Genomic DNA, 112,322 nt, shown 5'->3' with positions numbered 1-112,322 from the left:
TTCTACTGGCTGATGAAATACGTGGTCATCGGGCCGATCGTGAAGGCGATCTGGCGCCCGTGGATCGTCGGCCGCCGCAACGTCCCCGCCGAAGGCGCCGCGATCCTCGCGAGCAACCACCTGTCATTCGTCGACTCGATCTTCCTGCCCCTCATGCTCGACCGCCCGGTGGCGTTCCTCGCGAAGAGCGACTACTTCACCGGCAAGGGCCTCAAGGGCTGGGCCACCCGGATGTTCTTCAAGGGCACCGGTCAGCTTCCCATCGACCGGTCCGGCGGCAAGGCGTCCGAGGCATCCCTCAACACGGGCCTGCAGGTGCTGGGGCGCGGCGATCTGCTGGGCATCTACCCCGAGGGGACGCGCAGCCCCGACGGCAAGCTGTACCGCGGCCGCACGGGGATCGCCCGCATGGCGCTGGAGGCGCACGTGCCCGTCGTGCCGGTGGTCATGGTCGACACCGACACGATGATGCCGATCGGAACCACGATCCCGCGGATCGTGCGGGTCGGCATCGTGGTGGGCGAGCCCCTCGACTTCTCGCGCTTCGAGGGCATGGAGGGCGACCGCTACATCCTCCGCTCGATCACCGACGAGATCATGGTCGCGCTGCAGCGACTGGGGGAGCAGGAGTACGAGGACGTCTACGCGTCCACGGTCAAGGACCGGCTCAAGGCGAAGCCCCGCTGAACGCCGGGTGGGCGGTCGTCACGCGGCGCCGGCGCCCCGCGTGCCACGGCTAGAATCGTGGGATGCTCCAGCACCTCGACGCACTCGACCACTGGCGGACCCTGCCCATCAAGCAGCAGCCGCAGTGGTATGACGAGGACGCGGTGGCGGCAGCATCCGCTGAGCTGGCGACTCTGCCCCCGCTCGTCTTCGCCGGCGAGGTCGACAACCTCCGCGACCGCCTCGCGCGGGCCGCCTCCGGCAACGCGTTCCTCCTCCAGGGCGGCGACTGCGCCGAGACGTTCGCCGGCGCCACCGCCGAGCAGATCCGCAACCGCATCAAGACGGTGCTGCAGATGGCCGTCGTGCTCACCTACGGCGCCTCGATGCCCGTCGTGAAGATGGGCCGCATGGCGGGCCAGTTCGCCAAGCCCCGCTCCAGCGACACCGAGACGCGAGGCGACGTCACGCTGCCGGCCTACCGCGGCGACATCGTCAACGGCTACGACTTCACCGAGGCGTCGCGCAAGGCGGACCCGAACCGGCTGCTCAAGGGCTACCACACGGCCGCGTCGACCATCAACCTCATCCGCGCGTTCACGCAGGGCGGCTTCGCCGACCTCCGCGAGGTGCACTCCTGGAACAAGGGCTTCGCGCAGAACCCCGCGAACCAGCAGTACGAGCGCCTCGCGACCGAGATCGACCGCGCCATCAAGTTCATGGAGGCCGCCGGCGCCGACTTCGACGAGCTGAAGCGCGTCGAGTTCTACACCGGCCACGAGGGCCTGCTCATGGACTACGAGCGGCCCATGACGCGCATCGACTCGCGCACGAACACGCCGTACAACACGTCGGCGCACTTCCTGTGGATCGGCGAGCGCACGCGCGAGCTCGACGGCGCGCATGTCGACTACTTCTCGAAGATCCGCAACCCCATCGGCGTGAAGCTCGGCCCGACCACGTCGCCCGACACGGCGCTCGCGCTGATCGACAAGCTTGACCCGAACCGCGAGCCCGGCCGCCTCACCTTCATCACACGCATGGGTGCCGGCAAGATCCGCGACGCGCTGCCGCCGCTGCTCGAAGCCGTGAAGGACTCGGGTGCGACCCCGCTGTGGGTCACCGACCCGATGCACGGCAACGGCATCACCACGCCAACCGGCTACAAGACGCGTCGCTTCGACGACGTCGTCGACGAGGTGCGCGGCTTCTTCGAGGCGCACCGCTCGGTCGGCACGTTCCCCGGAGGCATCCACGTCGAGCTCACCGGCGACGACGTCACCGAGTGCCTGGGCGGGTCCGAGCAGATCGACGAGGCCACCCTCGCCACGCGCTACGAGTCGCTGTGCGACCCGCGCCTGAACCACATGCAGTCGCTCGAGCTCGCCTTCCTCGTCGCCGAGGAGCTCGAGAAGCGCTGACCTTGCGCGCCTGACACGCAGAAGATCCCGGATGCCGCGGCCCGCAGCATCCGGGATCTTCTTGTTCTGCTAGAGAGTGGCGCCGATCGTCAGCTCGATCGGCGTTCCCTTCCGGCGCATCTCGCCGGACTCGGGACTCTGCTCCTCGACCTGGGTGAACAGATCGGGGAAGGCATCCCAGCGCGGGTTGTAGGTGATCGTGAAGCCGGCGTTCGCCGCGGCATCCCGAGCCTGGGCGAGGGTCATGCCCTCGAGGTCGGGCACCTCGAACAGCTCGGGACCCGTCGAGACGACGAGCGTCACGGTGTCGCCGGGGGCGAGCCAGCTGCCGTCCTCCTTGCCGATGAGGCGGATCACGCGGCCCTCATCCACCGAATCGCTCGGCTCGTACGAGCTCGGGTCGGCGACGACGAGGTTCAGGCCCTCGAGCGTGCTCCGGGCCTTGCCCTCGCTCTCGCCGGAGACGTCGGGGATCGGGCCGAGTGACACCTGAAGTCGCGCGGTGTCGCCCTGGTGCACGGAGCAGCCGTCGATGCAGGCGACGTCCTGCGAGCCGTCCTCCGCGGCGCCGACGGGACGCACGAACACGCCGATCACGGTGCCGGCCGCGGCATCGGTGAAGAATGTGGCGCTCTCGTCGGGGACGTTGACGAACTGGGCGCCGAGCGCGGAGCGCGCGTCGGCCTCCGGCATCCCGCTGAACGAGGGGAAGTCGGCTGCCGCCGGACCGAGCGAGACGAACACGTTCACCTCGGCGCCCTGGTCGACGCGCGTGCCGCCGTCGGGATCACTGCGGATGACAAGACCGGCTGCGACCTCGAGGCTGTTCTCGCCCTGCTGCACGGCGACGAGCGAATCCTGCTGCAGGCGTGCCGACGCCTCCTCGAACGTCATGCCCGTGACGTCGGCGACGGGGACCATCGACCCGGGACCCGAGCCGAACCACCAGCCGAGTCCGCCTGCGAGCGCCGCGAGCACGAGAACGAGCACGACGAGCCACGCACCGCGGGAGCGCCGCCGCTGCGTGGCGCGGCGGAGCCGGCCGGCGTTGTCGACCTCGGCCATCGTCGCGACGGGTCCGGTCGCCGTGCTGGGCAGCACAGCGGTGAGCTCGCCGGTCGCCGTGACCTCGTCGCGGACGATGCCGATGGGGCCGGTGCGGGCGACGACGGGGGAGATGCCGAGTTCGCGCTCGATGTCGCGCAGTCGCTGCAGCATCTCGCGTGCGTCGACCGGCCGCTCGTCGGGCGACTTCTCGGTCGCCCACAGCACCAGCTCGTCCAGCGGCTCGGGAACACCCGGATTCTTCACGCTCGGCCGAGGCACCGAGTCGGTCGCATGCTGGAACGCGATCTGCATCGGCTGCTCGCCCTTGTAGGGCTGCTCACCGGTGAGCATCTCGTACAGCATGATGCCGATGGCGTAGATGTCGCTGCGCGCATCGGCGGTGCCGCGCGTGACGAGCTCGGGCGCAAGGTACGCGATCGTGCCGAGCAGCTGGGCGCCCGACGCGGTGTTCGCGGTCGTGGCCCGCGCGAGGCCGAAGTCGCCGATCTTGATGCGGCCGTCTTCGGCCAGCAGCACGTTCTCGGGCTTGACGTCGCGGTGCACGATGCCGGCCCGGTGCGCCGCGGCGAGGCCCGACAGCACGGCGTCGAGGATCGACACCGCCTGCGGCACCGTGAGCCGGCGCTGCTCCCGCAGGAGTTCACGCAGCGTGATGCCCGGCAGGTACTCCATGACCAGGTACGCCATGTCGCCGTCCTGGCCCTGATCGAACACGTTGACCACGTTCGGATCGGCGAGGCGGGCGGCCGCACGGGCCTCCTGGATGAACCTGCTCTGGAAGACGGTGTCGTCGCTCAGGTGCGAGTGCATGACCTTGAGTGCGACCCGCCGCTCGAGGCGCAGATCGGTCGCGACGTACACGGTGGCCATGCCGCCGCGGGCGATGCGAGCACGCACCCGGTATCGGCCGTCGACGAGACGGCCGATCAGCGGGTCCGTCTGCTGACTCGTGCTCACCCTGAGAGTCTACGGATCCGCGCCTGCGAGCCGGCGGAGCGGCTCACCCCGCGAGACCGCATTGTGACGTCAGCCGAGCGCCGCGAGCCACGAGTGGGCGGATGCCTCCCACTTCGCGTACGCGTCGGGGTAGGCGGAGATCTGCACGGCCTGCGCCGCCTGGGCGAAGGTCAGGCTCTCCCAGCCGCGGATGTCGAGCAGTCCGCGCGTCCGCGAGCCGTTAGGGTCGCCGGCGCCGCCGAAGAACGCGCGGGTCGCGCGCGCGGCGTCCTGCACCTCCGCGGGAGTGCCCCATCCGTAGCTCGGGCGCTGCTGGAAGAGACCGAGCGAGTCTCGATCGCCCCACGTGACGTTCCGCAGCGACGACTCCTGCATCGCCGTGCCGAGCGCGATGGCGATGCCGCGATCCGGCACCCCGAGCTCGCGCCCGATGCGCACGATGAGCTGGGCGTTGCCGACCTGTTCGGCGGTCAGCCCCGGGACCGACGGCGCGGACCCCGGGATCTTTATGGTCTGCCCGGGGTAGATGATCGACGACCACCCGAGGCCGTTGGCCGAGAGCACGGCGTTCGTCGTGACGCCGTATCGCTTCGCGATCGCGCTGATCGTGTCGCCTGCGGCGATCGTGTGCGTGCCAGCTGCCGACGCGTTGGGCGCGGGCGCCGGAGCCGGTGCGGGTGCGGGAGCGGGTGCGGGAACGGATGCCGCGGGGCCGGCCGCGCCCGCGATCTTGAGGGTCTGGCCGGGGTAGATGATCGACGACCAGCCCAGACCGTTGGCCGAGAGCACCGCGTTCGTCGTCGTGCCGTGGCGCCTGGCGATCGCGCTCACCGTGTCGCCGCGCTGGACCGTGTAGGTGCCGGAAGAAGTCGTCGGAGCCGGCGCGGCGGGAGCCGGGGTCGCCGCTGCGCTGAGCTTGAGGACCTGCCCCGGGTAGATGGTCGAGGACCAGCGGAGCCCGTTGAGCGCCAGCACGTCGTTGGTGCGCAGCCCGTACCGCGCCGCGATGCGGCTCACGGTGTCGCCGCGCTGCACGGTGTAGCTCGCGGGGGCCTGCTGGGCGGTGACACGCGCCGCGGCGACGACGCGGGCGTGCGGCACGTCGGCGGCAGGCACCACGGGCGCCGCGGCGCGGATGCGCGGCTCGGCCGGCCGGGCGGCAGCATCCGTCGTCGCATGCGCGGGGACCGCCGACAGCGACAGGGCGATCGACCCTGCCACCGCCACCGGCACACCCGTGATGAGTGCCCGTGACGAAGCGGCGCCGCGATCCGCGCGATGGGTGGTGCTCTTTACCTGTCGCACGAGTTTCCCCCCTCAGTCGACTCCGAGAACCGTGTCACGGATGTTTATTGGTGTCAACAGGTGTTATCAGGTGATGCTCTTGTGACTGGTGTGGCCAGAGTGCGGTGGACGCGAGCCGGATCCGATCTGAGATAGTTGCTTTCGTGACCTCTGACGCCGCTCCGCGCTTCGAGACCGACTGGCTCACCCTGCCCGACCTCGTGGAGGTGCTCGGCGAACCGCTCGGTCGTGTTCGTCGCCTCCTGGACGAGTACTACCTCGTCGGGTCCAAGCGCGACGGCGTGCTCAAGGTGCCGTCCGTCTTCGTGGTCGACGGGCATCCGCTGTCGTCCCTGCGGGGCACCGTGTTCGTGCTGCACGACGCCGGCTTCTCGGACGACGAGGCGATCGACTGGCTGCTGACCCCCGAAGACACGATCGGGGTCGCGCCCATCGAGGCGCTCCTGGCCGGCCGCAAGAGCGAGGTGCGCCGGGTCGCCCGCACCCTGGCCTGATCGCCGGTGCCGTTCGACCCTGCGCTGCGCGACGCGGCGACGGTCAGGTCGAGCGGACGGTCGCGGCCCGCGCGAGATCGCGCAGCTGGCCGACGGCGGCGTTTCCCAGACGCGCGCCCGACAGAGCGCGGTCTGCTTCGCGCGCGTAGTCGGCGATGAGCCTCTCGACGCGGTCGAGTGCGCCCGTATCCACGATCGTCCGCTGGAGTGACGCCACTTGGTCGGCGTCGAGATCGGGATCCCCGACGAGTTCGTCGACGAGGCGACGCGCGGGGGGCGCGAGCGCCTCGCGCGCGTACGCGATGAGAACGGTGCGCTTGCCCTCGCGCAGATCATCGCCGGACGGCTTGCCCGTGGCGGCTTCGTCGCCGAAGACGCCCAGCACGTCGTCACGCAGCTGGAACGCCATGCCGAGCGGGTGGCCGAACGCGGCCAGCGCCGCCGCCTGTGCGGCATCGGCTCCTGCGAGCGCCGCGCCGATCGCGAGCGGCTGCTGCACGCTGTAGCGCGCGGATTTGAAGGACGCCACGCGCAGCGCCCGCTCCGCATGCCGGTCGTCGGGCTCGCTCGCGAACGCCGACTCCTCGGCGACGTCGAGGAACTGGCCGAGCGTGACCTCGCGCCGCATCAGGGCGAACCGGCTGCGGGCCGCGGCGGCGCGGTCGGGCGACGTCTCGGCGAGACCCTCTTCGAGGAGGTCGTCACTCCACGCCACCAGGAGGTCGCCCAGGAGGATCGCCGCCGAGCGGCCGAACGCGTCGGCGTCGCCCAGCCATCCGGCACCGCGGTGGCCGGCTTCGAGTGCGCGATGGGCCGAAGGGCGGCCCCGGCGCGTGTCGGAGTTGTCGATGAGGTCGTCGTGCACGAGGGCGGCGGCGTGGAACACCTCGAGGGCGGCGGCGGCGGCGATCACGGGACCGGGGGCGTCGCCTGCGGGCGCCACGGCCTCCTCCACTGCCCTCCACCCCGAGATGCAGAACCGCCCGCGCAGGCGCTTTCCGCCCGTCACGGCGTCGGCCGCAGCCGACACGAATCGGGCTGCTTCGGCGCCGGCCTCGGCCACGCTCTCGCGTTGACCCGAGATGAACATGTCCACTCGCTGGGAAATGGCTTCGATCGGCTCAACGGGGGCGGACACGGGCCTAGCCTAGTGAGGAACGGCACGCGTACAATCGAGCCACCGAAGTACAGAGGGGGAAGCATGCCACTCTCCGAACAGGAGCAGCGCCTGCTGGACGAGATGGAACGCCATCTCATGCGCAACGACGCGGATGTCGTGAGCGCGCCCCGCGACGGACGCACTCTGAGCTATCGCAACATCGTCTACGGCACGATCCTCGTGCTGCTCGGGCTCGGCGGTCTCATCGTCGGGGTCTCACAGCAGCTGATCGTCGTCGGCGTCATCGGCTTCGTCGTGATGCTGGGTGGGGTCCTCCTCGCCGTCACGCCGGGCCGAGGTCCCGGCAGGATGCGCGTCGAACCCGACCGGCCCGCCAAACCGCAGAGCAGCTCTTCGTTCATGGATCGCATGAACGATCGCTGGGACAAGCGGCAGGGGGAGCGCTGAGCGTCCTCACCGCCTGAACCAGCACGAGAAGCACCGACCTCCGGGTCGGTGCTTTTTTGTTGCCCGCGCGCCCCCATACCGCCTCTGACGAGGGGCGCCGGGGAGCGTCGGATCACGAATCGGTAGCGAAGTGGAGGAGAGTGGAGTAAAGTGGCGCACAACCCGGGGGGCCGGACGAAGGGGGTGTGATGTACCGATGCTTTTGGGCACGCACACACCCAAGCTCGATGACAAAGGGCGCGTCATCCTCCCGGCGAAGTTCCGCGACGACCTTGGTGGGGGTGTCGTCGTGACGCGCGGACAGGACCGCTGCCTGTACGTGTTCAGCGAGAAGGAGTTCGAGCGGGTGCACGACCGCATCCGCGAGGCGCCGCTCGCGAACAAGCAGGCGCGCGACTTCCTGCGCATGTTCCTCTCGGGCGCGAGCGCCGAGAAGCCCGACAGCCAGAACCGCATCACGATCCCCCCTCCGCTGCGCGCATACGCCGGCCTGGAGCGCGACCTCGTCGTCACCGGCGTGGGCGCTCATGCCGAGATCTGGGACGCCACGGCGTGGAACACCTACGCCGAGGCCAACGAAGAGAGCTACGCCGAGCTGGAGCAGGAGGTGATTCCGGGCCTGTTCTGAGCCCTCGGCCGTGACTCCCAGCTGCTCGTGCCCTGACGCCACTTCCCCGGTGCCAGGTCGGAGCGGATGGGGATCAGGGCTTGGGGACCAGGACCGGAGACGATCATGAACCTGCGCGACATCCACACTCCCGTCATGCTCGAGCGCTGCATCGAGCTGCTCGCGCCGGCCCTCGAGCGGGACGGCGCCGTCTTCGTCGACGCCACCCTCGGCATGGGCGGGCACTCCGAGGCGTTCCTCCAGCGCTTTCCCACGCTGAACCTCGTCGGTCTCGACCGCGACACCGACGCCCTGCGCATCGCGGGGGAGCGCCTCGCGCCGTTCGGCGATCGTGTGCACCTCGTGCACACCGTCTACGACGGGATCGCGGAGGCGGTCACCTCGAGCGGATTCGCCGCGGCGGACGGCATCCTGTTCGATCTCGGGGTCTCGTCGCTGCAGCTCGACGTCGCGGACCGCGGCTTCGCGTACGCGCAGGACGCACCGCTCGACATGCGGATGGACCAGTCGGCGGGCACCACGGCCGCCGACATCCTCGCGACGTACGGCGAGGGCGACCTGCGGCGCATCTTCGAGCGCTACGGCGAGGAGAAGCTCGCGGGACGCTACGCCCGTGCGATCATCGCCGCCCGCGCCGAGGCGCCGATCGAGCGCTCCGGCCGGCTCGTCGAGATCCTGCAGACGGCGACGCCCGCGGCGGCCCAGCGCACCGGCCACCCCGCGAAGCGCGTATTCCAGGCGCTGCGGATCGAGGTCAACCGCGAACTGTCGGTTCTCGATCGGGCGGTGCCGTCGGCGCTCGGCATCCTTCCGGTCGGCGGCCGCATCGTCGTGCTCTCGTACCAGTCGCTCGAAGACCGGCTGGTGAAGCGCGCCCTCGCGGACGCCTCGGCATCGACCGCGCCGAAGGGGCTGCCGGTCGAGCTGCCCGAGCACGCCCCCAAGTTCCGACTGCTCGTCAAAGGAGCCGAGCTCGCCACCGATGAGGAGCGCGCGGTCAACCCGCGCGCGACGCCGGTGCGCCTCCGAGCGGCCGAGCGAGTGAGGGCAGACGAATGAGCACCATCGCGAACGCCGCGACCCGGCTGACGGGCGCCGCGGCTCCGGACAGATCGGATGCTGCGCGCCGCCGTCTGCGCGTCGTCGACGCGCCCGCGCGCCGGCGCCGGCCGAAGCTCTTCTACGGCGTCGTGGCGGTCATGGGGGCGTTCCTCATCGCCGCGGCGCAGATGTCGCTGTCGATCATGACGACGCAGGGCACGTACGAGATCGCCGCCCTGACGAAGCAGCAGCGCGACCTCACCTACGAGAAGCAGATCCTGTACGACGACGTCGCGGGACTCAGCTCGCCGCAGTACCTCGCCGCGAACGCGGCCGCGCTCGGCATGGTCATCAACGAGGCGCCCAGCTACCTGCGCCTGAGCGACGGTGCGATCCTCGGTCCGTCCGAGGTGGCGATGGGCACGTCGTCGGTCGACGCGATCGGCCGCGGGTCGGTGCCCAATGCGCTCATCACCGACACACCGCTGGTCACCGTGCCCGACGCGACCATCGATGGACGGCCCGTCGAGGTCGCGGAGACGCACGACGGAGTCGGCAACACTCCGCCGCCGCTCACCGACGGACTGCCCACCCCCAGCACACACTGAATCGACGACACCGAGCCGAGAACCGATCGAGACGCCCCACTGCCCGAGGCGCAGAGCACGAGACGCAGATGACGACACGAAGCACGAGAAGTCCCCGCCGCCGAACCGTCGTGGCCCTCGCGGTCGTCCTCGCGGTGCTGGCGGGGTTCATCGTCCGCCTCGTCGACATCCAGGTCGTGAACGCCGATGACCACATCAAGGACTCGCTCGACGTCGCCTTCGCCGGCGGGCAGACGCTCTACGGCACCCGCGGCGCGATCGTCGACGCCAACGGGGAGACGCTGGCGGGCAGCATCCTCCGCTACGACTGCCAGCTGTCGCCGAAGCTGATCACCGAGATCGACGCCGAGGTGCTCGAGGGCAAGTCCGAAAGACCCCTGTGGGCGGATGTGTCGAACGACGTCGCCGAGATCACCGGACAGACGCCGGAGGAGGTGCGGGCGATCGTCGGCACGGCTCTCGCGGATGACCCGGACTCGCAGTACGCCGTGCTCAAGAAGGGCGTGTCCACCGAGCAGTTCCGAGCACTCGCAGACCTCAAGACGCCGTACATCGCCTGCGTCTCCCACCCCGCGCGGACCTACCCGGACGGAGCCGTGGCCGGCAACCTCATCGGCTTCGTCGGTTCGGACGGAACCCCGCTCGAAAGCCTCGAGGCGTCGCAGAACGACTGCCTCGCCGCGTCGAACGGCGAGCGGACGTACGAGCAGGGCAAGGACGGCGTCGTCATCCCGGGTACCGAGAAGGAGACGCCCGCGACGGACGGCGGCACCCTGCAGCTGACCGTCGACCGCGATCTGCAGTGGTACATGCAGCAGCTCATCGCCGAGCAGACCCAGACCATGGCCGCGCAGCGCGGGGCGATCCTCGTGTACGAGGTCAAGACCGGCAAGGTGCGCGCGGCAGCCGAATTCCCGACGGTCGACCCCAACGACTACGCCGCCGCCGAGGTCGAGGATCGCACCAGCAGCATCTTCACCGACTGGTTCGAGCCCGGCTCGACGTTCAAGGGCCTCACCGCCGCCACGGTGATCGATGCCGGCGGGCAGACGCCGGACTCCACGGTCGTCGCGTCGGGACTCGAGAACTTCGACGGCGGCGCGCGCGTGCGCGACTCGTTCCAGCACCCGGCCTTCACCTACACGCTCACGGGTGTGCTCATCGACTCGTCGAACGCCGGCATCTCGAAGTTCAGCCAGAAGGTCGACAAGCAGACACGGTACGACTACTTCCAGCGGTTCGGTATCGGCCAGGGCACGAACTCGGGCTATCCGGCGGAGCAGACGGGCCTGGTCTACCCGGCCGACCAGTGGGGCGCCCAGACGACCCTCAACACCTCGTTCGGCCAGGGCGTCACCACGACCATGCCCGAGCTCGCCCGCGCCTACGGCGCCATCGTCAACGGCGGCGTGAAGATGCCGCTGCAGATCATCGAGTCGTGCACCGAGGCCGACGGCACGGTCGTGACCCCGGAGCTCGACGAGCCGGAGCGGGTGATCAGCGAGACCACGTCGGCGCAGATGCGCGAGATGCTCGAGAACGTGTTCCTGCAGGCGCCCTACGCCAAGACGGTCGCGATCCCGGGCTACCGCCTCGGCGGCAAGACGGGCACGGGTGAGAAGGTCGACACCGTCAACGGCGGCTACAAGGCCGGTGTCTACTACACGACGATGGTCGGCTTCGCCCCCGCAGACGACCCCGAGTACGTGGTCGTCGTCACCCTCGACGAGCCGACGAAGGTAACATCGTCTGCGGCCAACGCGACCGCGTTCCAGAAGGCCATGACCCAGGTTCTGAAGACCTACCGCGTCATGCCCTCGACGACGTCGCCGGAGCTGCTGCCCAAGTTCGGGTAGTGTCCCGAGCTTCCGGAGTTCCCCACATGATCGCGCTCAACATCGCCCAGATCGCCCATGCCGTTTCGGGCGACGTGCACCTCGAAGACGGCGACACCCTCGACACCGTCGTGTCGGGGGCCGTCGACACCGACTCCCGCCTCATCGAGCCCGGCGGCGTGTTCGTCGCCAAGCCCGGCGAGGAGACCGACGGCCACCTGTTCGTCGACGCCGCCGTCGAGAGGGGCGCAGCCCTCGCCCTCGTCGAGCGGCGGGTGGCAGCATCCGTGTCCCAGATCGTCGTGCCCGACGTCGTCGAGGCGATCGCCGCCCTCGCACGCGAGGTCGTCACGCGGGTGAAGGATGCCGGTGACCTGCGCGTCGTCGGCATCACCGGGTCCAACGGCAAGACGACGACCAAGAACCTGCTCGCCCGGATCCTCGAGGGCGAGGGCGAGACCGTCTCGCCGAAGGCGTCGTTCAACAACGAGGTCGGAGCGCCGCTGACGATGCTGCGCGTCACCGACTCGACCACCTACCTGGTAAGCGAGTTCGGCGCGAGCGCGCCCGGCGAGATCGCCCGCCTCGCAGGCCTCGTCGACCCTGACGTCGGGGTTGTGCTCATGGTCGGAATGGCGCACGCCGGCGGCTTCGGCGGCATCGAGGCGACCTTCCACGCCAAGTCCGAGCTCGTCCGCGCGCTGGGCGCAGGGGGCGTGGCCGTCCTGAACGCCGACGACGCCCGCGTCGCCGCCATGGCGCCGATCGCCGCCGAGCAGGGCGCGAGCGTGCGCTGGTTCGGCCGCGGCCCCGCCGCCACCGATGTGCGTGCCGACGACGTCGTGGTCACGGCATCCGGAACCTCGTTCACCGTGACCGCCGACGGTGTCTCGCTGCCGCTGCGACTCCGCGTGCTGGGCGAGCACCACGTCATGAACGCGCTGGCCGCGATCGCCGCTGCGACGACCCTCGGGGTCTCGCTCGCGGACGCGGTCTCGCGCCTCGAGACCGTCGAGATCGCCGAGCGCTGGCGCATGCAGCCGCTCGGGTCGGAGCGCGTGCGCATCATCAACGACGCCTACAACGCCAGCCCCGACTCGATGGCGGCGGCCCTGCGCACCCTCGCGCAGATCACCGGGCCCGACGAGCGCACCGTCGCGGTGCTCGGCGCGATGAGCGAGCTCGGCGAGTACGCCGAGGAGGAGCACGACCGTGTCGGGCTGCTCGCGGTGAGACTCGGCATCCAGCGGATCGTGATCGTGGGCGACGCGGCGCGCCGCATGTACCTCGAGGCCGTCGCGCAGGGCTCGTGGGACAACGAGGCCGTCTTCTTCTCGACCGCCGACGAGGCGTTCGACTACCTCCAGGGCGAACTGCGCGACGGCGACCGCGTGCTGGTGAAGTCGTCCAACTCCGCAGGGCTCCGGTTCCTCGGCGATCGTCTGGGAGAATCGTTCTCGTGAGATCACTCCTTACTGCGGCGGCGATCTCGCTGGCTTTCACCCTTTTCCTCACCCCCGTGTTCCTGCGGCTCTTCCGCAAGTGGGGCTGGGGCCAGGTGATCCGCACGCCGGAAGACATCCGCAACCCCAACCACCAGACGAAGCGCGGCACGCCCACGATGGGCGGCACGATCTTCATCGTCGGCACGATCGTGGGCTACCTCGTCGGCTGCTACGTCGGCAACAACCCGCCCACCGTGTCGGGCCTGCTCGTGATCTGGATGATGGTGGGCCTCGGCGCCGTCGGCTTCATCGACGACTACATGAAGGTGCGCCAGCAGAAGTTCATGGGCCTGAGCGGGTGGCGCAAGGTCGCGGGGCAGGTCGCGGTCACCGTGCCGTTCGGCATCGTCGCGCTGAACTTCCCGAACCAGTTCGACCAGACGCCGGCCTCGCCGTACATCTCCGTCTTCAGGGATGTGCCCGCCTTGGGCTTCATGACCCTCGGCCTCGTCGTCGGCTGGATCCTCTACCTCGCGTGGGTGACGTTCATCGGCGTCGCGTTCTCCAACAGCACGAATGTGACCGACGGTCTCGACGGCATGGCCGCCGGCGCGGCGATCTTCGTCGTCGGCGCCTACAGCCTCATCGCGTTCTGGCAGTTCAATCAGGCGTGCTGGGGCGGCGACGCCCTCTCGGCGGCGGCGAAGGCCGCGTGCTATCCGACGCGCGACCCGTTCGACCTCGCGATCATCTCGGCGTCCTTCGTCGGTGCACTCGTCGGGTTCCTGTGGTGGAACGCCCCCAAGGCCAAGGTCTTCATGGGCGACGTGGGATCGATGGCCATCGGCGGCGTCATCGCGGCGATGGCGATCCTCACCCGCACCGAGCTGCTCGCCGTCCTCGTCGCCGGCGTCTTCATCATCGGCCCCGGCTCCGTGATCCTGCAGCGCCTCTACTTCAAGATCACGCGCGGCAAGCGCCTGTTCCTCATGAGCCCGTTCCACCACCATCTCGAGCTGCGGGGCTGGTCGGAGGTCACGATCGTCGTGCGCATGTGGATCATCGCCGGTCTCCTCGCGGTGTCGGGCGTCGGATTCTTCTACGTCGAATGGCTCTCCCGCACATGACCTCGCAGCGCCTCTCCGCCCTCACCAGCTGGAACGCCGACTGGAAGGGCCTGCGGGTCGCCGTGCTCGGCCTGTCGGTCACCGGCTTCTCCGTCGCCGACACGCTCGCCGAGCTCGGCGCCGATGTGCTCGTCGTGACCGAGAACGCCGACGAGGAGTACGAGCGCCTGCTGCCCGTCATCGGCGCGCGCCTCTGGACCGGACCGCTGTCGTCGGTTCCATCCGAGCTCGCCGACTTCGCGCCCGAGGTCGTCGTGGCGTCGCCGGGCTTCGCGCCGCAGCATCCGCTCATCTCGTGGGCGCGGCAGAACGACATCGCACTGTGGGGCGACGTCGAGCTCGCATGGCGCGTGCGCGACAAGGTGGTGCGGGCGGACGGCACCCCCGCCGACTGGATCCTCATCACCGGCACCAACGGCAAGACCACGACCACGCGGCTGGCGGCCACGATGCTCGTCGCGGGCGGGCTGCGCGCGGCGCCGGTCGGCAACATCGGCACCCCCGTGCTGGACGCCGTGCGCGACCCCTCCGGGTTCGACGCGCTCGTGGTCGAGCTGTCGAGCCACCAGCTCTGGTACCTCGGGCTGCAGGACACGTCCGACCCCGTGTCGCCGCACGCGGCCGTCTGCCTCAACCTCGCCGACGACCACCTCGAGTGGCACGGCTCGTTCGAGGAGTACCGCGCCGCCAAGGCGCACGTGTACGACAACACGCGCGTCGCGTGCGTGTACAACAAGGCGGATGCCGCCACCCAGGCGATGGTCGAAGACGCCGAGGTCGTCGAAGGCGCCCGCGCCATCGGCTTCGACCTCGGCGTGCCGGGACCGAGCGACCTCGGCGTGGTCGAGGGCATCGTCGTCGACCGCGCCTTCCTCGAGGACCGGCACAAGAGCGCGCTGGAGCTGACCACGGTCGAGGAGCTCGCCTCGCTCGGGCTCGCGGCGCCCCAGATCGTCGCGAACATCCTGGCCGCGGCGGCGCTCGCGCGATCGATGGATGTCGCACCCGCCGCGATCCGCGACGCGCTGCGCGGCTTCCGCCTCGACCCGCATCGCATCGAGGTCGTCGCGCGACACGAGGGCGTCACCTGGGTCGACGACTCCAAGGCGACCAACCCTCACGCCGCGGCGTCGTCGCTCGCGGCCTACCCGGGGGCCGTCTGGGTCGTCGGGGGACTGCTCAAGGGCGTCGACATCGCCGGCCTCGTCGCCGGCCGCGGTGCCGGTGCGAAGGCAGCGATCGTCATCGGCCTCGACCGCACGGCGGTCGTGGCCGCGTTCGAGCGACACGCGCCCGCAGTGCCCGTGTTCGAGGTCGACGCCGATGAGACTGAAGAGGTCATGGCGCAGGTCGTCGAACTGGCGGCAGGGGTGGCGCGTGACGGGGACGTGGTTCTCCTCGCTCCCGCTGCCGCATCCTTCGACCAGTTCGCGTCGTATGCGGACCGCGGTCGCAGATTCGCCGCCGCGGTGAGGGAACGGATCGGAACGGGGGACCCGGGTGACCACGACGCAGCCGCCGCGGACCCGGCCGACGCGCACCGCCCCGACGCAGCGGACCCCGAAGACATCGCCTGACAAGAGCGCCCGCCGCGGCCTCGCCGCGAGGGTGTCGCTGGGTCGCATCTTCGCGCCGGTGCCGAGCGAGTTCCTCCTCATCGCCTCGACGGCCCTGCTCCTGACCGTCTTCGGGCTCGTCATGGTCCTCTCGGCGACGTCCGCGATCGCGACCGCTCGCGGCGTGGCGCCGTGGGAGGACGTCATCAAGCAGGTCGCGTTCGCCGCGATCGGCATCCCGCTGATGTTCATCGCCAGCCGACTGCCGCTGACCTTCTGGAAGCGGGTCGCCTGGCCGGCGCTGGTCGCGGCCATCGCCTTCCAGCTGCTCGTGTTCACGCCACTCGGCATCGACATGGACGGAAACCGCAACTGGATCAACATCGCCGGCGTGCAGGCGCAGCCGTCGGAGTTCCTCAAGCTCGCGCTGGCGATCTGGGTCGCATTCGTCCTCTTCCGCAAGCGCACGCTCCTCGCCGACTGGCGCCACGTGTACATCCCGCTCGTGCCGGTGGCCGGGCTCGCCATCGCGACGGTGATCGCGGGCAGGGACCTCGGAACGGCGATGATCCTCGTGCTCGTCGTCCTCGGGGCGCTCTTCTTCTCCGGGGTGAAGCTCCGTGTCTTCATCCTGCCCCTCGTGGCGGCCGTCGGCTTCGTCTCGTTCTACTTCGTGACCAGCCCCGACCGCATGCGGCGGTTCATGAGCTTCCTCAACCCGAACTGCCTCGACGACTACTTCAACGACTGCTACCAGCCCCTGCACGGCATCTGGGGACTCGCGAGCGGCGGGATCTTCGGACTGGGCCTCGGCAACTCGCGCGAGAAGTACGACTGGCTGCCCGCCGCCGCGAACGACTACATCTTCGCGATCGTCGGGGAGGAGCTGGGTCTCATCGGCTGCGCGGTCGTGCTCACCCTGTTCGCCCTCTTCGCGGTCGGCGCGTTCCACGTGATCCGCAAGACCGACGACCCGTTCGTGCGGATCGCCGCGGGTGGCATCACGGTGTGGATCGTCGGCCAGGCGCTCATCAACATCGGCGTCGTGCTGCGGGTGTTCCCGGTGCTCGGCGTTCCGCTGCCGTTCATGTCGCAGGGCGGCACGTCGCTGCTTTCGGTGCTCGTGGCCTCTGGCGTGCTGCTCGCGTTCGCCCGCTCGCTGCCGGCGTCCGTCGCCCGACGCGAGGCGCGCATCGCCGAGGCGCGCGCCGCGCGCGAGCGCGCGAAGCTGCACGCCGTCCGCTGAGACCGGCACGCGCGGGGGCCCGGGTAGGCTCGGGGAGTGACGACGTACCTCCTCGCCGGCGGCGGCACCGCCGGCCACGTCAACCCGCTCCTGGCTGTCGCCGACGCGTTGCGCGCGCGCGACCCCGAGGCCGAGGTGCTCGTCCTCGGCACCCGTGAAGGGCTCGAGGCGCGGCTCGTGCCCGAGCGCGGCTACGAGCTGCTGTTCGTCGACAAGGTGCCGTTCCCGCGCCGCCCGAACAAGGCGGCAGCCGCGTTCCCGGCGCGCTTCCCGCGCGCGATCTCGCAGGTGCGCGCGCACATCGCGCAGCGCGGCGTTGACGTCGTTGTCGGCTTCGGCGGGTACGCGTCGGCCCCGGCCTACGTCGCGGCGCGCCGTGAGCGCGTGCCGTTCGTCGTGCACGAGGCGAACGCCCGCCCGGGACTCGCGAACGTGCTCGGGGCCCGCCGGGCCGCCGGCGTCGGAGTCGCGTTCGAGGGGACGCCGCTCAAGCGCTCGAGAGTCGTGGGGATGCCGCTTCGCCGCGAGATCGTGACGCTCGACCGCGACGCGCTCCGCGACGAGGCCGCCGGGTACTTCGGGCTCGACCCCGCGAAGCCGGTTCTGCTCGTGTTCGGCGGATCCCTCGGCGCTGCGCGACTCAACGCCGCCTTCGGCGAGGGACACGGCGAGGGCTGGCGCGACGTGCTCGACGCGGGGTGGCAGCTGCTGCACGTGACCGGCGAGCGCTCCGAGCTTGCCGACCCCGCTGCGCCCGGTTATGCCGTCCGTCGCTACGTCGACCGCATGGACCTCGCGTTCGCGCTGGCCGACTTCATCGTGTCGCGCTCCGGCGCCGCGACCGTGAGCGAGATCAGCGCGCTGGGCATCCCGACGGCCTACGTCCCGTACGCCGTCGGCAACGGCGAGCAGGCGCTCAACGCCGCCTCCGCCGTCCGCGCCGGAGCGGCGATCCTGATTCCGGATGACGAGTTCACAGGAGACCGCGTGCGCTCGCAGGTCGTGCCGCTCCTGGCCGATGAGACCCGTCGCACGGCGATGGCGGCGGCGGCAGCATCCGTCGGCACCCGCACCGGAACCGAGAACGTCGTGGCGATGATCGACGAGGCGCTCGGCGCCTGAGACGATCGGACGCACGCCGACACTCCGGGATGACGGCGATGGGCGAGCGGAGGCCGATGGTGCGTGCGACGATGCGGGCTGTTGCGGTCCTCCTGACCGGCGCGGGCGTGGTCGCGCTGGCCGGCTGCGTCGTGGGTCCGGGTGCGCCGAAAGGCGGACCGACGCCGGCGTCCTTCCTCGAGCGCGAGCAGCTGCCGTCGTGCGGCACGGTCGAGCTCACGCAGGGCGAGGAGATCCCGACAGCCGACATCGCGTGCCTCGAGGAGGCGACATCGGCCGGGGCGGAGCTGGCCGTGACCCGGCCGACCGTCGAGGGCGATCCGGTGACGGAGTACTACCGTGTTCTGCCCGGCGGCGGCTGGGAGATCTACACCGACATGACCCGAGATGCGTACGGCGAGGGATGGTGGCTCAACGACTGCCCCGATGCGCTGTCGATGACGCAGCTCGGCGAGTGCACCAGCACCCGCCTGTGATCAGGCGCCCGCAGGGACGCCGGGGCTGCGCAGCGCCGCGGTGACGACGGCGAGCGCTTCTTCGGCGTCGAGGTGGAGGTCGCGCACCTGCGCGGCGAACGCCGCGGCCGCGCGCTGCAGCTGCTGACGCGCGGGGTCGGCGTCGAAGGAGACGAACGTGCCGTTGCGGCCGCGCGTCTCGATGATGCCGGATGCCTCGAGCTCGCGGTACGCGCGGGCGACCGTGCCGGGCGCGATGCCCAGGTCTTCGGCGAGGCGGCGCACCGTGGGCAGCCGTGCCCCCGCGGCCAGCTCGCCCGAGCCGACGGCGTCGACCAGGCCCGTGCGCAGCTGCTCGAACGGCGGGACAGGGGAGGAGGGGTCGATGACGGCGGACGACATCTCGAACTCTCCGGACATGATCCGATTGTGTCGCCGCCTGTATCAATGTGTCAACACAAATCCGGTCGCCGCGCCCGACGCGGCCAGCGCGCCGGGGGCGCAGCATCCGTGACCCAACTTAGACTTGACCGGTCATGATCAGACCCGATCTCACTCTTCCCATTCCCGACGACATCACCGCCGCCCACTTCATCGGAATCGGCGGATCCGGCATGTCGGGGCTCGCCCGCATGTATCTGGAGCGCGGCGTCCGCGTCTCGGGCTCCGACCGCGTCGACAGCAAAGCGCTGCGCGAGCTCGCCGAGCTCGGCGCGACGGTACACGTCGGACACGACGCCGCGAACCTCGATGACGACGTCGACACCGTCGTGCACACCGGTGCGATCTGGCCCGAGAACCCCGAGTTCGTGCTCGCCAAGGAGCGCGGCCTGCACGTCATCCACCGCTCGCAGGCGCTGTACTGGCTGATCGGCGGGCGTCGGCTCGTCTCGGTCGCCGGGGCGCACGGCAAGACCACGTCGACCGGAATGATCGTCACGGCGCTGCGCGACCTCGGCGTCGAGCCGACCTTCGTGAACGGCGGCGTCATCGCCCAGCTGGGCGTGTCGAGCGGGAGCGGATCGGACGAGCTGTTCGTCATCGAAGCCGACGAGTCGGACGGCACGTTCCTCCTCTACGACACGTCCATCGCGCTCATCACGAACGTCGACCCCGACCACCTGGACCACTGGGGCACGCGTGATGCGTTCTACGCGGCGTTCGCCCGGTTCGCGAACGAGGCCCGCGAGGCGGTCGTCATCTCATCCGACGACGCGGGCGCACAGCTCGTCGCGGCCCGGCTGACCCACCCCCACGTCGTGACCTTCGGCGAGGCCGAGGACGCCACGGTGCGCGTGAGCGACATCGTGACCGACGGCCCGGTGTCGTTCCGCATCACCTACGACGGCGTCACCGTCGAGGCGGCGCTGCCGGTGCCCGGCGCCCACAACGCGATCAACGCCGCCGGCGCGATCGCCGTGCTGCTCACACTCGGCCACGCCCTCGAGCCCGCCGTTCGCGCGGTCGAGGGCTTCGCGGGCACGGTCCGTCGATTCGAGCTGCACGGAGTCGAGCGCGGCGTCAGCGTCTTCGACGACTACGCCCACCACCCGACGGAGGTGGCAGCGGCGCTCGCGGCCGCGCGCACCGTCGTCGGCGACGGACGCCTCATCGCGATCCAGCAGCCGCACACGTACTCGCGCACGCAGGAGATGTACCGCGAGTTCGCGGAGGTCCTCGAGTCCTACGCCGACCACACCGTCATGCTCGACGTCTACGGCGCCCGGGAGGACCCCGTGCCCGGCGTGACCGGCGAGCTGGTCAGCGGCGCGTTCGCCGATCCGTCGCACGTGCACTATGTGCCCGACTGGCAGGAGGCCGCCGACTACACGGCGTCGGTCGCGCGCGACGGCGACTACGTCATCACGCTCGGGTGCGGCAACGTGTACCTCATCATCCCGCAGGTGCTCGAGGCGCTCGGACGCGAAGGCGCGGAGGCGTAGGGGCCGCATGCGCCGCCCGTCGCCGTTGCCGCAGTCGCCGGTCGCCTCGCGCGGCACGGCGCAGCCGGCCGCGCCGGAGCCCGAGCCGGCGCCGGAGCGCCGGGTTGCAGAGCCGGAGCCCGACGAGAACCCCACCGCCCCGGTCATCCCGCTGGCGTCGCCGTCCCCGCTGCCCGACGCGAAGCCGCCTGCCGACGCCGATACGGCGGACGAGGGAACGGATGCTGCGCAGGTGGGCTTCCGCGAGGTCTGGAAGGCCGCCCGTGCCCGGCGCAAGGCGCTGCGCGCCGAGATCCGCCGCTTCACCGTGCGCCAGCGACGCCGGCGCGCGGTGTGGCTCGGGGCGGCAGCATCCGTGCTCATTCTCGCCCTCGGCACCCTCGGCGCCGCGTACAGTCCGCTGTTCGGGGTGGAGAAGATCACCGTCGTGGGCGCGCAGCAGCTCGCCGAGGCCGACGTCGCAGGCGCCCTGTCGGGGCAGCTCGGCACCCCGCTGCCGCTCGTCGACGAGAGCGCGATCAAGGCCGAGCTCGTCGCCTTCCCCCTGATCGAGACCTATGCGCTCGAGGCGCGCCCGCCGCACGAGCTCGTGGTGCGCATCGTCGAGCGCACGCCGATCGGGCTGATCGAGGGCCGCGCCGGCTACACGCTCGTCGACGCTGCGGGGGTCGCGCTGTCCACGACGGCGACCCCGAGCCCCGGCACCCCGGTGCTCACGATCACCGGCGGCGTCGACTCGGACGCGTTCGTCGCGGCCGGCCAGGTCATGCGATCGCTTCCGGACGAGATCCGCGCGCAGGTGACGGGGGTCACGGCGTCGACTCCGGACGACGTGACGCTCGAGCTCGGCGGCACGAACACGCAGGTGGTGTGGGGGAGTGCGGAGGAATCGGCCGACAAGGCCTTCGCGCTCCAGAAGATCATGGCCGCACGGCCTCCCGCCGACGTGTTCTCGTACGACGTCTCGTCACCGGACGCCGTCGTCGTCCGCTGACGAATCGGCGTCGCTCCGGCGACTTCGGGTACCGGATGCCGCGACACGCCGTCTCGGTCCGAGCGCGCGCGCGGCATCCGCCTACTTTCGTGACAAAGGAATTGCATACCGGGCAATTCTTTATACCTCTACTAGAGGTTGAAGGTTTAGACAGGTCCAGGGCTACGGAGGCCGGCATGAGCCAGAACCAGAACTACCTCGCCGTCATCAAGGTGGTCGGCGTCGGCGGCGGCGGAGTGAACGCGGTCAACCGCATGATCGAGCTCGGCCTGCGGGGCGTCGAGTTCATCGCCATCAACACCGACGCCCAGGCGCTGCTCATGAGCGACGCCGACGTCAAGCTCGACGTGGGGCGTGAGCTGACCCGAGGGCTCGGCGCGGGTGCCGACCCCGAGGTGGGCCGCCGCGCCGCCGAGGACCACGCGGAGGAGATCGAAGAGGCGCTGCGCGGCGCCGACATGGTCTTCGTCACCGCGGGCGAAGGCGGCGGCACCGGCACCGGCGGCGCTCCGGTCGTCGCGAAGATCGCGAAGTCGATAGGAGCACTCACGATCGGTGTCGTGACGAAGCCCTTCTCGTTCGAGGGTCGCCGGCGCCAGCAGCAGGCCGAGTCGGGCGTCGCACGCCTGAAGGAAGAGGTCGACACCCTCATCGTGGTGCCGAACGACCGCCTCCTCGAGATCAGCGACCGCGGCATCTCGATGATCGAGGCCTTCGCCACGGCGGACCAGGTCCTCCTCGCCGGTGTGCAGGGCATCACCGACCTGATCACGACCCCCGGTCTCATCAACCTCGACTTCGCCGACGTCAAGTCGGTCATGCAGGGAGCGGGATCGGCCCTCATGGGCATCGGCTCGGCACGGGGGGCGGATCGCGCCATCAAGGCCGCCGAGCTCGCCGTCGAATCGCCCCTGCTCGAGGCCTCGATCGAGGGCGCGCACGGCGTGCTGCTGTCCATCCAGGGCGGTTCGAACCTCGGCATCTTCGAGATCAACGACGCGGCGCAGCTCGTCAAGGAGGCCGCGCACCCCGAGGCGAACATCATCTTCGGAACCGTCATCGACGACACGCTGGGCGACGAGGTGCGCGTCACCGTCATCGCGGCGGGCTTCGACGGCGGCGAGCCCCAGGCGCGCATCGAGCCCATCACGGCCGCCCGCATCGTGTCGACGCCCGCGCTGCCGGTGACCTCCGCCGACGAGGCTGCGAAGGACCGCGACATCGTCGAGACCCCCGCCGTGCCGGTGGCGGTCGGCGCGGTGACCGAGTCGTCGTACGACACCGCCTTCAGCGACGACGACCTCGACATCCCCGACTTCCTCAAGTAAGTGGGCCTCGCCGACCGTCTCGCGGCGATCGATGAGCGGATCGCGGATGCTGCGCGCGCGGCCGGCCGCGATCCCTCAGGGCTCACCCGCATCGTCGTGACGAAGTTCCACCCCGCCTCGCTCGTCGAGGAGCTGTACGGGCTGGGCGTGCGCGACGTGGGGGAGAACCGTCAGCAGGAATTCAGCCGCAAGGCCGGCGAGGTCGGAGACCTCGCCGGCCTGCGCTGGCACTTCATCGGGCAGGCGCAGACCAACAAGGCGCGGGCGATCCGGGCGGCAGCATCCGTCGTCCACTCGCTCGACCGCACGCGCCTCGCCGACGCGCTGCACGCCGCCGCCGAGGCCGGCGAGCCGGTGCTCGACGTGCTGCTGCAGGTGAACCTCACCGACGACCCGGGTCGCGGCGGCGTCGAGCCCGACGAGCTCGAGGCCCTCGCCGCCCACACCGCGGCGCTGCCCTCGCTCCGCGTGCGCGGAGTGATGGCGGTGGCACCGCTGGACGCGCCGCCGGCCCCGGCGTTCGAGCGCCTGCAGGGGCTCTCGGCGGTGGTGCGCTCGGTCGTCACCGATGCCGGCTGGATCTCGGCGGGCATGACGGCGGACTTCGCGGAGGCGATCGCCGCCGGCGCGACACACCTACGCATCGGTTCGGCAATCACCGGACCCAGACCCGAACGCGGTTAGCCTCGGAACAGATGAGCACTACGGAGGATCAGATGTCGAACCCGCTCAAGAAGACCATGGTGTACCTCGGACTCGCCGACGAGGAAGAGGTCTACGAAGAGCCGGCCCCTCAGCCGCGTGCTCGCAAGACGGAGCAGCTCGTCGAGAAGCCGGCCGCTCCCGTGACGCCGATCCACCGTCCCGCCGTCGTCCGTCAGCCGGCGCCCGCGGCGATCAACGAGATCCTCACGGTGCACCCCAAGCAATACCGCGATGCCCAGGTCATCGCCGAGAACTTCCGTGACGGCATCCCCGTCATCATCAACCTCTCGCAGATGAGCGACGCCGACGCGCGACGCCTGATCGACTTCGCGAGCGGCCTGTCGCTCGGCCTGTACGGACGCATCGAGCGGGTCACCAGCAAGGTGTTCCTGCTCTCGCCCGAGAACGTGGCCGTGTCGGGCGACGGAGCGGTCGCACAGGCGGATCCGGAGTCGGTTCCGTTCGCGCAGCCGTAGTCTGGCTACGTGGCCGTCGTCCAACTCATCGCAGCGATCCTCAACCTCGCGCTGCTCCTCTATGTCTTCGTGTTGCTCGCGCGGCTGGTCCTCGACTGGATCCCGTTCTTCAACCGCGAGTGGCGCCCGCGGGGCGCCGGCCTCGTCGCCGCCGAGATCATCTACACCGTCACCGACCCGCCGATCCGGCTGTTCCGGCGCTTCATCCCGCCGCTGCGGGTGGGTGCGATCGCGATCGACTTCGGGTTCGCGCTGACGATGCTGCTGTGCTTCATCCTGCTCAGCATCACCCGCACCATCGCGGGCTGAATCCGACTCATTCCGACCCGCTCGTCGGCTTCGACACTCTCAGAACCGATGACTATGCTTTGCTGATACGAACGGCCGCCAGCCGGCGGTCGCCCCGACATCGGCCAGCGACCAGACGCTCGAAAGAGGAATCACCATGGCATTGTCCCCCGATGACGTCGTCACCAAGCAGTTCCAGCACGTCCGCTTCAAGGAGGGCTTCGACCCGGATGAGGTGGACGACTTCCTCGACGAGATCGTCGTGGAGTGGCGCAAGGCTCTCACCGAGAACGAGGAGCTGAAGGCCAAGCTGGCGGCGTACGAGTCGGGTGCTGCAGCGCCTGCCCCGGCTCCCGCCCCGGCGCCTGTCGCCGAGGCCGCCCCGGTCGGCGGTGCCGGTCCCGCCGCGAGCGCCGGCATCATCGAGCTGGCTCAGCGTCTGCACGACGAGCACGTCGCCGAGGGCATCGCGCAGCGCGACCAGCTCATCTCCGACGCCAAGTCGCAGGCCGCGTCGATCGTGTCCGAGGCCGAGACCCGCGGTCGCGAGGAGCTCTCGAAGCTCGAGCGCGAGCGCACCACCCTCGAGGGCCGCATCTCCGAGCTCCGCAACTTCGAGCGCGACTGCCGCGCACAGCTGCGCAGCTACATCGAGGGCAAGCTGCGCGACCTCGAGACCACGGCGACGGCGTCCGGCGCACAGCCGGTCTCCGCGCTGGGCCTCTAGGCCTTGTCGCGCCGACCTCCCCTTCGTCAGGCGGCGGCCGGCACCATCATCGCGGTTCTCGCGGTGCTGGTGCTGGCCGCCGACCAGTTGGCGAAGTACCTCGCCCTCGAGAACCTGCCCTACCAGGAGCCGGTCGAGGTCCTCGGCGACTTCCTGAGCTTCTACCTGACGCGCAACCCCGGCGCCGCCTTCTCGCTCGGCGAGGAGGTCACGTGGATCTTCACGATCGCGCTGGCCGCCGTCGCCATCGTGATCGGGTGGCTCGCCGCGACGCGGGTGCGCTCGCGGCTGTGGGCGGTCGCCCTCGGACTCCTCCTCGGCGGGGTTCTGGGCAACCTCACCGACCGACTGTTCCGTGACCCGGGCTTCGGCGTCGGGCACGTCGTCGACTTCATCAACACGCCGTGGATGTGGTTCTTCCCCGGCATGTCACCGGCGATCTACAACGTCGCCGACATCTTCATCGTGTGCGACATGATCGCGATCGCACTCTTGGTACTCGTGGGGGTTCACATGGACGGTACGCGCGACCACGGCCGCAAGGACGAGAACGAGAGCGAGAGCGACGAGACGCTCCTGGGCGCCGAGGGCGACCAGTTCGCCTCGGGCGGAACCGTGGAGGGCTTCGGTGACGAGTTCCCCGTCGCGGACCCGGATGCCGGCATCCCGGCCGCCGAGCGCGGGCTGCCGCCGCTCAGCGACGCCGAGCAGCGGGCGGTGGAGGAAGAGGCCGAGCGGGAGGCCGAGGAGTACGAGGCCGAGCACGAGGCGGGCGACGATCCGAAGCGGCCCGAATCCGGCGCCCAGCTCTGACGTGGACTCCCGCAGTCTTCCCGTTCCCGACGGCCTCGACGGCAGTCGCGTCGACGCGGCCCTCGCCAAGATGCTCGGGTTCTCCCGCACCTTCGCTGCCGAGGTCGCCGAGGCCGGCGGCGTGACGATGGACGGGCGAACTCTGTCGAAGTCGGACAAGCTGCGCGGCGGCGCCTGGCTCGACGTGTCTTGGGCGCCGAAGGAGGAGCCGCGGGTCGTGCCGGTGGAGGTGCCCGACCTCGGCATCGTGTACGACGACGACGACATCGTGGTGGTCGACAAGCCCTCGGGCGTCGCGGCGCACCCGTCGCTCGGCTGGGACGGGCCGACGGTCCTCGGCGCCCTCGCCGCCGGCGGCTACCGCATCGCGACGACGGGCGCGGCGGAGCGCCAGGGCGTCGTGCACCGCCTCGACGTCGGCACGAGCGGGCTGATGGTCGTCGCGAAGACCGAGCGGGCGTATGTCGCGCTCAAACGCGCCTTCAAGGAGCGCGAGGTCGACAAGATCTACCACGCCGTCGTGCAGGGCCACCCCGACCCGCTCGCCGGCACCATCGACGCGCCGATCGGACGGCATCCGTCCCACTCGTGGAAGTTCGCCGTGACCCCTGACGGCAAGGACTCCGTCACGCACTACGAGACGCTGGAGGCGTTCCCCGGCGCGTCGCTGCTCGAGATCCACCTCGAGACCGGACGCACGCATCAGATCCGCGTGCACATGGCCGCCCACCGCCACCCGTGCGTCGGCGATCCGCTCTACGGCGCAGACCCGACGATGTCGGCGCGGCTGGGCCTCACGCGCCAGTGGCTGCACGCGCACGAGCTCTCGTTCGCACACCCGGCGACGGGGGACTGGGTCACCTTCACGTCGGACTATCCGGCCGACCTCGCCCACGCGCTGGACGTGCTGCGCGGCGACTGATCCCTGAGGCTGTCGAGCACGGAATCGGAGATCTCCTGCGACACGCCGGGAACGGATGCTGCCGCCCTGCGTGTCGGCGAGACCTTCCGGTGCTGTGTCAGCGGCCGCCCTCGAACCGTGCAGCTCCGTCGCCGATCAGCGCGGACTCGATGCGGCGACGCATGTCGGCGCCGATCTCGGCGGGGAGTGCCGCGAGGTCGAACCAGCCGACCTCTGTCATCTCGCCGTCGGCGGGGTAGGGCTCGCCCGACACCCACGCGCAGCGGAACGTGAGATCGAGGTAGTCGTTCTGGTCGCCGTTCGCGTAGGTGACCCGGGGGATCTGGTGCACCCACGCGAGGCGGTCGGCCCGGCAGACGACGCCCGCTTCTTCGAGCGTTTCGCGCACCGCGGCGTCCGCGGGCTCTTCGCCCGGGTCGACGATCCCCGTGATCGGCGTGAGCATGCCGTTGTCGCTGCGGCGGCCGAGGAGCACCTCGCCGTCGCGGATCACCACTGCGGTCACACCCGCGAGCGACAGCGGGTGGGTGCCGATCTTCTCGCGCAGCTCGAGGATGAAATCCGGGGTGGGCATGCTCACACCCTATGGGCGGGCCGGGTCGCGATCGCAACCGCCTGGACGATGTCGGATGCCGCAGGCAGAGTGTGGGCATGGCGATCGAAGTGCGACCCGCGACGGTCTACGAAGACGTGGCGACGATGGTGGGTCCGAAGAATCCCGCGTCCAACGTGTGCTTCTGCCTGAGCTACCGCATCCCGAGCAAGGAGAACCTCGCGCTCAAGGGCCCCGAGCGCGGGGAGCGCGTGCGTCGGCTCATCGACGAGGAAGGCCCGATCGGAGTGCTCGCGTACGACGGTGATGACGTCGTCGGGTGGGCGGCCGTCGCGCCGCGCACACGCACGCACTTCGCGACCTTCCGCAAGATCCCGCACGTCGACGAGCAGGACGTGTGGTCGCTGTGGTGCTTCCGCGTGCGGCCAGGGCACCGCAAGAAGGGCGTCATGCACGCCCTCATCGACGGCGCCGTCGAGTTCGCGCGGGATCAGGGCGCGCCGGCGATCGAGGGGTACCCGGTCGACAACCGCGGAGAGAAGGTCGACCTCACGATGGCGTACGTCGGCACGCGGCGCCTGTTCGAGTCGGCGGGCTTCACGAAGGCCGCCGACACGGAGTCCGTGCTGTCGGGGTTTCCGCGCGTGCTGATGCGGCGCGGCCTCTAGCGTGGACGCGTGAACGAACTCCTGCGCCGCCGCTTCTCCCGCGCGAACACGCTCTACCTCGACTTCGTCGACGGCGTCTCGGCGGAACAGCTCGGGTCGCATCTCGCCGACCTTCCGTCCGACACCGTCGGCCACCAGCTGTGGTGCGTCCTCGGCGCGCGTGAGAGCTATCCGCGTGCGGCGCGGGCGGGGGAGTGGCAGGGCTTCACGAGTCCCGTCACCCGGGAGCAGACGACGGATGCCGCGGCCCTGCGCGCGGCGTTCGCACAGACGACGGCGGATCTCGACGAGTGGATCGCGGGCCTCGACGCGGAGGACGAGGCATCCTTCACGTACGCGCTCGCGCTGCTGGAGCACGAGACCCAGCACCACGGCCAGCTCATCCGCTACCTGTACGGGCTCGGCATCGACCGCCCGGAGTCCTGGCAGCGCCAGTACGCCCTCGACGAGGAGTTCTGAGGAGCGGACCTTCACCCTCGAGTCGAGGGTGAACGGAGCTCGCTGCGGGAGTCCGCGACTCACGACGGATCCCACGGCCTCTGTCGGCGGCCGAACCTAGACTCGATGCGTGGCATCCGATTCCTTCGTCCATCTGCACGTGCACAGCGAGTATTCGATGCTCGACGGAGCGGCCAAGATCGGGGCGATGACGCAGGCGGCGGCCGACTACGGCATGCCGGCGATCGCGGTCACCGACCACGGCAACACGTTCGCCGCGTTCGAGTTCTACCGGGCGGCGCAGGCCGCCGGCATCAACCCGATCATCGGCCTCGAGGCCTACGTCACGCCCGGCACCCACCGCAGCGACAAGTCGCGCGTGGCCTGGGGCACACCCGAGCAGAAGAGCGACGACGTCTCCGGCTCCGGCGCGTACACGCACACCACGCTGTGGAGCGAGACCACCGAGGGCATGCACAACCTGTTCCGGCTGAGCTCGCTGTCGAGCATGGAGGGCTACTACTTCAAGCCGCGCATGGACCGCGAGCTGCTGCAGACCTACGGCAAGGGTCTCATCGCCACGACGGGCTGCCCGTCGGGCGAGGTGCAGACGCGCCTGCGACTGGGCCAGTACGACGCCGCCCGCGCGGCGGCTGCGGAGTTCCAGGACATCTTCGGCAAGGAGAACTACTTCGCCGAGATCATGGACCACGGCCTCTCGATCGAGCGGCGGATCATGACGGATCTGCTCCGGCTCGCGAAGGACCTCGGCATCCCGCTGGTGGCCACCAACGACTCCCACTACACCCACCAGCACGAGGCGGACGCGCACGCCGCGCTGCTGTGCGTGCAGTCGGGATCGACCCTCGACGACCCCAACCGGTTCAAGTTCGACGGCGACGGGTACTACATCAAGACCGCGCAGGAGATGCGGCAGCTGTTCCGCGACCACCCCGAGGCGTGCGACAACACACTGCTGATCGCGGAGCGTTGCAAGGTCGAGTTCAACACCTCCGCCAACTACATGCCGCGCTTCCCGGTGCCCGACGGCGAGACCGAAGACAGCTGGCTCATCAAGGAGGTCGAGCGCGGCCTCCACTACCGCTACCCGGGCGGCATCCCCGACAAGGTGCGCAAGCAGGCCGAGTACGAGACCGGCATCATCCTGCAGATGGGATTCCCCGGCTACTTCCTCGTGGTCGCCGACTTCATCAACTGGGCGAAGGACCACGGCATCCGCGTCGGGCCCGGCCGCGGCTCCGGCGCGGGGTCGATGGTCGCCTACGCGATGAAGATCACCGACCTCGACCCCCTCGAGCACGGCCTCATCTTCGAGCGGTTCCTCAACCCCGACCGCGTCTCGATGCCCGACTTCGACGTCGACTTCGACGACCGCCGCCGCGGCGAGGTGATCGACTACGTCACCGAGAAGTACGGCTCCGAGCGCGTCGCGCAGATCGTCACATACGGCACCATCAAGTCGAAGCAGGCCCTGAAGGACGCCGGCCGCGTCCTCGGCTTCCCGTTCAGCATGGGGGAGCGCCTGACCAAGGCGATGCCGCCGCCCGTCATGGGAAAGGACATGCCGCTCGACGGAATGTTCGACCCGCAGCATCCGCGTTACAAGGAGGCTGTGGAGTTCCGCACCCTCATCGAGACCGACCCCGAGGCGAAGACGGTGTTCGACCGGGCGCTCGGGCTCGAAGGGCTCAAGCGCCAGTGGGGCGTGCACGCCGCGGGCGTGATCATGTCGAGCGAGCCGCTGCTCGACATCATCCCGATCATGCGCCGCGAGCAGGACGGCCAGATCGTCACGCAGTTCGACTACCCGTCGTGCGAGACCCTGGGCCTGATCAAGATGGACTTCCTGGGGCTGCGCAACCTCACGATCATCTCGGACGCGCTCGACAACATCCGGCTCAACCGCGGGGAGGAGCTCGACCTCGAGCACCTGACGCTCGACGACCGCCCCGCCTACGATCTGCTCACCCGCGGCGACACTCTGGGCGTCTTCCAGCTCGACGGCGGGCCGATGCGCTCGCTCCTGCGGTTGATGAAGCCCGACAACTTCGAAGACATCTCGGCCGTCATCGCGCTGTATCGCCCAGGACCGATGGGTGCGAACTCGCACACGAACTACGCGCTGCGCAAGAACGGCCTGCAGGACATCACGCCGATCCATCCCGAGCTCGAAGAGCCGCTGAAGGACATCCTCGACACGACCTACGGCCTGATCATCTACCAGGAGCAGGTCATGGCCATCGCGCAGAAGGTGGCCGGCTTCTCCCTCGGACAAGCCGACATCCTGCGCCGTGCGATGGGAAAGAAGAAGAAGTCCGAGCTCGACAAGCAGTACGAGGGCTTCTCGGGCGGCATGAAGGAGCGCGGATTCGGCGAGGCCGCGGTCCAGGCGCTGTGGGACATCCTGCTGCCCTTCTCGGACTACGCCTTCAACAAGGCGCACTCCGCCGCGTACGGACTCGTGTCGTACTGGACGGCGTACCTGAAGGCCCACTATCCCGCCGAGTACATGGCGGCGCTGCTCACGAGCGTCGGCGACTCCAAGGACAAGATGGCGGTGTACCTCAATGAGTGCCGCCGCATGGGAATCAAGGTGCTGCCGCCCGACGTCGGGCAGTCGATCCGGTACTTCGCGGCCGTTGGCGAAGACATCCGGTTCGGCCTCGGTGCCGTCCGCAACGTCGGCGGCAACGTCGTCGACGGAATCGTCGCGGCCCGCGCCGAGGCGGTCTACTCGAGCTTCCACGACTTCCTGTCCAAGGTCCCGGCGCACGTCGCCAACAAGCGGACGGTGGAGTCCCTCATCAAGGCCGGCGCGTTCGACTCGATGGGCTCGACGCGGCGCGCGCTCATGGAGATCCACGAGGACGCGACCGAGGCGGCGGTGCTCGACAAGCGCCGCGAGGCCAACGGCGAGGTCGGCTTCGACTTCGACGCGCTGTGGGGAGACGACGAGCCGCAGCAGGCGGCCAAGGTGCCCGAGCGACCGGAATGGACCAAGAAGGACAAGCTCGCCTTCGAGCGCGAGATGCTGGGCCTCTATGTCTCGGACCACCCGCTGGCGGGCCTCGAGATCTCGCTCGCGAAGCACGCCTCGACGAGCATCCACGACCTGCTCGCCTCGGAGGACGTCGGCGACGGCGACCAGGTGACGATCGCGGGGCTCGTCACGAGCGTGCAGCACCGCGTCGCCAAGCAGAGCGGCAATCCCTACGGCATGATCACGGTCGAGGACTTCGACGGCGAGATCACGGTCATGTTCATGGGCAAGACCTACACCGAGTTCCAGCACATGCTGCAGGCCGACTCGATCCTCGTGGTGCGGGGGCGCGTGTCGCGGCGCGACGACGGCATGAACCTGCACGCCCAGTCGGCGTTCACGCCCGACCTCGGCCCGATGGACGAGTCCAGCGCACTGGTGCTGATCATGCCCGAGCGCCGCGCGAGCGAGGCGCTCGTCGGTGAGCTCCTGCAGACCCTGAACCGCCACGCCGGCGACACCGAGGTGTCGCTCAAGCTCCACAGCGGCACCGTGGCGAAGGTGTTCGAGGTGCCGCACACCGTGCGGATCACCCCGGATCTCTACGGCGAGCTCAAGGGTCTTCTGGGGCCGCAATGCCTCGGGTGAAGCCGGGGTGCGCGTGCGACGGAGCATTTCGCCGCACGTCGCGCCGTCTCATCGGCGTCTCATGCGCCGTGGGTAATATCGGGTCGACGCGGGCCTCGGGAGCTCGCCGGAAAGGACGATCGTGACGGACCAGCAGCAGGACGCAGGCATCGACGAGGCGGTCGTGACCGAAGAGCCGCCCCAGTACGGTGTCGGACCGTTCTCCATCCGCGAGGTCGCCCTCGCGGGCACCTGGATCGTCGCGTTCGTCGTGTCGTTCTTCCCGATCTACGGGGCGTTCGAGTCGGGTCCGTCGGTATGGACCAACGGCATCGACTGGGTCCTCACCATCGGAGTCCCCACGATCGCCGTGTTCCTCATCGTGCTGCGCCGTCTCTCGCCGCAGGGCATCCGTCGCGTCGGATCGCTCGGCATCGACCAGTTCGCGTCCGTCGCCTTCTCGGTGGCCACCGTGCTGTGGCTGACGATCCTGTGGAACTCGTTCGTCAGCCTCTCGATCGGGCGGGGCTTCCTCGCCTCGTGGGTGGTGTGGGTGGAGTTCTTCCTCATGCTCGCCGGAGTCGTGCTGACCGTCTTCGCGCCGCTCATCCCGCCGTTCGCGCAGGACTTCCTCGGGCGCCCCGAGGTTCCGGCCCACCTCAACGCGCGACCGGTGCGCCCCGTAGCGCCGCGCCCGCCCTACGTGCGCCCCGAGCCTGAGCAGGCGAAGGACGAGTACACGCCGTACGCCGCTGCCGACGCCGACGCCGAGGCCGAGGCGGAGGCGGAGGCCGTCCCGACCGGACCCGACGCCCCGGCGCGCGCCGGCGACGCCACGGCGACGCCCGCCGCCGACGACTTCACCACCACGGTGATCCCCCTCGACGAGCAGGTCCCCGCGGCCGAGGAGCCCGCCGAGCCCGCTCCGAACGAGCCGGCGCAGGCGCGCGAGTCCTTCGAGCACGTCGAGAACCCGTCCTCGACGGTCGAGCCCGCCGCGGCCACCGCGCCGCAGCATCAGGCCTTCTGGGCGCTCGTGCCCGAGGAGCGCGACATCGTCGACGAGATCGGCATCCCGGTGTTCCGCATCGGACCGAGCGCGTGGGCCCTCGTGATCGAGGACCGCGGCGAGGTGTTCGTCGTGCGCCACGAGGACGGCCGCATCGGCTACCTGCACGACGTCTCGGGCGTCACGCGCGGCTGAGTCGCCGCGCTCGCGCGGTACCGTAGACGGATGCTCCGGACGATCGACCTGCGCGGGCGCGCGCTCTCGCCCGCTGAACTCCTCGCCACCGTGCCCCGTGCCGAGGCGGCACGGGAGGAGGCTCTCGCGACGGCCGCGCACATCGTGGAAGACGTCGCCGCTCGTGGTGAAGCCGCCCTCCGAGAGCAGGCGGAGAGGTTCGACGGCGTGACAGGACACGACATCCGCGTCCCCGCCGCCCACCTCGACGAGGCGCTCGACGCACTCGACCCCGCCGTGCGCGCGGCGCTCGAGCAGGCGATCGAACGGGTGCGCGAGGCTTCCGCCGCCCAGGTGCCCGCGCCGACGGTGACCGAGCTCGGGCCCGGCGCCCGGGTGACGCAGCGGTGGCAGCCGGTGCGCCGCGTCGGCCTGTACGTGCCCGGCGGCAAGGCCGTGTATCCGTCGAGCGTCGTGATGAACGTCGTGCCGGCACAGGTCGCGGGGGTGTCCGAGATCGCCGTGGCCTCACCGCCGCAGCGGGAGTTCGGCGGCCGCGTGCACCCGGTGATTCTCGGCGCCGCGAAGCTGCTCGGCGTGACGGAGGTGTACGCGATGGGCGGCGCCGGCGCGATCGGCGCCCTCGCCCACGGCGTCGCATCGCTCGACCTCGAGCCCGTGGACGTCGTCACCGGCCCGGGGAACAACTTCGTCGCGGCGGCCAAGCGCGCCGTGGCGGGCCTCGTGGGCACGGATGCCGAGGCCGGTGCGACCGAGATCCTCGTGGTCGCCGACGACAGCGCCGACGCCCGACTCGTCGCCGTCGACCTCATCAGCCAGGCCGAGCACGACGAGCAGGCCTCCGCCGTCCTCGTGACGACGTCGCAGCAGCTCGCGGCCGACGTCCTCGACGCCATCGCACCGCGCGCCGCGGCGACGCGGCACGCCGAGCGCGTCTCCGCCGCACTCGCGGGCCCGCAGTCCGCCATCGTGCTGGTCGACGACCTCGCCGCGGCGACCGCGTTCAGCAACGCCTACGCTCCCGAGCACCTCGAGCTGCACCTCGCCGACCCTCGCCCCGAGGACTTCGTGCACGCGGGTGCCGTGTTCGTCGGTGCCGACTCCCCGGTGAGCCTCGGCGACTACCTTGCGGGGAGCAACCACGTGCTGCCGACCGGGGGACAGGCCCGCTATTCGTCCGGCCTCTCGGCGGCGACGTTCCTGCGCCCGCAGCAGGTCATCGAGTACGACCGCGACGCCCTCGCCGCGGTCCACGATGCGATCGTGACGCTCGCCGAGGCCGAGGCGCTCCCCGCCCACGGCGAGGCCATCACGGCCCGTTTCGAGGACTGAGCCCGCATCCCGGCGTAGGCTGTCTCTGCCATGCACTGCCCGTTCTGCCGCCACGCCGATTCGCGCGTCATCGATTCGCGCACCAGCGACGACGGCCTCAGCATCCGTCGCCGTCGTCAGTGTCCGCAGTGCGGAGGCCGTTTCACGACGATCGAGACGGCGAGCCTCAACGTCATCAAGCGGTCCGGTGTGATGGAGCCGTTCAGCCGCGAGAAGGTCATGTCGGGCGTGCGCAAGGCCTGCCAGGGGCGGCCCGTCACCGACGCCGACCTCGCCGTGCTCGCGCAGACGGTCGAGGAGAGCATTCGTCAGACGGGTGCGTCGCAGCTCGACGCGAACGAGATCGGCCTCGCGATCCTCGGGCCGCTGCGCGATCTCGACGAGGTCGCCTATCTGCGTTTCGCGAGCGTCTACCAGGCCTTCGACTCGCTCGAGGACTTCGAGGCGGCGATCGAGCAGTTGCGCGTCGACCACGGCCGCGGAGTGCCCGCGCGTGATCAGAGCGCGCCGGCCGCGACGGAGTGAGCGGTTAGCCTAGAGGGGATGTATCCCCTCCTCTTCCGCACCGTCCTGTCGCGCATGGACCCCGAGTCCGCTCACCATTCCGCGATGGTCGTGATACGGATGTTGGGGGTCCCGCCGTTCTCGTGGGCCACGCGTGCGATCACCCGCCCTGTACCGGCGCTCACGACCACCGCGCTGGGCCTGTCCTTCGACTCGCCGTTCGGCGTCGCGGCCGGATTCGACAAGGACGTGAAGGGGGCATCGGGGCTCCACGCCCTCGGCTTCGGTCACGTCGAGGTCGGCACCGTGACCGCGATCCCGCAGGACGGCAACCCGCGGCCGCGGCTGTTCCGGCTCATCCCGGACCGCGCCGTCGTGAACCGCATGGGCTTCAACAACCACGGCGCTGAGGCGGCGGCCACACGACTGCGCAAGCTCCGCAAGCGCTCGCGCCGTGCCGTGCTCGGCGTCAACATCGGCAAGAGCCGGGTCGTCGATGTCGCCGACGCGACCGCCGACTACGTCCGCAGCGCGACACTGCTCGCGCCGCTCGCCGACTATCTCGTGGTGAACGTGTCGTCGCCGAACACGCCGGGGCTCCGCGGCCTGCAGGCGGTCGAGACGCTGCGCCCGCTGCTCGACGCCGTGCGCGACGGCGCGGGTGCGACGCCGCTGCTCGTGAAGATCGCGCCGGATCTGCCCGACGACGAGGTCGTCGCGATCGCTCAGCTCGCCGTCGACGCCGGCTTGTCCGGGATCATCGCGACGAACACGACGATCTCGCGGGAGGGGCTCGTCACCGATCCGGCCACGGTCGCCGCGGCAGGCGACGGTGGACTGTCCGGTGCGCCGCTGAAGACGCGGGCGCTCGAGGTCCTGCGGCTGCTGCGCGAGACGGTGCCCGCCGGGTTCGCGGTGATCTCGGTCGGCGGCGTGGAGACGGCCTCCGACGTGAAGGAGCGGTTGGATGCCGGAGCCACCCTCGTGCAGGGCTACACGGCGTTCCTCTACCGCGGCCCGCTGTGGGCGCGCCAGATCAACCGGGGCTTGGCGAAGCTCGGCTGACGCTCGGCTCAGGCCGGCTTCTGGCCGCGCTTGACCTGCGGCTTCGGAAGGCGCAGGAAGCGCATCTGGACGGTGCGCATCGCGGCGTACCAGCCGAGACCCTTCTCGACCTTGCCCTCGCCGAACTTCTTCTTGACGGCGCGCTTGACGGTGATCGACGTGAGGATCATGTCGCCGATGACGAAGAAGATGAAGATCCAGAGTCCCACGAACGCGTAATACTGCAGCGCCGCGATCGGCAGGAACGTCGCGAGGATGACGAGCACCATCGCGGGCATGACCGCCTCGCCGAGGTGCCAGCCGGCGTCTACCCAGTCGCGCACGAACTTGCGCTGCGGACCCTGGTCGCGCGCGGGGAGGTAGCGCTGGTCGCCGTTGGCCATGCCGACGCGGGCCTTCTCGCGCTGGGCGGCGAGATCGGCCTTGGCGCGCGCCTTGGCCTCCTTGGTGTCGGGCACGAGGGGGCGCTTGCGCGCAGCCTCCTGCTCGGCGCGCGAGGGGGTGGCACGGCCCTTGCCGACGGGCGTGCCGTTCAGGACGGTGCCCTCGGAGGCGGCGTCGTTCGGCACGGATTCGGAGTTCTTGGCCACGGGTGTTCCTCGAAGTGCGGAGAAGGGGTGCACTTAAGATTACCCGCATGATCTCTGACCTCTCCCGACAGGATGCTGTGCGCGACGCCGCGGCCTCCGGCATCCCCTCCGCCCTCGCCGATCTCGGCAGTCTCGTGCGCATCCCGTCCGTCGCGTTCCCGGGCTTCGACCCCTCACAGGTGCAGCGCAGCGCCGAGGCGGTCGCCGAGCTCGTCCGCGGGACCGGCCTGTTCGAGACGGTGGAGATCCGCACCGCGGTGATCCCGGAGACGGGGGAGCAGGGCAGCCCCGCGGTCCTCGCGACGCGCCCGGCCCGGAACGGCCGGCCGACCATCCTCCTCTACGCGCACCACGATGTGCAGCCGGTGGGCGACGAGTCGCTGTGGGAGTCGTCGCCGTTCGAGCCCACCGTCCGCGGCGGCCGTCTGTACGGCCGCGGCGCCGCCGACGACAAGGCCGGCATCATGGCGCACCTGGCCGCGCTCCGGGCGCTCAAGGAGGGCGTGGGCGACGACTTCGACCTCGGCGTCGCGCTGTTCTTCGAGGGCGAGGAGGAGGCGGGCTCGCGATCGTTCGCGCCGTTCCTCTCCGACAACGCCGACGCGCTGCGCGCCGACGTGATCGTCGTCGCCGACTCCGGCAACTGGGATGCCAAGACGCCGGCGCTCACCGTCTCGCTGCGCGGCAACACCCGCTTCACCCTGAGCGTGCGCACACTGGAGCACGCCTCCCACTCCGGAATGTTCGGGGGAGCGGTGCCCGACGCCACGATGGCCACGGTCAAGCTGCTGGCGACGCTGTGGGACGACGACGGTGCGGTGGCGGTCGCGGGGCTGACGGAGAGGGATGCCGCGACCCCGGAGTACAGCGAGGAGACGCTGCGCGACGAGGCCGGGCTTCCCGCGGGCGTGTCGCCGGTGGGTCGGGGCACCATCCTCAGCCGCATCTGGAACAAGCCGTCGATCACGGTGACGGGCATCGATGCGCCGAGCGTCGTGAACGCGTCGAACACGCTGAGCCCCGAGATCTCGGTGGTGATCAGCGCTCGCATCGCACCCGGCCAGCCGGCCCGCGAGGCGTACGCGGCCATCGAGTCGCACCTGCGTGCGCACGCGCCGTTCGGCGCGCAGCTGGAGTTCTCCGGCCACGACTTCGGCGACGCGTTCCTCGTCGACACGTCGGGCTGGGCCGTCGAGGCCGCCAGGGAGGCGCTGCACGAGGGGTACGGTGTCGCGTCCGTCGACATCGGCGTGGGTGGGTCCATCCCGTTCATCGCCGATCTCGTCCGCGAGTTCCCCGGCGCCCAGATCCTCGTGACCGGCGTCGAGGACCCGCACGCGAAGGCGCACAGCCCGAACGAGTCGCTGCACCTGGAGACGTTCCGCAACGCCGTCGTCTCAGAGGCGCTGCTGCTCGAGAAGCTCGACGCCCGCACCTCGCGGGCATGACGCGCGACTCCGGGATCGGCCCGAATGCGCCGGTCCCGGAGCCTTCTGCCAGCGGGCGCGCGTAGAATCGTCGCATCCCGCCGCCTGAGTGGAAGATCGATCCAGGGCGGCCCTTCCGGAGGAGTGCCATGACCGACACCGCACTGACGACCGAGCAGACCGCCCGCGACCACGGTGTGCTGCTGACCGACGCCGCCGCCGGCAAGGTCAAGAACCTGCTGGAGCAGGAGGGCCGCGACGACCTGCGTCTGCGCGTGGCCGTGCAGCCCGGCGGGTGCAGCGGCCTGATCTACCAGCTCTACTTCGACGAGCGCTACCTCGACGGCGACAAGACGGTCGACTTCGACGGCGTCGAGGTGATCGTCGACGACATGAGCGTGCCGTACCTCGACGGCGCCACGATCGACTTCAAGGACACCATCTCGGAGCAGGGCTTCACGATCGACAACCCGAACGCGGCCGGCTCGTGCGCGTGCGGCGACAGCTTCCACTGATCGGCTCAGGATCCGACACTTTTCCGGCGGGTCCGGTGCGCTTCGAATAGCGCGCCGGACCCGCCTTTTTCCGTCCGCGCGACACGATTCAACCTGAGCGGATGGCCTGAATCGCCTGGGCGGTTGCCCTAGACTGGCGAGAGTCCTGTTCGTGATCGGAAAGGTGCACCGTGCCTTCGAAACGCCGTATCCGCTGGGCCGTTCTCCCACTCGGGATCGCAGCGGCTGCAGTCCTCGCCGGATGCACCCCGACCGAGCTGCACGGCTTCCTCCCCGGATTCACCGAAGACGGCCAGCCGGCCACCAACCACACCGACATGGTCGCCGGTCTCTGGGTGAACTCGTGGATCGTGCTGCTCGTCGTCGGCGTCATCACGTGGGGCCTGATGGGATGGGCGGCGATCGCCTACCGGCGTCGCAAGGGCCAGATGGGTCTTCCCGTCCAGCTGCGCTACAACATGCCGATCGAGATCTTCTACACGATCGTCCCGCTCATCCTGGTGGTCGGCTTCTTCGCCTTCACCGCGCGCGACCAGGCGATCCTCGAGACGCAGTACGACGACCCCGACGTGGCGATCACCGCGATCGGCAAGCAGTGGTCGTGGGACTTCCAGTACGACGGCGCGAGCGACGACGAGACCGTGTGGTCGATGGGCGTCCAGGCGCAGACCGACGAGCGCGGCGACATCATCAGCGAGCTGCCCACGCTGGTGCTGCCGGTGAACCAGTCGGTGAAGATCAAGCTGCAGTCGCGTGACGTCATCCACTCGTTCTGGATCATCGACTTCCTTTACAAGAAGGACATGTACATCGGCAAGGACAACTACTGGTCCTTCACGCCGACGCGCGAGGGCGAGTACGCCGGCAAGTGCGCCGAGCTCTGCGGCGAGTACCACTCGATGATGCTGTTCAACGTCCAGGTCGTCAGCGAGGCAGAGTACGAGGAGTACCTCGACACGCTGCGCGAGGCGGGACAGACCGGCGACATCAACGACGCCTACGACCGTCTGCAGAACGCTCCCGGAACCGGCGGGACCCCTGAAGACGAAGAGGGAGACAACTGATCATGGCGACGACGCTTCCCCTCCAGGAGACGACGCAGGGTCGCCCGACCACCCTGCCGCCGCGCCAGGCCGCTCTGCTCAGCGCATCGCGCGTCGAGCAGAAGGGCAACATCATCGTCAAGTGGATCACCTCCACCGACCACAAGACGATCGGCTACCTGTACCTCATCTCCTCCGTCATCTTCTTCCTCCTCGGTGGAGTGATGGCGCTGATCATCCGCGCGGAGCTCTTCGAGCCCGGGATGCAGATCATCCCGACGAAGGAGCAGTACAACCAGCTCTTCACGATGCACGGCACGATCATGCTGCTGATGTTCGCGACGCCGCTGTTCGCGGGCTTCGCGAACGCGATCCTGCCGCTGCAGATCGGTGCCCCCGACGTCGCCTTCCCGCGTCTGAACGCGTTCGCCTTCTGGCTCTTCCTGTTCGGCTCGACCATCGCCGTCGCCGGCTTCCTGACCCCGCAGGGCGCGGCCTCGTTCGGCTGGTTCGCGTATCAGCCGCTCGCCAACGCCAGCTTCTCGCCCGGCGCGGGCGGAAACCTCTGGATGCTCGGCCTCGGCATGAGCGGTTTCGGCACGATCCTCGGCGCGGTGAACTTCATCACGACGATCATCACCATGCGCGCCCCGGGCATGACCATGTGGCGCATGCCGATCTTCTCGTGGAACACACTGATCACCAGCATCCTGGTGCTGATGGCGTTCCCGGTCCTCGCCGCCGCCATCCTCGCGGCCGCGGCCGACCGCGTGCTCGGCGCGCACATCTACGACCCGGCCAACGGCGGCGTGCTCCTGTGGCAGCACCTCTTCTGGTTCTTCGGTCACCCCGAGGTGTACATCATCGCGCTGCCGTTCTTCGGCATCGTGTCGGAGATCTTCCCGGTGTTCAGCCGCAAGCCGATCTTCGGCTACAAGACGCTGGTCTACGCGACCATCGCGATCGCCGCGCTGTCCGTCGCGGTGTGGGCACACCACATGTACGTCACCGGCGCGGTGCTGCTGCCCTTCTTCGCCCTCATGACGATGCTCATCGCCGTGCCGACCGGCGTGAAGATCTTCAACTGGATCGGAACGCTCTGGCGAGGCTCGGTGACCTTCGAGACCCCGATGGTCTTCGCCCTCGGCTTCCTCGTCTCGTTCGTGTTCGGCGGTCTCACCGGCGTGATCCTCGCATCGCCGCCGCTGGACTTCGCCCTCTCGGACTCGTACTTCGTCGTGGCGCACTTCCACTACGTCGTGTTCGGCACGGTCGTGTTCGCGATGTTCGCAGGCTTCTACTTCTGGTGGCCGAAGTGGACGGGCCGCATGCTCAACGAGCGCCTCGGCTACGTGCACTTCTGGATGCTGTTCATCGGCTTCCACATGACGTTCCTCATCCAGCACTGGCTCGGCGTGGACGGCATGGTCCGCCGCTATGCGGACTATTCCGAGGCCGACGGCTGGACGTGGCAGAACCAGGTGTCGACGGTCGGCGCCATCATCCTCGGCGCCTCGATGATCCCGTTCCTGTTCAACGTGTGGATCACCTCGCGCAAGGCGCCGAAGGTCACCGTGAACGACCCGTGGGGTTACGGCGCGTCGCTCGAGTGGGCGACCTCGTGCCCGCCGCCGCGTCACAACTTCACGTCGATCCCGCGCATCCGCAGCGAGCGGCCCGCGTTCGACCTGAACCACCCCGAGGCGGGCGTCCCGGTCGGCGTCGGTCCGGCGAAGGACGCCCCCGAAGCCCCGGTTGCCGACGTCGCCGATGGAGAGGTGAAGTAAGGTGCGTACCAACACCGGACTCTGGTGGCTGCTGGCCGTCTTCTTCCTGATCGTCGCGATCGTCTACACCGGGTGGAACATCATCGCCCACCCCGACCTGGTCTGGTATCAGGCTGTCGAGTGGGTCGGCAGCGTCGCGCTGCTGTTCACGGCGCTGATGGGCGCGCTGATCGCGTTCTACATCGGCAAGGTGCACAAGGCACAGGGCGGCGAGCTGCCCGAAGACGTCCTCACTTCCGACATCGACGACGGCGACCCTGAGCTGGGCGAGTTCAGCCCCTGGTCGTGGTGGCCCATCGTCCTCGCCTTCTCGGCGGCGCTCGGCATGATCGGCCTGGCGGTGGGCGCCTGGCTCATGCCCATCGGCATCGGCGTCTTCGTCGTCGCGATCGTCGGCTGGGTGTACGAGTACTACCGCGGCTACTTCGCCCGCTGATCCGGCAGACCGCCGGGTCGCATGCCGAACCGCGTGACGCGCACGAGGATCCGTCTGTGACGGGGCCTCGTGCGCATCTGCGTGCGGCCGCGTGCTCCGACATCGGACCGCACCGCACGACCAATCAGGACGCCGCGTTCACCGCCTCGTGGGGCGCGGCGGTGGCGGACGGCGTCGGTGGCGGACCCGCCGGCGACTTCGCCTCGGCAGCCTTCATCCATCGACTGGCCGCAGGCAGGCTCGACGGGCTCGAGCCGGTGCAGCTGGCCGATGCCGTGCGCTCGGCCAACTGGGACCTCCGCGCCCACGTCGAGCGTGATCCGTCGCTGAGCGGCATGGCGACGACGTTCACCGGGCTCTTCGCGGCGCGAGAGGGCGGACTGCTGCTGGCGCACACCGGAGACTCGCGGGCGTACCGGCTGCGCGAAGGCGCGCTCACGCAGGTGAGCCGTGACGATTCGCTCGTGCAGGCGCTCGTCGACCGAGGGCTCGTGTCGAGAACGGATGCTGCGTCCCACCCGCGCCGCAACATCATCACCGCCTCGCTGAGCGGCGCCGAGCGCGATGCGGCGACGGTGACCGCGTACGACGCTCGCCCGGGCGACCGGTGGGTGATCTGCAGCGACGGGCTCACCGACTACGTGCCGGACGCCGAGATCCGCGCTGAGCTGATGCGTCAGTCCTCCGTCGGCGCCGCTGCGGAGGCGTGCGTCGCCGTGGCGCTCGAAGCCGGAACGCGCGACAACGTCACGGTGGTGGTGTGCGACGTGGTCGACGACGACAGCGGCGGCGCGCCCGCGCAGACGTCGTTCTACGGGGCGGCCGCCGCCAGGTTCATGGAAGGACTGGAATCGGCCTGAGGAGGGCGCTCAGCCGGCGACAGGGGCCCGGACGACCATCACCTGGGCATCGAACACGCGGGGGAGCGCGCCCTCGTCGTTCTCGGCCGGCTGACCCTCGCGCACCCAGTACTCGTAGCCGCCGATCATCTCCTTGACGGAGTAGCCGAGCTTCGCGAACTCGATCGCGCCCTTCGCGCCGGCGTTGCAGCCGGGGCTCCAGCAGTACACGACGACCGGCGTCGAGGCGTCGATCTCGCGCGGCGCCCGCTCTGCGATCTCCCGGTACGGCATGTGGACGGCCCCGCGGATGCGACCCTGGGCCCACGCCTCCTCGCCGCGGACGTCGACGAGCACGAACTGCTCTCCGGCCTTCTGTGCGGCGTACACGTCGGAGGAGTCGGTCTCGAGGGCGAGCTTGGCGGAGAAGTAGGAGAGGGCGTCTGTCATGCCTCCACGCTAATCCGGCCTGCCGGCGCCGCTGCGCCGATGCGCGGTCACACCCCGTGCGATTCCTGCCGATCCGTCGGAGCAGCGTGCATCGTGCATGCGGACGGCGACGCGAAACGACGGATGCCCCGGCACGATCGTGAAGATCGCGCCGGGGCATCCGTCTGCGAAGTGCGGCGACCTACTGGTCGGACTCCTTCTCGCGGTTGCGCGGAGCCTTGGTGCCGGGCTCGGGCTCGGGGACGATGACGTTGGAGGGGCGCACCGGCACCTCGCCATGCTTCCCGTCATCGATCGGCTTGTGCGGAGCGTCCGGCACGCCGGCGCGCTCGTGGGCAGCCTGGATCTCGAGATCCTCCTCGGCCGCGATGTGGTCGAGGTCGTGGTGCTGGTGCGCCAGCGCCGCGTCGAGCTCCGCTTGCGTGACCGGGGTGAGTCGATCCTCGAAGAACCAGCGCGAAACGGACGCGCGGAGGTTCTCGTGCCACGGGATCTGGCCCTTGGCGTTCGGACGCACCACGAGCGGCTCGTAGGTGTCGAAGTCGGCGAGCTTGAAGCGCTCGTAGTCGTCGACAGGCTGGTGCACCTCGATGTACTCGCCACCGGGGAGGCGGACGATGCGGCCCGACTCGTAGCCGTGCAGCGCGATCTCGCGGTCCTTCTTCTGCAGCGCGATGCAGATGCGCTTGGTGACGAAGTACGCGATCACCGGACCCAGGATCAGCAGCGCCTGGAGCGTGTGGATCACGCCCTCCATCGTCAGCCAGAAGTGGGTGGCGATGATGTCGGAGGCCGCCGCCGCCCAAAGGACCGCGTAGAACGTGACACCGGCGGCGCCGATGGCGGTGCGGGTGGCGGAGTTGCGCGGACGCTGGGCGATGTGGTGCTCACGCTTGTCGCCGGTGACCCACGCCTCGATGAACGGGTAGATCAGGACGAGGACGATGAACAGGCCGAGGACGACGAGCGGCACGATGATGTTGAACGACCACGTGCGGTCGAGGAACACGATCTCCCAGCCCGGCGGCACCAGACGCAGGGCGCCGTCCGCGAAGCCGATGTACCAGTCCGGCTGGGTGCCTGCGGACACGGGGGACGGGTCGTACGGGCCGTAGTTCCAGATCGGGTTGATCGTGAACAGGGACGCGATGAGGACGATCACGCCGAACGTGATGAACAGGAAGCCGCCCATCTTCGACATGTACACCGGCATCATCGGGTAGCCCACGACGACGCTGTTCGTGCGGCCGGCGCCGGCGAACTGGGTGTGCTTGTTGATCACCATCAGCATGAGGTGGACGACGAGCAGGCCGACGAGGATCGCGGGCAGCAGCAGGATGTGCAGCGTGTACAGACGGCCGACGATGGCGTCACCCGGGAACTGTCCGCCGAACAGGAGGAACGAGGTCCAGGTGCCGATGATCGGGATGCCCTTGACCATGCCGTCGATGATGCGGAGGCCGTTGCCCGACAGGACGTCGTCGGGGAGCGAGTAGCCCGTGAAGCCCTCGCCCATCGCGAGGATGAACAGGATGAAGCCGATCACCCAGTTGAGCTCGCGGGGCTTGCGGAACGCACCGGTGAAGAAGACGCGGAGCATGTGCACGCCGATGCCGGCGACGAACACGAGGGCGGCCCAGTGGTGCATCTGGCGGACGAGGAGACCGCCGCGCAGGTCGAACGAGATCTCGAGGGTCGACGCCATGGCGGCCGACATCTCGATGCCGCGCATCGGCAGGTAGGCCCCGTTGTAGTGCGTCTCGGTCATGGACGCCTGGAAGAAGAACGTCAGGAACGTGCCCGAGAGGAGCACGACGACGAACGCCCACAGGGCGATCTCGCCGAGCATGAACGACCAGTGGTCGGGGAAGATCTTGCGGCCGAGCTCCTTGACGAAGCCGGAGAGGCTCGTGCGCTCGTCGATGTAGTTCGCGGTCGCGCCGATGAAGCGACCGCCGAGCGGACGGTCGCCGTTCCGTGAGACGGGAGCCACAGGAGCCGCAGGCTGCTCAGTGACGGTTGAGGTGCTCAATGACGCTCCCAGAAGCTCGGGCCGACGGGTTCGAGGAAGTCGCTGCGGGCGATGAGATAGCCCTCGTCGTCGACGGTGATGGGCAGCTGCGGCAGCGGGCGCGCAGCCGGGCCGAAGATGACCTTCGCGTGGTCGGTGACGTCGAACTGCGACTGGTGGCACGGGCACAGCAGGTGGTGGGTCTGCTGCTCGTACAGCGCGACGGGGCAGCCGACGTGGGTGCACACCTTGGAGTACGCGACGATGCCGTTGTACGACCACTCCTTGCGCTCCTCCGATTCCGTCAGCTGCTCGGGCAGCATGCGGATGAGGAGGACGATCGCCTTGGCCTTCTCGTCGAGGTAGCCCTCGCTGTGCGAGACCTCGGCCAGTGCCTCGGGGATGACGTGGACGGCGGAGCCGAGGGTGAGGTCGGCGGCGCGGATGGGCTCGCCCGACGGGTCGTGCGCCAGGCGCATGCCCTCTTTCCACATCGTGTGCTCGAGCAGGTACACGGGGTCGCCCGCGTGCGGCTTCTCGGGCGAGTTGAACGGCGCGAGACCACGGAAGAGCACGACGCCCGGCACGACGGAGGCGACGAGTGCGGCGATGAGGGAGTTGCGCACCATCGCGCGGCGACCGAAGCCCGACTCGGCGTCGGCGTCGGCGAAGGCCTTGATGGCGGCTTCACGCGTCGTGTCGCGGCCACGCGTGGCATGGCGCGGCTCGACGAACTCCTTGTCGGACATGACGGCCTTGGACCAGTGGATCGCGCCCACGCCGATGGCCAGCAGCGCGAAGGCGATGCCGAGTCCGATGAACAGGTTGTTGTTGCGGATGTCGACGATCCGCCCGCTCTCGATCGGGAACAGCATGTATGCGGCGATGGCCCAGATGCTGCCGGCGATCGACAGGTAGAAGAGCGTGTAGATGCCCCGGACCGCGCGCTTCATCGAAGCGGGGTCCTTGTCGGTCATCCGCTCGCGGTGCGGGGGGAGGCCAGGGTTGTGCACCGGGTCGGTGACCGCGACAGCGAGCCCGGGGGAGGGCTTCCAGGAAGCCCTCTCGTGCTCTAGCGGGTCGTCCTCGTGGGCCATGCTGCTCCTCGTCAAGTCTTACGTGTGTCGTACGTCGATCAGTTGGACTTCGCCGTGATCCACACGGTGATGGCGATCAGCGAGCCGATGCCGAAGATCCAGATGAACAGGCCCTCGGAGACGGGGCCGAGCGAGCCGAGGGAGAATCCGCCCGCAGACTCGTTGTCCTGCAAATAGAGCAGGTAGGTGATGATGTCGCGCTTCTCTTCGGTGGTCAGCGTCATGTCGTTGAACACCGGCATGTTCTGCGGGCCCGTGACCATCGCCGCGTACATGTTGAGGGGGGTGGTGGTGTGCAGTGCGGGGGCGTACTTGCCCTCGGTGAGCGCACCGCCGGCGCCGGCGACGTTGTGGCACATGGCGCAGTTGATGCGGAAGAGCTCGCCGCCCTCGGAGGCGCTGCCGCCGCCGTCGAGCACCTCTTCGTCGGGGTAGGTCGGGCCGGGCGCGATCGACTGGACGTACTCGCCGATCGCGGCGATCTGCTCGTCCGTGAACTGCGCGGGCTTCTGCGGAGCCTGCGGGCCCTGCATCTGCAGCGGCATGCGGCCGGTGCTCATCTGGAAGTGCACCGCGAGCTCGCCGACGCCGTACAGCGACGGGCCGTCCTCGGTGCCCTGCACGTCGAGGCCGTGGCAGGTGGCGCAGTTGGCCTGGAACAGCTTCTTGCCGTCTTCGACGGTGAGCGCGGAGTTCTGGACGGTCTCGGGCGTCGTGGCCGCCATCGCGGCGGATGCGCCGGCGTAGACGCCGCCCGTGATGAGCAGGCCGATGCCGATCAGTGCGGCTGCCGCCCAGGGGCTGCGGCGTCCTTTGGAGCGGCGCGTGGTCTCTCGTGCCATTTCGGGGTTCAGCTCCGCTCTCACTTGAGGAAGTAGATGACGAGGAACAGGGCGATCCAGACGACGTCGACGAAGTGCCAGTAGTACGACACGACGATCGAGGAGGTCATCTCTTTGCGCCCGAAGTTCTTGACGGCGTACGCACGCCCGATGACGAGGAGGAAGGCGATGAGGCCGCCCGTCACGTGGAGGGCGTGGAACCCGGTGGTGAGGTAGAAGGCCGACGCGTACGAGTTCGCGCTGATCGGCATGCCCTCGGCGACGAGCTGGGCGTACTCCCACACCTGGCCCGAGACGAAGATCGCGCCGAGCGCGAACGTCAGCCAGAACCACTCGACCATGCCCCAGCCGAGCCAGCCGCGCTTCTTCGTCGAGTAGGGCTGGAAGCGCTCCGCGGCGAACACGCCCATCTGGCACGTGACCGACGACAGCACGAGGATGATCGTGTTGACGGTCGCGTACGGGATGTTCAGCAGCTGCGTCTCCTGCGCCCACAGATCGGGGGAGGTGCTTCGCAGGGTGAAGTAGATCGCGAACAGGCCCGCGAAGAACATCACCTCGCTGCCGAGCCACACGATGGTTCCGACAGCGACCGGATCCGGCCGCTTGACGGACCGCATGGCCTGGGAGTAGGTCGCTGTGGAGGTCGTCACGCTCCCCATTATGGCCGATCCGACGCCGCGGTTTTCGCATCGCCGGGCATGTTTTGGCGCGCTGCCGAACTTAGGGGAACCTAAGAGCAGCCTGCGACTCCGCCGTGAACACGTGGTGAAGACGCAGAATCGCCCGCCCGGGGACCCCGTGTCACGAAACGGTTCCGATTCCCGCGCCCGGCTAGGCTTCTCCGTTATGGCGGAGCTCTACACCTGGCCGGCAATCCTCACCACGCTGCTCGAGCGGCGCGACCTCAGCGTCTCGGAGTCGACGTGGGCGATGCGGCAGATCATGTCGGGCCGCGCCACCCCCTCGCAGCTGGCGGGATTCCTCGTCGCGCTGCGCGCCAAAGGGGAGACCGTCGACGAGATCGTCGGCTTCCGCGACGCGATCCTCGAGGCGGCCCTGCCGCTGCCCGTGGACGCGGCGGTCCTCGACATCGTGGGCACCGGCGGCGACCGCTTCGGCACCGTGAACGTCTCGACGATGTCGGCACTCGTGGCGGCAGCATCCGGGATCCCGGTCGTGAAGCACGGCAACAAGGCCGCGAGCTCCTCGTCGGGCTCGTCCGACGTGCTCGGCGCGCTCGGCGTCGACCTCACTCTGTCGCCGGACGCCGTGGCCGAGACGCTGTCGCGCACGGGCATCACGTTCGCGTTCGCGGCCGCCTTCCACCCCGGCTTCAAGCACGCCGGAGCGACGCGCAGCGAGCTGGGCGTGCCCACCGTCTTCAACTTCCTCGGGCCGCTGTGCAACCCGGCCCGCGCCGAGGCCAACGCGGTGGGCGTCGCCCACCTCGACCGGGTGCCGCTCATCACCGGCGTGTTCCGCACGCGCGGTGCGACGGCTCTGGTCTTCCGCGGCGACGACGGACTCGACGAGCTCACCACGACCGGCCACAGCCGGCTGTGGGAGGTCAGCCGCGGCGACATCCACGAGCACGACCTCGACCCGCGGGATCTCGGCATCCCGCTCGCCGACATCGACGACCTCCTGGGCGGCGACCCCGCCCACAACGCGGACGTGGTGCGCCGGGTGCTCGGCGGCGAGGAGGGCGCGGTGCGCGACATCGTTCTGCTCAACGCGGCCGCGGGCATCGTCGCGTACCGGCTGTTCCGCGACGCGAGCCAGGTGCAGCGGCCGATCCTCGAGCGCCTCGCGGAGGCGCGTGACGACGCCGCTGCCGCGATCGACAGCGGTGCCGCCTCGGCCACGCTGGACCGCTGGGTCGAGACCACGCGCGCACTCGCCTCTTGAACCGCGCCCCACGCCGGGTTTTGCACGGCGTGCGCTCTTCCGCCGCGCCGTCGCGCGCCGCTAGCGTGTGGCCCAACGACCCCGCATCCGAGGAGGACGCATGAGCGAGGAAGAGCCCCGCAGCACCACCGACGTGATCGAGCCCCCCGAGAAGAAGGTCGGCCTGGTGAAGGCGGTCGGCATCCTCGGGATCATCGGCGGCGTCCTGCTGATCGTCGTCGGCGTCATCGCATGGATCGGCGTGACCAACCAGCTCACGGCCGAGAACATCACCATCCCCGACGACGCCGCGGCGTTCCAGGGCCAGCAGGTCACCGGGCCCTTCACCGCCTACGTGCAGGCCGACATCATCAACCACCACGCGCTCGAGGCGTCGGGCGGCAAGACCTACGCGGAGCTGGATCAGGACGACCCGGTGCGGGCGACCGTCATGCAGGCGTCGTTCCTGCGCGCCTCGCTCTTCACCTCGATCGTCGCCTACGGCGTGGCGCTCTTCGCGGCAGGCATGGGCGTGCTGGCGATCCTGTTCGGCTGGGCGATCCACCGCCTGGCGAGCGTGCCGGTGGTGATCAGACGGTCCAACGTCTACTGATCCGCCGACTGTTCCCCACGTGAACCCTCACGACGCGCTCACCGAGATCGCCACGCTCCTGGAGCGTGAGCGCTCGTCCCGGTACAAGTCGAAGGCGTTCCGGGCAGCGGCCGACGCGATCGAGGGCCTGAGCAACGCAGAGCTGCGGGACACCGCGGCTCTGCGTCGCCGCAAGGGGATCGGCGACTCCACCCTCGCCGTGATCCAGCAGACGCTGGCGGGCGACGTGCCCGGCTACCTCGTCGACCTGCGCGAGCGGGCCGGAGTGCAGCGCACGTCGACGCTGCGGCCGCTGCTGCGCGGCGACCTCCATTCGCACAGCGACTGGTCGGACGGGCTCACCTCGATCGACCTCATGGTCGACGCGGCGCGGGCTCTCGGACACGAGTACCTCGCGCTCACCGACCATTCGCCGCGACTGCGGGTGGCGAACGGCCTCTCGCCGGAACGCCTCCGCTCCCAGCTCGAGGTCGTCGCCGGGATGAGCGGCGACGGGTTCACGCTGCTGTCGGGCATCGAGGTCGACATCCTCGAGGACGGCGCTCTGGATCAGGAGCCCGACCTCCTCGCCGAGCTCGACGTCGTGGTGGCGTCCGCGCACTCGAAGCTGCGCATGGAGCGGGGCCCGATGACCCGGCGACTGGTCGCCGCGGTGTCGAGCCCGCACATCGACGTGCTCGGGCATGTCACCGGCCGTCTCGTGGAGGGATCCCGCGGCACCCGGCCGCCGTCGACCTTCGACGCGCGCGCGGTGTTCGAGGCCTGCGAGGCCCACGGCGTCGCGGTCGAGATCAACTCCCGGCCCGAACGGCAGGACCCGCCCGACGAGCTGATGACGCTGGCGCTCGAGATCGGATGCCTCTTCTCGATCGATTCGGACGCTCATGCGCCGGGCCAGCTCTCGCTGCTCGACTACGGCGCCGAACGCGCCGAGCGCATCGGCGTGCCCGCCGAGCGCATCGTCACCACGTGGCCGCTGGAGAAGCTGCGCGCGTGGACCGGGCGCGACCGCGGCGCCTGAGTCCGCGTCGACGGGCCGGCGCCGCTGCCGCGTCGCCGGGCTACCGGGCGGCGTCGGCGCGCAGCACCTCCGGTGCCGCGCAGTGCGAGCAGCAGTGCCTGGCCACCGGATGCCTCCGCGACGACGTCGATGCCGGGTTCCGAGTCGAGCAGGGCACGGAAGCCGGCCCGCACCGGCACGCGCTGCCACAACGACAGGGCGATCGTGCCGGGCACCTGCACCAGGAGCGAGACGAACACCGGTACGAGCAGCACGACGGCGGCCGGTGGACGGAGGCGCGGGCCGAAATCGTCGGTGCCGGTGCCGGTGCCGGTGCCGGTGGCGCGCGGCCGGTGCGCGCCCGGATCGTCATGCACGGGCCCGGGCATGCGCACGATGGTACGCCGCGGCCCGCGGTGAGAATCTGACTGCGGGAGTGGTGGCGCCTACTCCCGGGGGAGCAGGCGGCGCATCGCCGAAGCGACGCCGCGCGAGGGATCAGACCGTGTCGAGCGCGTCGACGATGCGGTTCATCGACGCACCCAGCGCCCACTGCTCGGCGAGGGCCGCAGCATCCGTCTTCCGCTGCTCGGTGAGCGGCTGCAGGCGCGGGTCGGGCACCTCGAGGGGGAGGTCGCGGACCACGGCGACGACCTGCGGGGCGACCGCGAGATAGGGGAGGCCGGCGAGCACCTTGGAGCGGACGCCCGCCGACATGCCTTCGCCGGCCTCGGCGGCGGCGATGATCCCGGCGAGATCGCCGTGGGTCGCCAGCAGGCCGGCCGCCGTCTTCTCGCCGATGCCGGCGACGCCGGGGAGCCCGTCGGACGAGTCGCCGCGGAGGGTCGCGAAGTCCGCGTACTGCGACGGCAGCACGCCGTACTTCGCGACGACGGCGGCGTCGGTGAGCACCTCGAGGTTGCTCATGCCGCGCGCCGTGTAGACGACCCTGACGTCGCGCGCGTCGTCGACGAGCTGGAACAGGTCGCGGTCGCCGGTGACGATGTCGACCGGCATGGTCGCCGTCGTCGCGAGGGTGCCGATGACGTCGTCGGCCTCGTGGGCCGCGGCACCGACGATGCGGATGCCGAGGGCGTCGAGCACCTCGCGGATGACGGGAACCTGCACCTCGAGCGGATCGGGCACCACTTCGACGTCGGGTCCGCCGGCGACGACCTCGGCCACGCGATGTGTCTTGTACGTGGGGATGAGGTCGACGCGCCACTGCGGTCGCCAGTCGTCGTCCCAGCACGCGACGAGATGCGTGGGGCGGTACGTCGTCACGAGCCGCGTGATGATGTCGAGGAACCCGCGGACCGCGTTGACCGGCGTGCCGTCCGGCGCGCGGACCGTGTCGGGCACCCCGTAGAACGCGCGGAAGTAGAGGGACGCGGAGTCGAGGAGCATGAGGCGGTCGGTCACGGGGCCATCCTGGCATGCGCCGCCGACGCGCGATCCCGCCACCCGCCGTTCACCTTCCGGACCAGCCCCCGTCGCCCGGGCGGACCCATCGCGTTCACATCGGGCGCCCACCGTGGGGAGACAGCCGGATGCCCGATCGTCCGGGCACGCGAGAGGAGGCGCCGCATGAGTCGCGACGATGTGCTGGCGTGGGTCGAGTCGCCGCTGCAGCTCGTGGGCGCGGCGGAGTGGGCGGCCGCCCACCGCTCGACCGTGCCCGTCGCCGGCCGGCTGACGCCGCAGATCTCGGCCACCGCCGACGTGCTGCTGGCACGCGGCGCTCGCTTCGGCGCCCTCGAGCCGTACCTCGGCATCCCCTGGAATCTTCTCGCGCGCCACGGGCACTGGCTGGTCGGCGACGGCTTCTCGGGCCAGTTCCGGATGGCGGCCGCGGTGCTGCGCCCGCACCGCATCACCTTCCTCGACGACGGCGCCCACGCGATCGCTTACGCCGACACGCTGCTGGGCCGCCGCCCGTACGCCCGCCCGAACATCGACGAGCGCGGACTGACCACCGTCGTCGCCCCGTTCGCCGCTGAGCTCGTGCACCGTCGGGCGACGGCACGGCGGGCCGGGATGTTCACGGCGTTCGACCTGGGCGCCGACCGCGTCGACGCCCTCGCAGACCACGGTTTCGGCATCCGTCGTCACGACTTCTCGTGGACGCGCGCGACGGCGCCCGCGGCGCCCGAGCTCGGCCGCCGCGTCGTGCTCGGCAGCGCACTGCCCGTCGACGGACGCATGCTGCTGATCGACTACGTGCGATGGGTGCGGGATGCCGCGGCCGGGGGCGCGGTGTACCTCCCTCACCGCCGCGAGACGGGCGAGCAGCTCCACGCCGTCGCGACAGTTCCCGGTCTCCACATCCACCGGACCGGACTTCCGGTAGAGCTCGTGCTCGCCGGTGCACAGGCCGCGCTCGAGGTTCACACGCTGCCGTCGAGCACCACCACGACGCTCCCGCTCGTGCTCGCGGGCACGGGGGCGACCATGCACACCGGCCGCGTGCGGCGCTCGGCCCGGACGGCGGCGGCATGAGCGAGGTCGTGGCGATCATCCCGGCGCGCGGCGGCTCGAAGGGCGTCGCGCGCAAGAACCTGCAGCGCGTCGGGGGCGTGCCGCTCGTCGCGCGTGCCGTCGACGCGGCGCGACGCTGCCCGGCGATCGACCGCGTCGTCGTGACGACCGACGACGCCGACATCGCCGCCGTCGCGGCCGAGTGGGGCGCGGAGGTCGTGGAGCGCCCCGCCGACCTCTCGGGCGACGAGGCGACCAGCGAGAGCGCGCTGGTGCACGCCCTCGAGACCCTCGAGGCGCGCAAGGTCGACGTCGGTGTCCTCGCCTTCCTGCAGGCGACGTCGCCGTTCATCGACGTCGACGCCCTCACGGCGGCGGTGCAGCTCGTGCGCTCCCGGCGCCGCGACAGCGTCTTCTCGGCGGTGGAGACCTACGGGTTCCTGTGGGAGAAGGGCATCGGCAACGCGGCCGAGCCGGTCAATCACGAGATCGATGTGCGCCCGCGCCGCCAGGACCGCGAGCCGCACTATCTCGAGACCGGCGGTTTCTACGTCATGCGCGCAGCGGGCTTCCGGGCGGCGCACCACCGCTTCTTCGGCAGCGTCGGAATCGCCGAGGTCGCCCCGCGCACCGCGATCGAGATCGACACCGTCGAGGAGCTGGAGCTCGCGCGCACGCTCGCACCCCTCGTCGACCGCGACGCGTTCGGCGGCCGGACGAGGGCGATCCCGGTCGACGCGGTGGTGACCGACTTCGACGGCGTGCACACCGACGACACCGTGCGCGTCGACCAGAACGGCGTCGAATCCGTCACCGTGAGCCGGTCGGACGGCATGGGAGTGGGGATGCTGCGAGCCGCCGGCATCCCGTTCCTCATCCTCTCCACCGAGGCCAATCCGGTCGTCGCAGCCCGCGCCCGCAAGCTCCGCGTCGACGTGCGCCAGGCTGCCGCCGACAAGGCGGCGGTGCTGCGCGAGTGGGCCGAGGATCGGGGCATCGCGCTCTCGCGCATCGCGTACGTCGGCAACGACGTGAACGACCTCGGATGCCTCGAGCTCGTCGGCTGGCCCGTCGCCGTGCCCGACGCTCATCCCCTCGTCCTCTCCGCCGCGCGCGTCGTGCTCGATCGCCCCGGTGGCGGCGGCGCCGTGCGCGACCTCGCCGAGCGCGTGCTCAGCGGCCGGGCTGCCCCGGCCGTCGCGGCGGAGACATCCGCACACCCCACCGCACCACAGGAGGCCTCATGACCGTCACCATCGGATCCCGCGTCGTCGGGGGCGGACGCCCCGCGTACGTCATCGCCGAGATCGGACTGAACCACAACGGCGACGTCGACATCGCCAAGCGGCTGATCGACGTGGCCGCCGACGCGGGCGCGGACGCGGTCAAGTTCCAGAAGCGCACGCCCGAGATCGCCACGCCGGAGCACATGCGCGACATGCCGCGCGACACGCCGTGGGGACGCATGACGTACCTCGACTACCGTCGCCGTGTCGAGTTCGACCGCGAGCAGTACATCGAGATCTCCGACCACGCGCTGCTGCGCGGCCTCGAGTGGTTCGCGTCGCCGTGGGACGTGCCGAGCGTGGCCTTCCTCGAGGACCTGGGCGTCGTCGCGCACAAGGTGGCGTCGGCGTCGCTCACCGACGTCGAGCTGCTCCAGGCCCTGCGCGACACGGGCAAGCCGATCATCCTCTCCACCGGCATGTCGACGATCGAGCAGATCGACGCCGCGATCGACATCCTCGGCACCGACCGTCTCGTGCTGCTGCACGCGACGTCGACGTACCCGATGGAGCCCGACGAGGCCAACCTCCGCATGATCCCGGCGTTGCGCGACCGGTTCCCGGGCGTGCCGGTCGGATACTCGGGGCACGAGCGCGGCCTGCAGATCTCGCTCGCGGCCGTCGCGCTCGGCGCGGTCGCGGTGGAGCGCCACATCACTCTCGACCGCACGATGTGGGGTTCCGACCACGCCGCGTCGCTCGAGCCGGCGGGCCTGCAGCACCTGGTGCGCGACATCCGCGTCATCGAGGCCGCCCTCGGCGACGGAGTGAAGCGCGTGTACCCCGGCGAGCTCGCCCCCATGGCGAAGCTGCGTCGCGTTCCCGCGTGAGTCCCCGCACGACGCAGGCCGCGCGGCCACGGGTCGTCGCGATCGCCGACACCGACTCCTACGTGAAGTGGGCGGCCGCGCTCCTCGGCGGCGTGGGCGAGCGATGGGATGCCTCGCTCCTGGTGCTCGAGACGCCGCTCGTCGTCAGCGACGCCCAGCTCGCCTCCGCGCTGAGCGGAAGCGGGCTGGCGCGCGACCGCGTGGAGCGGATCGCGTACAGCCGGCTGGACGCCCGGCTCGCCGAGCTGCGCGCCGACGCGGTCGTGATCGGCGCCCGCGGACCGCTCGTGCGCGTGCTCGCGCGCGACCTGGCCGCCGCCCGTCCGCGGCCGGTCGTCGTCACCGGCCTCCCCGGCATCTCCATCCCGGCGACGCGCAAGGCCGTCGTGTACCGGCTCCAGTCCGACCTGTTCGTGGTGCACTCGCGCCGCGAGGTGCGCGAGTTCGGCGCGCTGTCGGTCCGCACCGGCTACGCGCACCGCTACGCCCTCGCGACGCTGCCGTTCGCCCGCGGCGCGGTCACCGCCGGCGGGGGCACCCGCCCCGAGGTCGACGGCACCGACCTCGTGTTCGCAGCACAGGCGAAGGTCCCGGCCGAGCGCGAGGACCGGCTGCGGATCGCGCGCATGCTCGTGCGCGCCGCCGAGGCGGATCCGTCGCGGCGCGTCGTGGTGAAGCTCCGTGCCGCGTCGGGCGAGCACCAGACGCACGTCGAGCTCGACGGGTACCCGGAGCTGCTCGCGTCGCTCGGCCCGCTGCCGGCGAATCTCGTCACCTCGACCCAGTCGATGGGCACCGCGTTGGACACCGCCGAGGGGCTCGTCACGGTGAGCTCCACGGCGGCCATCGAGGCGATCGCCCGCGGCATCCCCGTCATCGCACTCGACACGTTCGGCGTCTCGCCGCGTCTGATCAACGAGACGCTGGCCGACGCCGATCTGCTCGCGGGCGAGGACGACGTCGTGGCGCGCCGGTTCCGGCACCCCGATCCGGAATGGCTCGACGACAACTACTTCCACGCACCCGGCGCCGACGACTGGACCGCGCACGTCGACGCACTGATCGCCCAGCGGTCGGCGGGGCGGCTGCCGCCTCGTGCCGCGGTGGGGCGTCGCGGCGGCGCGGTGCGCGACGCGTGGCAGCGGAAGGTCGCCCTGGGGAGCAGCGACACGTCGGCCTCGGGTGCCGCGGCGTACGTCATCGGCGTGCCGCTGCGCTCCATGGTGCGGCTCGCGCAACGGGCACGCCGCTCGCTGGCCGGTGCGACTCAGCAGCCGGGGCCGGTCGGGTCCTCGGCGCAGGTGCGCTCGACGAGCGCCGTGCGCACCTCGACGACGCGCACGCCGTAGCCGGAGGCCTCGGCACGCACCACGCCGGGCACGGGACGCCAGATGCCGCTGCCGAAATTCACGGATGCTGCGTACTCGACCGTCAGCGACACGTCGTAGGTTCCGCGCTCCCGGTAGGTGTGGCTCGTCGCGGTCGGCGTGAACTGACCCTGGCCGAGGCTCGCCCACGACGCCCCGCCTGTGGCGGCGCGCGTCGTGGTGCCGTCGCCGTTGTCGAACACGAACGCGACCGGCATGAACCGGACGGTGAGGTCCCAGCCGAGCACGGTGCCGGGAATGAGCTGCTCGGACGCCGTGGCCAGCAGGTTCGTCGGCATGCCGACGACGCCGAAGCCGCGGGGCTCCCCGCCGAGCGTCGGCTGCACGGGCCGGAACGAGGCGAGGTCGGCGAGCGTGAGATCCGGCGGTCCGCCGATGCTGTACCCGCAGCGGCCGAGATCACCGCAGTCGTCGGGATCGGCGGGCGCGGTCGAGTCAGGCGCAGCGGGATTGCGGGAGTCAGGTTGTGAGGGTTTGTCGGTTGATTCTGCCGGCCGGGTTTCTTGCGCGCTCACGTCGACATGGGTCTCCTCGTTCGAAACCTCGCAGTTGCCTGCCCAACCGCCCGCGTCGCATTCCTCCGCGAAGCTCGCGGTACCGCCGGCCAGTGCAATTAGGAATCCGGCGCAGACGGCGCCCGCAACTACTGACTTGCGCATGTGAGACCGTCGTTGCGCCCATCGATTAACGCGATAGCGAGACCGGTGGTGGTGGATGACGGCTCAAATGTCACCCGCATTGACTGAATGTCACGTCGATCGTCGGCTACGACTGAAACACCCTGGGAGTCAACGAGCGTCACCTGCGAGACGTTCAGGCACACATCTAGAACAACCTCGTCGGACTCCGGCTGAAGGACGTTGGGTTCGAGGGCGGAAACTGTCGTTGGCCCCTCAACTATCCACCCGTCCGCGTGCATCTGCGTGAACGTCTTCCGTGCCCCAGCGTTCGCGTCCCCAGTCGTGAGCTCATACACAGCCTCGAACGTCTCCGGGTCGCTCAGATCCACCTGGTTCAGCGCATCGACGTACGCCCGGTACGTCTCCTCCGCCGCTGCGAAGGCCTCAGCCTCGCTCGAGAAGGCCGATGTCGGCGTGGGCTCCGGAGGCCCCGGTGTCGTGCACCCGGTGAGCCCGAGCGCCAGCAGAGCGCCGAGCGCCGCCGCTGTGACCCGAGTCCTCACGCCCCCAACGCTAGCCGCCGGCGTCGACGCCGGATGGAGTTATCCACAGCGTGCACGCGGAGAAGCCGGCGACCACGTCCGGGGGGTTCGTGGATCGCCGGCTCCGGGCGGGTCGGTGAGACCGCCCCTCGTGCCCTCCGGGTACCGGGCACGAGGGGTGGTCCCCGGCGACTCATCGCCTGCAGGGGTGTCGCGGAGGGGACCGGGATTCCCCTGCGCCGCGATGCCTTCAGGTTTCCAGGCCGACCTGGGAGATCCCTATCGCCTGGCCATACGAACGCCCGGCACTGGCCGTGCAGCCGCTGGGCTGTCATCATGACGCCATGCGCATCGCCGGACCGGTCGCCACGCTCGTGCTCGTCACCTCGCTCGCGACGCTCGCCGGCTGCGCGTCGCCGCAGCCGGTCATCGCCCCGGTCACCCGGGACGTCGGCGCCCTTCAGGGCGAGACCGTCGAGCTCGAGGTCGGCCAGGTGCTGAACATCGACACCGGCGATCTCGCCGTCGACAGCTACAGCGGCGTCGTCGCCGATCCGTCCGTCGCTCGGTTCACGGCGGGGCGCGAAGACGGCGGCGCGACGTACAACCCGGGCGTCGAAGGGCTCGCCGAGGGCACGACGGAGGTGGTCCTCTCGAACGAGGACGGCGGCATCCAGGACGTCACCTTCACCGTGGAGGTCTCGGGCTGACACGGCACGGCTGCGGCCTGGATGCGGCATCCGGGCGTAGTCTCATGCGATGACCTCCGCCGCGAGCCGGATCGAGCTGCGGGCGCTCCTCGACGAGCTGCACGATGCGGCCACCGCGCGCATCGCGGCCATCGACGAGACCCTCGACGAGCTGCGCGCGGACCGCGGCTCCGACGTGGCCGACGACGAGCACGACCCCGAGGGCGTGACGCTGTCGGGGGAGTGGTCGCGCGCGGTGGCGATCGAGGAGGCCGCACGTCGCGAGATCGCCGAGATCGACGTGGCGGTCAAGCGCTGGGAGGACGGCACCTACGGGGTCTGCGTCGACTGCGGCCGCAGCATCCCGATCGCGCGTCTTCGTGCGCGGCCCTTCGCGACCCGCTGCGTGTCGTGCGCCGAGAAGGCCGGCGCCTGACGTGTCGTTCGGCGCCGCGGCATCCCGGGCCGCACGCGACGGCTTCCCGCGCGTCGGCGACGGGGATCCCTGCCCGTGCGGCAGCGGCGATCGCTTCGACGGATGCTGCGCCCCCGCGCTACGCGGGACGCCGGCGCCGACCGTGGAGCGCCTCATGCGCTCGCGCTACACGGCCTTCGTCGTCGGCGACGCGGACTACCTCGATGAGACCTGGCACCCGGGCACGCGTCCCGACGAGCTGACCCTCGACCCGGATCAGCGATGGACCGGTCTCGAGATCGTCGAAGCCGAGGCAGGAGGCGAGGACGACACGCGCGGCTTCGTCGAGTTCCGCGCGGCGTGGTCACACGGCGCCGAGCGAGGCGTTCTGCACGAGCGCAGCCGCTTCGTGCGGCAGAGCGGGCGCTGGTGGTACGTCGACGGACGGATCGATCCGGACTGACCGGCCCGCGGGCCTCCGGCCGCCGATAGCGTGGCAGGCATGACCACTCAGGCAGAGAAAGCCCAGACGCTCGCCCGACTGCACGCCGCGCCCGAGATCCTCCGCGTGGTGAACGTGTGGGACGCCGTGTCGGCGCGCACGATCGCCGCCCTCCCCGAGACGCGCGCCATCGCGACGGCGGGCCACTCCATCGCCGCGACCTTCGGCTACCCCGACGGCCAGATCCCGCTCGAGACCACGCTCGACATGATCGGCCGGATCGTCGAGGCCGCCGGCGACCTGCCGGTGAGCACCGACCTCGACGACGGGTACGGCGACCCGGGCGAGACGGTGCGCCGGGTGATCGGGAAGGGCGCCGTCGGCGCGAACGTCGAGGATCGCCTCCGGCCGCTCGACGAGGCGGTCGCAACGGTCGAGGCGATCGTGGCGGCCGGTGCCGCCGAAGGTGTGCCCTTCGTCCTCAACGCGCGCACCGACGCGTTCGTGCGCGCGGGCAAGCGCCCGGTCGAGGAGTCGATCGCCGACGCCGTCGAGCGCGGGCGCGCCTACCTCGCCGCCGGCGCCGACCTCGTGTTCGTCCCCGGCATCCTGAACGCCGACGTCACGCGGAAGCTCGTCGAGGGCATCGGCGAGCGCAAGGTCAGTGTCATCGGCCTGCCCGGCGCCCTGTCGGCGGGCGAGTACGAGGCGCTCGGCGTCGCCCGCATCTCGTACGGGCCCATGACGCAGCGCGTCGCGCTCACCGCTCTGCAGGATGCCGCCGCCGACCTGTATGCGGAAGGCGTCATCCCCGCCGCGACGCGCGCGCTCAACTGACGCACCCGTCCTCCGATCGGCCCGCGGGAATCCCCGCGGGCCGATCGTCGTTGTGCCGGGCATGGAGCCCGCACCCGTCGACGTCATCGTGGTCGGTGCGGGGCAGGCGGGCCTCTCGGCTGCGTACCACCTCCAGCGGCGCGGATTCGTCGCAATGGGCCGCGCGACCGGCGCCGACCGGACGTTCGTGGTCGTCGACGCGAATCCCGAGCCCGGCGGAGCGTGGCAGCATCGCTGGGCGTCGTTGCGCATGGCGACGGTGAACGGGATCCACGAGCTACCCGGGTTCGCGGTGCCTCCGGCCGATCCGGGCGCGGCGAGCCGCGACATCCTTCCCGCCTACTTCGCCGAGTACGAGGAGCGCTTCGCACTCGACGTGCTCCGGCCCGTGCAGGTGAAGGCGGTGCGCCGCGCCGACGACGAACCGAGCGGGCGGCTGCTGGTCGAGACCGACCGCGGCACATGGGCCGCGCGATTCGTGATCAACGCCACGGGCACGTGGACGCGCCCGTTCTGGCCGCGCTACCCGGGGCAGGACCGCTTCCGCGGGCGGCAGCTGCACGTCGGCGACTACGTCTCGGCCGAGGAGTTCCGCGGCCGGCGCGTCGTGATCGTCGGTGCCGGGGTTTCCGCGGTGCAGCTGCTCGACGAGATCTCGCACGTCGCCGACACGCTCTGGGTGACGCGGCGCGAGCCCGAGTGGGTGGAGGAGGACTTCGACATCCCGGCACGCGTGGCTGCGATCGCCGGTGTCGAGGACCGGGTGCGTCGCGGCCTTCCGCCCGGGAGCGTGATCTCGGTGACCGGCATGCACTGGACGCCCTGGGCTCGTGCGGCCGACGCACGCGGCGTGCTGGTGCGGCACCCCATGTTCGCCTCGATCGAGGAGGACGGCGTGCGCATGGCCGACGGGTCGTTCGAGCAGGCCGACGTCATCCTGTGGGCGACGGGGTTCCGGCCCGCGCTCGATCACCTCGCTCCGCTCCGCCTTCGCACCCCCGAGGGTGGATTCCGTGTCGAGAACGGGCGCTCGATCGACGAGCCGCGGCTGTTCCTCATCGGCTACGGCCCGTCGCAGTCGACCGTGGGCGCCAACCGCGCGGGCCGCGAGGCTGTCCGCGCGATCGTCGCCGACCCCGTCGCGCTCGCCGCCTGACGATTCAGGAGGGCGCGAGCGCGACGAGCAGCAGGTCGAGCGCGGCGTGCGCCGCCCGGCGCGCCTGCGCATCGCCCGGGCGGTCCGCGAGCCAGAGCGCCGCCTCGTTCATCGCTCCGCTGAGCTGCTGCGCGAGCGCCTCGACGAGGCCCTCCGGGAAGGCCCCGAGTGCCTCGACAGCCTCGCGCAGCTCCCTGCCCGAGGCGGCCGCGTCGAGCTCCCGCCACCGGCTCCAGCCGAGCGCGGCGGGCGCGTCGACCAGCAGGATGCGGGCGGCGCGGTCGTCCGTGATCGCGTCGAGGAACGCGTGGCTTCCGGCGCGCAGCTGGGCCGCAGCATCCGTCTCCTTCTCCGCCTCGGCGACCACGCGCGCCGCGACCTCCGCCTGCAGCTGCTCTGCGACCGCGACGAACAGGCCGAGCTTGCCGTCGTAGTGGTGGTAGACGGCGCCGCGGGTGACCCCCGCACGGCGCGCGATGTCGTCGACGGATGCTGCGGCGAATCCGTCCGCGGCGAATCGGTCGCGCGCCGCCTCGAGCACGCGACGGGCGGTCTCGGCGGCGGCGGCGGCGCTGGCTCTCGGCATGAGGGTTCCTTTACGTACGCGATGTATGTATCGTGGTTTACAAACACAGTGTACGTAAAGGAAAGGCAGAGATGGAGACCATGACGAGTTTCTACCCGGTCGTGATGACGACGGATGCCGCCGCCTCGGCGCGCTTCTTCCAGGACCACTTCGGCTTCGCGCAGACGTTCGCGGCGGATTGGTACGTGAGTCTCGTGCGGGACGGATCCGAGGTGGCGTTCCTCGCCAGCGACCACCCGACGATCCCCGCGGGCTTCGGCGCGCCGGCGCGCGGCCTGCTCCTCAACGTCGAGGTCGACGACGCCCGTGCTGCGCACGAGCGCCTCGTGGTCGACGGCGGACTCGAGTGCGTGCTGACGCTGCGCGACGAGCCGTTCGGGCAGCGGCATTTCATCGTCGCCGCGCCCGGCGGCGTGCTCGTCGACGTGATCGAGCCGATCGAACCGTCTCCCGAGTTCGCCGCAGCCTTCGCGTGAGGCGACATCGTCGCGGGCGCCGCCGCGCCCGCTGCGGGATGCGCGGTCGACCGGCGCTGGCATAGCGTGGAACGCACGACGAAGGGGGACCCATGGCCCGCATCCTGATCTTCGGCGGCCACGGCAGGGTCGCGCTGCTGCTCGAGCCCCTGCTCGTGGCGCAGGGGCACACCGTGACGGCCGTCATCCGCAACGCCGATCACGAGGCGGAGGTCGCGGCCACCGGCGCGCAACCGCTCGTGGCCGACGTCGAGACGCTCGATCTCGGCCAGCTGACGAACCTCATCGCCGGCAACGAGGTCGTCGTGTGGTCGGCGGGCGCCGGCGGCGGGAACCCGCCGCGCACCTACGCCGTGGACCGCGACGCCGCCATCCGATCGATGGATGCGGCCGCGGCCGCTGACGTGATGCGCTATGTGATGGTGTCGTGGGTCGGCTCGCGCGCCGACCACGGCGTGGCCGCTGACTCGTCGTTCTTCGCGTACGCAGACGCCAAGTGGGCCGCCGACGCCCACCTCGCCGCGAGCGCGCTCGACTGGACGATCCTCGCCCCGGGCACGCTGACCCTCGACCCGCCGACGGGCCGCATCGCCCTCGATCCCGACGACGGCGGCGCCGTGCCGCGCGCCGATGTGGCCGCGGTCGTCGCCGCGACGATCTCGGACGACACCACGATCGGCCGGACGATCCGGTTCGGCGGCGGCGACGAGTTCATCGGCCACGCGATCGCGGGCTGAGCCTCAGTCCTCGCTGGAGTGCAGGCCGCGCCGCGCCGAGAGCAGCGTCACCTCCGGGTGCTCCGCGACCAGGCGCTCCGCGTGGTCGAGCACGTCGCGCACGTGCGACGACCCCGAGGCGACGATCGAGACCCCGATCCGCGCGCGGCGGTGCAGGTCGTGCTCGCCGACCTCCGCGGCGGCGGCCTCGGTGCGCCGGCTCAACTCGGCGACGAGGGGCCGAAGGACGCTGCGCTTCTCCTTCAGCGAGCGGATGTCGCCGAGGAGCAGGTCGAACTCGATCCACCCGATCCACATGGGTCCATGGTGCCAGCGGCCGCGGGCAGGCGCCCGCGGTCCTAGGCTCGTGTCATGCTCGCCACCGTCATCCACGCCGCCCGCGACATCCGTGTCGAGACCGTCCCCGATCCCGTCCTGTCGACCGGCGCCGACGCGATCGTGCGCGTCGTCGCCGCCTGCGTGTGCGGCTCCGACCTGTGGCCCTACCGCGGCGTCACGCCGACGCACGAGCCGCACCGCATCGGGCACGAGTTCGTCGGCGTCGTCGAGGAGGTGGGTGCCGAGGTCGAGGTCGTGCGGCCCGGCGACTTCGTGATCGCTCCGTTCTACGTGTGCGACGGCACCTGCGCGAACTGCCGCAACGGCGTCAGCACGTCGTGCCTGAACGGCGGGTGGTGGGGCAGTGACGACCGCTTCGGCGGCTTCGCCGACGGCGGCCAGGGCGAGCGCGTGCGCGTGCCGCTCGCCGACGGCACGCTCGCCGTCGTGCCGGGCCCGGTGGCGGACGCCGAGATCCCTGGCCTGCTCACCCTCAGCGATGTCATGGGCACCGGCCACCACGCCGCGGTCTCTGCCGGAGTCGGCCCGGGCGATTCCGTCGCCGTCGTGGGCGACGGAGCGGTCGGCCTCTGTGCGATCATCGCGGCCAAGCGACTCGGAGCCACCACGATCATCGCGATGTCGCGTCACCCGCAGCGGCAGGCGCTCGCGCGCGAGTTCGGCGCGACACACGTCGTCGAGGAGCGCGGTGACGGCGGCATCGAGGCGGTGCGCGCTCTCACCGGCGGGATCGGCGCCGACCGCGTGCTCGAGTGCGTCGGCACCAAGGAGTCCATGGACCAGGCGCTGCGCTCGACGCGTCCCGGCGGCATGGTCGGCTACGTCGGTGTGCCCAACGGCGGACCCGAGCTGCCGGTGCGCCAGATGTTCAACCGCAACGTCGGCGTGAACGGCGGCGTCGCGCCCGTGCGGGGGTACATCGAGGAGCTGCTGCCAGACGTGCGCTCGGGCGCGATCCGGCCGGGCCGCGTGTTCGACCTCGAGCTGCCGCTCGCAGACGCCGCCGAGGCGTACGCTGCGATGGACGAGCGTCGCGCGACGAAGGTGCTGCTGCGACCCTGAGCGCGCGGGCGCGGCGCCGGGATCACCGGCTCCGCGATTCGCGACGCGCCCGCGCGCCTGCGTGCGGAAAGGTGTTCGTGGGGTAGAACAGCAGGAAGTCGAAGGGATCCCGGACCGTGAAGCTGATCAAGCGCATCGTCGTGGTGCTCGTCATCGCGTTCGCGGCGTTCTACCTCATCACCCGGCCGCAGGACGCGGCGAACGCGGTGCAGGGCGCGGTCGGCGCCGTGTGGGGCGCCGGTGTCGCGGTGGTCGACTTCTTGACGGCTCTCGCTCAGGGCTGAGCATGTTCGATCCGCGGATCGAGAAGCACCTGATCTCGGATCAGGGAGAGCACATCGTCGACGAGGTCCGCAAGCACTGGGCCGCCACGGTGTCCGCGGTGCTCGAGCTCTTCGGCGGAGTCGTCGTGCTCCTCCTCACCTTCTTCGTGCCGGCGCAGGCCTGGTGGGTGCCCGCACTCCTGGGCGCCGCGGTGTGCGTGCACGCGATCTGGCGGGTCTTCGAGCAGCACACCGACCGCTTCGTCATCACCAACATGCGCGTATTCCGGGTGCACGGCATTCTGTCGCAGCGCATCGCGACGATGCCGCTGGCCCGCATCCTCGACATCTCCGTCTACAAGCCGCTCGTCGGCCGCATCTTCGGCTACGGCCATTTCGTCTTCGAGTCCGCGGCGCAGGAGCAGGGGCTGCGCGAGATCAAGTACGTCGGCGATCCCGACCAGCGCGGGCTCACGATCCAGCGCGTCATCCAGCAGGCGGGTCTGCGCGGCGCGGCGGGGCGGCCCGGCGCGGACCAGTTCGCCGGGGCGCCGTTCGTACCGGCGGCGCCGCCGCAGACCGAGCCCGCGGCATCCGTCACCGACACGGCTGTCGTCGACGACCGCAACCACACCGCCCCGGTGCCCGACGTGCGGCGCGACTCCAACGCGTCGGGGTGGGACTGGCTCGCCGACGCCCAGCGGCGCGAGGACGAGCGCCTCGCCCAGCTGCGCGGCGAGACGGCGCCGGCGCCCGCCCCCTTCGACCCCGACCGCACGAACACCGCGCCGATCCAGCTTCCGCGCTGATCCGACCCCGATCCGGGCCGGGCCCCGACCGGTGCGGACGCCGATTTCGGGTGGATCGGGAACATCGCAGGCGACCCTGCCGTTCTGATACCCTGGAGTGTCACTCGTGTGGCTGTTTCGCCACGCCTGAGTACCGGTTCGCGCCGGTGACCGGTTTCCGCAAGGGCTCGAGTGACATCGCTGGAAAATCCGCTTCGCCTCGGTTCGAGGCATTCGTTCGCGCTCGCGCGGGAGGAAGCCGCTGAAAGCCGGGGCCCGACACCCCAACCCCTACAAGGACAACCCACTACATGACTACCGCAACGACCGCCCCGGCCACCAAGCAGGTCGCGATCAACGACATCGGATCTGCCGAGGACTTCCTGGCCGCGGTCGAGAAGACCCTGAAGTTCTTCAACGACGGCGACCTCATCGAGGGCACCGTGGTGAAGATCGACCGCGACGAGGTGCTCCTCGACGTCGGTTACAAGACCGAGGGTGTCATCCCCTCGCGTGAGCTTTCCATCAAGCACGACGTCGACCCCAACGAGGTCGTCAAGGTCGGCGACGAGGTCGAAGCCCTCGTTCTCCAGAAGGAGGACAAGGAAGGCCGCCTCATCCTGTCGAAGAAGCGCGCGCAGTACGAGCGTGCGTGGGGCGACGTCGAGAAGATCAAGGAGAACGACGGTGTCGTCACCGGCTCCGTGATCGAGGTCGTCAAGGGCGGTCTGATCGTCGACATCGGCCTGCGCGGCTTCCTCCCCGCGTCGCTCATCGAGCTCCGCCGCGTCCGCGACCTCACGCCGTACCTCGGCCAGGAGATCGAGGCGAAGATCCTCGAGCTCGACAAGAACCGCAACAACGTCGTGCTCTCGCGCCGCGCGCTGCTCGAGCAGACGCAGTCCGAGTCGCGCACCACGTTCCTCAACAACCTCCACAAGGGCCAGGTCCGCAAGGGCACGGTCTCGTCGATCGTCAACTTCGGTGCGTTCGTCGACCTCGGTGGCGTCGACGGTCTCGTCCACGTCTCGGAGCTCTCGTGGAAGCACATCGAGCACGCGTCCGAGGTCGTCGAGGTCGGCCAGGAGGTCACCGTCGAGATCCTCGAGGTCGACCTGGACCGCGAGCGCGTCTCGCTGTCGCTCAAGGCGACGCAGGAGGACCCCTGGCAGGTCTTCGCCCGCACCCACGCGATCGGTCAGGTCGCGCCGGGCAAGGTCACCAAGCTCGTTCCGTTCGGTGCGTTCGTGCGCGTCGCGGACGGCATCGAGGGCCTCGTGCACATCTCGGAGCTGTCGGGCAAGCACGTCGAGCTCGCCGAGCAGGTCGTGTCGGTCGGCGAAGAGGTCTTCGTCAAGATCATCGACATCGACCTCGAGCGTCGCCGCATCTCGCTCTCGCTCAAGCAGGCGAACGAGTCGGTCGACCCCCACGGCACCGAGTTCGACCCGGCGCTGTACGGCATGGTCACGGAGTACGACGAGCACGGCGAGTACAAGTACCCCGAGGGCTTCGACCCCGAGACCAACGCCTGGCTCGAAGGCTTCGACGAGCAGCGCGAGAAGTGGGAGCAGGAGTACGCTGCCGCCCACGCTCGCTGGGAGGCCCACAAGGCTGCCGTCATCAAGGCCCTCGAGGCCGAGGCCGCCGCTCCGGTCGAGACCGGCGCGTCCTCGTTCTCTTCCGACAGCAGCCCGGTGGGCACGCTGGCGGACGACGAGGCCCTCGCCGCACTGCGCGAGAAGCTCTCGGGTCGCTGATCCTGAGCTGAGCCGCCCGGTTCGCTGAACCGTCTGGTTCGAAAGGCCGTCACCACCGCTCCGGCGGGGTGACGGCCTTTCGCGTGCCCGGCGGCGTCGGAGGCCGCGGATATCGTCGCGGTGTGCCCGCGAACGAGCCTGCTGTCTCCTGCCTGGTGGACGATGACGGATGCCGCGGCCCCGTGCCTGCGGACGCTCCCGTCTCGCTGTGCGAGGCGCATCTGGCGGCGGCGGGGGAGTGGGCCGAAGCCCAGTACGGCGTCACGGACGCGCTGCCGTCGCCGTGCCGCCTGTGCGGCTCGCGGCTGGGCGTTCGCTATCCGTCGGGCTGGCTGTGCGCCGTGTGCGAGTGGCGCTACGGAGAGCAGCCCGACGACGACATCGCGCCGCCGCGCGTCGACGTCGTGTACTACCTGCGCTACGACGACCGCGTGAAGATCGGCACGAGCGCGAACCCGCGGCAGCGGTTCGGCGCCATCTGGCATGACGAGCTGCTGGCCTTCGAGCGCGGCGGCCGCGCGCTGGAGCAGCGACGGCACGCGCAGTTCGCCGCCGACCGCTTCCCCGGCACGGAATGGTTCCGCCGCTCCGACGCCCTCACCGCGCACATCGCCGTGCTGGCCGCGGGTGTCGACGATCCGTGGCAGCTGCACGCGCGCTGGCTGAGCGAGGCTCTCGCGGTGCGGGGATGACTCCGTACGCTCTGCGAGAACGGCCGTGGATCCTCCAGCAGCTTCCGAGGAACTGCGCCTAGCGTGAGGATCCACCCCCCCGCGAGACGACGGAGCAGCACATGGGATTCCTCGACCGACTGTTCGGAAGCACGGATGGCGAGCGCCAGGCGCCGCCCGTCCCGCAGAACCGCCCCGGCGCCCCGGCGCCCGGCATGCAGCCGCCCCGGAGCGAGGACGAGGTGGCGATCGAGCGCTACCGGTACCTGCTGAAGACCGCGCCGCCCGAGACCGTCGAGCAGGTGCATGCGGAAGCCTTCGCGAAGCTGACCGAGCCGCAGCGCCAGCAGGTGCTGGCTGAGCTCTCGGCCGGTCTCCCGCCGCAGGAGCAGCCGCGCTCGAGCGACCCGCAGGCGATGGCCCGCGCCGCGACCCGCGCCGAGTACACCAACCCCGGGTTCATGGAGCGCACGCTCGGACCCCAGCGTCAGGGCCCCACGTTCGGCTCGATGCTCGGCTCCTCGATCCTCGGCACGGTTGTCGGCTACGTCATCGGCTCGGCACTCGTCAGCTCGTTCCTCGCGCCGGGCTTCGCCTACGACCAGGGCTACGAGGACGGCTCCGCCGCCGACGGCGGGTCCGGCGAGGGCGGCTCCGGCGAGACCGGTGCGGTGGACGCCGGCGCCGACTCCGGAGCGGGGTGGGGCGGCGACCCGGGCTCCGGCTGGGGCGGCGACGCCGCGGCCGGCGACATGGGCGGATTCGGGGACTTCGGCGACTTCGGGTTCTGACCCCGCGCGCCCGCGTGCGAACGGCGACGAGCGCGCCGTCGGGCAGAGGGCGGCAGCATCCGTTACCGTCGCGGTATGACCGCCGCGACGCCGGGCGAGCCGGGTGCGTCCGCTGCGCGATCCCGCACAGCCGGGACCGCGCTGGACGGCGCCGACCGCACGCGCGGTCGCACTGCCACGCTGAACCAGCTGCTGCTGGCGGGGGTGGTGTTCGCGATCGGCGTGCTGGTGGCGGTCGGGCCGTTCGGCGGCGAGCCGGTGCTGTTCTTCCTCGGCGTCGTCTTCGTGGTCGCGGTGACCGCCGTCACGCTCGTGGTGCCGTGGGGCCGCCTGCCGTACGGGTGGGTCGCGGTGGTCCCGGCGATCGACATCGTCGCGATCACGCTGATGCAGGTCGCGGCGCCCGACACGGCGCTGGGGCTCCTGTGGATCTTCCCTGCGACGTGGCTCGCCGGCGGGTTCGGGCTGCTCGGGCTGTTCGGCGTCATCGTCGCTATCGCCGGGATCGTCAGCGTGCTGACGGCGCTGAGCTCCGCCGAGGTGACGTATCGGACCTTCCTTCTGCCGCTCGTGATCGTCGCCGTCGCCGCGACGAGCCACCTCAATGCGCGGCGTTCGGACGCGCAACGCATGCTCCTGGCGAAGCAGTCGCAGCTGCTGGCAAGCGTGCTCGCGCGCACCCGCCGGCAGGAGCAGGTCGTCACCGAGGTGCTCGACGCCGTCGACTTCGGCGTCGTGCGGATGGGGTCGAGTGGCCGGGTCGCGGTCACGAACGAGGCCCACGGCAAGCTCCTGCAGGGATTCGAACCCGACCTGGACGGCACCGAGGTGCCGGCGTTCCGAGACGATGGCACCTCGCCGCTGCCTCTCGACGAGCTTCCGCTCGAACGCGCGCGCCGGGGGGAGGCGTTCGACGACCAGGTGGTGTGGTTCGGGGAGGAGCCGGGCCCGCGGCGCGCGCTGACGATCACCGCGCGCCGCCTGACCGATCCCGACGGCGGCGATGCCGGGGCCGTGGTCGTCTCGCGGGACGTCACCGCGGAGCTCACGGCGCTCCGTGCGCGTGACGAGCTGGTCGCCTCGGTGTCGCACGAGCTGCGCACCCCTCTCACCTCGATCCTCGGATACCTCGACCTCGCCATCGAGGACCCTGACACCCCCGACGCGGTGCGGGCCGGCCTCGACGTCGCCGAGCGCAACGCCGAGCGGCTGCTGCGCATCGTGGCCGACATCCTCGCGGCGTCGAGCTCGTCGCCGTCGTCGGTCGAGGCATCCCTCGCCCCGCAGTCGATCGACGCGCGCGACCTCGTGCGCGCCGCGGCCGCCGACGCCCTTCCGCGGGCGGCTGCCCGCGCCATCACGATCGACGAGACGGGTCTCGAGCCCGCGACGGCGTGGGCCGACCCGCTGCGGCTGCGGCAGGTCGTCGACAACCTGGTGTCGAACGCCATCGCCTACAACAAGGACGGCGGCACGGTGTTCGTCGGCACGACCACGGACGGCACGTCGAGCTGGATCCTCGTGCGCGACACCGGCGTCGGCATCTCGGACGCCGACCGCTCGCGCCTGTTCCAGCGCTACTACAAGGCCGGCGGCGAACGTCGCGCGGGGACGGGCCTCGGCCTCGCGATCACGCGCGACATCGTGCGCGCGCACGGCGGCGAGCTCGCGCTGCACAGCGCGGCGGGCGTCGGCTCGACCTTCATCGTGAAGCTGCCCGCGATCGGCCCGGAAGGAGACGGACGATGACCCTCGACCTGACGAGCGTGCTCATCATGACGGCCCTCGTCGTCAACGTCAGCGGCGTGCTGTTCATCCTCGAGACCCTGCTGCGGCGGGACGAGGGCGCAGGCCGCATCTGGTCGATCGCGTTCCTCGCGGCGATGCTCACGACGCTCGCCTACACGATCTGGGCCCAGTCCGACGGCGCGTGGTGGGCGATCGCGATCGGCAACGCCGCATTCGTCGCAGGCACCGGCTGCATGTGGCTGGGATGCCGTCGATTCAACCGGCGCGACATGCTCTGGTCGTCGGTCCTCGTCGCCGTGTCGGTCGTGGCGGCGGCCGCGGCCGTGGCGGTCGAGGGCGACGACGGCGGTGACTGGGCGGGCGCGCTGTGGATGTTCGTCCCGCTGCTGTGCTTCGCCGGCGCGGGCGCCGTGGAGTGCCTCCGCGGCGACATGCGCGAGTCGCGGACAGCGTGGGTGCTGGGAGCGGTCCTGGGATTCCAGTCGCTGTACTACGTGTCGCGCACCACCGCCTTCGTGACCTCGGGTCCCGACAGCGCGCTGTTCGAGACCGCCTTCGGGACGATCAGCACGAGCTACCTCACCGTGACGCTGACGATCGTGGCCGTCGTCGTGACCTCGGTGCTGCGTGCGAGCCGCGCTCCGATGCGGGGCTACATGCGCGAGGCCCAGGCGGTCGACGAGGAGCAGGGCATCCTCAGCGACGCGTCGTTCGCCGCCGTGCTGGAGGGCATGTGCCGGCGCGCCGAGCGCCGCTACGAGCCGATCGCCGTGACCGCGGTGCGCCTCGACGACCTCGACCAGATCTCGACGGCGTTCGGCAGCGATGTCGCGGGCGCGGTCGCCGCGACGTGGCGCAGCGGCGTGCGCCATCACGCGCCGACGAACGCCGTCGTCGGTCAGGACGGGCACACCGGGCTGGTCATCGGGCTCGCCGTCGCTTCCCCGCAGGAGGCGCGTCGCCAGGCGGGGGCCATCTACCGCGGACTCTTCGACGACCTCGGCAAGGTCGGCGGGGGAGTGATCCCCGTCGTCGGGGTGGGCGTGGCGCTGAGCGAGACGGCAGGGTACGACCCCGAGGAGCTCATGCGCGTCGCCCGCGAGGCGGCGAGCCGCGCCGCTGCGAACGTCGAGACGTCCGTCCTCGTCGACGAGGGGGAGTAGCGGGGCACCGCGTCACGGGGTGCGCGTCACGCGGTGAGGCGGTACCCGACGCCGCGGACGGTCTCGATCCAGCGCGGCTGCGCGGGCGACTCGCCCAGCTTGCGCCGCAGATTCGCCATGTGCACCTCGATGGCGCGGGCGTCGCTGTCGGAGACGAAGTCGTTCACGGCGTACTGGTCGCCGCGCAGCATGAGGGCGAGATCGGACTTCGCGCGCACGCGCCGGCCCGCCACCAGCAGGTCGGCGAGGATGTCGAACTCGCTGCGCGTCAGCTCGACGTCCTGATCGTCGACGGTGACGAGATGCGTCGACGCGTTCAGGCGCAGGCCGTGGTGCTCGAGCCACATGCCGTCGGGCGGATCCGTCTCCGTCGGGGTGTCGGGGTCGGCGGGCGCCACGTGCCGCGGCCGGCGGAGCATCGCGTCGATGCGGGCGCGCAGCTCGCGGGGGCGGAAGGGCTTCGCGACGTAGTCGTCGGCGCCGGCCTCGAGCCCCTGCAGCGCGTCGATCTCCTCCGTGCGGGCGCTGAGCATCACGATGTACGTCGAGCTGATGGCCCGGATGCGCTTGGCGGTCTCGAACCCGTCCATCCCCGGCATGTTCACGTCGAGCGTCGTCACGAGGGGGCGATGCTCGCGCACGAGCTCGACGCCGTCGGCGCCGTTGGCCGCCCCGTGCACCTCGAATCCGGCCTGGGCGAGCACGGTCGAAAGGAGAGAACGGATGTCTTCCTCGTCCTCGATCACGACCGCGACCCGCGCTTCTTCCACCGATGCACCCTCCGGATCCGGTGCTGTCGACGGATCCTGGACGTCGGTCATGATATCCCAGAACGCGCTCCGGAACGGGTGCGGCGGGCGGTCCATCACAGGATGGTTCCGGACCGGCGGCGGGCCAGGGGGCCCCGCTCGTGTCCGTAGGACGGCGCTTCCGGACCGCGGGCCGCGCGTAGGGCGGGAGTCATCCCCATGTCCCGCCCTGCGCGCGTCCTCGGTGCACGGAGCGCAGCCGCAGTCGTCCCCACGCGCGCGGCTCGCCCGTACCTCAGGACGATCCGGCGGGTGCGGCGGGGCGGAGTTGCGTCGGTCGCCACGATGTCGCGTCCGGCGTTCATCTCCCGCCCTCCCCAGTGCTGCACGGCTGGATCTGTCCTTCGGGTGCCCCGAGGCTATCGCCGGCTCCTCAACTCCCGCTCAGGCCCGCCTCAGGAACCGCCCAGGCTTGCCGGGTGCGCGGCCGTCATGATCGCGCACCGACGTGGCATGCTCGGACCATGCCGCTCGTCGCCCTCACCGGAGGCATCGCCTCGGGAAAGTCCACGATCGCCCGCCGGCTCGCCGCGCACGGCGCCGTCGTCGTCGACGCCGACCAGCTGGTGCGCGAAGTCCAGCAGCCCGGTTCGCCGGTACTGGCCGCGATCGCGGCGACCTTCGGGGAACGGATGCTGCGCCCCGACGGCTCGCTCGACCGCGCCGCTCTCGGCAGCAGGGTGTTCGGCGACGACGCGGCGATCGCGCAGCTCAACGCGATCGTCCACCCCGCCGTGCGCGCCGAGTCCGCGCGTCGCTTCGCTGAGGCGTTCGCGGCCGATCCCGGCGCCGTCGTCGTCTACGACGTGCCGCTGCTCGTCGAGGCGCGCGTCGACGACCCCTGGCAGCTGATCGTGGTGGCGCACGCACCCGAGGACGTCCGCCTCCGGCGCCTCGTGGAGCTCCGGGGCATGACCGAGTCGGATGCGGCGGCCCGCCTCGCGTCGCAGGTGCCCGACGAGGCCCGTCTGCGGATCGCCGACGTGGTGATCGACACGGCCGGTGCCCTCGAGGCCACCGAGCGCCAGGCCGACGAGCTGTGGGCGTCGCTCGACGAGCACGTCGCGCAGCGCGTCGCCCGGTCGTAATCTGGAGACGGATCGAGGAGGTGCCAGATGTCCGTGTTCTCGCGGTTCCGGCGTCGCAAGCCCCCGTACGGTGCGACGACCGACGAGGAGCGCATCGCGCGCTACGTCTACCTGCTCAACACGCTGCCCGCGTCGGTGATCGAGAGCGCCCATGCATCCGCCTTCGCGGACGTGCCGCCGGAGCGCCGTCGCGAGATGTTCGAGCGACTGAGGCCGTTCCTCGCGGACTCGGAGCGTGACGCCGCCGCCGAGGATCCGACGATCATCGCCAAGCTGGTGCGACGCGCCGAGGAGCATCGCGCCGCGCGCGCAGCGGAGAAGGACGCCGCGGGTCCGGCAGCCGCCACGACCGTCGCCGTCGCCGAGGAGGACCGTCCGACCTCCGACCCGCGCGACGCGGTGGACGCGCGAGCGGTGCTGATGAGCGCCGGCGTGATGGCCGTGGTCGCGAACCAGGTGCTGGTCTCCAGCGCGATCACCGCCTACTTCACGGTGGGAGCAGGATCCCTCACGATCGCGTCGGATCCCGCGTGGGTGGGCGCGACCTACGACGCCGGATTCTTCGGGCCGTCGGACGGCGTCGCAGGCGTGCACGACGGCGGATCCGTCGACATGGGCGGCATCATGCCCGGAGGGGGCTACGACGGTGGGGGCTTCGGCGGCTTCGACGGGGGCGGCTTCGGCGGCTGAACCACGGCCGGGCGGCGGGTCGCAGCATCCGCTCGTCGCGAACGCCGCCCCGATGTCGGGGGTCGCGCCTACGCTGGATTGGTGCAGACCACTCGATCCGTGCGACCGTTCGAGGTCGTGAGCGAATTCGCCCCGTCGGGCGACCAGCCGCAGGCGATCGCCGAGCTGGCAGCGCGCATCAACGCCGGCGAGACCGACGTCGTGCTGCTCGGCGCGACCGGCACCGGCAAGTCGGCGACGACGGCCTGGCTCGTCGAGGCGGTGCAGCGGCCCACCCTCGTGCTCGCGCACAACAAGACGCTGGCCGCGCAGCTGGCGAACGAGTTCCGTGAGCTCATGCCGCACAATGCGGTGGAGTACTTCGTCAGCTACTACGACTACTACCAGCCCGAGGCGTACGTCCCGCAGACCGATACCTTCATCGAGAAGGACTCGTCGGTCAACGCCGAGGTTGAGCGGCTGCGCCACTCGACGACCAACTCGCTGCTCAGCCGACGCGACGTGGTCGTCGTCAGCACCGTCTCGTGCATCTACGGCCTCGGCGCGCCCGACGAGTACCTCCGCGCGATGGTGGCGCTGCAGGTCGGCGAGGTGTACGACCGCGACGCGCTCATCCGCAAGTTCATCGCCATGCAGTACAACCGCAACGACGTGGACTTCTCGCGGGGCAACTTCCGCGTGCGCGGCGACACGATCGAGATCATCCCGGTGTACGAGGAGTACGCGATCCGCATCGAGATGTTCGGCGACGAGATCGAGGCGCTGTTCATGCTCCACCCGCTCTCCGGCGACGTGGTGCAGCGCCTCGACAGCGTGCCGATCTTCCCGGCGTCGCACTACGTCGCCGGCACCGAGACCGTTCAGCGCGCGATCGGCACCATCGAGGACGAGCTCGCCGAGCGGCTGAAAGAGCTCGAGTCGCAGAACAAGCTGCTCGAAGCCCAGCGCCTGCGTATGCGCACGACGTTCGACCTCGAGATGCTGCAGCAGCTCGGATTCTGCTCGGGCATCGAGAACTACTCGCGCCACATGGACGGACGCGCACCGGGTGAGCCGCCGCACACGCTGCTCGACTTCTTCCCCGACGACTTCCTCATGGTGATCGACGAGTCCCACGTGACGGTCCCGCAGATCGGGGCGATGTACGAGGGCGACGCCTCGCGCAAGCGCACGCTCGTCGAGCACGGGTTCCGGCTGCCGAGCGCGCTCGACAACCGCCCGCTGCGCTGGGACGAGTTCAAGGACCGCGTCGGCCAGACCGTGTACCTGTCGGCGACGCCCGGCCGCTACGAGATGGGCATCGCGGACGGCGTGGTCGAGCAGATCATCCGCCCGACGGGTCTCGTCGACCCCGAGATCGTCGTGAAGCCGTCCAAGGGGCAGATCGACGACCTGCTCGAGGAGATCCGCATCCGCGTCGAGCGCGACGAGCGCGTGCTCGTGACGACGCTCACCAAGAAGATGGCCGAAGAACTCACCGACTTCCTCGGCGAGCACGGCGTGCGCGTGCGCTATCTGCACTCCGACGTCGACACGCTGCGCCGCGTCGAGCTGCTCAGCGAGCTGCGCGCCGGCGTCTACGACGTGCTCGTGGGCATCAACCTGCTCCGCGAGGGCCTCGACCTGCCCGAGGTCTCGCTCGTGTCCATCCTGGACGCCGACAAGGAGGGGTTCCTCCGCAGCGGAACATCGCTCATCCAGACGATCGGCCGCGCGGCCCGCAACGTGTCGGGTCAGGTGCACATGTACGCCGACACGGTGACCGACTCGATGGCCAAGGCGATCGAAGAGACCGACCGGCGTCGCGAGAAGCAGATCGCCTACAACACCGCCAACGGCATCGAGCCCCAGGCGCTGCGCAAGCGCATCGCCGACATCACCGAGGTGCTCGCCCGCGAGGCATCCGACACCGATCGGATGCTGCGGGGGAAGGCCGCGGCGAAGACCAAGTCCGGCGTGGGCAAGAGCCCGACACCGCAGCTGCGGCGCGAGGGCATTGCGGCCGAGGGGGCGGAGCAGCTCGAGTCGACGATCGCCGACCTCAGCCAGCAGATGCTCGCCGCCGCGGGAGAGCTGAAGTTCGAGCTCGCCGCGCGCCTGCGCGACGAAGTGCAGGACCTCAAGAAGGAGCTGCGCGCGATGGAGCGGGCGGGTCACGCCTGACCCGCACCCCCGGACTCACGGGCAGTGCATGAGGGGCTTCGGCCCGGACCGGTCGAACGTGTGCTGGGAGATCGGTGCGCCGCACAGCGGGCATGCGCGCTCGGCCCGTTCCGCCTGGCTCGGCGGGGGAGTGGTCTCGTAGGGTCCGACAGCGGCGGGGCCGGCGACACGGATCAGGTTCGAGTTGAGGAACGCGTACCAGCCGCCGGCTTCGCGCACGCGCTCGCGGAGCGGACGACGGTCGGGGGCGGAGGCATCCGTGTGTGGCATGTTCATTAGTGTACTAACGATTAGTGCACGCTAGGATCTTTCTGTGACGGATGCCGAACTCAGCCCCGACGATCTGCTCAGGCTCGACAATCAGGTCTGCTTCGCGCTGGTGACCGCGGCACGCAACGTCGTCAGTCTGTACCGTCCGATCCTCGAGCCGCTCGGTCTGACGCATCCGCAATACCTGGTGATGCTCGCGCTGTGGGAGCGGTCGCCCCGGTCGCTGCGCGAACTGGCCGCCGAGCTTGCGCTCGAGCCGGCGACGCTCTCGCCGCTGGTGAAGCGTCTCGAGGCCCAGGAGCTCGTGACGCGCTCGCGCCGCGACGACGACGAGCGGGTGCTCGACGTGCGCCTCACGGAGGCGGGCCTCCGGCTCCGTGCGCAGGCGCTGAAGGTGCCGGGGGAGGTCATGGCGAGCGTGGGGACGGATGCCGCCGCGCTGATGGCTCTCCGCGACGCGCTGCAGCCGTTCGCCGGCGCCCGCTGACGTGTCCTGCGCCCGGCGGAGGCGGACTCTTCGCCCACGGCGAACGGCTCCCAGCCCCCGTGTCGGAACCCCCACCTAGACTTGTCGGGTGCCCATCGTCCCTGTCGCCCTGCCCGCAAACATGCCCGGAAACTCCGTCGGCGGCACCAGCGGAAAGCTCAGCGTCCGTGGTGCCCGCGTGCACAACCTGAAGGACGTCGATCTCGACATCCCGCGCGATTCGCTGGTCGTCTTCACCGGTCTGTCAGGATCCGGCAAGTCCAGCCTGGCGTTCGACACCATCTTCGCCGAAGGCCAGCGCCGCTACGTCGAGTCGCTCAGCGCATACGCCCGGCAGTTCCTGGGGCAGGTCGACCGCCCCGACGTCGACTTCATCGAAGGGCTCAGCCCTGCGGTGTCGATCGACCAGAAGTCGACCAACCGCAACCCACGCTCGACGGTCGGCACGATCACCGAGATCCACGACTACATGCGTCTGCTGTGGGCGCGCATCGGGGTGCCGCACTGCCCCGAGTGCGGCGAGGTCATCCAGCGCCAGACCGTCCAGCAGATCGCCGATCAGCTCATGGAGCTGCCCGAGCGCACGCGGTACCAGGTCGTCGCGCCGGTCGTCACCCAGAAGAAGGGCGAGTTCGTCGACCTCTTCAAGGAGCTCGGCGCGAAGGGCTACGCGCGCGCCATCGTCGACGGCGAGCTGATCCAGCTCGCCGAGCCGCCGGCGCTCAAGAAGAGCTACAAGCACGACATCGCGGTCGTGGTGGACCGCCTCGTCGCGGCGCCCGGCATCCTGGATCGCGTCACCGACTCGGTCGAGACCGCGCTCTCGCTCGCGGGCGGCGTGGTGCAGGTCAACTTCGTCGACGAGGAGGGCGACGCCGCATGGCAGTCCTTCTCCGAGAAGCTCGCGTGCCCGAACGGCCACCCGCTGCAGCTCACCGAGATCGAGCCGCGCACGTTCTCGTTCAACGCGCCGTTCGGTGCGTGCCCGGCCTGCTCAGGGCTCGGCACCCGTATGTCGGTGGACGTCGAGCTCATGCTGGGCGACGAAGACCTCTCGATCCGGGACGGCGTCCTCATCCCGTGGACGACGCAGGGCAAGGGCCTCTTCCAGTACTACGAGCGCCTGCTCGAGGGGCTCGCGAACGACCTGGCGTTCTCGCTCGACACGCCGTGGAAGAAGCTGCCGTCCGAGGTCCGCGAAGCGGTCCTGCGTGGCGAGAACTACAAGGTGACCGTGCGGTGGAAGAACCGCTATGGGCGTGAGATGCGCTACTCGTCGGGTTTCGAGGGTGTCGTGCCCTACATCGAGCGCCAGTACACGCAGGCGGAGTCCGACACGCAGCGGCAGCGCTGGGCGGAGTATCTCCGCGAAGTGCCCTGCCCGGTGTGCGACGGTGCGCGGCTCAAGCCGGAGGTGCTGGCCGTTCAGGTGCACGGCCATTCCATCGCGGATGCCTCGCGCCTGAGCCTCGGCGAGGCGCGCGAGTACTTCGCGAAGCTGACACTCACCGAGCGCGAGGCGACGATCGCCGCGCAGGTGCTGCGCGAGATCCGCCTTCGGCTGGACTTCCTCATCCGCGTCGGCCTCGACTACCTGAGCCTCAGCCGGGCCGCGGCGACGCTCTCGGGCGGCGAGGCGCAGCGCATCCGGCTCGCGACCCAGATCGGCTCCGGCCTCACCGGCGTGCTCTATGTGCTCGACGAGCCCTCGATCGGCCTGCACCAGCGCGACAACCGACGGCTCATCGAGACGCTCGTGGCGCTGCGCGACCTGGGCAACACGCTCATCGTCGTCGAGCACGACGAAGAGACGATCCACGCCGCCGACTGGGTCGTCGACATCGGCCCCGGCGCCGGCGTCAACGGCGGCGAGGTCGTGCACTCGGGCCCGATCGGCGAGCTCCTCGCCGACCCCGACTCGATCACCGGCGACTATCTGTCGGGCCGGCGCGCCATACCGACCCCCAAGAAGCGGCGCAAGATCGACAAGAAGCGCCAGGTCACGGTCGTCGGGGCGCGCGAGAACAACCTCAAGAACGTCACGGTCGACTTCCCCCTCGGCGTGCTCACCTCGGTGACCGGGGTGAGCGGCTCGGGCAAGTCCTCGCTGGTCAACGGCATCCTCTATCAGGTGCTCGCGACCCGCCTCAACGGCGCGCGCCGCGTCGCCGGCAAGCACACGCGCGTGACGGGCCTCGACAACCTCGACAAGGTCGTCCACGTGGACCAGGCGCCGATCGGGCGGACGCCGCGATCGAACCCGGCGACGTACACCGGCGTGTTCGACCGCATCCGCACGCTCTTCAGCGAGACGACCGAGGCGAAGGTGCGCGGATACCAGCCCGGACGCTTCAGCTTCAACGTCAAGGGCGGCCGCTGCGAGGCGTGCTCGGGCGACGGCACGATCAAGATCGAGATGAACTTCCTGCCTGATGTGTACGTCGACTGCGAGGTGTGCCACGGCAAGCGGTACAACCGCGACACCCTCGCCGTGCACTACAAGGGCAAGAACATCGCCGAGGTGCTCGAGATGCCGATCGCCGAGGCGGCGGAGTTCTTCGAGCCGATCCAGGCGATCCACCGGTATCTCAAGACCCTCGTCGACGTCGGTCTCGGCTACGTCCGCCTCGGCCAGTCGGCCACGACCCTCTCGGGCGGCGAGGCGCAGCGTGTCAAACTCGCCACCGAGCTGCAGCGGCGCACCAACGGCCGGTCGATCTACGTGCTCGACGAGCCGACCACGGGCCTGCACTTCGAAGACGTGCGCAAGCTCCTCGAGGTGCTGAACGGGCTCGTCGACAAGGGCAACACCGTCATCGTCATCGAGCACAACCTCGATGTCATCAAGTCCTCGGACTGGGTCATCGATCTGGGTCCTGAAGGCGGTGCCGGAGGCGGTCAGGTCATCGCGACCGGCACGCCCGAGCAGGTCGCCCGCGCCGACGGCAGCCACACGGGCGCATTCCTCGCCGAGGTGCTCGGCCTGCGCGCCCCGACGCACGCGGTCACCGAGCTCGTCGAGGCCCGCAAGGCCGGCTGAGCCGCATGGCGCGCTCCGCTCCCACCGTCCCGTACAAGCCGAAGCCGGGCGAGATCCCCACGAACCCCGGGGTGTACCGCTTCCGCGACCGCGACGGGCGCGTCCTGTACGTCGGCAAGGCGAAGAACCTCCGTGCGCGCCTGTCGAACTACTTCGCGCCGCTGCACACCCTCCACGAGCGCACGCGGCGCATGGTGATGACCGCGGCATCCGTCGAATGGACGGTCGTCGCGACCGACGTCGACTCGCTGCAGCTCGAGTACCAGTGGATCAAGGAGTTCGATCCGCCGTTCAACGTCCGCTACAAGGACGACAAGTCGTACCCCTTCATGGCGATCACCCTCGCCGACGAGGCGCCGCGGGTCATCGTGACGCGCAACCGGCGCATCCCCGGGGCGAAGTACTTCGGTCCGTACCCCAAGGTGTGGGCGGTGCACGACACGATCGACCTCATGATCAAGGTGTTCCCGATCCGCACCTGCAGCGACGCCTCCTACAAGAAGGCGATGGCGACGGGACGTCCGTGCTTCCCCGGGCAGATCGGGCGCTGCGGCGGCCCGTGCTCGATGAAGGTCACGATCGACGAGCACCGTGCGATCGTCGACGACTTCATCGCGTTCATGGCGGGCGGCGACCAGCGGTTCACGCGGCAGCTGACGGCGCGCATGCGCGAGGCATCCGCGGCGATGGACTATGAGGCTGCCGCCGTCTACCGTGACCGGCTGCAGTCGATCGACGCGGTGCTCAACCGCAGCGCGCTCGTGCTCGCGTCCGACACGGACGCCGACCTCTTCGGCATCGCCGAGGACGAGCTCGCCGCCACAGTGCAGCACTTCGTGATCCGCGGCGGCCGCGTGCGCGGCGTGCGCGCCACCACGATCGAGAAGGAGCTCGACATCACCGGCGGCGAGCTCGTCGACCAGGTGCTCCAGCGCACGTACGGGAACGCCGCGGGCGCCGACATCCCGAAGCAGGTCCTGGTGCCGGCGATGCCCGACGACGCGGCCGATCTCGAGGAGTGGCTCCGCGGACGCCGGGGCAAGGCCGTGACGATCCAGATCGCCCAGCGCGGCCGCAAGGCCGACCTCATGCGCACCGCGACCCTCAACGCGCAGCAGGCGCTGATGCTCCACAAGACCCGTCGCACCAGCGACTACGTCGCCCGCAGCCAGGCGCTCACCGACCTGCAGGAGGCCCTCGACCTCGCCGAGGCGCCGCTGCGCATCGAGTGCTTCGACGTGTCGCACCTGAGCGGCACGAACGTCGTGGCATCGATGGTGGTGTTCGAGGACGGCCTTCCCCGCAAGGACCAGTACCGCTCGTTCGGTGTCGCAGAGACCACCGACGACACCGACTCGCTCTATCAGGTGCTCACGCGCCGGCTCGCCTATCTCGACCGTCCGGAGGAGAACGAACCGGATGCTGCACCCGACCCGACCGGCGACGGCGAGGTCGTGACCGAGCGGCGCCGCCCGCGCTTCGCGTACCGGCCGCAGCTGCTGGTCGTCGACGGCGGCAAGCCGCAGGTCGAGGCCGCCGCGCGGGCGCTCCGCGACGCCGGTCACGAGGAGATCGCCCTGTGCGGCATCGCCAAGCGCTTGGAGGAGGTCTGGCTGCCGGGGGAGGAGTACCCCGTCATCCTGCCCCGCACGTCGGAGGCGCTGTACCTGCTGCAGCGGCTGCGCGACGAGGCGCACCGATTCGCCATCACGCACCAGCGCAAGCGCCGCCGCCGCGACATCCAGAGCGTCCTCGCGGAGGTTCCCGGCCTCGGCGAGGCCCGCATCAAGGCGCTGCTGCGGCACTTCGGCTCGGTGTCGGCGCTGAGGAAGGCGACGCCCGACGAGATCGCCCAGCTTCCGGGCGTCGGCCCCAAGCTCGCCTCGGCGATCCACGCGCATCTCGCTCAGCCGGCGGCCCTGACGGACGCGACATAGAGGCCCGCGCGCCGACCAGCGACCGCCTGCTATGACTAGGCTTGTCGGGACGGGGGTGATCATGGGCGAGGCGACGCGTCACGACGTCGGAGAAGTGCTGATCGTCACGGGGATGTCGGGCGCGGGGCGGTCCACCGCGGCGAACGCACTGGAGGATCTCGACTGGTACGTGGTCGACAACCTCCCGCCGCAGATGCTCAAGCCGCTGCTCGACCTCACCGAGCTCGCCGGGGGAGTGCTGCCGCGGGTCGCGGTCGTCGTCGACGTGCGCGGGCGCGACCTGTTCTCCGATCTTCCCGATGCGATGCGCGCCCTGCGCGAGCGCCGTCAGATCCGGGTGATGTTCCTGGATGCCTCGGACGAGGTGCTCGTCCGACGGTTCGAGGCGGTGCGGCGGCCGCACCCGCTGCAGGGCGACGGCACGATCCTCGACGGCATCCGCCGGGAGCGGACGCGCCTGGCCGCCGTCCGCGAAAGCGCCGACGTCATCATCGACACGTCCTCGTACAACATCCACCAGCTGGCCACCAACGTCGCCGATCTGTTCACCGAGGCGGGCGCTGCGCGGCACACGGTGACGCTCCAGAGCTTCGGCTTCAAGTACGGCCTGCCGCCGGACGCCGACCTCGTGGCCGACATGCGGTTCCTCCCGAACCCGTTCTGGGACGAGCAGCTGCGGCCGTTCACGGGTGAAGACGACGAGGTACGGGACTACGTCCTCTCGCAGGAGGGTGCGCAGGAGTTCCTCGACGCGTACAGCGCGGCGCTGCGGCCGGTGCTCGAGGGCTACCAGCGCGAGAACAAGAGCCACTCGGTCGTCGCCGTCGGCTGCACCGGCGGAAAGCACCGCTCGGTCGTGATGGTGCGGGAGCTGGCGCAGCGACTCGCGAGTGTGCCCGGCGTCGCCGTCCGCGTGACGCACCGCGATCTCGGACGGGAGTGACGGGACCGCCCGGCCGGAGCGGCCGGGTAGGCTTGACGGTCGTTCCCGCAAGACCCATGAAGGAGACCCGTGTCGCTGACCGCTGACGTGAAGGCCGAGCTGATCACCGTGCGAGACCCGCGCCCGACGGCACGGGTGGCCGAGCTCACGTCGCTGCTGCGATTCTCGGGCGGCCTGCACTCGATCGCGAACCGCGTCGCGGTCGAGGCCGAGCTGGACTCCGACATCCTCGCGCGCCGCACCGCCCGCGACCTGGTCGAGCTCTACGGCGTGCGGCCCGAGCTCGTCCACGTGCAGGGCTCCGGAGCGCGGACCGGGAGCCACTACGCCGTGCGCGTGATCGAAGGCGGCGAGACGCTCGCCCGCCAGACGGGCCTCCTCGACCAGCGCCGGCGTCCGGTGCGGGGCCTGCCCAACAAGCTCACGACCGGCTCGCGCGGCGACCTCGCCGCGATCTGGCGCGGCGCGTTCCTCGCCGCCGGAACGCTCAGCGACCCGGGCCGCTCGGCAGCGCTCGAGATCACCTGCCCCTCGTCCGAGGCTGCGATGGCGCTCGTGGGCGCGGCCCACCGCCTCGGCATCGCCGGCAAGGCCCGCGAGGTGCGCGGCATCCCGCGCGTGGTCGTGCGCGAGGGGGAGGCCATCCGCGCCGCCCTCGCGGCGATGGGCGCCGCGCGCGCCGCCGCCGAGTGGGACCAGATGCGTCAGCGCCGCGAGGTGCGCGCGGGTGTCAACCGCCTGGTCAACTTCGACGACGCCAACCTCCGCCGCTCGGCGCAGGCCGCGGTCGCCGCGTGCGCCCGCGTCGAGCGGGCGCTCGAGATCCTCGGCGACGAGGTGCCCGACCACCTGCGGCAGGCGGGCGATCTCCGCCTCGCACACCGCGATGCCAGCCTCGACGAGCTGGGCCACCACGCCGACCCGCCGCTCACCAAGGACGCGGTCGCCGGCCGCATCCGGCGTCTGCTCGCCATGGCCGACAAGAAGGCCGAGGCCGAGGGGCTCCCCGGCACCGAGTCCGCCGTTCCGGCCGGCATCGAGGACTGAGATCCGGGACGGATGCTGCGGTCCGCAGCATCCGCTCTTCCACACGTCACAGACGGAAGCAACCCCGCCGCGCGGGCGTTGCCGCTCAGTAGGATGAATCCGTCACCCTCGCTGCGCCGGGGATTTCGGCGCGCGCCGACAGGAAGAAGAGAACATGGCGAAGTACACCTTGCCCGACCTCCCTTACGACTACGCCGCACTCGAGCCGCACATCAGCGGCAAGATCATGGAGCTGCACCACAGCAAGCACCACCAGGCGTACGTGACCGGCGCGAACACCGCGCTGGAGCAGCTGGCCGAGGCGCGCGAGTCCGGCAACCTGGCGAACGTGAACAAGCTCGAGAAGGACCTCGCGTTCCACCTCGGCGGTCACGTCAACCACTCGATCTTCTGGACCAACCTCTCGCCCGAGGGCGGCGGCGAGCCCGAGGGCGAGCTGAAGGCCGCCATCGACGAGTTCTTCGGCGGCTTCGACAAGTTCCAGGCGCATTTCACCGCCGTGGCCAACGGGATCCAGGGTTCGGGCTGGGCCGTGCTCAGCTGGGACCCGATCGGTGAGCAGCTCATCATCCAGCAGCTGTTCGACCAGCAGGGCAACACCGCGCAGGGCACGATCCCGATCTTCCAGCTCGACATGTGGGAGCACGCCTTCTACCTCGACTACCTCAACGTCAAGGCCGACTACGTGAAGGCCGTCTGGAACATCGCGAACTGGCAGAACGTCGCGCAGCGCCTCGACGCCGCCCGTCAGAAGACCTCGGGCCTGCTGGTACTGTCCTAGTTAGCGCGGCCGTCCCGGCGGGACAGCCCGCCGGGACGCCGTTGTCCTCGTTCGCATCGCAACAACCGCGCATTCGCGCACGACACATCTCAGGAGAAACTCCGTGACTGTCAAGATCGGCATCAACGGCTTCGGCCGAATCGGACGCAACTACCTCCGCGCGGCTCTCGCGCAGGGTGCGGACCTCGACATCGTGGCGGTGAACGACCTCACCGACAACAAGACCCTCGCGCACCTGCTCAAGTACGACTCGATCCTCGGCCGCCTCGACCAGGAGGTCTCGTACACCGAGGACTCGATCACGGTCGGCGACAAGACCATCAAGGTCTTCGAAGAGCGCGACCCCGCCAACCTGCCCTGGGGCGAGCTGGGCGTCGACATCGTCATCGAGTCGACCGGTCGCTTCACCAAGGCCGTCGATGCCGCGAAGCACATCGCGGGCGGTGCCAAGAAGGTCCTCATCTCCGCTCCCGCCAGCGGCGAGGACGGCACGTTCGTCATCGGTGCCAACGAGGAGACGTACGACCCCGAGACCCAGCACATCATCTCGAACGCCTCGTGCACGACGAACTGCCTCGCGCCGCTCGCCAAGGTGCTCGACGACAACTTCGGGATCGTCAAGGGCCTCATGACGACGGTGCACGCCTACACCGCCGACCAGAACCTCCAGGACGGCCCGCACAGCGACCTGCGTCGCGCCCGCGCCGCAGCGCTCAACATCGTCCCCACCTCGACCGGTGCCGCCAAGGCCATCGGCCTCGTCCTGCCCGACCTCAAGGGCAAGCTCGACGGCTTCGCCCTTCGCGTGCCGGTCCCCACCGGCTCGGCGACCGACCTCACGGTCGAGCTCGAGCGCGAGGTGACCGTCGACGAGATCAAGGCCGCCTACAAGGCCGCCGCCGAGGGGCCGCTCAAGGGCATCCTGAAGTACACCGAGGACGAGATCGTCTCGAGCGACATCGTCACCGACGACCACTCCTGCATCTTCGACGCCGGACTGACCCGCGTCATCGGCAACCAGGTCAAGGTCGTCGGCTGGTACGACAACGAGTGGGGATACTCGAACCGCCTCGTCGACCTCACCGAGATCGTCGCCTCGAAGCTCTGATCCCGATGGCTCTGCGCACCCTCAGCACTCTGGGTCCGCTGGCCGGCAAGCGCGTCATCGTCCGTGCTGACCTCAACGTCCCCCTGAAGGACGCGGTCATCACGGACGATGGCCGTGTACGGGCCACGCTCCCCACGCTCAACGCCCTGATCAACCAGGGCGCCCGCGTCATCGTCTGCTCGCACCTCGGTCGCCCCGACGGCGCCCCCGACGCGAAGTACAGCCTCGAACCGGTCGCCCAGCGGCTCTCGGAGCTCCTCGGCAAGCCGGTCGCGTTCGCGCGCGACACGGTCGGCGAGTCGGCCCGTGAGGCCGTCGCCGCCCTCGAGGACGGCGACGTCGCGATCATCGAGAACCTCCGCTTCAACCCGGGCGAGACCGCCAAGGACGACGCGACCCGCCGCGCGTTCGCGGAGGAGCTGGCCACGCTCGGCGACGTCCTCGTCTCCGACGGGTTCGGCGTCGTGCACCGCAAGCAGGCGTCGGTCTACGACCTCGCGGAGATCCTGCCGTCGGCCGCCGGGTTCCTCATCGAGAAGGAGGTCGACGTGCTCGACCGCCTGACCGAGAACCCCGAGCGCCCCTACACGGTCGTCCTCGGCGGCTCGAAGGTCAGCGACAAGCTGGGCGTCATCGACCACCTGCTGCCGCGCGTGAACCGTCTGCTCATCGGCGGCGGCATGCTGTTCACCTTCCTCGCCGCGCAGGGCCACAAGGTCGGCTCGAGCCTCCTCGAGGCCGATCAGCTCGACACGGTCCGCGAGTACATGCGGCGCGCCGAGGAGTCGGGCGTCGAGCTCGTGCTCCCGACCGACGTCGTCGTGGCCTCGAAGTTCGGCGCCGACGCGGAGCACGTGGTGACGGGCGCCGACGGCATCGAAGACACGGCGTTCGGCGCATCCGGCCTCGGCCTCGATATCGGCCCCGAGACCGCCGAGCGCTTCGCCGCGCTGGTGCGCGACTCCAAGACGGTGTTCTGGAACGGCCCGATGGGCGTCTTCGAGCTCGCACCGTTCGCCGCGGGCACCAAGGCGGTCGCGCAGGCTCTCACCGACGTCGACGGCCTGTCGGTCGTCGGCGGCGGCGATTCCGCCGCGGCGGTCCGCCAGCTCGGATTCGCCGACGACGCCTTCGGTCACATCTCGACCGGCGGCGGCGCCAGCCTCGAGTTCCTCGAGGGCAAGAAGCTCCCCGGACTGGAGGTCCTCGGATGGCAGTGAGCAGCCGCACCCCGCTCATCGCGGGCAACTGGAAGATGAATCTCGACCACCTGCAGGCGGTCGCGTTCGTGCAGAAGCTGCACTGGACCCTCAAGGATGCCAAGCACGAGGACGGCTCGGTCGAAGTCGCGGTCTTCCCGCCGTTCACCGACATCCGCACCGTGCAGACGCTGCTCGACGCCGACAAGATCCCGTTCGCCCTGGGTGCGCAGGACGTGTCGGCGCACGACTCCGGCGCGTACACCGGCGAGATCTCGGGCGCGTTCCTCGCGAAGCTGGATGCGACCTACGTCATCATCGGCCACTCCGAGCGTCGTCAGTACCACGACGAGACCGATGAGGTCGTCGGATCCAAGGTGAAGGCCGCGCTCAAGCACGGCCTCGTCCCCGTGATCTGCGTCGGTGAGACCAGCGAGGACCTCGAGAAGTTCGGCGCGAGCGCGGTCCCGGTCAGCCAGCTGTCCGTCGCTCTCGAGGGTCTGAAGGCCGATGCCGACATCGTCGTCGCCTACGAGCCCGTCTGGGCGATCGGCTCCGGCCAGGCCGCGACACCCGAGCAGGCTCAGGACGTCTGCGCGAAGCTCCGCGAGGTCATCGCCGAGAAGCTCGGCGCCGATGCAGCCGCCCGCACGCGCGTCCTCTACGGAGGTTCGGTGAAGGCCGCGAACATCGCGAGCTTCATGCGCGAGCCCGACGTCGACGGCGCGCTGGTCGGCGGTGCGAGCCTCGTCGTCGACGAGTTCGCCGCGATCATCCGCTACCAGAAGCACGTCGGCGTCTGACGTCGCGGCGGGCGGTGGGTATCCTCACCGCCCGCCGTGCTACCCGTATACTTGACCCTTGTGCGATCGGCGAACGATCGCAGCGAAAGGCTTCAACGACTGTGCTTATCCTCGAGTTCGTCCTGCAGGTGCTCCTCGGCATCACGAGTCTCCTGCTGACCCTCCTCATCCTGCTCCACAAGGGGCGCGGTGGTGGCCTGTCCGACATGTTCGGCGGCGGCATGACGTCGGCCCTTGGCTCGTCGGGGCTCGCCGAGCGCAACCTCAACCGGTTCACGGTCGTGCTCGCCCTCGTGTGGTTCGCCTCGATCGTGGCACTGGGCCTGATCACGAAGTTCGCGGCGCTCTGATGGCCACCGGAGGAAACGCGATCCGCGGCACCCGCGTCGGTGCCGGGCCGATGGGCGAGCAGGACCACGGCTTCCACGCCGAGCGCGTGGCCGTCTCGTACTGGGACGCCCTGGGCAACGAGACCGTGCGCTACTTCGCCGCGGGGATCCCGGAAGAAGAGATCCCCGACACGATCGATTCCCCGCACTCCGGTCTGCCGGCCGGCCGCGACAAGGAGAACCCTCCTGCCGTCGCGAAGACCGAGCCCTACAAGACGCATCTCGCCTACGTGAAGGAGCGCCGCACCGAGGAAGAGGCCGAGACCCTCCTCGACGACGCCCTCAAGCAGCTGCGCGAGCGCCGCGGCCAGGACTGAGTCCACCACAGACAGACGAGAAGAGCGGATGCTGCGGCATCCGCTCTTCTCGTCTGTCCGGCGTTCGTCCGCCGGAGTTCGTCAGTACTCCCGGTCGATGAGGTCCGGCGGCACCTGGGCGGCCGCGGCCCGGTCGACGAAGAACGTCGTGCGCTTGCGGCCCTTCGCCCCTGCGGCGGGCACGCTGGCGTAGCTGGCGCCCGCGAGGGCGAGCCCGAGGGCGGCCGCCTTGTCGGCACCCGCCAGCACGAGCCACACGCGCTTGGAGCTGTTGATCACCGGACGCGTCATGGTGATCCGCTCGGGCGGCGGCTTGGGGGAGTCGCGCACCGCCACCACCGAGCGATCCGTGATCTGGATCTCGGAGCGGTCGGGGAAGAGCGATGCGATGTGTCCGTCCGGGCCGACGCCGAGGAAGCAGACATCGAACGACGGCCATGGGCCCTCAGCCCCCGGGAAGCGCGCCAGCTCTGCGGCGTACGCGGCGGCCGCAGCATCCAGATCGGCGCCGTCGTCGCTTCCGAGAGTCGCGTGGATGTTCTCCGCAGGGATCTCGAGATCGTCGAGGAACGCCTCGCGGGCCTGCCGGTCGTTGCGGTCGGAGTGGCCGAGCGGCACGAAGCGCTCGTCGCTCCACCAGAAGTGCACCTTCGACCAGTCGATGGTGCCCGCACGAGGATTGCGCGCCGCGGCGGCGAGCACCGCCGCGCCCATGGATCCGCCGGTGAGCGAGATGTGCGCGAGCTTGCCGTCGTCGAGACGCTTGGCGACGCGACTCAGGAAGCGCGGCGCGACCGACTCGGCCAGTGCGGCGGGATCGGGGCTGATGATGACGCGTTTCTCGGCCCAGCCCTCAGGCATCCGTCTGCGTCCTGTCCGTCACCCGCGCACCGCTCATCAGGCCTGCGTCCCCTTCGTCGCCGGGGGGTCGAGCAGTTCCCAACCCTCGGTGATGACTCGACCATACAGGACGTCGGGGTCGAGCCGACGGAGCTCCTCCGCCAGGCATTCCCGCAGTGTCCGACGGGGGAACGCGAGGTCATGGGTGGGCTGCCCCGGCTGCGTGAGGATCGCCACGCCGGGCGACGGGCGCTCCAGCAGCACCTCTCCGCTCGCGCGTACGAGGGCGACCGACTTGATGCCGTGCGGCCACTCGTCCGCGTCGAGGTAGGCCCAGTCCACCGGCACGTCGAGCGTCAGACGGAGCCAGGCGGCCAGGAGCGCGGTGGAGGGCGAATCGGACGCCCCGCGCACGCGCACGCCCACGACGGGCTCGTACGGCGGCTGGTCGAGGATCGCGGCCAGCTGCTCGCGCCAGCGCGTGAGACGCGTCCAGGCGAGGTCGGTGTCGCCGGGGGCGTACTGCTCGCCCAGACCGGCGACCCAGGCCGACGGGTCGGACTTGGTGGCCGCGTCGGTGATCCGACGCTGTGCGATGCGACCGATCGACGTCTTCGAGATGTGATCGGGGGTGCGGTTCGGCCACCACACCACGACGGGGGCGTCGGGCAGGAGCAGACCCGTGATGAGGCTCTCGAGGTTCGAGCGGCCGGCCTCGCCGAACACGCGGAGCGTGACGACCTCGCTCGCGCCGGCGTCGCCGCCCACGCGGATCTGCGCGTCGAGCCGGGAGTTCTCGTCCTCGCCGTCGATCATCAGCACGATGACCCGCATGGGATGCTCGCGCGACGCGTCGTTCGCGGCCTCGATGACCTCTTCGACCGCGCCCTCACGGGTGAGGATGACGAGCGTCAGCACGCGGCCGAGCGCGACGGCGCCGCCCTCCTCGCGCACGTTCACGAGTGCGCGGGAGATCTTGCTGACGTTGGTGTCGGGAAGGTCGACGATCACGGGCGCCTCCAGGTGCGGCCATCGCGGGCGAGCATCTCGTCCGCGGAATCCGGGCCCCACGACCCGGGCGAATACTGTTCGAGGGGGCCGCCCTGAGCGTCCCAGAACTGCTCGATCGGGTCGAGGATCTTCCACGACAGCTCGACCTCTTCGTGCCGCGGGAACAGCGGCGGGTCGCCGAGGAGCACATCGAGGATGAGGCGCTCGTAGGCCTCGGGGCTCGCCTCGGTGAACGCGTGGCCGTAGCCGAAGTCCATCGTGACGTCGCGCACCTGGGCGCCGGCGCCCGGGACCTTCGAGCCGAAGCGGATCGTGACCCCCTCGTCGGGCTGGACACGGATCACGAGCGCGTTCTGGCCCTGACCCGAGGTCTGGTTGCGATCGAACAGCAGCTCGGGCGCCCGCTTGAAGACCACGGCGATCTCGGTGACGCGGCGACCCAGGCGCTTGCCCGTGCGCAGGTAGAACGGCACGCCTGCCCAGCGTCGCGTGTTGATCTCGAGCGTGATCGCCGCGTACGTCTCCGTCGTCGACTCGGGGTTCATGCCGTCCTCGTCGAGGAAGCCGAGCACCTTCTCGCCGCCCTGCCAGCCGCCGTCGTACTGACCCCGGGCCGTCGAACGCTCGAGGTCGTCGGGGAGCGTGACCGCGGCGAGCACCTTCTCCTTCTCGGCGCGAAGGTCCTTCGCGTCGAACGAGATCGGCTCCTCCATCGCCGTGAGCGCGAGGAGCTGCAGCAGGTGGTTCTGGATGACGTCGCGTGCGGCGCCGACGCCGTCGTAATAGCCGGCGCGGCCGCTCACCCCGATGTCCTCCGCCATCGTGATCTGCACGTGGTCGACGTAGTTGCGGTTCCAGATCGGCTCGTACAGCTCGTTGGCGAAGCGGAGGGCCAGGATGTTCTGGACCGTCTCCTTGCCGAGGTAGTGGTCGATCCGGAAGATCGAGTCCGTCGGGAACGTCGAGCGGAGCACGTCGTTCAGCGCGCGCGCCGAGTCCAGGTCGTGACCGAACGGCTTCTCGATGACGACGCGCCGCCAGCGGTCCGGCTGGTCGGCGGTGTCGTCCACCAGCCCGGAGCTCCGCAGCTGGTCCGCCACGAGCGCGAAGTCCTTCGGCGGGATCGACAGGTAGTAGGCGTGGTTGCCCATGGTGCCGCGTTCGACGTCGAGCTTCTCGACGGTCTCGCGGAGCCGCCGGAACGCGTCCGGGTCGCCGAACTCGCCCGAGACGAAGCGGATGCCCTGGAGCAGCTGCTGCCAGGTCTCGTCGCGGAACTCGGTGCGCGCGTGCTGGCGCACCGCATCGTGGACGACCTCGGCGAAGTCCTGGTCGGCCCAGTCGCGCCGCGCGAAGCCGACGAGTGCGAACCCGGGAGGCAGCAGGCCGCGGTTGGCGAGGTCGTAGACGGCGGGCATGAGCTTCTTGCGGGAGAGGTCTCCCGTGACGCCGAAGATGACGAGCGCGCTCGGGCCGGCGATGCGGTTGAGGCGACGGTCTTCGGGGTCGCGCAGCGGGTTGTGCCCGCGCGAGATCTCGACGGTCATGTGGGGATCGAACTCCTACTGTGCCGCTTCGAAGAGCGAAAGCACTTCGATCTGGGGGTCGGTGAGGGTCAGGGTCACGACGGGACGGCCGTGGCCTTCGGCGAGCACGGCCGCGTCGCCCGCAGCCTGCGCCTGGATCAGCTGGCCGAATGTGAACGGCCGGCCGGGGATCTCGAGGTCGACGTCGGTGCGCTCGAGGATCTGCAGGAACACGCCGTTCGCGGGGCCGCCCTTGTGGTACTGACCCGTCGAGTGCAGGAACCGGGGTCCCCAGCCGAACGTGGTGGGTCGACCCGAGTCCGCGGCGACGAGCTCGCGCAGACCCGAGAGCTGGCTGAGCTCGAGACGGTTGACATAGGCCTGGATCGCGACGTACCCATCGGCGGGGAGCCGTGCCCACAGTGCGTCCAGCACGCCTGCGACGGTTCCGGATGCTGCGAGCTCGGGGTCCGACACGCGCACCTCGACGCCCTCCACGGCGAAAGCCGGCGTGGTGGGCTCGGGGCGTGCCTCGAGCAGCCCGCGTGCCGCATCCTTGGCGGACTCGACGTCGGGCTGGTCGAAGGGATTGATGCCCAGCATCCGTCCCGCGATCGCCGTCGCGTACTCCCAGACCACGAACTGCGCACCGAGCGAGCCGCTCACGAGGATCTCGCCCTCGTGGTGCTCGAACAGGTGGAACTTCTTGGCCTCGTCGACGAACCGCACGATCTGCAGGTCGGAGGGCTGCGCGTCGACCTCGGGCGAGACCGGCAGGAGCACGACGGGAAGGATGCCGGTGGCGTCCTTGCCCGTCGACTCGGCGACGAGCTGTTCGATCCAGTCCGGAAGGCCGACGATGTGGGTGCCGTCGGTGATGAGGCCGAGCTTGTCCTTGCGAGGCTCGCCGCCCGCGATGGCGGCGGCGAGCACGAGTGCCGGGTTGTCGGGGCTGTCGATCGACACCTCGAGCAGCGACGCCTCGGCCTCGTCGAGGAGCTCCGAGATGTCGGCACCCGCGAGGCCGGCCGGCACGAGCCCGAACGCGGTGAGCGCCGAGTAGCGGCCCCCCACCGTCGGGTCGGCGTTGAACACGGTGTACCCGTCGGCGCGGGCCGCCTGGTCCAGCGGCGAGCCCGGGTCGGTCACGACGACGATCCGCTCGGTGGGATCGATGCCGAGGTCGCGGAACGCCGCCTCGAACGCGCGCTTGGCGGAGTCCGTCTCGACCGTCGAGCCCGACTTGGACGACACCACGAGCGCGGTGCGCGTGAGGTCGCCGGCCTGGGCATCGCCGTCGATCGCGGCGAGCACCTGGCCCGGCGACGTCGAGTCGAGGATCGTCAGCGGCACTCCGGCCGTCTGGGCGATGACCTCGGGCGCGAGCGACGAGCCGCCCATGCCCGCGAGCACGATGCGCGTGACGTTGCGTGAACGCAGCCGCTCGCGCAGCGCCAGGATCTCAGGGACGAGGGGGCGCGAGACGCTGACGGCCTCGGTCCACCCGAGGCGTCGGGATGCCTCGTCGTCGGCGCCCGGACCCCACAGCGACGAGTCGCCGCCGGTGATCCCCGAGGCCACCAGGCTCGCCACGAGCCCGGGGAGCGTCGCCTCCACGACGGACTTGACGCGCCCCGAGAGGTGGATGTCGAAACTCATCGGGTGGCCTGGAGAGCGTCCTCGAGGGCCGTCTTCACGGTGCCCTGCAGGTCGTGCCAGGAGGCGATGAACTTGTCGACGCCCTCGTCCTCGAGCACCTGGGTGACGTCGGCGAAGTCGACGCCGACGGCGGCGAGGCGGTCGAACACCTCGTGCGCGGCGGCGTAGGTGCCGGTGACGGTGTCGCCGGCGATCTGGCCGTGGTCGAAGGTCGCCTCGAGCGTCTTCTCGGGCATGGTGTTGACGGTGCCGGGAGCGACGAGCTCGGTCACGTACAGCGTGTCGGGGAGGTTCGGGTCCTTGACACCGGTCGAGGCCCACAGCGGACGCTGGGCGTGGGCGCCGGCATCCGTCAGCGCCTTGGCGCGGTCGCTGGCGAACTCCTTCTCGAACAGCTCGTACGCGAGGCGCGCGTTCGCCACACCGGCGAGCGACTTCAGGCCCGCGGCCTCGTCGGTGCCGATGGCGGCGAGGCGCTTGTCGACCTCGGTGTCCACGCGCGAGACGAAGAACGACGCCACGGAGTGGATCTGCGAGATGTCGTGGCCGTTCGCCTTCGCCTGCTCGATGCCCGAGAGGAAGGCGTCGATGACCTCGGCGTAGCGCTCGAGGCTGAAGATCAGCGTGACGTTGACCGAGATGCCCTCGGCGAGCACCGCGGTGATCGCCGGCAGACCGGCCTTCGTCGCGGGGATCTTGATGTGCACGTTGGGCCGGTCGACCTTCGCGGACAGCTCCTTGGCCTGCGCGATCGTCGCGTCGGTGTCGTGGGCGAGGTCGGGGGAGACCTCGATCGACACGCGGCCGTCCACACCGTCCGTGGCGTCGTAGACGGGACGGAGGATGTCGGCCGCGTCGCGCACGTCGTCGGTCGTGGCGGCGAAGATCGCGTCGTCGACCGAGGCGCCCGCCTTGGCGAGCTCGGCGATCTGGTCGGCGTACGCGTGTCCGCCGCCGCCGATCGCGCCCTGGAAGATCGTCGGGTTCGTCGTGACGCCTGAGACGTTGCGCGTCGAGATGAGCTCGGTCAGGTTGCCCGACGTGATGCGCTCGCGCGACAGGTCGTCGAGCCAGATGCTCACGCCTTCGGCGACCAGCTTCTCGGTGGGGGTGCTCATTCTGCCTTCTCCTCGTGCTTACTTCGCCGCTGCGAGTTCGAGTGCTGCCGTTGCCGCGATGGTCTCGCGGGCGGCCTCGACGACGGCGTCGGCGGTGATGCCGAACTTCTGGAACAGGGTCTTGTAGTCGGCCGACGCGCCGAAGTGGTCGATCGCGACGGAGCGGCCGGCGTCGCCGACGATGCCGCGCCACGTGAGCGCCGAGCCGGCCTCGACCGACACGCGCGCCTTGACGGCGGCGGGGAGGACCTTCTCGCGGTACGCCTCGTCCTGCTCGTCGAACCACTCGAGCGACGGCGCCGACACCACGCGGGCGTTGACGCCCTCGGCGGCGAGGGTCTCGCGGGCGGAGACCGCCAGCTGCACTTCGGAGCCGGTCGCGATGAGGATCACGTCGGGAGTGCCGTTCGGCGCCTCCGCGAGGATGTACGCGCCCTTGGCGACGCCGTCGGTCGACGCGAACACGTCGCCTTCCGCCTCGCCGGTGCCGCGCGCGAACACCGGGATGTTCTGGCGGGTCAGCGCGATGCCCGACGGGCCTCCCTGGCGGCGGACGATCTCGAGCCACGCGGCCGAGGTCTCGTTCGCGTCGGCCGGGCGCACCACCGTGAAGTTCGGGATGGCGCGCAGCGTCGCGAGCTGCTCGACGGGCTGGTGGGTCGGGCCGTCCTCGCCGAGCGCGACGGAGTCGTGCGTCCACACGAAGATCGACGGGATGTCCATCAGCGCGGCCAGACGCACCGACGGGCGCATGTAATCGCTGAAGATGAGGAACGTGCCGCCGAACGGACGCGTCGGGCCGTGGAGCTTGATGCCGTTGACGATCGCACCCATCGCGTGCTCGCGGATGCCGAAGTGCAGCACGCGGCCGTACGGGTCGCCCGACCACTCGTGCGTCGACCACTCCGCCGGGATGAACGACTTGGCGTCCTTGATGGTGGTGAGGTTCGACTCGGCGAGGTCGGCCGAGCCGCCCCACAGCTCCGGCAGCACCGCAGCCAGCGCGTTGATGACGGTGCCCGATGCGGCGCGCGTCGAGACGTCCTTGCCGGCCTCGAACGACGGGAGAGCGGATGCCACGTCCTCGGGCAGTTCGCCGGACTCGAGGCGGTCGAACAGGGCCTTGCGCTCCGGGTTGGCGGCGGCCCACGCGTCGAACGACTCCTGCCAGGCGGCGCGCTCCTCGGCGGCGCGGTCGGCGAGCGCACGCGTGTGGGCGATGACGTCGTCGGCGACGACGAAGGACTGCTCGGGGTCGAATCCGAGGACCTTCTTCGTGGCGGCGAGCTCGTCGGCGCCGAGCGCGGAGCCGTGGATCTTGCCGGTGTTCTGCTTGCCGGGCGACGGCCAGCCGATGATGGTGCGCAGGACGATGAGCGACGGCTTGGCCGTCTCGCCCTGGGCCGCCTCGATCGCGGCGTAGAGCTCCGCCACGTCTTCGACGTACTCGCCGGTCTTCTTCCAGTCCACGACCTGAACGTGCCAGCCGTACGACTCGTAGCGCTTCGCGACATCCTCGGTGAAGGCGACGTTGGTGTCGTCTTCGATGGAGATCTGGTTCGAGTCGTAGATCGCGATGAGGTTGCCGAGCTCCTGGTGACCCGCGAGCGACGAGGCCTCGGAGGTGACACCCTCCTGCAGGTCGCCGTCACCGGCGATCACGTAGATGTGGTGGTCGAACGGCGACTCGCCGGCGGCGGCCTCCGGATCGAACAGGCCGCGCTCGTAGCGGGCCGCGTATGCGAAGCCCACCGCGGAGGCGAGGCCCTGGCCCAGCGGGCCGGTGGTGATCTCGACACCCTTGGTGTGGCCGTACTCGGGGTGACCCGGCGTGAGCGAGCCCCACGTGCGCAGCGCCTTGAGGTCGTCGAGCTCGAGCCCGAATCCGCCCAGGTACAGCTGCACGTACTGGGTGAGCGACGAGTGGCCGGCCGACAGGATGAACCGGTCGCGTCCGACCCAATGGGTGTCCGTAGGATCGTGGCGCAGCACGCGCTGGTAGAGCAGGTACGCCGCCGGCGCCAGGCTCATCGCGGTGCCGGGGTGGCCGTTGCCGACCTTCTCCACCGCGTCCGCTGCCAGGACGCGGGCGGTGTCCACCGCGCGCCGATCGATCTCATCCCAACGCAGTTCCGACACCGGGCCGCCTTTCTGTGGAGTGCGCCCAAGAATGTGGCCGGCTCGCGGCCCTTGTCCGGATGGAGAAGGGGGAATCGGCGACGGGCGCGCGTGTTTCTCAGCATAGCGAAGGGGTATGCCACCCAGGCCATGCGAGCCGTGTATGTGACAGAGTCTTGCGAACCCCGGGTCGCCGTCGGTGACATCCGGGTGTCCGCGGAGTCACGTTCTGCTCACGCCCGCCGTCCGACCGATGTGATCCTTCACACTCCGCGACTCGCGCCGTGGCGCCGAGCACCACGGGCCGGCCCGGGCCGGGCGCGACACGCCGATGCCCTAGACTTGGGGGGATTCTGCAGGCGGCGATTGCGGGGGCCATGGACAGCACGAAGACGGCCGGGACCGAGGCATCCGTCGACGGCTCCAGCCGGTCCCCGCAGACCTTCGGCCGCACCGTCCGCGCGTACATCGCGCTGATGAAGCCGCGCGTGCTCGAGCTGCTGCTGGTGACGACCGTCCCGGTCATGATCCTCGCGCAGGGCGGTTTCCCCGACGTATGGCTGGTCGTCGCGACCGTCATCGGCGGCACCGCGAGCGCCGGATCGGCCGCCGCGTTCAACATGTACCTGGACCGCGACATCGACGCGCACATGCAGCGCACGGTGAACCGCCCGCTCGTCACGGGAGAGGTCTCGCCGCGCGGCGCCCTGATCTTCGCGTGGACGCTCGCGGTGTTCTCGACCGTGTGGCTGTGGCTCACCACGAACTGGCTGGCCGCGACGCTCTCGGCCGCCGCCATCTTCTTCTACGTCGTGATCTACACGATGATCCTCAAGCGCCGCACCGAGCAGAACATCGTGTGGGGCGGCATCGCCGGCTGCTTCCCGGTGCTGATCGGCTGGACCGCGGTTACCGGCTCGCTGGCGTGGCCGCCCGTCATCCTGTTCGCGCTCGTGTTCCTGTGGACGCCGCCGCACTACTGGCCGCTGTCGATGAAGTACAAGGACCAGTACGAGAACGTGGACGTGCCGATGCTCGGCGCGACCCGCGCCGGCTCGCAGGTGGGTCTGCAGGTCATCCTGTACGCGTGGGCCACGGTCGTGTGCTCGCTGCTGCTCATCCCCGTCGCCGACATGGGTCTCGTCTACACGGTGTCGTCGCTCGTCTTCGGCGGCTGGTTCATCTACGAGTCGCACGTGCTCTACAACCGCGCGGTGCGGGGCACCGAGCCGCGCCCGATGCGCGTGTTCCACGCCTCGATCACGTACCTCACGCTGCTCTTCGTCGCGATCGCGATCGACCCGCTGCTCCCGTTCTAGTCACGACGAGAAGAGGCCGCCCGGCGAACCGGGCGGCCTCTTCCTGCTCGGTGGATCAGCGAGCGACGGTCTCCTTGGCGTCGGCCGGCTCAGCGGCTTCAGCGGGGGCGACGTCGGTCGCCGCCGTCGGGGCCTCGGACAGCTCGGGAGCGGTCTCGGCCTCCGAGGTCCAGTCGATGGGCTCGACGACCTCGACCGGCGGGTGGGGGCGAAGCGTCGAGACGGCGGCGACGCCGAGCGCGAGCAGGACGCCGATGACGCCGGCGCCGATGAGGATCGAGCCGAGCTGGGCGATCGACTGGCCGACGTACACGTCGACGCCGGTCGCGGTGCCGTCGGTCAGCGTCGTCGTCATCGCACCGAGCTTGTCGGTGGTGATGTACCAGCCGCCGGCGATCGTCGCCAGCGACACGGCGACGAGGCCCCAGAACGGGATGCTGCGGATGAGACGGGGACGGGTGGACATGTGTCGATCACTCCTCGGGGTGCGCGACCCGGGTGGTCGCGGCATCCCACCCTCCCAAAGGAGTCCGTGCGGCGCCAATCCGGTTGCTATGGATCAGCTGTGGACGGCGGCGTCCTGCTCGAGGCGTGCGGGGGCCTTGAGGTGCAGGACCACGACCGTCATGGTCGCCGCCGCGAGCGCGGCCAGCACCATGTGCACGCCGACCGCCAGTTCGGGCAGCCCGTTGCGCGCCTGGTACAGGCCCACGGCGATCTGGACGAGCTCGACGCCCAGCAGCACGATCGTCCAGCGCAGGAGCGACGGCGCGGCGTCGCGGATGCGCCACGCTGCGATCACGAGAGCGATCGTGAGCGCGAAGAGCGCGTAGCCCGGCCACGCGTGCACGTGCTCGAGCACCTCGGCGTTGAAGCCGTTGCGGCCCGCATCGGCGTCGCCCGAGTGCGGTCCGGCACCCGTGGTGAGCACGCCGAACGCGATCGTGAGCGCCATCGCCAGCGTCGTGATGTGCACCAGCACCGCGTGCCACCGCGGGACGAGGAGCGTCCGGGGTCCGCCGGGCTGCGACATCCGCACCAGGAATGCCGCGGTGACGCACACCAGCGCCAGGGAGGACACGTAGTGGAAGCCGACGATGAACGGGTTGAGCCCGGTCAGCACGGTGATGCCGCCGACGATCGCCTGTGCCGCGACGCCGCCGAGCACGACGACGGCGAGCACGTAGAGGTCGCGCCGCTGGTGGCGCAGCTTGAGGACGAGGATCCACACGGCCAGGGCGATCAGACCCACCACTCCGGTCATGAGCCGGTTGCCGAACTCGATGAGCGAGTGGATGCCCTCGTCGATGCCCGGTGTCGGCACGAGCGACTCCGCGGTGCACATCGGCCACGTGGGGCAGCCGAGGCCGGAACCGGTCAGGCGCACGGCGCCCCCCGTGCCGATGATCGTCACCTCGGCGATGAACGACAGCCACGCGAACACGCGGATCCGCCTGTCGACCCGATCGGGCAGCCACAGCCAGAAGCGCCGCCAGATTCCCGGTGCGGTGGTCGTGGACTGTTGCGCGGACATACTGGCTGTCGCCTCCTGGCAGAGGCTCCCCGCGCTGCGCGGGACGGACGGGGCGCGTCCGCGAGGGGGTGGAGCCTGTAGAATCGAGGGGTCGGTTGCGCACGCACTTCATGGCGCCGCGCACCACTGACAGTCTAGGCGCGATGGTCGGCGCCGCTTGAGAGGGCCCGAGAAGCGGCATCCCCCCTCCGGTATCTCCACCGGAGAACACGGATGCCGGGACGGATGAACCGCCAGGGCCCGGAGGAGAACGTGACGATGTCTGATGTGCTGATCGATCGCCCGGAGCTGGAAGGCCTGGGTGTCTACGAGTTCGGCTGGCACGATGCCGACGCCGCGGGAGCGAGCGCCAGGCGAGGCCTCAGCGACCTCGTGGTGCGCGACATCTCGGCGCTCAAGGCCGAGCCGGAGTGGATGCTCAAGACCCGCCTCAAGGGTCTGCAGCTCTTCGAGCGCAAGCCGATGCCCACGTGGGGCGCGGATCTCAGCGAGATCGACTTCGACAACATCAAATACTTCGTGCGGTCCACGGAGAAGCAGGCCGGCTCCTGGGAGGAGCTGCCCGAGGACATCCGCAACACGTACGAGAAGCTCGGCATCCCCGAGGCCGAGCGCCAGCGCCTCGTCGCGGGCGTCGCCGCCCAGTACGAGTCCGAGGTCGTGTACCACCAGATCCGCGAGGACCTGGAGCAGCAGGGCGTCATCTTCATGGACACCGACACGGCGCTGCGCGAGCACCCCGAGTTCTTCGAGGAGTACTTCGGCACCGTCATCCCCGCCGGCGACAACAAGTTCGCCGCACTCAACACCGCGGTGTGGTCGGGCGGCTCGTTCGTCTACGTTCCCCCGGGTGTGCACGTCGAGATCCCGCTCCAGGCGTACTTCCGCATCAACACCGAGAACATGGGCCAGTTCGAGCGGACGCTCATCATCGCCGACGAGGGCTCGTACGTGCATTACATCGAGGGCTGCACGGCCCCGATCTACAAGAGCGACTCGCTGCACTCGGCCGTCGTCGAGATCATCGTGAAGAAGAACGCCCGCGTGCGCTACACGACGATCCAGAACTGGTCGAACAACGTCTACAACCTCGTCACCAAGCGCGCCGTGGCGCACGAGGGCGCGACGATGGAGTGGATCGACGGCAACATCGGCTCCAAGGTCACGATGAAGTACCCGTCGATCTTCCTGATGGGCGAGCACGCCAAGGGCGAGACCCTGTCGGTCGCCTTCGCCGGTCCCGGTCAGCACCAGGACGCCGGGGCGAAGATGATCCACATGGCGCCGTACACGCAGTCGTCGATCGTCTCCAAGTCGATCGCGCGCGGCGGCGGCCGGGCCGGCTACCGTGGCGAGGTCCGCGTGGACGCGAACGCGCACCACTCGGCGAACACGGTGCGCTGCGACGCACTCCTGGTCGACACGATCTCGCGTTCCGACACCTACCCGGCGATCGACATCCGCGTCGACGATGTGCAGCTCGGCCACGAGGCCACGGTCTCGAAGGTCAGCGAGGAGCAGCTCTTCTACCTGATGAGCCGCGGCATGCCCGAAGACGAGGCCATGGCGATGATCGTGCGCGGCTTCATCGAGCCGATCGCGCGTGAACTGCCCATGGAGTACGCGCTCGAACTCAACAAGCTCATCGAGATGGGCATGGAAGGATCCGTCGGCTAGATGAGCCCCACCACCGAGGCCCCCACCGTTCCCGGCGCGAAGGGCCACACCGATGGCGCCGGTGCATTCGTGCCCGTGCAGACCCGCTCCGAGCGACCCCGGTCGTTCGACCCCGCCGCCTTCGAGGCGCCGACGGGCCGCGAGGTCAACTGGAAGCACACCCCGATCGCCCAGCTGAAGCCGCTGTTCACCGATGAGGCCGGACCCCACGGCGTCATCGAGGTCGACGTCGCCGGCCCCGAAGGGCTCGTCCAGGAGCGCCTGCTCGTGGGCAGCGCTCCGCGCGGCGAGGTCTTCCAGCCTGAGGACCTGCCGAGCGCGATCGCGTGGAAGCAGGAGACCGAGGCGCCGCTGCTGCGCATCCCGGCCGGCGCGGAGTTCTCCGAGCCGATCGTCGTGTCGCTGAAGGGCACCGGCGGCCTGGCGCACGCCCACGTCGTCGTCGAGGCGCAGGCCAACTCCCACGCGACGGTGGTCTTCCACCACACGGGCACCGCGCACCACGCGCAGAACGTCGAGATCGTCGTCCGGGAGGGTGCCCACCTCGAGCTGGTCACCGTGCAGCGCTGGGACGACGACGCCGTGCACGTGGCGTCGCACCAGGCCCGCGTCGAGCGCGACGCGACCCTGCGCCACGTCGTCGTCAGCTTCGGCGGCGGCGTCGTGCGCGTGAACCCGAGCGTCGAGCTCGCGGGCACGGGCTCGCGTGCCGAGCTCTACGGTCTCAGCTACTCCGACTCGGGGCAGCACCTCGAGAGCCAGGTGTACCTGCACCACAAGGGCGCCGAGACCTCCGGGGACGTGCTGTACAAGAGCGCCCTCCAGGGTGCCGCGGCGCGCACGGTCTGGATCGGCGACGTCCTCATCGGACCGGATGCCGTCGGAACCGACTCGTACGAGGCCAACCGCAACCTCGTCCTCACCGAGGGTGCGCGCGCCGAGTCGATCCCCAACCTCGAGATCGAGACCGGCGACATCCGCGGTGCCGGCCACGCGAGCGCGACCGGGCGCTTCGACGACGAGCAGCTGTTCTATCTGCAGGCGCGCGGCATCGCCGAGGACGAGGCGCGACGGCTCGTCGTGCTCGGCTTCCTCGCCGAGATCGTGCAGAAGATCGGTGTCGAAGACCTCGAGGCGGAGCTGTTCGCCGCGATCGAGGAAGAACTCGCCAAGGAGGCCGGCCAGTGACCGCTCAGCGCGTGTGCGCCCTCAGCGACCTCGTCCAGGACGAGGCCCGCCGCATCGAGGTGGACGGGGTCGCGATCGCCCTCGTGCTCGACTCCAACGGCGAGGTCCACGCGATCGGCGACGTCTGCACCCATGGCGACATCTCGCTGTCGGAGGGCTTCGTCGACGGCGAGTCGCTCGAGTGCTGGGCCCACGGCTCGGCGTTCTCGCTGCGCACCGGCAAGCCCCTCAATCTCCCCGCGTACGAGCCGGTCCCGGTCTTCGCGGTCACCGTCGACGGCGATGACGTGCTCATCGACGCGACCGTCAAGCTCGAAGTGAACTGAAGAAGGTACTGAAGAATGTCTGTTCTCGAGATCCGCGACCTCCACGTGACGGTCGAGACGGATGCCGGCACCACGCCGATCCTCAACGGTCTGACTCTCACGATCCGCACGGGTGAGACCCACGCGATCATGGGCCCCAACGGCTCGGGCAAGTCGACGCTCGCCTACACGATCGCCGGCCACCCCAAGTACAACGTGACGAGCGGCTCGATCACGCTCGACGGCGAGGACGTCCTCGCGATGTCGGTCGACGAGCGTGCGCGCGCGGGACTGTTCCTCGCCATGCAGTACCCGGTCGAGATCCCGGGCGTGACGGTCACCAACTTCCTGCGCACCGCGAAGACGGCGATCGACGGCGAGGCGCCCTCGATCCGCACGTGGACGAAGGACGTCAAGGCGTCCATGAAGAACCTCCGCATGGACCCGAAGTTCGCGTCGCGCAACGTCAACGAGGGCTTCTCGGGCGGCGAGAAGAAGCGTCACGAGATCCTCCAGCTCGAGCTGCTCAAGCCGCAGATCGCCGTGCTCGACGAGACCGACTCCGGCCTCGACGTCGACGCGCTGAAGATCGTGTCGGAGGGCGTCAACCGCGCCAAGGCCGAGATGGACCTCGGCGTGCTGCTGATCACGCACTACACGCGCATCCTCCGCTACATCCACCCCGACTTCGTGCACGTCATGGTGAACGGCCGGATCGTCGAGGAGGGCGGCCCCGAGCTCGCCGACCGCCTCGAGGACGAGGGCTACGACCGCTACCTGCCCGCGGGCGAAGAGGAGTCGGCCGAAGCCCCCGTGGGCAGCGAAGCGTAGGATCGACGCATGACGGCGACGCTCACCCCCGAGAAGTACGACGAGGTGACCGAGGCTCTCAAAGACGTGATGGACCCCGAGCTCGGGATCAACGTCGTCGACCTCGGCCTCATCTACGATCTCGCGTGGGACGACGAGAACGACGCGCTGGTCATCCACATGACCCTCACGTCGGCCGGGTGCCCGCTGACCGACGTGCTCGAAGAGCAGACCGCGCAGGCGCTCGATGACATCGTCGAGCGGTTCCGCATCAACTGGGTGTGGATGCCGCCGTGGGGCCCCGAGCGCATCACCGACGACGGTCGCGACATGATGCGCGCGCTCGGGTTCGCGATCTGACACCTCCCGGACCCCTCGACGCCGTTGACGCGGCCCCGTGGACGTGTGCCACACTCGGCACATGTCGGGGAACAAGAGGCGTCTCGTGTCCGCGGTCGGCGTCGCCGCGCTCGTCCTGGCGGGGGCGACGGGCTGCACCTTCGCCGATGCCTCGTCCGAGTCGACGCCGAGTCCCACCTCGAGCGTCAATCCCGACCCCGGTGCCGATGCGCTCGCGACGGTGACGACGGCGCAGGTCGACGCGGCCGTCGACGACCTCGCCTCCTCCGTCGAGACGGCGATGGATGCCTCGGGCACGCCCGGCATCGCCGTCGGCGTCGTGTACCAGGGCGACGTGCTGTACGCGGAGGGGTTCGGCGTTCGCGATCTCGACAGCGGCGACCCGGTCGACGCGGAGACGGTCTTCCCGCTCGCATCGGTGTCGAAGTCGATCGGCGCGAGCGTCGTCGCGCGTGCCATCGACGAGGGCTACGTCTCGTGGGACACCCCCGTGGCCGACCATCTCGAGGGCTTCGCACTGTCGGATCCGTACGTCGGCTCCCACGTGACGGTCGCGGACATGTACGCCCATCGATCCGGCCTCTTCAAGCACGCGGGAGACGAGCTCGAGGAGATCGGGTACGACCGCGCCACGATCCTCGAGCGGCTGAGCCTGATCCCGCTCGCTCCGTGGCGCGCGGCCTACGCGTACGGCAACTTCGACATCACCGCGGCCGGCGAGGCGGTCGCGCGTGCCGCGGGCGAGGACTGGGCGGATCTCTCCGAGCGCCTCCTCTACGAGCCCCTCGGCATGACCTCGACGAGCTCCCGCTACGCCGACCTCGAGTCCCGCGACAATCGCGCGATGGGGCACATGCAGCTGGACGGCGAGTGGGTCGTCACGCCGGATCAGCGTCAGCCTGACGAGCAGTCCCCGGCGGGCGGCGTCAGTTCGAGCGTCACCGACCTCACGACGTGGCTGTCGATGCTCCTGGCCGGCGGTGAGCACGACGGTGAGCCCTTCATCGAGGCCTCCTCGCTCGTTCCCGCGATGTCGCCGCAGATCGTCGGGTCGCCGCCGACCTCGTTCGGCTCGCGCGCCGGGTACTACGGCTACGGGTTCAACGTCGGCACGACGGCCGGGGGACTGGTCGACGTCAACCATTCCGGGGCGTTCCTTCTCGGCACCGGCACGGTGTTCAAGCTGCTGCCGGGCGCAGGTCTCGGGATCGTGGTGCTGTCGAACGCCTCGGCGAACGGCGTCTCCGAGGGCATCGCGGCCCGATTCCTCGACATCGCGCAGTACGGGGCCGAGCGTCGGGACTGGGTGCCGCTGTTCATGAGTGTGTTCGAAGGGGAGTCCGAGCCCTTCGGGTCGCTCGTCGGAGAGACGGCGCCGGCCGATCCCGACCCCGCGCAGGCCCTCGAGGCCTACACCGGCGAGTACGCCAACGACTACTTCGGCCCCGCGACGGTCGCGCTCGTCGGCGACGAGCTCGAGCTCTCGCTCGGGCCCACCGGCCGGTGGGCGCTCGAGCACTGGTCGGGCGACGAGTTCGTGTTCCGCCCGTTCAGCGAGAACGCCCCGCCGGGATCGATCTCGAAGGCGACGTTCGACGGCGACACGCTCGTGCTGGAGTACTTCGACCAGCACGACCTCGGCACCTTCACACGGTGACTCACTGGACGGTCGCGATCCGCAGGGTCGCTAGGGTCGAAGGGTGAGCGTCACCCCCCTCCGAGCCCTGCCCATCGACGAGCTGCGCCAGCGGACGAGTACGAAGTGGCGCAAGTACGGGGAGGATGTGCTGCCGTTCTTCGTCGCCGAGACGGACTACGCGCTCGCCCCGGCGATCACCGAGGTGCTGACCCGCGCGGTGCAGCTCGGCGACACCGGCTACACCCCGCCGGAGCCCGGCGTGCGCGAGGCCTTCGTGGGCTTCGCAGAGCGGCGGTGGGACTGGACGGTCGACCCCTCACATGTCTTCTGGACCGGCGACGTCATGATGGGCGTCGTCGAGATCCTCCGGCAGGTGATCGAGCCCGGCGACCGCGTCGTCGTGATGCCGCCGGTGTACCCGCCGTTCTACGACACCGTCGAGGAGGCGGGGGGAGTCGTCGAGCGCGTGCCGCTCGTCGCGGGCGACACCGGATGGGAGATCGACCTCCTCGGTGTCGAGGCCGCTCTCGCCGGCGGCGCGCGTGCCGTGCTGCTGTGCAACCCGCACAACCCGACCGGCACGGTGCACACGGCGGAGACCCTCGCCGCGCTGGCCGACATCGCGGAGGGCTTCGGGGCGACCGTCGTCAGCGACGAGATCCACGGACCGCTCACCTACGCGCCGAAGCCGTTCACGCCGTTCCTGGCGGTCTCCGAGTCGGCGAGGCGCGTCGGCTACGCCGTCACCAGCGCCAGCAAGACGTTCAACCTCGCCGGTCTCAAGTGCGCCGTGATGGTGGCGGGCGGCGACGCCCAGGCCGCCGTGCTGCGCGCGCTGCCGTGGGAGGTGGAGTGGCGCACCGGACTGTTCGGCGCGCTGTCGAACGTCGCCGCGTACTCGGCCGAGAGCGACGACTGGCTGGCGAGCCTGCTGGCCGCGCTCGACGCGAATCGGCTGCTCCTCGCCGACCTGCTCGCCGAGCATCTGCCGCAGGCGCGCTATCTGCCGCCCGACGCCGGCTTCCTCGCCTGGGTGGACCTCTCCGCGTACGGCTGGGGCGAGAACCCCGCGGTCAAGGTGCTGCGCGACGCGAAGGTGGCGTTCCACCACGGCCCGCTGTTCGGCGCCGAGGGCAAGGGGCACGTCCGCATCAACTTCGGCTGCGACCCGGACCTGCTCCGCGAGGCGGTGGAGCGCGTCGGCGCCCTGGCGCGATCGTGACCGCCGGGCCCGAGTCCGGCACCGGCATCTGGCAGGGCCGCTTCGTCTGGGTGACGGTCGGCGCGGTCGCGCTGATCTTCCTCGCGGCGATCCAGTCGCTCGCCGTCACCACGGTGATGCCCGTCGTGAGCGCCGACCTCGACGGCGAGCGCCTGTATGCCGTGGCGTTCGCGGGCACGCTCGCGACGAGCGTGATCGGCATGGTCGCGGTCGGCGCCTGGTGCGACCGCGGCGGCGTGCTCGCTCCTCTCACCACCGCGGTCGCGCTGTTCGTCGTCGGACTGCTCGTCGCGGGGTTCGCCCTGACGATGCCCGCCCTCGTCGCCGGGCGGCTCGTCCAGGGCCTCGGCACCGGCGGGCAGACCGTCGCCCTCTATGTGGTCGTCGCCCGGGTGTACCCGGGCGCACTGCACGGCCGCGTGTTCGCGGCGTTCTCGGCCGCCTGGGTCGTGCCGTCGCTCATCGGGCCGTTCCTCGCCGGGGCGGTGGCGGAGTTCCTGCACTGGCGGTGGGTCTTCCTCGGCGTCGCGGCGCTGACCGTGGTCGCTTTCGCGATGGTGGTCGCACGCCTGCACGGACTGCCGCTCGACACCGACGACCCCGCGACCGGGCGCATCGCACCCCGCCTCGCGTGCGCCGTGGCGGTGGCGATCGGCGCCCTCGGGCTCAGCCTCGCGGGCGAACTCGGGGCGTGGGCGTGGGCGGCGGTGGCCGCATCCGTCGTCGTCATCGGCCTGGCGTCGCGTCCCCTGCTGCCGCGCGGCACGCTGGTGGCGGCGCGAGGACTGCCGAGCGTGGTGCTGATGCGGGGACTCATCGCGGGAGCGCTGTTCGGCGCGGAGATCTACGTGCCGTATCTGCTGATCGACGGGTACGGGTTCTCGCCGACGTGGGCGGGGCTCGGACTCACCGCCGCTGCACTGGCCTGGGCCCTCGCCGCCGACGTGCAGGGCCGCTTCGGCGACCGCATGGGCAACACCCGCATCACTCTCGTCGGCACCGCGCTGCTCGTGACCGCGCTGCTCATCGGAGCCGCGACGGCGCTCCTCGGACTGCCGGCCGCGGTGCTCATCGCCGGGTGGGGACTCGCGGGCGGCGGCATGGGTCTCATGTACCCGCGCCTGACGGTGCTGACGCTGGCGTACTCGACGCCGCAGAACCAGGGATTCAACTCGTCGGCGCTGTCGATCTCCGACGCCGTCGGCTCGGCGTCGTCGATCGCGGTGATGGGGCTCGTCTTCACCGCGCTGGTGGGGACGGATGCCGGGTTCCCTGCGGTGTTCGCGATCGCCGTGGTTCTCGCGCTGGGCGCGCTCGTGCCGGGCCTCAGGCTCGGCCACGCGCACGAGGCGCCGCGACGGGGCTGATCTCGGGCGTCAGTTCTCGGCGCGGCCGAGGCGCCAGTAGCCCATGAACGCGACGGCGCGACGGTCGACGCCGCGCTCGGCCACGAGGTGTCGGCGCAGGGCCTTGATCGCACCGGCCTCACCCGCGAGCCAGGCGTACAGGCGCGCGCTCTTGAGCGCCGCGCCGCCCTTCGCGGTGCGGGGCACCTCCCACAGGATGTCGGTGTCGACGTCGATCTCCTCGACGTCGGCGCCGGCGCCGGACGGAGCCAGGCGAGCGGCGGCGTCCGTCACGGACTCCACGAGGTGCACGTGACGCTCGCCGTCGCCGCGTGCGCCGATGCGGTACTCGAAGCCGGGGTGGCGGGGCAGGTACGCGGCGTCGTCGGCGTGCGGCAGCTCGACCGCGACCACGCCGCTCGCGTCGCGGGGCAGCTGCTCGAGGATCGCGGCGATCGCGGGCGCGGCGGTCTCGTCACCGGCGAGCAGGATCGATTCGACGCGGGCCGGCGGCACGAAGTCGATGCCGAAGCTCACACCGCTGTGCGCGGCGGTCGGCGCGAAGATGAGCACCTCGTCGCCGACCTCGGCGCGGTCGATCCAGTCGGACGCCGGTCCGATCACATCGTGGGAGACCATGTCGACGTCCACCTCGCTGAGGTGGTTGCGGACGTAGCGCGTGGTGTACGTGCGGAACGGCAGGCGCTGCTCCTCGGGCAGCTCGCGCCACTGCGTGTACCAGTCGTCGCCGAGCGGCATCGCATCGAGGCCCAGGGTGCGGGTGGGGAAGACGATCTTGACGCGCTGGTCGAGCCCCGGGTCGCCGTACTCGGCGAGGTCGTCGCCACCGAAGGTGAAGCGCCGGAAGCTCGGCGTCACGTCGGCGATCGCCGTCACGCGGGCGCGGAAGAAACGGTAGGGAACGTCGGCGTCGGACAAGGTCAGGCTCCTGTCGGCAGAGGGGATGCGGCCGCGGCGTCGGGCACCGGCGGTGAGACGTGGTGCCGCCCGCGGGGGAGGACGATGGGCGAGCCCGACACGGGGTCGGGCACGACGAGCGCGTCGAGGTCGAACACCTCGCGGATGAGCTCGCTGGTCATGACGTCACCGGGCGCGCCGCTCGCGATGACGCTGCCGGCGCGCAGCGCGAACAGGTGGTCGGCGTAGCGCGCGGCGAGGTTCATGTCGTGCAGGACCATCACGATCGTCGTGCCGCGCTCACGGTTGAGGTCGGTGAGGAGGTCGAGCACCTCGACCTGGTGCGCGACGTCGAGGAACGTGGTCGGCTCGTCGAGGAGCAGGATGTCGGTCTCCTGCGCGAGCGCCATCGCGATCCACGCGCGCTGGCGCTGCCCGCCCGAGAGCTCGTCGACGGAGCGGTCGGCGAGCTCTTCGATGCCGGTCGAGGCGAGTGCCTGCGCGACGACCTCGTAGTCGTGCGCGCTCCAGCGCGCGAGCAGCTTCTGGTGCGGGTGGCGCCCGCGGCCGACGAGGTCGGCGACGGCGATGCCCTCGGGCGCGATCGGGCTCTGGGGCAGAAGGCCCAGGGTGCGCGCGATCTCCTTGGTCGGCCGGCCGTGGAGCGCCTTGCCGTCGAGGACCACCTGGCCCTCGCGCGGCGAGATGAGGCGGGCGAGCGCGCGCAGCAGCGTCGACTTGCCGCAGCCGTTGGCTCCCACGATGGCGGTGATGCGTCCTGGCGGGATCACGAGGTCGAGGCCCTCGACGATCGTGCGATCGCCGTATGACAGCGTCAGGCGCTCGGCCGACAGGCTGTGGGATTCGGTCATAGCGAGCCTCCGGAGCGGTTCGTCCTGATGAGGAGGTAGATGAGGAACGGAGCGCCGAGCACGCCGGTGACGACGCCGACCGGGTAGCGGCTGTCGAACGCGAACTGGCCGAGCAGATCGGCCAGCTGCACCAGCAGCGCGCCGACGAGGGCCGAGGGCAGCAGGAGCGAGCCGCCCGGCCCGACGATGCGTGCCGCGATCGGACCGGCCATGAACGCGACGAACGCGATCGGCCCGGTCGCGGCGGTCGCGAACGCCAGCAGCGCGACAGCGGCGACGATGACGATCACGCGGGTGCTCTGGAGACGGATGCCGAGACTCGCGGCCGCGTCGTCGCCGAGGCGCATCACGTTCAGGTCCTGGCCCTTGGCCAGCAGCGCGGGGACGAGCACAACGCTCGCGATCGCGAGCGGGAGGATCGTGGACCAGCTCGCTCCGTTGAGGCTGCCGGTGAGCCACCGCATCGCCGCCTGCAGATCGTAGGCAGGCGCCTTCGAGAGCACGTAGGTGATCGCCGCGTCCAGCATCGCGGCCACGCCGATGCCGATGAGGATCAGTCGCGTGCCCGCGAATCCGCCCTTGTTCGAGAGCAGGTAGATCGCGAGGGCCGTCGCCAGACCGCCCGCCACGGCGAGCACGGAGACGGCCGTCTCGCTCAGCGACAGGATGACGATGCCGAACACCGCCGCCGCGCTCGCACCCGCGGTGATGCCGATGATGTCGGGCGACGCGAGCGGGTTGCGCAGCATCGTCTGGAAGGTGACGCCGGCGATGCCGAACGCGAACCCGGCGAGGATCGCGAGCACCGCCCGCGGCAGCCGGAGCTCGCCGACGGTGAACGAGGCGCCGGGCACCGTCTCCCCGAGGATCACGCGGACGACCTCGTCGAGACCGTAGAACGTCTGCCCGATCATGAGCGACGCGACGAACACCAGTACCACGCCTGCCGCGAGAGCGACGGTGACGAGGGTGCGCCGACGACGGCGGCTCCGGCGGCCGACGACGACGGCCCGAGCGGTGGGGCGGAGGAGGGTGTCGGTGCTCACAGTTCGCGCACCTTCTGCCTGCGGACGATCCAGATGAAGAACGGCGCGCCGATGAGGGCGGTGAGGATGCCGACCTCGATCTCGTCGGGGCGCGCGATCACGCGGCCGACGATGTCGGCGGCGACGAGCAGCACCGCCCCCGCGACGGCCGAGAAGGGGAGCAGCCAGCGGTGGTCGGTGCCGACCAGCAGCCGGCACAGGTGCGGGATGATCAGGCCCACGAACGCGATGGGACCGGCGATCGCCACCGCCGCGCCGCACAGGATCACGGCGCCCGCGGAGGCGATGAGGCGGGTGCGCAGCACGTGCTCGCCGAGGCCCGTCGCGACATCGTCGCCGAGCGCGAGCGAGTTCATGCCGCGCGCACACACGAGCGTGATCACGGCGCCGACCGCCAGGATCGGGAGGATCGTGGCGATACGGTCCCAGGTCGCACCGCCGACCCCTCCGATCTGCCAGAACCGGAAGGTCTCGAGCAGATCGACGCGGGGGAGGAGCACGGCGCTGACGAGCGACATGAACGCGGCGGACGTGGCCGCGCCCGCGAGGGCGAGCTTCAGGGGCGTCGCACCGCCCCGGCCGAGCGAGCCGACGGTGTACACGAACACGGCCGCGCCGGCGGCGCCGATGATCGACGCCGCGATGAAGGCGTACGGGTCCGACATGCCGAAGAACGCGATGCCGATCACGACGGCGAGCGCGGCTCCGCCCGAGACGCCGAGGATGCCCGGGTCGGCGAGCGGGTTGCGGGTGACCGCCTGCATGGCGGCGCCCGACATCGCCAGCGCCGCACCGACGAGGATCGCCAGCACCGTGCGCGGTACCCGTGCCACGACCGCGGCCTGCGCGACCCCGCTCGTGTCGCCGGCGAGGCCGGCCAGGATGTCGCCCAGAGCCACATCGCGCACGCCGAAGGCGACGCTCGCGACGCACAGCGCCGCGAGCATCGCGAACGACGCCGCGAGCCACGCCAGCCGCACCGCTGCCGGACGCCGCAGGGTTGCGG

The 112,322-nt window shown here is 70.4% G+C and carries 112 protein-coding genes (1 of these 112 running past the window's edge); 81 read left to right on the top strand and 31 right to left on the bottom strand.

Going from position 1 to position 112,322, the window contains the following annotated elements:
* Together ACFQ7C_RS15835 and ACFQ7C_RS15830 are read left to right on the top strand one after the other, a co-directional pair.
* Nucleotides 1-687 carry the 3' portion of a lysophospholipid acyltransferase family protein gene (locus ACFQ7C_RS15835; protein ID WP_378903207.1) on the top strand. It extends 3 nt beyond the left edge of the window, so 687 of the gene's 690 nt are visible here — the last part of the coding sequence; its start codon lies off the left edge, out of view; it ends in the stop codon at nucleotides 685-687.
* Nucleotides 688-749: 62 nt separating this feature from the next.
* Nucleotides 750-2,087 carry a class II 3-deoxy-7-phosphoheptulonate synthase gene (locus tag ACFQ7C_RS15830; protein ID WP_378903204.1) on the top strand — a complete coding sequence of 446 codons (1,338 nt, stop codon included), beginning with the start codon at nucleotides 750-752 and terminating at the stop codon, nucleotides 2,085-2,087.
* Between the two features lie 69 nt (nucleotides 2,088-2,156).
* Here the strand turns inward: ACFQ7C_RS15830 and pknB are convergent, their stop codons facing one another.
* Together pknB and ACFQ7C_RS15820 are read right to left on the bottom strand one after the other, a co-directional pair.
* Nucleotides 2,157-4,112: a Stk1 family PASTA domain-containing Ser/Thr kinase gene (gene pknB / locus ACFQ7C_RS15825; protein ID WP_378903201.1), complete on the bottom strand. Its 1,956-nt coding sequence runs from the start codon at nucleotides 4,110-4,112 to the stop codon at nucleotides 2,157-2,159.
* Nucleotides 4,113-4,181: 69 nt separating this feature from the next.
* Nucleotides 4,182-5,417, bottom strand: a complete 1,236-nt coding sequence (locus tag ACFQ7C_RS15820; protein WP_378903193.1) for a LysM peptidoglycan-binding domain-containing protein — start codon at nucleotides 5,415-5,417, stop codon at nucleotides 4,182-4,184.
* Nucleotides 5,418-5,560: 143 nt separating this feature from the next.
* Between ACFQ7C_RS15820 and ACFQ7C_RS15815 the strand changes: the two genes are divergently transcribed.
* Nucleotides 5,561-5,911: an Rv2175c family DNA-binding protein gene (locus ACFQ7C_RS15815; RefSeq protein WP_378903190.1), complete on the top strand. Its 351-nt coding sequence runs from the start codon at nucleotides 5,561-5,563 to the stop codon at nucleotides 5,909-5,911.
* 43 nt (nucleotides 5,912-5,954) lie between these two features.
* Here ACFQ7C_RS15815 and ACFQ7C_RS15810 read toward each other — a convergent pair whose 3' ends face one another.
* On the bottom strand, nucleotides 5,955-7,049 hold the full coding sequence (locus ACFQ7C_RS15810; protein ID WP_378903187.1) for a polyprenyl synthetase family protein: 1,095 nt from the start codon (nucleotides 7,047-7,049) through the stop codon (nucleotides 5,955-5,957).
* A gap of 63 nt (nucleotides 7,050-7,112) precedes the next feature.
* On the opposite strand from ACFQ7C_RS15810, the gene ACFQ7C_RS15805 reads away from it, so the two are divergent.
* The 11 genes from ACFQ7C_RS15805 to ACFQ7C_RS15755 all read left to right on the top strand — a co-directional run bounded on the left by ACFQ7C_RS15805 (nucleotide 7,113) and on the right by ACFQ7C_RS15755 (nucleotide 18,562).
* The gene (locus ACFQ7C_RS15805; RefSeq protein WP_378903184.1) at nucleotides 7,113-7,478 is read left to right on the top strand and encodes a DUF3040 domain-containing protein; all 366 of its coding nucleotides are present in this window, start codon (nucleotides 7,113-7,115) and stop codon (nucleotides 7,476-7,478) included.
* Between the two features lie 196 nt (nucleotides 7,479-7,674).
* A complete protein-coding gene (gene mraZ, locus ACFQ7C_RS15800) occupies nucleotides 7,675-8,106 on the top strand; it encodes a division/cell wall cluster transcriptional repressor MraZ (protein ID WP_056367092.1) in 432 nt (143 codons plus the stop codon).
* A gap of 105 nt (nucleotides 8,107-8,211) precedes the next feature.
* Nucleotides 8,212-9,165: a 16S rRNA (cytosine(1402)-N(4))-methyltransferase RsmH gene (gene rsmH, locus ACFQ7C_RS15795; protein ID WP_378903181.1), complete on the top strand. Its 954-nt coding sequence runs from the start codon at nucleotides 8,212-8,214 to the stop codon at nucleotides 9,163-9,165.
* Nucleotides 9,162-9,755, top strand: a complete 594-nt coding sequence (locus ACFQ7C_RS15790) for a hypothetical protein (protein ID WP_378903178.1) — start codon at nucleotides 9,162-9,164, stop codon at nucleotides 9,753-9,755. The genes rsmH and ACFQ7C_RS15790 overlap by 4 nt, the downstream gene beginning before the upstream one ends.
* A 68-nt stretch (nucleotides 9,756-9,823) precedes the next feature.
* Nucleotides 9,824-11,611 carry a peptidoglycan D,D-transpeptidase FtsI family protein gene (locus ACFQ7C_RS15785; RefSeq protein WP_378903175.1) on the top strand — a complete coding sequence of 596 codons (1,788 nt, stop codon included), beginning with the start codon at nucleotides 9,824-9,826 and terminating at the stop codon, nucleotides 11,609-11,611.
* Nucleotides 11,612-11,637: 26 nt separating this feature from the next.
* Nucleotides 11,638-13,053, top strand: coding sequence for a UDP-N-acetylmuramoyl-tripeptide--D-alanyl-D-alanine ligase (murF, locus tag ACFQ7C_RS15780; RefSeq protein WP_378903172.1), 1,416 nt, complete (start codon nucleotides 11,638-11,640; stop codon nucleotides 13,051-13,053).
* Nucleotides 13,050-14,162: a phospho-N-acetylmuramoyl-pentapeptide-transferase gene (gene mraY / locus ACFQ7C_RS15775; protein ID WP_378903169.1), complete on the top strand. Its 1,113-nt coding sequence runs from the start codon at nucleotides 13,050-13,052 to the stop codon at nucleotides 14,160-14,162. Before murF ends, mraY begins: the two co-directional genes overlap by 4 nt.
* A complete protein-coding gene (murD, locus tag ACFQ7C_RS15770) occupies nucleotides 14,159-15,739 on the top strand; it encodes a UDP-N-acetylmuramoyl-L-alanine--D-glutamate ligase (protein ID WP_378903166.1) in 1,581 nt (526 codons plus the stop codon). The genes mraY and murD overlap by 4 nt, the downstream gene beginning before the upstream one ends.
* Nucleotides 15,663-16,964, top strand: coding sequence for a putative lipid II flippase FtsW (ftsW, locus tag ACFQ7C_RS15765; protein ID WP_378903163.1), 1,302 nt, complete (start codon nucleotides 15,663-15,665; stop codon nucleotides 16,962-16,964). Before murD ends, ftsW begins: the two co-directional genes overlap by 77 nt.
* Nucleotides 16,965-17,000: 36 nt before the next feature.
* Nucleotides 17,001-18,086: a glycosyltransferase gene (locus ACFQ7C_RS15760; protein WP_378903160.1), complete on the top strand. Its 1,086-nt coding sequence runs from the start codon at nucleotides 17,001-17,003 to the stop codon at nucleotides 18,084-18,086.
* Between the two features lie 29 nt (nucleotides 18,087-18,115).
* A complete protein-coding gene (locus tag ACFQ7C_RS15755; protein ID WP_378903157.1) occupies nucleotides 18,116-18,562 on the top strand; it encodes a hypothetical protein in 447 nt (148 codons plus the stop codon).
* On the opposite strand, the gene ACFQ7C_RS15750 is transcribed toward ACFQ7C_RS15755, so the two are convergent.
* Nucleotides 18,563-18,961 carry a GntR family transcriptional regulator gene (locus ACFQ7C_RS15750; RefSeq protein ID WP_378903154.1) on the bottom strand — a complete coding sequence of 133 codons (399 nt, stop codon included), beginning with the start codon at nucleotides 18,959-18,961 and terminating at the stop codon, nucleotides 18,563-18,565.
* Between the two features lie 116 nt (nucleotides 18,962-19,077).
* On the opposite strand from ACFQ7C_RS15750, the gene murC reads away from it, so the two are divergent.
* The 9 genes from murC to ACFQ7C_RS15705 all read left to right on the top strand — a co-directional run bounded on the left by murC (nucleotide 19,078) and on the right by ACFQ7C_RS15705 (nucleotide 26,737).
* Nucleotides 19,078-20,484 (top strand): UDP-N-acetylmuramate--L-alanine ligase, encoded by a 1,407-nt coding sequence (gene murC / locus ACFQ7C_RS15745; protein WP_378903151.1) that lies wholly within the window; start codon nucleotides 19,078-19,080, stop codon nucleotides 20,482-20,484.
* A gap of 7 nt (nucleotides 20,485-20,491) precedes the next feature.
* Nucleotides 20,492-21,478, top strand: coding sequence for an FtsQ-type POTRA domain-containing protein (locus ACFQ7C_RS15740; protein WP_378903148.1), 987 nt, complete (start codon nucleotides 20,492-20,494; stop codon nucleotides 21,476-21,478).
* Nucleotides 21,479-21,654: 176 nt separating this feature from the next.
* The gene (gene ftsZ / locus ACFQ7C_RS15735; protein WP_378903145.1) at nucleotides 21,655-22,806 is read left to right on the top strand and encodes a cell division protein FtsZ; all 1,152 of its coding nucleotides are present in this window, start codon (nucleotides 21,655-21,657) and stop codon (nucleotides 22,804-22,806) included.
* A complete protein-coding gene (locus ACFQ7C_RS15730) occupies nucleotides 22,807-23,490 on the top strand; it encodes a YggS family pyridoxal phosphate-dependent enzyme (protein WP_378903142.1) in 684 nt (227 codons plus the stop codon).
* 32 nt (nucleotides 23,491-23,522) lie between these two features.
* The gene (locus tag ACFQ7C_RS15725; RefSeq protein ID WP_378903264.1) at nucleotides 23,523-23,987 is read left to right on the top strand and encodes a cell division protein SepF; all 465 of its coding nucleotides are present in this window, start codon (nucleotides 23,523-23,525) and stop codon (nucleotides 23,985-23,987) included.
* A 9-nt stretch (nucleotides 23,988-23,996) separates the two neighbouring features.
* The gene (locus ACFQ7C_RS15720) at nucleotides 23,997-24,296 is read left to right on the top strand and encodes a YggT family protein (RefSeq protein ID WP_378903139.1); all 300 of its coding nucleotides are present in this window, start codon (nucleotides 23,997-23,999) and stop codon (nucleotides 24,294-24,296) included.
* Between the two features lie 136 nt (nucleotides 24,297-24,432).
* Nucleotides 24,433-25,002 carry a DivIVA domain-containing protein gene (locus tag ACFQ7C_RS15715; RefSeq protein WP_378903136.1) on the top strand — a complete coding sequence of 190 codons (570 nt, stop codon included), beginning with the start codon at nucleotides 24,433-24,435 and terminating at the stop codon, nucleotides 25,000-25,002.
* Between the two features lie 3 nt (nucleotides 25,003-25,005).
* Nucleotides 25,006-25,815: a signal peptidase II gene (gene lspA, locus ACFQ7C_RS15710; RefSeq protein WP_378903133.1), complete on the top strand. Its 810-nt coding sequence runs from the start codon at nucleotides 25,006-25,008 to the stop codon at nucleotides 25,813-25,815.
* A gap of 1 nt (nucleotide 25,816) precedes the next feature.
* Nucleotides 25,817-26,737, top strand: coding sequence for an RluA family pseudouridine synthase (locus tag ACFQ7C_RS15705; protein ID WP_378903130.1), 921 nt, complete (start codon nucleotides 25,817-25,819; stop codon nucleotides 26,735-26,737).
* A gap of 97 nt (nucleotides 26,738-26,834) precedes the next feature.
* Here ACFQ7C_RS15705 and ACFQ7C_RS15700 read toward each other — a convergent pair whose 3' ends face one another.
* On the bottom strand, nucleotides 26,835-27,311 hold the full coding sequence (locus ACFQ7C_RS15700) for an NUDIX domain-containing protein (protein WP_378903127.1): 477 nt from the start codon (nucleotides 27,309-27,311) through the stop codon (nucleotides 26,835-26,837).
* A gap of 77 nt (nucleotides 27,312-27,388) precedes the next feature.
* On the opposite strand from ACFQ7C_RS15700, the gene ACFQ7C_RS15695 reads away from it, so the two are divergent.
* The 7 genes from ACFQ7C_RS15695 (at nucleotide 27,389) to ACFQ7C_RS15665 (ending at nucleotide 36,129) form a co-directional block, all read left to right on the top strand.
* Entirely contained in the window at nucleotides 27,389-27,958 is a 570-nt protein-coding gene (locus ACFQ7C_RS15695) for a GNAT family N-acetyltransferase (protein WP_378903124.1), read from the top strand.
* 9 nt (nucleotides 27,959-27,967) lie between these two features.
* The gene (locus ACFQ7C_RS15690; RefSeq protein WP_378903121.1) at nucleotides 27,968-28,417 is read left to right on the top strand and encodes a hypothetical protein; all 450 of its coding nucleotides are present in this window, start codon (nucleotides 27,968-27,970) and stop codon (nucleotides 28,415-28,417) included.
* Between the two features lie 157 nt (nucleotides 28,418-28,574).
* Nucleotides 28,575-32,045 (top strand): DNA polymerase III subunit alpha, encoded by a 3,471-nt coding sequence (gene dnaE, locus ACFQ7C_RS15685; protein WP_378903261.1) that lies wholly within the window; start codon nucleotides 28,575-28,577, stop codon nucleotides 32,043-32,045.
* Nucleotides 32,046-32,166: 121 nt separating this feature from the next.
* Complete coding sequence (locus ACFQ7C_RS15680; RefSeq protein ID WP_378903118.1) at nucleotides 32,167-33,228, top strand: hypothetical protein; 1,062 nt, start codon at nucleotides 32,167-32,169, stop codon at nucleotides 33,226-33,228.
* A gap of 30 nt (nucleotides 33,229-33,258) precedes the next feature.
* Nucleotides 33,259-34,560 (top strand): histidinol dehydrogenase, encoded by a 1,302-nt coding sequence (hisD, locus tag ACFQ7C_RS15675; RefSeq protein ID WP_378903115.1) that lies wholly within the window; start codon nucleotides 33,259-33,261, stop codon nucleotides 34,558-34,560.
* A 30-nt stretch (nucleotides 34,561-34,590) separates the two neighbouring features.
* The gene (gene nrdR / locus ACFQ7C_RS15670) at nucleotides 34,591-35,085 is read left to right on the top strand and encodes a transcriptional regulator NrdR (RefSeq protein WP_378903112.1); all 495 of its coding nucleotides are present in this window, start codon (nucleotides 34,591-34,593) and stop codon (nucleotides 35,083-35,085) included.
* An 18-nt stretch (nucleotides 35,086-35,103) separates the two neighbouring features.
* A complete protein-coding gene (locus ACFQ7C_RS15665) occupies nucleotides 35,104-36,129 on the top strand; it encodes a quinone-dependent dihydroorotate dehydrogenase (RefSeq protein WP_378903109.1) in 1,026 nt (341 codons plus the stop codon).
* Nucleotides 36,130-36,137: 8 nt separating this feature from the next.
* Here ACFQ7C_RS15665 and ACFQ7C_RS15660 read toward each other — a convergent pair whose 3' ends face one another.
* Complete coding sequence (locus ACFQ7C_RS15660; protein ID WP_378903106.1) at nucleotides 36,138-36,719, bottom strand: DUF3043 domain-containing protein; 582 nt, start codon at nucleotides 36,717-36,719, stop codon at nucleotides 36,138-36,140.
* Between the two features lie 47 nt (nucleotides 36,720-36,766).
* On the opposite strand from ACFQ7C_RS15660, the gene ACFQ7C_RS15655 reads away from it, so the two are divergent.
* The 6 genes from ACFQ7C_RS15655 (at nucleotide 36,767) to ACFQ7C_RS15630 (ending at nucleotide 42,787) form a co-directional block, all read left to right on the top strand.
* Nucleotides 36,767-38,167, top strand: coding sequence for a dipeptidase (locus ACFQ7C_RS15655; protein ID WP_378903103.1), 1,401 nt, complete (start codon nucleotides 36,767-36,769; stop codon nucleotides 38,165-38,167).
* A gap of 128 nt (nucleotides 38,168-38,295) precedes the next feature.
* Entirely contained in the window at nucleotides 38,296-38,661 is a 366-nt protein-coding gene (gene erpA / locus ACFQ7C_RS15650) for an iron-sulfur cluster insertion protein ErpA (RefSeq protein ID WP_141893508.1), read from the top strand.
* Nucleotides 38,662-38,831: 170 nt separating this feature from the next.
* Nucleotides 38,832-39,725 carry a cytochrome c oxidase subunit II gene (gene coxB / locus ACFQ7C_RS15645; protein WP_378903099.1) on the top strand — a complete coding sequence of 298 codons (894 nt, stop codon included), beginning with the start codon at nucleotides 38,832-38,834 and terminating at the stop codon, nucleotides 39,723-39,725.
* Nucleotides 39,726-39,727: 2 nt separating this feature from the next.
* Entirely contained in the window at nucleotides 39,728-41,491 is a 1,764-nt protein-coding gene (gene ctaD, locus ACFQ7C_RS15640; protein ID WP_378903096.1) for a cytochrome c oxidase subunit I, read from the top strand.
* 1 nt (nucleotide 41,492) lies between these two features.
* Nucleotides 41,493-41,927, top strand: a complete 435-nt coding sequence (locus tag ACFQ7C_RS15635) for a cytochrome c oxidase subunit 4 (RefSeq protein WP_378903093.1) — start codon at nucleotides 41,493-41,495, stop codon at nucleotides 41,925-41,927.
* A gap of 56 nt (nucleotides 41,928-41,983) precedes the next feature.
* Nucleotides 41,984-42,787 (top strand): PP2C family protein-serine/threonine phosphatase, encoded by an 804-nt coding sequence (locus tag ACFQ7C_RS15630; RefSeq protein WP_378903090.1) that lies wholly within the window; start codon nucleotides 41,984-41,986, stop codon nucleotides 42,785-42,787.
* Nucleotides 42,788-42,796: 9 nt separating this feature from the next.
* On the opposite strand, the gene ACFQ7C_RS15625 is transcribed toward ACFQ7C_RS15630, so the two are convergent.
* The 5 genes from ACFQ7C_RS15625 to ACFQ7C_RS15605 all read right to left on the bottom strand — a co-directional run bounded on the left by ACFQ7C_RS15625 (nucleotide 42,797) and on the right by ACFQ7C_RS15605 (nucleotide 47,828).
* Nucleotides 42,797-43,216 carry a rhodanese-like domain-containing protein gene (locus ACFQ7C_RS15625; protein WP_378903087.1) on the bottom strand — a complete coding sequence of 140 codons (420 nt, stop codon included), beginning with the start codon at nucleotides 43,214-43,216 and terminating at the stop codon, nucleotides 42,797-42,799.
* Between the two features lie 181 nt (nucleotides 43,217-43,397).
* Complete coding sequence (locus ACFQ7C_RS15620; RefSeq protein ID WP_378903084.1) at nucleotides 43,398-45,209, bottom strand: cytochrome bc complex cytochrome b subunit; 1,812 nt, start codon at nucleotides 45,207-45,209, stop codon at nucleotides 43,398-43,400.
* Nucleotides 45,210-45,244: 35 nt separating this feature from the next.
* A complete protein-coding gene (locus tag ACFQ7C_RS15615) occupies nucleotides 45,245-46,324 on the bottom strand; it encodes a Rieske 2Fe-2S domain-containing protein (RefSeq protein ID WP_378903081.1) in 1,080 nt (359 codons plus the stop codon).
* A gap of 38 nt (nucleotides 46,325-46,362) precedes the next feature.
* Nucleotides 46,363-47,166 (bottom strand): c-type cytochrome, encoded by an 804-nt coding sequence (locus ACFQ7C_RS15610; protein WP_378903078.1) that lies wholly within the window; start codon nucleotides 47,164-47,166, stop codon nucleotides 46,363-46,365.
* Nucleotides 47,167-47,186: 20 nt separating this feature from the next.
* The gene (locus ACFQ7C_RS15605; RefSeq protein WP_378903075.1) at nucleotides 47,187-47,828 is read right to left on the bottom strand and encodes a heme-copper oxidase subunit III; all 642 of its coding nucleotides are present in this window, start codon (nucleotides 47,826-47,828) and stop codon (nucleotides 47,187-47,189) included.
* A gap of 187 nt (nucleotides 47,829-48,015) precedes the next feature.
* On the opposite strand from ACFQ7C_RS15605, the gene trpD reads away from it, so the two are divergent.
* The 3 genes from trpD to ACFQ7C_RS15590 all read left to right on the top strand — a co-directional run bounded on the left by trpD (nucleotide 48,016) and on the right by ACFQ7C_RS15590 (nucleotide 50,690).
* On the top strand, nucleotides 48,016-49,077 hold the full coding sequence (trpD, locus tag ACFQ7C_RS15600) for an anthranilate phosphoribosyltransferase (RefSeq protein WP_378903072.1): 1,062 nt from the start codon (nucleotides 48,016-48,018) through the stop codon (nucleotides 49,075-49,077).
* A 100-nt stretch (nucleotides 49,078-49,177) separates the two neighbouring features.
* Entirely contained in the window at nucleotides 49,178-49,669 is a 492-nt protein-coding gene (locus ACFQ7C_RS15595; protein WP_378903069.1) for an aromatic ring-opening dioxygenase LigA, read from the top strand.
* 19 nt (nucleotides 49,670-49,688) lie between these two features.
* Nucleotides 49,689-50,690, top strand: a complete 1,002-nt coding sequence (locus ACFQ7C_RS15590; RefSeq protein ID WP_378903067.1) for a PHP domain-containing protein — start codon at nucleotides 49,689-49,691, stop codon at nucleotides 50,688-50,690.
* Here ACFQ7C_RS15590 and ACFQ7C_RS15585 read toward each other — a convergent pair.
* Both ACFQ7C_RS15585 and ACFQ7C_RS15580 read right to left on the bottom strand, forming a co-directional pair.
* Nucleotides 50,582-51,058: a hypothetical protein gene (locus ACFQ7C_RS15585; protein WP_378903064.1), complete on the bottom strand. Its 477-nt coding sequence runs from the start codon at nucleotides 51,056-51,058 to the stop codon at nucleotides 50,582-50,584. The two genes, ACFQ7C_RS15590 and ACFQ7C_RS15585, sit on opposite strands and share 109 nt — an antisense overlap.
* 109 nt (nucleotides 51,059-51,167) lie before the next feature.
* Nucleotides 51,168-52,091: a 5'-3' exonuclease H3TH domain-containing protein gene (locus tag ACFQ7C_RS15580; protein WP_378903061.1), complete on the bottom strand. Its 924-nt coding sequence runs from the start codon at nucleotides 52,089-52,091 to the stop codon at nucleotides 51,168-51,170.
* A gap of 165 nt (nucleotides 52,092-52,256) precedes the next feature.
* On the opposite strand from ACFQ7C_RS15580, the gene ACFQ7C_RS15575 reads away from it, so the two are divergent.
* Genes ACFQ7C_RS15575 through ACFQ7C_RS15560 form a run of 4 tightly spaced genes read left to right on the top strand, consistent with a single transcriptional unit; the run spans nucleotide 52,257 to nucleotide 56,612 of the window.
* Nucleotides 52,257-53,168, top strand: a complete 912-nt coding sequence (locus ACFQ7C_RS15575; protein ID WP_378903058.1) for a hypothetical protein — start codon at nucleotides 52,257-52,259, stop codon at nucleotides 53,166-53,168.
* The gene (locus ACFQ7C_RS15570) at nucleotides 53,165-54,394 is read left to right on the top strand and encodes a cytidylyltransferase domain-containing protein (RefSeq protein ID WP_378903055.1); all 1,230 of its coding nucleotides are present in this window, start codon (nucleotides 53,165-53,167) and stop codon (nucleotides 54,392-54,394) included. The genes ACFQ7C_RS15575 and ACFQ7C_RS15570 overlap by 4 nt, the downstream gene beginning before the upstream one ends.
* Nucleotides 54,391-55,263: an N-acetylneuraminate synthase family protein gene (locus ACFQ7C_RS15565; protein ID WP_378903053.1), complete on the top strand. Its 873-nt coding sequence runs from the start codon at nucleotides 54,391-54,393 to the stop codon at nucleotides 55,261-55,263. The genes ACFQ7C_RS15570 and ACFQ7C_RS15565 overlap by 4 nt, the downstream gene beginning before the upstream one ends.
* Nucleotides 55,260-56,612: a DUF6716 putative glycosyltransferase gene (locus ACFQ7C_RS15560; protein ID WP_378903050.1), complete on the top strand. Its 1,353-nt coding sequence runs from the start codon at nucleotides 55,260-55,262 to the stop codon at nucleotides 56,610-56,612. Before ACFQ7C_RS15565 ends, ACFQ7C_RS15560 begins: the two co-directional genes overlap by 4 nt.
* Here the strand turns inward: ACFQ7C_RS15560 and ACFQ7C_RS15555 are convergent.
* Together ACFQ7C_RS15555 and ACFQ7C_RS15550 are read right to left on the bottom strand one after the other, a co-directional pair.
* Nucleotides 56,531-57,166, bottom strand: a complete 636-nt coding sequence (locus tag ACFQ7C_RS15555) for a hypothetical protein (protein ID WP_378903047.1) — start codon at nucleotides 57,164-57,166, stop codon at nucleotides 56,531-56,533. The two genes, ACFQ7C_RS15560 and ACFQ7C_RS15555, sit on opposite strands and share 82 nt — an antisense overlap.
* 128 nt (nucleotides 57,167-57,294) lie before the next feature.
* Nucleotides 57,295-57,834, bottom strand: coding sequence for a hypothetical protein (locus tag ACFQ7C_RS15550; RefSeq protein WP_378903044.1), 540 nt, complete (start codon nucleotides 57,832-57,834; stop codon nucleotides 57,295-57,297).
* Between the two features lie 323 nt (nucleotides 57,835-58,157).
* On the opposite strand from ACFQ7C_RS15550, the gene ACFQ7C_RS15545 reads away from it, so the two are divergent.
* The 5 genes from ACFQ7C_RS15545 (at nucleotide 58,158) to ACFQ7C_RS15525 (ending at nucleotide 61,352) form a co-directional block, all read left to right on the top strand.
* Nucleotides 58,158-58,523, top strand: coding sequence for a hypothetical protein (locus ACFQ7C_RS15545; protein WP_378903041.1), 366 nt, complete (start codon nucleotides 58,158-58,160; stop codon nucleotides 58,521-58,523).
* A 49-nt stretch (nucleotides 58,524-58,572) separates the two neighbouring features.
* The gene (locus tag ACFQ7C_RS15540; protein ID WP_378903038.1) at nucleotides 58,573-58,938 is read left to right on the top strand and encodes a TraR/DksA family transcriptional regulator; all 366 of its coding nucleotides are present in this window, start codon (nucleotides 58,573-58,575) and stop codon (nucleotides 58,936-58,938) included.
* Nucleotides 58,883-59,380: a YchJ family metal-binding protein gene (locus ACFQ7C_RS15535; RefSeq protein WP_378903035.1), complete on the top strand. Its 498-nt coding sequence runs from the start codon at nucleotides 58,883-58,885 to the stop codon at nucleotides 59,378-59,380. Before ACFQ7C_RS15540 ends, ACFQ7C_RS15535 begins: the two co-directional genes overlap by 56 nt.
* A gap of 39 nt (nucleotides 59,381-59,419) precedes the next feature.
* Nucleotides 59,420-60,196: an isocitrate lyase/phosphoenolpyruvate mutase family protein gene (locus tag ACFQ7C_RS15530; RefSeq protein WP_378903031.1), complete on the top strand. Its 777-nt coding sequence runs from the start codon at nucleotides 59,420-59,422 to the stop codon at nucleotides 60,194-60,196.
* A gap of 61 nt (nucleotides 60,197-60,257) precedes the next feature.
* Complete coding sequence (locus tag ACFQ7C_RS15525) at nucleotides 60,258-61,352, top strand: NAD(P)-binding domain-containing protein (protein WP_378903028.1); 1,095 nt, start codon at nucleotides 60,258-60,260, stop codon at nucleotides 61,350-61,352.
* Nucleotides 61,353-61,356: 4 nt separating this feature from the next.
* Here ACFQ7C_RS15525 and ACFQ7C_RS15520 read toward each other — a convergent pair whose 3' ends face one another.
* Nucleotides 61,357-61,938, bottom strand: a complete 582-nt coding sequence (locus ACFQ7C_RS15520) for a TetR/AcrR family transcriptional regulator (RefSeq protein WP_378903025.1) — start codon at nucleotides 61,936-61,938, stop codon at nucleotides 61,357-61,359.
* Between the two features lie 80 nt (nucleotides 61,939-62,018).
* Here ACFQ7C_RS15520 and ACFQ7C_RS15515 point away from each other — a divergent pair, with 80 nt between their 5' ends.
* On the top strand, nucleotides 62,019-62,414 hold the full coding sequence (locus ACFQ7C_RS15515) for a VOC family protein (protein ID WP_378903022.1): 396 nt from the start codon (nucleotides 62,019-62,021) through the stop codon (nucleotides 62,412-62,414).
* A gap of 92 nt (nucleotides 62,415-62,506) precedes the next feature.
* Nucleotides 62,507-63,151: an NAD(P)H-binding protein gene (locus ACFQ7C_RS15510; RefSeq protein ID WP_378903019.1), complete on the top strand. Its 645-nt coding sequence runs from the start codon at nucleotides 62,507-62,509 to the stop codon at nucleotides 63,149-63,151.
* 3 nt (nucleotides 63,152-63,154) lie between these two features.
* On the opposite strand, the gene ACFQ7C_RS15505 is transcribed toward ACFQ7C_RS15510, so the two are convergent.
* Entirely contained in the window at nucleotides 63,155-63,448 is a 294-nt protein-coding gene (locus ACFQ7C_RS15505; RefSeq protein WP_378903016.1) for a DUF503 domain-containing protein, read from the bottom strand.
* Nucleotides 63,449-63,502: 54 nt separating this feature from the next.
* Here ACFQ7C_RS15505 and ACFQ7C_RS15500 point away from each other — a divergent pair, with 54 nt between their 5' ends.
* From ACFQ7C_RS15500 to ACFQ7C_RS15465, 8 genes are all read left to right on the top strand, one after another.
* Complete coding sequence (locus ACFQ7C_RS15500) at nucleotides 63,503-64,552, top strand: zinc-dependent alcohol dehydrogenase family protein (RefSeq protein ID WP_378903013.1); 1,050 nt, start codon at nucleotides 63,503-63,505, stop codon at nucleotides 64,550-64,552.
* 116 nt (nucleotides 64,553-64,668) lie between these two features.
* Nucleotides 64,669-64,836, top strand: coding sequence for a hypothetical protein (locus ACFQ7C_RS15495; RefSeq protein ID WP_157005503.1), 168 nt, complete (start codon nucleotides 64,669-64,671; stop codon nucleotides 64,834-64,836).
* A gap of 2 nt (nucleotides 64,837-64,838) precedes the next feature.
* On the top strand, nucleotides 64,839-65,624 hold the full coding sequence (locus ACFQ7C_RS15490; RefSeq protein WP_378903009.1) for a PH domain-containing protein: 786 nt from the start codon (nucleotides 64,839-64,841) through the stop codon (nucleotides 65,622-65,624).
* Between the two features lie 290 nt (nucleotides 65,625-65,914).
* On the top strand, nucleotides 65,915-67,363 hold the full coding sequence (rpsA, locus tag ACFQ7C_RS15485) for a 30S ribosomal protein S1 (RefSeq protein WP_378903006.1): 1,449 nt from the start codon (nucleotides 65,915-65,917) through the stop codon (nucleotides 67,361-67,363).
* 182 nt (nucleotides 67,364-67,545) lie between these two features.
* Nucleotides 67,546-68,055 carry a GIY-YIG nuclease family protein gene (locus tag ACFQ7C_RS15480; RefSeq protein ID WP_378903003.1) on the top strand — a complete coding sequence of 170 codons (510 nt, stop codon included), beginning with the start codon at nucleotides 67,546-67,548 and terminating at the stop codon, nucleotides 68,053-68,055.
* 101 nt (nucleotides 68,056-68,156) lie between these two features.
* A complete protein-coding gene (locus ACFQ7C_RS15475; protein WP_378903000.1) occupies nucleotides 68,157-68,825 on the top strand; it encodes a hypothetical protein in 669 nt (222 codons plus the stop codon).
* Nucleotides 68,826-68,900: 75 nt separating this feature from the next.
* A complete protein-coding gene (locus ACFQ7C_RS15470) occupies nucleotides 68,901-70,574 on the top strand; it encodes a sensor histidine kinase (RefSeq protein WP_378902997.1) in 1,674 nt (557 codons plus the stop codon).
* A complete protein-coding gene (locus ACFQ7C_RS15465) occupies nucleotides 70,571-71,737 on the top strand; it encodes a hypothetical protein (protein WP_378902994.1) in 1,167 nt (388 codons plus the stop codon). Before ACFQ7C_RS15470 ends, ACFQ7C_RS15465 begins: the two co-directional genes overlap by 4 nt.
* Before the next feature lie 26 nt (nucleotides 71,738-71,763).
* On the opposite strand, the gene ACFQ7C_RS15460 is transcribed toward ACFQ7C_RS15465, so the two are convergent.
* Nucleotides 71,764-72,507: a response regulator transcription factor gene (locus ACFQ7C_RS15460; protein WP_378902991.1), complete on the bottom strand. Its 744-nt coding sequence runs from the start codon at nucleotides 72,505-72,507 to the stop codon at nucleotides 71,764-71,766.
* Nucleotides 72,508-73,010: 503 nt separating this feature from the next.
* On the opposite strand from ACFQ7C_RS15460, the gene coaE reads away from it, so the two are divergent.
* The 3 genes from coaE to uvrB all read left to right on the top strand — a co-directional run bounded on the left by coaE (nucleotide 73,011) and on the right by uvrB (nucleotide 76,487).
* Complete coding sequence (gene coaE, locus ACFQ7C_RS15455; RefSeq protein WP_378902988.1) at nucleotides 73,011-73,634, top strand: dephospho-CoA kinase; 624 nt, start codon at nucleotides 73,011-73,013, stop codon at nucleotides 73,632-73,634.
* Between the two features lie 27 nt (nucleotides 73,635-73,661).
* Complete coding sequence (locus ACFQ7C_RS15450) at nucleotides 73,662-74,324, top strand: hypothetical protein (RefSeq protein ID WP_378902985.1); 663 nt, start codon at nucleotides 73,662-73,664, stop codon at nucleotides 74,322-74,324.
* Nucleotides 74,325-74,405: 81 nt separating this feature from the next.
* Complete coding sequence (gene uvrB, locus ACFQ7C_RS15445) at nucleotides 74,406-76,487, top strand: excinuclease ABC subunit UvrB (protein ID WP_378902982.1); 2,082 nt, start codon at nucleotides 74,406-74,408, stop codon at nucleotides 76,485-76,487.
* A gap of 15 nt (nucleotides 76,488-76,502) precedes the next feature.
* Here uvrB and ACFQ7C_RS15440 read toward each other — a convergent pair whose 3' ends face one another.
* Nucleotides 76,503-76,763, bottom strand: coding sequence for a hypothetical protein (locus tag ACFQ7C_RS15440; RefSeq protein WP_378902979.1), 261 nt, complete (start codon nucleotides 76,761-76,763; stop codon nucleotides 76,503-76,505).
* A gap of 37 nt (nucleotides 76,764-76,800) precedes the next feature.
* Here ACFQ7C_RS15440 and ACFQ7C_RS15435 point away from each other — a divergent pair, with 37 nt between their 5' ends.
* The 11 genes from ACFQ7C_RS15435 to ACFQ7C_RS15385 all read left to right on the top strand — a co-directional run bounded on the left by ACFQ7C_RS15435 (nucleotide 76,801) and on the right by ACFQ7C_RS15385 (nucleotide 88,808).
* Nucleotides 76,801-77,244, top strand: coding sequence for a MarR family winged helix-turn-helix transcriptional regulator (locus ACFQ7C_RS15435; RefSeq protein ID WP_378902976.1), 444 nt, complete (start codon nucleotides 76,801-76,803; stop codon nucleotides 77,242-77,244).
* A gap of 88 nt (nucleotides 77,245-77,332) precedes the next feature.
* Nucleotides 77,333-80,284: an excinuclease ABC subunit UvrA gene (uvrA, locus tag ACFQ7C_RS15430; RefSeq protein WP_378902973.1), complete on the top strand. Its 2,952-nt coding sequence runs from the start codon at nucleotides 77,333-77,335 to the stop codon at nucleotides 80,282-80,284.
* A 5-nt stretch (nucleotides 80,285-80,289) separates the two neighbouring features.
* On the top strand, nucleotides 80,290-82,221 hold the full coding sequence (gene uvrC, locus ACFQ7C_RS15425; RefSeq protein WP_378902970.1) for an excinuclease ABC subunit UvrC: 1,932 nt from the start codon (nucleotides 80,290-80,292) through the stop codon (nucleotides 82,219-82,221).
* A gap of 31 nt (nucleotides 82,222-82,252) precedes the next feature.
* Nucleotides 82,253-83,164 carry an RNase adapter RapZ gene (gene rapZ / locus ACFQ7C_RS15420; RefSeq protein ID WP_378902967.1) on the top strand — a complete coding sequence of 304 codons (912 nt, stop codon included), beginning with the start codon at nucleotides 82,253-82,255 and terminating at the stop codon, nucleotides 83,162-83,164.
* A gap of 69 nt (nucleotides 83,165-83,233) precedes the next feature.
* Nucleotides 83,234-84,211 (top strand): DNA-binding protein WhiA, encoded by a 978-nt coding sequence (whiA, locus tag ACFQ7C_RS15415; protein WP_378902964.1) that lies wholly within the window; start codon nucleotides 83,234-83,236, stop codon nucleotides 84,209-84,211.
* A 154-nt stretch (nucleotides 84,212-84,365) separates the two neighbouring features.
* Nucleotides 84,366-84,992, top strand: coding sequence for a superoxide dismutase (locus tag ACFQ7C_RS15410; protein WP_045298848.1), 627 nt, complete (start codon nucleotides 84,366-84,368; stop codon nucleotides 84,990-84,992).
* Between the two features lie 103 nt (nucleotides 84,993-85,095).
* Complete coding sequence (gene gap, locus ACFQ7C_RS15405) at nucleotides 85,096-86,100, top strand: type I glyceraldehyde-3-phosphate dehydrogenase (RefSeq protein ID WP_378902960.1); 1,005 nt, start codon at nucleotides 85,096-85,098, stop codon at nucleotides 86,098-86,100.
* Nucleotides 86,101-86,105: 5 nt separating this feature from the next.
* Nucleotides 86,106-87,320 (top strand): phosphoglycerate kinase, encoded by a 1,215-nt coding sequence (locus ACFQ7C_RS15400; RefSeq protein WP_378902957.1) that lies wholly within the window; start codon nucleotides 86,106-86,108, stop codon nucleotides 87,318-87,320.
* A complete protein-coding gene (gene tpiA / locus ACFQ7C_RS15395) occupies nucleotides 87,311-88,102 on the top strand; it encodes a triose-phosphate isomerase (RefSeq protein WP_378902954.1) in 792 nt (263 codons plus the stop codon). Before ACFQ7C_RS15400 ends, tpiA begins: the two co-directional genes overlap by 10 nt.
* Nucleotides 88,103-88,203: 101 nt before the next feature.
* Entirely contained in the window at nucleotides 88,204-88,452 is a 249-nt protein-coding gene (secG, locus tag ACFQ7C_RS15390; RefSeq protein ID WP_378902951.1) for a preprotein translocase subunit SecG, read from the top strand.
* Nucleotides 88,452-88,808: an RNA polymerase-binding protein RbpA gene (locus ACFQ7C_RS15385; protein WP_056367156.1), complete on the top strand. Its 357-nt coding sequence runs from the start codon at nucleotides 88,452-88,454 to the stop codon at nucleotides 88,806-88,808. Before secG ends, ACFQ7C_RS15385 begins: the two co-directional genes overlap by 1 nt.
* Before the next feature lie 81 nt (nucleotides 88,809-88,889).
* Here the strand turns inward: ACFQ7C_RS15385 and pgl are convergent, their stop codons facing one another.
* The 6 genes from pgl to tkt are packed head-to-tail and all read right to left on the bottom strand — an operon-like array spanning nucleotide 88,890 to nucleotide 97,101.
* Nucleotides 88,890-89,669, bottom strand: a complete 780-nt coding sequence (gene pgl, locus ACFQ7C_RS15380; RefSeq protein ID WP_378902947.1) for a 6-phosphogluconolactonase — start codon at nucleotides 89,667-89,669, stop codon at nucleotides 88,890-88,892.
* 36 nt (nucleotides 89,670-89,705) lie between these two features.
* The gene (locus tag ACFQ7C_RS15375; RefSeq protein WP_378902944.1) at nucleotides 89,706-90,659 is read right to left on the bottom strand and encodes a glucose-6-phosphate dehydrogenase assembly protein OpcA; all 954 of its coding nucleotides are present in this window, start codon (nucleotides 90,657-90,659) and stop codon (nucleotides 89,706-89,708) included.
* Complete coding sequence (zwf, locus tag ACFQ7C_RS15370; RefSeq protein ID WP_378902941.1) at nucleotides 90,656-92,206, bottom strand: glucose-6-phosphate dehydrogenase; 1,551 nt, start codon at nucleotides 92,204-92,206, stop codon at nucleotides 90,656-90,658. The genes ACFQ7C_RS15375 and zwf overlap by 4 nt, the downstream gene beginning before the upstream one ends.
* Before the next feature lie 15 nt (nucleotides 92,207-92,221).
* Complete coding sequence (locus ACFQ7C_RS15365; RefSeq protein WP_378902938.1) at nucleotides 92,222-93,844, bottom strand: glucose-6-phosphate isomerase; 1,623 nt, start codon at nucleotides 93,842-93,844, stop codon at nucleotides 92,222-92,224.
* Nucleotides 93,841-94,962 carry a transaldolase gene (tal, locus tag ACFQ7C_RS15360; protein WP_378902935.1) on the bottom strand — a complete coding sequence of 374 codons (1,122 nt, stop codon included), beginning with the start codon at nucleotides 94,960-94,962 and terminating at the stop codon, nucleotides 93,841-93,843. Before tal ends, ACFQ7C_RS15365 begins: the two co-directional genes overlap by 4 nt.
* Nucleotides 94,963-94,980: 18 nt before the next feature.
* Nucleotides 94,981-97,101 (bottom strand): transketolase, encoded by a 2,121-nt coding sequence (tkt, locus tag ACFQ7C_RS15355; RefSeq protein ID WP_378902932.1) that lies wholly within the window; start codon nucleotides 97,099-97,101, stop codon nucleotides 94,981-94,983.
* Nucleotides 97,102-97,457: 356 nt separating this feature from the next.
* Between tkt and ACFQ7C_RS15350 the strand changes: the two genes are divergently transcribed.
* The gene (locus ACFQ7C_RS15350) at nucleotides 97,458-98,399 is read left to right on the top strand and encodes a heme o synthase (protein WP_378902929.1); all 942 of its coding nucleotides are present in this window, start codon (nucleotides 97,458-97,460) and stop codon (nucleotides 98,397-98,399) included.
* 55 nt (nucleotides 98,400-98,454) lie between these two features.
* Here the strand turns inward: ACFQ7C_RS15350 and ACFQ7C_RS15345 are convergent, their stop codons facing one another.
* Entirely contained in the window at nucleotides 98,455-98,865 is a 411-nt protein-coding gene (locus tag ACFQ7C_RS15345; RefSeq protein ID WP_378902926.1) for a dinucleotide-utilizing enzyme, read from the bottom strand.
* Nucleotides 98,866-98,958: 93 nt separating this feature from the next.
* On the bottom strand, nucleotides 98,959-99,933 hold the full coding sequence (locus ACFQ7C_RS15340) for a heme A synthase (protein WP_378902923.1): 975 nt from the start codon (nucleotides 99,931-99,933) through the stop codon (nucleotides 98,959-98,961).
* A gap of 258 nt (nucleotides 99,934-100,191) precedes the next feature.
* On the opposite strand from ACFQ7C_RS15340, the gene sufB reads away from it, so the two are divergent.
* The 8 genes from sufB to ACFQ7C_RS15300 all read left to right on the top strand — a co-directional run bounded on the left by sufB (nucleotide 100,192) and on the right by ACFQ7C_RS15300 (nucleotide 108,501).
* Nucleotides 100,192-101,610, top strand: a complete 1,419-nt coding sequence (gene sufB, locus ACFQ7C_RS15335) for a Fe-S cluster assembly protein SufB (protein ID WP_116193622.1) — start codon at nucleotides 100,192-100,194, stop codon at nucleotides 101,608-101,610.
* Entirely contained in the window at nucleotides 101,611-102,798 is a 1,188-nt protein-coding gene (sufD, locus tag ACFQ7C_RS15330) for a Fe-S cluster assembly protein SufD (RefSeq protein WP_378902919.1), read from the top strand.
* On the top strand, nucleotides 102,795-103,124 hold the full coding sequence (locus ACFQ7C_RS15325; RefSeq protein WP_378902915.1) for a non-heme iron oxygenase ferredoxin subunit: 330 nt from the start codon (nucleotides 102,795-102,797) through the stop codon (nucleotides 103,122-103,124). Before sufD ends, ACFQ7C_RS15325 begins: the two co-directional genes overlap by 4 nt.
* Nucleotides 103,125-103,139: 15 nt before the next feature.
* The gene (gene sufC, locus ACFQ7C_RS15320; protein ID WP_378902913.1) at nucleotides 103,140-103,934 is read left to right on the top strand and encodes a Fe-S cluster assembly ATPase SufC; all 795 of its coding nucleotides are present in this window, start codon (nucleotides 103,140-103,142) and stop codon (nucleotides 103,932-103,934) included.
* A gap of 9 nt (nucleotides 103,935-103,943) precedes the next feature.
* Nucleotides 103,944-104,273: a metal-sulfur cluster assembly factor gene (locus ACFQ7C_RS15315; RefSeq protein WP_045298811.1), complete on the top strand. Its 330-nt coding sequence runs from the start codon at nucleotides 103,944-103,946 to the stop codon at nucleotides 104,271-104,273.
* Between the two features lie 61 nt (nucleotides 104,274-104,334).
* Entirely contained in the window at nucleotides 104,335-105,930 is a 1,596-nt protein-coding gene (locus ACFQ7C_RS15310; RefSeq protein ID WP_378902910.1) for a serine hydrolase, read from the top strand.
* 43 nt (nucleotides 105,931-105,973) lie between these two features.
* Entirely contained in the window at nucleotides 105,974-107,134 is a 1,161-nt protein-coding gene (locus ACFQ7C_RS15305) for a MalY/PatB family protein (protein ID WP_378902907.1), read from the top strand.
* On the top strand, nucleotides 107,128-108,501 hold the full coding sequence (locus tag ACFQ7C_RS15300; protein WP_378903258.1) for an MFS transporter: 1,374 nt from the start codon (nucleotides 107,128-107,130) through the stop codon (nucleotides 108,499-108,501). Before ACFQ7C_RS15305 ends, ACFQ7C_RS15300 begins: the two co-directional genes overlap by 7 nt.
* Before the next feature lie 9 nt (nucleotides 108,502-108,510).
* Here ACFQ7C_RS15300 and ACFQ7C_RS15295 read toward each other — a convergent pair whose 3' ends face one another.
* The 4 genes from ACFQ7C_RS15295 to ACFQ7C_RS15280 form a co-directional block, all read right to left on the bottom strand.
* The gene (locus tag ACFQ7C_RS15295; RefSeq protein ID WP_378902904.1) at nucleotides 108,511-109,419 is read right to left on the bottom strand and encodes a siderophore-interacting protein; all 909 of its coding nucleotides are present in this window, start codon (nucleotides 109,417-109,419) and stop codon (nucleotides 108,511-108,513) included.
* Nucleotides 109,420-109,421: 2 nt separating this feature from the next.
* Nucleotides 109,422-110,270: an ABC transporter ATP-binding protein gene (locus ACFQ7C_RS15290; protein WP_378902901.1), complete on the bottom strand. Its 849-nt coding sequence runs from the start codon at nucleotides 110,268-110,270 to the stop codon at nucleotides 109,422-109,424.
* Complete coding sequence (locus tag ACFQ7C_RS15285) at nucleotides 110,267-111,316, bottom strand: FecCD family ABC transporter permease (RefSeq protein ID WP_378902898.1); 1,050 nt, start codon at nucleotides 111,314-111,316, stop codon at nucleotides 110,267-110,269. The genes ACFQ7C_RS15290 and ACFQ7C_RS15285 overlap by 4 nt, the downstream gene beginning before the upstream one ends.
* Nucleotides 111,313-112,322: FecCD family ABC transporter permease (locus ACFQ7C_RS15280; RefSeq protein ID WP_378902895.1), on the bottom strand; the 1,010-nt coding region annotated here is incomplete at its 5' end. The genes ACFQ7C_RS15285 and ACFQ7C_RS15280, both read right to left, overlap by 4 nt.

The sequence above is a fragment of the Microbacterium sp. NPDC056569 genome (genome assembly GCF_042793475.1).
GTDB lineage: Bacteria > Actinomycetota > Actinomycetes > Actinomycetales > Microbacteriaceae > Microbacterium.
Note: the sequence above shows the minus strand (reverse complement) of the source record. Positions and strands in the feature narration are given on the sequence as shown.

Bases quoted from the DNA above. Each gene is read 5' to 3' on its own strand.
- ACFQ7C_RS15830 (WP_378903204.1), top strand. From the start codon at position 750: ATGCTCCAGCACCTCGACGCACTCGACCACTGGCGGACCCTGCCCATC.
- ACFQ7C_RS15805 (WP_378903184.1), top strand. From the start codon at position 7,113: ATGCCACTCTCCGAACAGGAGCAGCGCCTGCTGGACGAGATGGAACGC.
- mraZ (WP_056367092.1), top strand. From the start codon at position 7,675: ATGCTTTTGGGCACGCACACACCCAAGCTCGATGACAAAGGGCGCGTC.
- rsmH (WP_378903181.1), top strand. From the start codon at position 8,212: ATGAACCTGCGCGACATCCACACTCCCGTCATGCTCGAGCGCTGCATC.
- ACFQ7C_RS15790 (WP_378903178.1), top strand. From the start codon at position 9,162: ATGAGCACCATCGCGAACGCCGCGACCCGGCTGACGGGCGCCGCGGCT.
- ACFQ7C_RS15785 (WP_378903175.1), top strand. From the start codon at position 9,824: ATGACGACACGAAGCACGAGAAGTCCCCGCCGCCGAACCGTCGTGGCC.
- murF (WP_378903172.1), top strand. From the start codon at position 11,638: ATGATCGCGCTCAACATCGCCCAGATCGCCCATGCCGTTTCGGGCGAC.
- murD (WP_378903166.1), top strand. From the start codon at position 14,159: ATGACCTCGCAGCGCCTCTCCGCCCTCACCAGCTGGAACGCCGACTGG.
- ACFQ7C_RS15755 (WP_378903157.1), top strand. From the start codon at position 18,116: ATGACGGCGATGGGCGAGCGGAGGCCGATGGTGCGTGCGACGATGCGG.
- ACFQ7C_RS15750 (WP_378903154.1), bottom strand. From the start codon at position 18,961: ATGTCCGGAGAGTTCGAGATGTCGTCCGCCGTCATCGACCCCTCCTCC.
- murC (WP_378903151.1), top strand. From the start codon at position 19,078: ATGATCAGACCCGATCTCACTCTTCCCATTCCCGACGACATCACCGCC.
- ACFQ7C_RS15740 (WP_378903148.1), top strand. From the start codon at position 20,492: ATGCGCCGCCCGTCGCCGTTGCCGCAGTCGCCGGTCGCCTCGCGCGGC.
- ftsZ (WP_378903145.1), top strand. From the start codon at position 21,655: ATGAGCCAGAACCAGAACTACCTCGCCGTCATCAAGGTGGTCGGCGTC.
- ACFQ7C_RS15725 (WP_378903264.1), top strand. From the start codon at position 23,523: ATGTCGAACCCGCTCAAGAAGACCATGGTGTACCTCGGACTCGCCGAC.
- ACFQ7C_RS15715 (WP_378903136.1), top strand. From the start codon at position 24,433: ATGGCATTGTCCCCCGATGACGTCGTCACCAAGCAGTTCCAGCACGTC.
- ACFQ7C_RS15700 (WP_378903127.1), bottom strand. From the start codon at position 27,311: ATGCCCACCCCGGATTTCATCCTCGAGCTGCGCGAGAAGATCGGCACC.
- ACFQ7C_RS15695 (WP_378903124.1), top strand. From the start codon at position 27,389: ATGGCGATCGAAGTGCGACCCGCGACGGTCTACGAAGACGTGGCGACG.
- dnaE (WP_378903261.1), top strand. From the start codon at position 28,575: ATGCTCGACGGAGCGGCCAAGATCGGGGCGATGACGCAGGCGGCGGCC.
- hisD (WP_378903115.1), top strand. From the start codon at position 33,259: ATGCTCCGGACGATCGACCTGCGCGGGCGCGCGCTCTCGCCCGCTGAA.
- nrdR (WP_378903112.1), top strand. From the start codon at position 34,591: ATGCACTGCCCGTTCTGCCGCCACGCCGATTCGCGCGTCATCGATTCG.
- ACFQ7C_RS15665 (WP_378903109.1), top strand. From the start codon at position 35,104: ATGTATCCCCTCCTCTTCCGCACCGTCCTGTCGCGCATGGACCCCGAG.
- ACFQ7C_RS15655 (WP_378903103.1), top strand. From the start codon at position 36,767: ATGATCTCTGACCTCTCCCGACAGGATGCTGTGCGCGACGCCGCGGCC.
- erpA (WP_141893508.1), top strand. From the start codon at position 38,296: ATGACCGACACCGCACTGACGACCGAGCAGACCGCCCGCGACCACGGT.
- ctaD (WP_378903096.1), top strand. From the start codon at position 39,728: ATGGCGACGACGCTTCCCCTCCAGGAGACGACGCAGGGTCGCCCGACC.
- ACFQ7C_RS15625 (WP_378903087.1), bottom strand. From the start codon at position 43,216: ATGACAGACGCCCTCTCCTACTTCTCCGCCAAGCTCGCCCTCGAGACC.
- ACFQ7C_RS15615 (WP_378903081.1), bottom strand. From the start codon at position 46,324: ATGGCCCACGAGGACGACCCGCTAGAGCACGAGAGGGCTTCCTGGAAG.
- ACFQ7C_RS15610 (WP_378903078.1), bottom strand. From the start codon at position 47,166: ATGGCACGAGAGACCACGCGCCGCTCCAAAGGACGCCGCAGCCCCTGG.
- ACFQ7C_RS15605 (WP_378903075.1), bottom strand. From the start codon at position 47,828: ATGGGGAGCGTGACGACCTCCACAGCGACCTACTCCCAGGCCATGCGG.
- trpD (WP_378903072.1), top strand. From the start codon at position 48,016: ATGGCGGAGCTCTACACCTGGCCGGCAATCCTCACCACGCTGCTCGAG.
- ACFQ7C_RS15595 (WP_378903069.1), top strand. From the start codon at position 49,178: ATGAGCGAGGAAGAGCCCCGCAGCACCACCGACGTGATCGAGCCCCCC.
- ACFQ7C_RS15585 (WP_378903064.1), bottom strand. From the start codon at position 51,058: ATGCCCGGGCCCGTGCATGACGATCCGGGCGCGCACCGGCCGCGCGCC.
- ACFQ7C_RS15575 (WP_378903058.1), top strand. From the start codon at position 52,257: ATGAGTCGCGACGATGTGCTGGCGTGGGTCGAGTCGCCGCTGCAGCTC.
- ACFQ7C_RS15570 (WP_378903055.1), top strand. From the start codon at position 53,165: ATGAGCGAGGTCGTGGCGATCATCCCGGCGCGCGGCGGCTCGAAGGGC.
- ACFQ7C_RS15565 (WP_378903053.1), top strand. From the start codon at position 54,391: ATGACCGTCACCATCGGATCCCGCGTCGTCGGGGGCGGACGCCCCGCG.
- ACFQ7C_RS15545 (WP_378903041.1), top strand. From the start codon at position 58,158: ATGCGCATCGCCGGACCGGTCGCCACGCTCGTGCTCGTCACCTCGCTC.
- ACFQ7C_RS15540 (WP_378903038.1), top strand. From the start codon at position 58,573: ATGACCTCCGCCGCGAGCCGGATCGAGCTGCGGGCGCTCCTCGACGAG.
- ACFQ7C_RS15530 (WP_378903031.1), top strand. From the start codon at position 59,420: ATGACCACTCAGGCAGAGAAAGCCCAGACGCTCGCCCGACTGCACGCC.
- ACFQ7C_RS15525 (WP_378903028.1), top strand. From the start codon at position 60,258: ATGGAGCCCGCACCCGTCGACGTCATCGTGGTCGGTGCGGGGCAGGCG.
- ACFQ7C_RS15520 (WP_378903025.1), bottom strand. From the start codon at position 61,938: ATGCCGAGAGCCAGCGCCGCCGCCGCCGCCGAGACCGCCCGTCGCGTG.
- ACFQ7C_RS15515 (WP_378903022.1), top strand. From the start codon at position 62,019: ATGACGAGTTTCTACCCGGTCGTGATGACGACGGATGCCGCCGCCTCG.
- ACFQ7C_RS15510 (WP_378903019.1), top strand. From the start codon at position 62,507: ATGGCCCGCATCCTGATCTTCGGCGGCCACGGCAGGGTCGCGCTGCTG.
- ACFQ7C_RS15505 (WP_378903016.1), bottom strand. From the start codon at position 63,448: ATGTGGATCGGGTGGATCGAGTTCGACCTGCTCCTCGGCGACATCCGC.
- ACFQ7C_RS15500 (WP_378903013.1), top strand. From the start codon at position 63,503: ATGCTCGCCACCGTCATCCACGCCGCCCGCGACATCCGTGTCGAGACC.
- ACFQ7C_RS15490 (WP_378903009.1), top strand. From the start codon at position 64,839: ATGTTCGATCCGCGGATCGAGAAGCACCTGATCTCGGATCAGGGAGAG.
- rpsA (WP_378903006.1), top strand. From the start codon at position 65,915: ATGACTACCGCAACGACCGCCCCGGCCACCAAGCAGGTCGCGATCAAC.
- ACFQ7C_RS15475 (WP_378903000.1), top strand. From the start codon at position 68,157: ATGGGATTCCTCGACCGACTGTTCGGAAGCACGGATGGCGAGCGCCAG.
- ACFQ7C_RS15470 (WP_378902997.1), top strand. From the start codon at position 68,901: ATGACCGCCGCGACGCCGGGCGAGCCGGGTGCGTCCGCTGCGCGATCC.
- ACFQ7C_RS15465 (WP_378902994.1), top strand. From the start codon at position 70,571: ATGACCCTCGACCTGACGAGCGTGCTCATCATGACGGCCCTCGTCGTC.
- coaE (WP_378902988.1), top strand. From the start codon at position 73,011: ATGCCGCTCGTCGCCCTCACCGGAGGCATCGCCTCGGGAAAGTCCACG.
- ACFQ7C_RS15450 (WP_378902985.1), top strand. From the start codon at position 73,662: ATGTCCGTGTTCTCGCGGTTCCGGCGTCGCAAGCCCCCGTACGGTGCG.
- ACFQ7C_RS15440 (WP_378902979.1), bottom strand. From the start codon at position 76,763: ATGAACATGCCACACACGGATGCCTCCGCCCCCGACCGTCGTCCGCTC.
- uvrC (WP_378902970.1), top strand. From the start codon at position 80,290: ATGGCGCGCTCCGCTCCCACCGTCCCGTACAAGCCGAAGCCGGGCGAG.
- rapZ (WP_378902967.1), top strand. From the start codon at position 82,253: ATGACTAGGCTTGTCGGGACGGGGGTGATCATGGGCGAGGCGACGCGT.
- ACFQ7C_RS15410 (WP_045298848.1), top strand. From the start codon at position 84,366: ATGGCGAAGTACACCTTGCCCGACCTCCCTTACGACTACGCCGCACTC.
- ACFQ7C_RS15400 (WP_378902957.1), top strand. From the start codon at position 86,106: ATGGCTCTGCGCACCCTCAGCACTCTGGGTCCGCTGGCCGGCAAGCGC.
- tpiA (WP_378902954.1), top strand. From the start codon at position 87,311: ATGGCAGTGAGCAGCCGCACCCCGCTCATCGCGGGCAACTGGAAGATG.
- ACFQ7C_RS15385 (WP_056367156.1), top strand. From the start codon at position 88,452: ATGGCCACCGGAGGAAACGCGATCCGCGGCACCCGCGTCGGTGCCGGG.
- pgl (WP_378902947.1), bottom strand. From the start codon at position 89,669: ATGCCTGAGGGCTGGGCCGAGAAACGCGTCATCATCAGCCCCGATCCC.
- zwf (WP_378902941.1), bottom strand. From the start codon at position 92,206: ATGACCGTCGAGATCTCGCGCGGGCACAACCCGCTGCGCGACCCCGAA.
- ACFQ7C_RS15365 (WP_378902938.1), bottom strand. From the start codon at position 93,844: ATGAGTTTCGACATCCACCTCTCGGGGCGCGTCAAGTCCGTCGTGGAG.
- tal (WP_378902935.1), bottom strand. From the start codon at position 94,962: ATGAGCACCCCCACCGAGAAGCTGGTCGCCGAAGGCGTGAGCATCTGG.
- ACFQ7C_RS15350 (WP_378902929.1), top strand. From the start codon at position 97,458: ATGGACAGCACGAAGACGGCCGGGACCGAGGCATCCGTCGACGGCTCC.
- ACFQ7C_RS15345 (WP_378902926.1), bottom strand. From the start codon at position 98,865: ATGTCCACCCGTCCCCGTCTCATCCGCAGCATCCCGTTCTGGGGCCTC.
- ACFQ7C_RS15340 (WP_378902923.1), bottom strand. From the start codon at position 99,933: ATGTCCGCGCAACAGTCCACGACCACCGCACCGGGAATCTGGCGGCGC.
- sufB (WP_116193622.1), top strand. From the start codon at position 100,192: ATGTCTGATGTGCTGATCGATCGCCCGGAGCTGGAAGGCCTGGGTGTC.
- sufD (WP_378902919.1), top strand. From the start codon at position 101,611: ATGAGCCCCACCACCGAGGCCCCCACCGTTCCCGGCGCGAAGGGCCAC.
- sufC (WP_378902913.1), top strand. From the start codon at position 103,140: ATGTCTGTTCTCGAGATCCGCGACCTCCACGTGACGGTCGAGACGGAT.
- ACFQ7C_RS15315 (WP_045298811.1), top strand. From the start codon at position 103,944: ATGACGGCGACGCTCACCCCCGAGAAGTACGACGAGGTGACCGAGGCT.
- ACFQ7C_RS15310 (WP_378902910.1), top strand. From the start codon at position 104,335: ATGTCGGGGAACAAGAGGCGTCTCGTGTCCGCGGTCGGCGTCGCCGCG.
- ACFQ7C_RS15290 (WP_378902901.1), bottom strand. From the start codon at position 110,270: ATGACCGAATCCCACAGCCTGTCGGCCGAGCGCCTGACGCTGTCATAC.